We start from the raw sequence: 115,343 nt of genomic DNA, 5'->3' as shown, positions 1-115,343 counted from the left end.
TATCAAGCAACTTAGACGCTGGTTTCCAACCATGCTTGCATTGCATTATTTACTTTATCTGGTGCGGTCAAATTCACCATATGTCGTTCATTTTCAATTACGATGGCTTTGCCATTTTGTGCTTGGCTCGCCATTTGTACTGCCATTTCGGCAGTCGAATTTGGGTCATCTGTTCCAGTTAAAACCAATGCTGGACATTTAATTTTTGCCCAATCATCTGCATAGGTTTCATCACCGTGTGCAAATGCCGAATAAGCCGTGGTATAACCAGATAAATCCACATTTTCCAACCATGATTTCACTCTCTCAGCAGCGATTTGCTCTGCTTCACTTTCGCCAAACCAACGTTGTAATGGTGTTTCAATATCAATATGACCCGTTTTTAACTCTTCTGCACGATGGACAACAGCATCCCGAGCAATCGCTGTACGTTTATATACACCATTTAATACAGCCATTCGCTTGATCAAATCAGGGCGAGTTGCGCTCACCCCCGTTGTAATCAATGAACCCATCGAATGCCCTGCTAAATTCACTGCACCCAGATTCAATGCTGTAATAAATTCAATTGTCCAATCAACAAATGCTTTTAAAGGTGCGCCATCTGCAAGTTTTGTACTTTGTCCATGTCCTGGCATGTCCACCGAGATCACTCGATAATGTTTCGAAAAAAAATCAATTTGTGGATACCATGCTGCTGCTTGCATTCCAACTCCATGGATCAGAACCAAAGGTTCTCCTTCGCCTTGTTCAAAATAATGAGCAATACGATTATTTGACAGCTGCAGGGTTTTTGAGATCATGACCTAACTCTTCCAAATCTTGATAACGATCACCAATACGGTGATGAGGACGACCACCTGTTGCTGCACCAATCACAACCACAAGTTCATCAGCTGCGGGTGCGTCTGGGATTGCAAACTGTAAAGTCAAATAATGAGAACGACGTCCCTCATCATTTTTGTCCATCATTGGAATTAGAATCGGCGCATTTGCGGGGCCACGTGTATTGTTAAATGCTAAATAAGACTTTGCACCGACTGCACTGCGGTAGGTATTACCAAAATGCAAGGTATGGATCAGCGCAGAAGCATGTTCAAGTTCACCCTCTAAACCAACGACAGCACTTTTACCAAATGCTTCTACTGCTTCACCTGAACCAACTTCATCAAGAATCAGTTTGGTTAAATGCTCACTTAGGATTGGAGCAATACGGCGAATTTCAGGGCTTAGGTTTTCTACATAACCTTGACCAGCCCATGGATTTTTAATCACTGCAGCGGCTGCAACCATTTTTAAAGGTGTCGATGCTTCTTTACCGCCATCTATATAAGTCGTTTCCACATGAAGCACAGTTTTACGGATTAGATTCATTGTTCTTCCTTGTTTAAGAATACATCTTGCCATTCGTATTATGGTATACCATAATACATAATGAAAAAAAAGCAAGAGTTTGCTATGCTAATTTTTAGCAAGGAACATGTAACAAAATTCTGCATTACTGAAATATGGAAAAACTAATTTCTATGAATCTTAAAATTGAAAACCCGCCTGTGACTTTACGCGAGCTTTGTCTAGATAAAGTGCGTAATGCCATTATTACGGGTTATTTCCCTTCAGGGAAAAGGCTGGTTGAACGTACATTATGTGAAGAACTCGGTGTTAGCCGTTCTGTAGTACGAGAAGTGATTCGCTATCTGGAAGCCGAGGGTCTGGTTGAAATCTTGCCCAATAAAGGGCCGATTGTTTCGTTGCTGGATTGGGAAATTGCGTCACAGATCTATGAGATTCGTCTTTTACTGGAGCAAAGTGCAGTTGCGGACTGTACCCAAAATCTGACCGATCACACCACTCAGCAATTGAAACAGCTCTTGGCAGAACTTGAACAAGCGTTCGCTGCTGATGATATTAATTTGATTATTGCGACCTCAGCAAAGCTCTATGAAACAATTTTTACCACAGCGAAACATTATATCGCGTGGGAAGTGGTGCAACGTTTAAATGGTCGTATTAGCCGTCTTCGAGCCATGACCATGAAATCAACCAAACGTGAAATTTCAGGTTATCAACGTATCAAAAATATGTGTGAAGCCATTTACTTGCATCAAGATGCTGATAAAGCCAAGCAGGCTGTTGCTGAGCATATTGCTGAAGCGGCCTCAGTGGCAAAAAACATTTTGGAAAGTTCATGATTCAAACGGAAATCTAAATGCCGTTAAAGCCTTAAAGAGTAGAAAAGGATATAAGAATGTCAGCTTACTGGATTGCACACGTTACTATTCATGATCTGGTGCAATATAAACAATATATGGCTTTAGCACCGCAGGCTTTTGAAAAATATGGTGCAACGTTTCTTGCCAGAGGCGGCAACTCGACTTGCTTAGAAGGCACAGAATATCAACGTCATGTCATTATTAAATTCTCTGACTTAGCAACAGCGCAGGCTTGTTACCATTCAGAAGAATATACTCAAGCACGGCTTGCCCGTAAAGATTGTGCTGATGTAATGATCAGTATTGTAGAAAGTCTGGATTAACCCAAATGGGCATAAAAGAAAGTACAGCGCAAGCTTCTTTCTTTTATGCTTTTAAAATCATTGCATCATCTTATTAAGTTCAGATATTTTCGTGCATGCCAGAAATTTTAAGCGCTCTTTTTCTTACTTTTCTTGCTAAAGAAACTCAGCGCATGTGAATAATGCGTCGGTGTAATACGCTGAATCAGATCCAGTACTTTGGCATCATTGCCAATCAAGATCCGTGCTTTATCCGTTTTCACCGCATCTAGAATGACTTTGGCCGCCTGCTCTGGTGGTGTTTTTAAAACCTTATTAAATGCCTGACTGGCTTTGGCTGGATTCATACCTAAGCTCCGAATACTGTCACTCATCCGTGCGCTATTGGCAATATTGGTACGGATTCCTCCTGGATGCACACAGGTCGAACTCACGCCATCATTTTGAAGTTTTAATTCTTGTCTTAAAGCTTCGGTAAAACCACGAACTGCAAATTTAGTCGCGTTGTAGGCACTTTGAGTCGGTTGTGCAGTTAAGCCAAACAGACTGGAAATATTAATAACATGTCCTTCTCCACTTTGCTTGAGGTAAGGCAAGAACTCTTTGGTGCCATAGACTACACCCCAGAAATTGATCTTGAAAATCCACTCTAGTTCCTCATAACTCATGCCTTCAACCGTACTGGCTAAAGCCACCCCTGCGTTATTAAAAATCAGGTTGATCTTGCCATGTGCTTTGAAGCTGTCTTCTGCCCAGTCACGAACGGCTTGTTGATCAGAGACATCCAGTTTCGTCACAGTGACTTTAACTGGATACCGTTGTAACAATGTCTGTGTTTCTGCCAAACCTTTTTCATTGACATCACTCAGCGCTAAATCTGCGCCTTGCTGTGCCAATAAAATCGCCAGTTGTTGCCCAATACCAGATCCCGCGCCCGTAATTGCAGCGACTTTTTGATTAAAATTTTTCATATCATGACTCTATTTGAAGTTGATAAAAATTGGCAGCGTTTTGTCTAAACATGGCATGCAAAGCCTGATCACCATAAGGACTCAGCATCTGAATATAGGCGTGGATTAAGTCATTTAAACGAGCATTCGGCTTATCCATGGGAAAATTGGATGCAAACATGATCCGCTCTGTACCAAATACCGCAATTGCATGTTGAATCATGGGGGTTAGTAAACTCACCATCTCTGCGATGCTTGCCGTTTGATCTTGCTGATAAAAACGGTGTCCTAATACGGGCATCATCAAACCTGAGATTTTGGCATGGACATTTTTCTGCTCTGCGAGTCGTGCCAAATCCTGTTGCCATTGTTTAAAAATGGCATCACGCTGCGATTGTGTCATTCCCGTTTTCTTGCCCACGGCTCCAAATAAACCAACAGGCGTCGCCAGATGGTCAAGCACAATACGCGTTTCAGGAAATTGTTTCGCCAAGCTGGTGATTTCTGCTAATTGCGTGGAATAGCCCCAAGCATCAAAAGATAAATCCAGTTTTGCCAGCTGCTCAAAACCTTTGAGAAAGCTCCTGTTCTGATATAAATGTGGCCGATCACACCAACGGTAAACACCCTTGTCTTGATGCCAAGCCGCCATTTTACGAATACCGCGAAAAAGTGGACTCGCCTGCTGATGTGCTTTAAGAATATCTTTGAATTTTCGATCTCTTGGATCGGCGGTTGCAACAATTGCGCCTAATTTTAGCCCCTGTGCTTTAAAATTTAATTGCTGAATCCAATCCGTTTCTTCAACCACGCCAAAGCCTTTGTGATGATGCCAGTTGGCTTCGACATGCACCACACTCTCGACTAAAAATGGCGAAATGTCTGCCTGATAATGCTCAGGTAAATAAGGACGCAATGCGTATTCTGTTAAACCTAAACTATCCAATAACGGCTTAGGCTTGACCAATCTGACCACTCGATCCATCACCCTCGGATATTTCCCCAAAGCTTTGACCAATAAGGCTGCTGAATGCGGTGTATGATAAGGATCCCACTGATGAATATGCGGGTCGATGATTGCAAAATCTAATCTTGTCATTGTTGTACTCGATATAAGCTCAGCGCATAAAATCTGAAATGATGCTCATCCATGACATCTGTCTATTGTTAGAGACCTTAGCCTACTGAACAAAGCACTATGAATAAAATGATTTATTTAAATATTTAACTATGAATAGCATTCATTCATTAGCAAAAATAATAAATGCATTATCAATACTTTAATTTTTATACATTCTGTCATTATTGTAAATGATTCCTATTTAACTATACTTAATCCCCTTATTGCATGCTCAACCGCCTTTTGAGCCCAATAAGTTTATGACGCTCCTGCATCAACCTAATCTTCTGTATCGCACAGGTATCCTTATGTCTGCTTTCTCCCCACGCAAAAATCTTATTACTGTTGAAATTTTGAAACAAAGCAGCCCATTCCTCTTATCTTTAATACCTGTGCTGTCGTGGGCAGAAACGACCTCAGAACATCCCACACAACTCGCAACCATTAATGTGCAAGCTGAGCAATCCTCCAGTTATATCGCTGCACAAACAGCATCAACCTTACGCGGCAATCAAAACAATCTAGAAAGCCCACAAACCGTAAATGTGGTGTCTAAACAATATATGAAAGATTATTTGCCAGCAAACTTGGACAATGCACTGACTCAAGTCAGTGGCATTACGCAAGGCAATACTTTGGGGGGTACTCAAGATACCGTCATGAAACGGGGTTTTGGGGATAATCGTGATGGCTCGATTACTGTGAATGGCATGCCGATTGTGCAAGGTCGCACCATGAATGCTGCGGTTGAACAGGTTGAAGTGTTAAAAGGGCCTGCATCTTTACTCTATGGCATTATGGACCCAGGTGGTGTGGTCAATGTCATTACCAAAAAACCTGAAACGACACAAAAAACTGAATTTTCAGTGTATGGTTCGCTTTGCCGCAGGTAAAAATGGTCTAGGTGCAAGTCTGGATACCACGGGTGCAATCAGCGACAGTAACTTTGCCTATCGTTTCATTGCCGATCATTCCGATGCAGACTACTGGCGTAATTTTGGTAATCTCAAACAGACTTTAATTGCGCCCTCATTGGGTTGGGATAATGGTCAGACTAAAGTCAATTTAAGTTATCAATATCGTGACTTTGACGTGCCTTTTGATCGCTCAACCATTTTTGATCCTAGAACGAAACAAGCCTTACCGATCTCGAAATATCAACGCTTAGATGAAGCCTTTAACCAAATGAAAGGTGAAGCTCATTTGGCACAACTATTGGTTGATCATCAGCTTAATGATAACTGGTCAGCTCACTTGGGCTATAGCTATAATTACGAGACTTACGATGCCAATCAACTCCGTGTGACCAAGCTAAATACGGCCAACCATACGGTGACACGCCGTACCGATGCCACCTTAAATGCAGAAAGTATCGATAGTAATGCCCAAGCCTATCTCAATGGTTCGGTCAATTTACTGGGTTTAAAGCATGATATTCAAATGGGTTCAGATATCGAATACCGTAAATATTTCCGTCCAGATATGGTTCGTGGTGATAGCTCAACCTTAGATTATTTAAATCCCAAGTTTGGATCCGTTGAAGCATCTAAAAATATCGTTGCATCCGATAGCGACCAAACTGACAAATTGCATACCTATGGTTTTTATCTGCAAGATGCGATTCACTTAAATGAAAATTGGATTGCCGTACTCGGTGGCCGTTATCTGAATTATCAACAGACCGCTGGACGTGGACGACCATTTAAAGAAAATACCAATAGCAAAGACGATGCTTGGCTCCCGCATGCGGGCTTTGTCTATCAATGGAATGATCAGCTGTCTTTCTATGGCAGCTATACCGAATCCCTCAAACCCTCGTCTTCAATTGCACCTTTAGGCGGCAATGCAGTCATTGATGCCGATGTCAAACCTGAGCAAGCCAAATCTTATGAAGTCGGTGCAAAATACGAGTTCAATGACCGCATCAAAGCCAATTTTGCTGTCTATGATATTAAAAAAAGTAATGTTTTAGCCAAAGTCACCAACTCATCGAGCAATGAAGTTGAACTGCATACCACAGGCGCAGTCCGTTCCAAAGGTGCTGAACTTGACCTGACAGGCCGTCTGACTGATCAACTTGATGCAACCCTGACCTATGCCTATACCGATGCCAAAGTCACTGAAGACGAGCTTGGTCTGCAAGGTAATCGCTTGAGTAATGTCGCACGAGATACCGCATCTCTGGCCTTGGCCTATAATTATGGTGAACTTTATCATGGCAAATTACGTTTAGGTCTCAGTGGCAATTATGTCGGTAAACGTGCGGGAGACTCGGAAAATAGCTTTGACCTGCCTGAGTATGCACTGGCCAATGCCTTTGTCAGTTATGACACCACCATTGCCAAACAAGCGGTTAATTTTCAATTTAATTTAAATAATATCTTTGATAAAACCTACTATACGGCCAGCGTTAATAATCTGGCGGTGTCTCAAGGGGATTCTCGTCAAGCAGTATTACGTGCCACTTTTAAATTCTAATAGAGGATCAGCGCAGTAAGTTCATTACTGCGCTTTTGAGATCAATATGAAAAAAATTCTTACGATCATGACGATGATCCTTGCCTTTAGTACATGGACATCCTCTGTTTACGCCCAAACACAGATTGCCCTGATTTCACAGCTTAAAGGGGCTTCCTTTGCCACCGATGTTGCGATTCAAAATTACTTGCAACGCAAGGGCTATCAGGTTGAGCTACTCGATCAATCTATTTCCCCTAACAGTTTAAAAAACACCGATCTCGTGATTATCTCTTCAACGGTGGCATCCAAAAATCTGCAATCGGGTTGGCGACAACTGCCGATTCCATTGATGACTTGGGAAAATGATTATCTCGATGATCTGGCCATGACCGGTAAACGGATTGATACTGATTTTGGTGAAGTCGAGAAAGAACGCTATTTGTGGCTGGTCAATGCACCGCATCCCCTGTCGGCGCATCTTTCCGCGGGGACACGCAACGTCTATAAAGCACAAGCACCAATGAGTTGGGGCAAACCAGGACTCGGTGCAACCATCATTGCAACCATTTATGGGCAACCTGAAAAAGTCGCAATCTGGGGTTATGAAAAAGGTGCGACCATGGATTATGAGTCGCTAGCACCAGCAAAACGACTAATGTTTTTTCTCAACAATGAGACCTTTAGCAATCTGTCTGAGGACGGCTTGAAACTGTTTGATGCTGCGATTCAGTGGTCACTGAGCAAATAAAATCCAAGCTTGGATTTCAATGTACTGATGCAGTTCACTCTGCATCAGTACAGATTCCCATCTATGCATTTGTTCGAATGCTCTAAAATACTTCCTGACTTATCGCAGCCCTAAAGTTTTTAGGTGCGCAACCAAAGCGCTGTGCAAAAGCACGGCTAAAGGCGGCTTGAGAAGCATAGCCGACGCATTCAGCAACTTGTGCAATATTTTTATCGGTTTCTTTGAGCAATTGGCTGGCTAATTTCATCCGCCAATTTTTTAAATACAGCATAGGGGGTACGCCAACCAACTCAACAAATTTTTTGGAAAAACTGGAGCGAGATTGTTTGGTCAGTTGAGCAAGCGACGCAACATCCCATTCATAAGCAGGTTGCGCATGCATCAATGATAATGCCTTACTCATGATTGGATCGCGTAATGCAGAAATCCAACTTTGATGTTCAATCTTCTCCGTTGCTAACCAAAACCGTATCGACCAGACCAACAATAAATCAATGATTCGAGACAACATGACTCGACTGCCAAGTGCGGGGTGTTCAAGTTCAAGCTTGATTGCAGCAACGGTCATGGGTACCCATTCTGCGACTTTTTCAGCATTATGGTGTGAGGGTACATGAATGTAACTCGGTAATCCTTCTGCAATCGCCTCGCCATAAATACCGTTCAATTCAAACGTGCAACTCATCACAGCAGCAGCTGAACCCTGCTCCGTACATACTTCGAGCGAATGTTCCAACTTGCTAGGCAACACAACAATATCACCTTGCTGCAATATCAAATCGACTTGCATCCGTTTGATTCTCAATCGACAGCTCGCCTGATGAATAATATGGATATAGGCATATCGGGCAGGAAAGCACCGTTTCTTTTGTGCTGAGAGATGCTCCACGCCATAGATTTCACCCGAGATATCGGCGAAACGATAAATATCAAAGAAGATATCGGTTAACACCTGCTGATCATGCTCATCACTCATTTTGTGCTTTTGTCCTTAAAAGTGTTTCTGCAAAAACATTGGCGTTTCAGTTATTGTGGAAGCATAACAAAACACCAATAATCTTTTGAGAAGATTTCGTTAGTATAAAAAACACCCACCTCTACCCATCTCTTTATACCGTAAAACTTCCACTATTAAATATCGAAAATTCAATACAATAGCATTCAGCTAGGAGATAAATATGAGTACTCAACCGACCATTATTCTGGTACACGGTTTTTGGGGCGGTGCAGCCCATTGGACCAAAGTGATTAATGAATTGTCCCATCAAGGTTATCAGTCCTTACGTGCCGTAGAACTGCCATTAACCTCTCTCGCAGATGACGTAGAACGAACTCAAAAAATGATTGCCCAAGTTGATGGTGATGTACTGTTAGTGGGTCACTCTTACGGCGGCGCAGTGATTACCGAAGCAGGCAACCATCCAAATGTTGTGGGTTTAGTTTATATTGCTGCCTTTGCACCAGATAGCAATGAAAGCCCTGGGGCAATTACCCAACAACACTTACCTGTGGCAGCGCCGAATCTCGAACCAGATAGTGATGGTTATCTTTGGCTTAAAGTCGATAAATTTCACGAAAGTTTCTGCCAAGACCTGAGCAAAGATGAAGGTTTTGCCATGGGCGTTACCCAAAAAGCACCTTTAGCCAGTACCTTTGGCGATAACATTAGCAACCCTGCTTGGAAAACCAAACCCTCTTGGTATCAAATCTCAACCCAAGACCGCATGATCAGCCCAGAAAACCAAGCGGTGATGTCTGATCGTTTAAATGCTAAAAAAGTAATTTCTTTAAACGCAAGTCATGCTTCATTGGCCTCACAACCGAAAGAAGTAACTGCTTTAATTACTGAAGCTGTGGCATTTTTAACTCAATAAAGATTTAGCCCATCTAGGGAATAACATCATTCCCTAGATGGCTGTTTTCATTAATCACGACTTCAACACGACACAGCTATCACAGCTTATAAAAAATATTCCCAGATTATGTAACCTAGACCGAATCCAAGAAATGCATACAGAGTAATGATGAAGAATACAAAACTGGCATTATTCTTTTTTTTCAAAAAATTCATATCGGTACCTTTGTCTTTGCTCAACTCATGTTGTTATAGTGCAATAAGATACAGACAAAAAAAAGACACAGAATTTTCTAAAAAAAATATAACAGATAAGCTTGGAAAAATTAGAACTGTTATGAAAACAGTCCCAAATATTATTAAAACATGGACAATACCATCATCAATATATTCAGGACTGTTCGATCTTAATTTGAAAATACTAAAAACAATCAGGTTTTAAGATGCGGATTATCCAGTGGCAGTTCCTTGTCTAAATGTGCATCAAAAATATCGGTCAACATACTGTCATAACGTTTGGCGTTGTATTGTACAAGTGACTCTGCCTCAGCAGTTGTAATGAAACCTGTCTCAATCGCATCAGCAATATGTTGCTCAAAGGTCAAACCACTAAACTGATCTTTCGATTCTGCCTTTTTAAACTTATTCCACAACGGTTGTAGCTGTAGTAAAGCCTGAAAAGCAGATTCCATACGTCCCATCACATCGTTAGCATCGGTGTTGTAATAAACGTGTTGCTTCAATTGATCTCGGAACGCATGTTCTTGCATGATTAGCTGGGCCACCTCTTGCTTCAATTGATCTGATGGTGCTGCAATTGGACGACCAAATGGGAAGCACAGTAATTTCACCATACATGCAGCAAGCTTCATTGGGAAATTATCATAGAAGCCAAAGAACGCTTCTTGCACTTGATATAACGCTTTATTGAGGGCCAATTCTGCATGTTTTCGTTCGGCTTCAGTTCTTTGACCATGCTCGTAGTATTTTAAAATTGCCGTAGCAATAAATAAGTTCGCATGGATATCGGCCAACCGACCAGACAGCATTTCTTTACGTTTTAAATCACCGGCTAAAATTCCAAGTGCCATATCTGCCGTCAATGCAAAATCGGCACTGAAACGGTTGATTTTGCTGTAATAGGCTTTGGAAAAATCATCCGCTTGTTGAGAGCCTTGATTTGAACCACCCGTAATCGAATATGCTGCTGCTCTGGCCGCACGATTAAAGGTATAAGCCAAATGTTTAAATAGTAAAGGAGAAAAAGCTTTAAAAGCAGATGCCTTATCTTCTGATTGCAATAACTGTAATTCTTCGAATAAATAAGGGTGACAACGCATTGAGCCTTGACCAAAAATCATCAATGAACGCGTCAGGATATTCGCACCTTCCACCGTAATCGCCACAGGAATGGATTGATAAGTCAGTGCAAGGAAGTTACGTGGACCTAGCTGAATCGCTCGTCCACCCACCACATCCATACCGTGATTGACCACTTTACGCATGGTCTCGGTGGCATAGTATTTTGCCATTGCAGTCATCACCGCAGGCGTTCCACCTTGGTTTAAACCACAGGTCACTAGATAACGGAATGATTCCAACATATAGGCATCGCTGGCGATATCACTGGTCGCCTCTTGTACCCCTTCAAAATGCCCAACCGAGATTTTGAATTGTTGGCGAACACTGGCAAATGCCCCGACCAACAGATAGCTCATTTCTCCTCCGGCAGTTGCCAAAGCAGGCAGTGAAATACCTCGACCCACGCCTAGGCACTCCATCAGCATACGCCAACCTTTACCTGCATTTTGCTGCCCACCAATAATCCAGTCCAATGGAATAAAGACATCGCTGCCCTCAACCGTACCATTCATAAACGGCGCGCCAGGATTATGTCGAGGACCAATATGGATTCCCTCATGATCAGCAGGAATCAAGGCACAGGTAATGCCATATTCCACTTTGCTTTTATCACCAAGTAAACCATCTGGATCATAGAGCTTAAACGCCAAACCAATCACGGTCGCAATCGGTGCAAGGGTAATCCAACGCTTGGAGAAGTTCATTTTTAGACCCAGTACTTCTTGACCTTGGTACTGCCCATAACAGACCACACCTGTATCAGGAATCGCCCCTGCATCTGACCCAGCTTCAGGGCTGGTCAAACCAAAACAAGGCACTTCTGTCCCTTTTGCCAATCCGGGTAAATAGCGTTGTTTTTGTTCTTCGGTTCCATAGTGCAGCAGTAACTCACCTGGTCCAAGCGAGTTCGGCACCATACAGCTGACGGCAGCAGTTAAGGAACGAGACGCAATTTTGCTCATAATGCGACTTTGTGCAAACGGTGTAAATTGCTTACCACCAAATGATTTTGGAATAATCAAACCTAAAAAGCCGTTGTCTTTAATAAATTGCCAAACCTCTGGCGGTAGGTCTTTTTCTTGATGATGAATCTGCCATTCATCTAACATGGAACAGAGCTGTTGTACTTCATGATCTAAAAATGCCTGTTCTTCTGCGGATAAAGTTGGATAAGGATATTGATCAAACTTTTCCCAATCAGGCGCCCCCATAAATAGTTCTTTTTCCCACCAACTGGTCCCCGCTTCCAAAGCTTCTCTTTCGGTGATGCTCATACTCGGCATTGCTTTTGAGAGAATATTAAACGCAGGTCGACTCACCAAAGCATCACGCAAAGGTGCAATCAAAACAATTACACTCGCGAGAATAATCGGAATGCCCAGTAACAGACTCCACGGTGTGATCAACACACTACACAGAATGGCGGCGACAATGGAAACAACACAGCCAACAGTTCGATTGGCTTCAAAATAAAAAACAGCCCATACCACAACTAACTGAATCAATAGGCCAAGCAATATCAATAATACAATCATATTTGCTCCGTTATCTCAGATTGGGATGAAGATGAAATAAGAAAGATCTAAATTAATTTATGATGAACGTCTTTCTCTAATAAAAATGGCTATTTTTTATTCTACATATCGAAGCGCTATTTGCTTGATTAACTACTAAAATTTACACAAAGGCATTCAGATGATACTGAAAAATAAAAATCATGAGCTGAATAGAATACCGCTCTAAAAAATTGGAATCCTTCCCCTCAAAAATCCAAAAATAAAATCATCAATCACTATTCTTTTTAATGTTACAAAGCAAAAAAATAATAATCCAAGCAGTATCTTTCGAATTTAATAAATTGCAGCGATCCAAATGCCATTCAAACTGAATATGAATAACTGCAATGATTGATAATGCCACTCGATTTAAGATGAAGAATTCATCCCACCACCCAATGCAGCCACCAATTGCGCTGAATTTTTGAGATGTAATTGCTGTAATTCCAATAAACGTTCTTCTGCACTCAAACGCAGATTCTGTGCAGTCGCTACTTCTAGATAACTGACCAAACCGGCTTGATAACGTTGCTTGGCAACCCGTTCATTTTCAATCGACAGCTTAAGCAATTGCTGTTGCGCTACGATCTGCTGCTGGAAATGACCTGCTTGCAGCAAACCATCCTCCACCTCTTTCCAGCCTGTTAATACTGAATGTTTATAGGCAGCAAGCTTTTCATCGTAATTGGCTTGAGCCTGTTGAATATCAGCCTGTCGTTTCCCCCCATCAAACAATGTGCCTAAGACTTTTGCCCCCATTGACCATGCAGTATTGGGTGACTGCAATAAAGTATGAAAGACCTGACTATTGGCACTGCTATCCAAGCTGATGGTCAAATCAGGTAGCCATGCGGTTTGCGCTAGGCCTAATTGCGCATGTGTCATTGCCAATTCGCGTTCGCTACGAATCACATCGGGACGTTGTGCCAACAGCCGACTTGGAATTTGGGTCGGAATTTGAGGGGTACTAAATTGATAGCGATTTTTATTTAAATTAAAATTAGCCACATTGCGTCCAACCAAGACCGCCAACACATTTTCTTGCAAATCACGACTACGTTGTAGCTCTAACAATTGCAGACCGACTTGTTTAAGTTGGGTCTCAGCCTGAATCACATCAGCCCGTGCAATCATGCCTGCTTGGTATTGCTGCTGTAAAATACGCACAGATCGTTGATCACTTTGCTGGGTCTGATTTAACACATCCAGCTTGGCATCGAACAAACGAATGCTCCAATAGGCCTCTGCTGCGAGCAGTTGCTGACTCAGCTGAATGGCAGCCAAATCTGCAGCAGATGCTTGCAAGTTGGCCTGTTGCCCTTCCACCGCTTTTGCAACTCTCCCCCAAAGATCAGGAATCCAACTCACTGCGACATTGGCACCGAATTGACGACTCTTGCCAGCGTTTTTAGTTTCGGTTTGATTGGCATTGCCGCCCATAGTGATGTTCGGAAGTGCATTGGCACGTTGTCCATCCAACAATGCCATAGCATGGCGATACTTAGCTTGGGCCTGTTGGATGCTCAGGTTATCCTGATCCAATTGCTGTATCAGTTTAGATAAGATCGGATCCTGATACATCTCCCACCATTGCTGCGGTGTCGCTGCTATCTTAGAAGCTTCAATCCACTGCAAATCTGCATATTTATACTGTGCAGCACTTTGAATCACGGGCTGCTGATAGGCTGCAGGCTTAAAGGTACTGGACGACTGGCATGCCGTGAGCAGCATCGTCACTGCGATACCCATAGAAAGTGTAAAAACTGTTTTTTTCATAGCGACTTCCTATTTACTCCAACGCAAGATATTCAATCGCAGTTTGAAGCGATTCAGGAATTGAGCGAATTTTTCAAATATGAGATACATCACAGGGGTGGTATATAAGGTTAACAATTGACCCAGTGCCAATCCGCCAACAATGGCAATTCCCAATGGTTGTCGCATTTCCGAGCCTTCTCCCCAACCGAGTGCCAAAGGAATCGCACCCAATAAAGCTGCGGTATTGGTCATTAAAATCGGTCTGAAACGCAATGTTGCCGCAGCGATAATGCTGTCTAAATCGGTGTGACCTTGACGTCGTTGCTGCAAAGTAAAATCAATCAGCAAGATCGCATTTTTCACCACAATCCCGATTAGTAAAAAGATGCCTAACAAGGCAATCAGGCTAAACGGAATCTGAAACAGCCATAAGCTGAGTAAAGCGCCCAAAGCTGCTGTCGGAATGGTGGATAAAATGGTAAAAGGATGCACAATACTTTCATAAGTAATCCCTAAGACAATAAAAATCAGCACGATCACAGCCGCAATCAAAGCAGGCGTACTTAAACCAGCTTGAAGGCTTTCAGTTTCGACATCGCGATCTGTCATTACAAAGATTTCTTTTGGCAGCATGATCTTTGGCAAGACCTGACGAATCGCAGCATCTGCCTGTTCATAGCTATAGCCTTTCTTCACCACGTACCCCACCCCCATAGCGGCAAATTGATTACGGCGATAAACCCGATCATTGCTAATGCCATAACTCCACGTAGCAAAATTGCTTAAGGGCACATAGATGCCTTGTTGATTTGGCACTTTCACATCCGCCAAGGCTTCTGGATGTTCGGTAAAACGTTGGTCAACTTCCATCACCACATAGAACTGATCATTGCGATCATAAATCGTGGAAATCTGCCGTTGCGAAAAGGAGTTATTGAGAACACTGGAAATACTTTCAATATCAATGCCCAATCGTTTTGCGGCTTCACGGTCGATGTCTAAAGTGACATGCTGCGCCCCTTCATCACCCTGTGTTTCCACCTCTTCAAACTCAGGCAGTTTACGCATAGCCTCGGCCACTTTGGGTGCCCATTCACGCAGTAAGCTCACATTGTCAGATTGCAATAACAATAAATATTCCTGTGCATTGCCACTGGAAAAAGGATCATCCAATTCCAAATCCTGTTCGACATCCGCTGAGAATACGGCCCCTGCCTGCCAAGGTGCATTTTTCTTTAAACGTTCAACCACTTGTTTGGACGTTAAACCGTCCCGTTCAGCTTTTGGTTTGAGACTGACCATTAAAAATGAGTTGGTCATGCCGCCACCACCGCCAGAAGTACCCACCACATCCTTTACCGCGGGATCTTTGAGTAGGGCTTGATTAAACGCGGCAATCTTCGGCTGCATAATCTGAAAAGAGAAACCATCATCGCCACGAATAAAAGCACCAACTCGCCCCGTGTCTTGTTCAGGCAAAACGCGTTTGGGTAATAAATTGTAGAGATAAACTGAAGCAATGATTGCAGCCAGCCACAGCACCACAATCAGATAAGCGTGTTTGAGTACCCAATGCAGAGAGCGAATATAAGATTGGGGCAAGCCCTGAATCAGATCATGGCTATAACGATACAGTCGTGGAGGGTGATTAAGAGATAGAGGTTTTAAACAGCGTGCTGATAAGCTTGGGGTTAAAATCAAGGACACAAAGACCGATAAGACCACCACAAAAACCAGTGTTAGCGAAAACTCTCTAAACAAGCGTTCAATCACACCGCCCATAAACAAGACTGAGAGAAAAATCACCATCAATGCCAGATTCATGGCAATCAAGGTAAAGCCAACCTCTTGGATGCCTTTTACCGCCGCTTGTGCAGGTGAATCACCTTGTTCGATATAGCGTTCAATATTTTCGAGTACCACAATGGCATCATCCACCACCAAGCCAATCGCCACGATGATCGCCATAATCGACAGGTTATTCAGTGAAAATCCAGCCAAATAAATCAGACTGCATACGCCAATTAAAGTGACCAGCAATGCCATTGCGGGAATCACCGCACTTTGCAGTCGACCCAACATCAGCACCACAACGATGACCACCAGCAACATGGATAAAAACAAGGTATCCCTTGCTTCCTCTAAACTGTTACGCACAATAGTTGAGCCATCCATTACCACAGTCAATTGCGCATCACGTGGCATCAGTTCTCTTAGAACGGGCAATTTGGCTTTAATCAGGTCAATGGTCGCCACGGTATTGGCATTGGGTTGTCTGCTAATCTTTAAAATCACAGCAGGCTGTCCATTGTGAAAACCACTGACATAGCGGTTTTCAACCGAATCACGCACTTCTGCAATATCTTTTAAGCGAACAACGCCTTGATCAGTATGTCTGATGATTAGATCGGCAAAATCTTGGGCGGTCTTTAATTCTGTAGAAAGTGCCACTTGCCAGCGTAATTGCTGTTGTTCCACTACGCCCAATGCCTGCACCACATTACTTTTTGCAACGGCTTGTCTCACCTGCTCGAGAGAAATGCCCGTTGAAACTAAAGCAGTTGAATTAATGGTGATACGCACGGCAGGCATGGAAGCCCCATCTATCGACACTTCACCGACCCCACTGATTTGGGCCAAATTCGGTTGCAATTGATTGGAGGCAATTTCGTATAGCTTTGCCGCTGAAAGTTGTTTGGAGCTGAGTGCCAAATAAAAAATCGGACTTTGACTCGGGTTGATTTTAAAATACTCAGGCGGACTCGGCATGCCCGCAGGTAGCTGTGACATCGCGGCATTGATGGCGGCCTGAACTTCACGCGCAGCTTCATTAATATCGGTATTTAAATCAAAGTGTAAAACCACCTGAGTCGAACTTTGATTACTGGATGAATTAATCGCTTTAACACCAGATACCCCCATCATGGCACGTTCTAAGGGGGTGGCTACGGTTGCAGACATACTTTCTGGACTGGCACCAGGCAGATTGGCACGCACCACAATGGTCGGGATATCTGCTTGTGGCAATGCCGCAACAGGCAAACGCAAATAGGCCAAAATCCCCAGAAGAACAATCGCAATCCCCAACAGCACACTGGCTACTGGACGTTGTACAAACACCGACAGCAACGTCATTGCGATGCTCCTGTCTGATCGGAAAGCAGGCTTGCATCAATTTGCTTGGCTTGCAGACGATCAAAAAACAGATACACCACAGGCGTGGTAAATAAGGTGAGCACCTGACTGACCAACAATCCCCCCACCATCACCAAACCTAAAGGTTGTCGCAATTCAGCCCCAGAACCCGAAGCCAGCATCAATGGAATTGCGCCTACTACCGCTGCAAGTGTGGTCATCAAAATCGGACGGAAACGTAATAAAGCAGCCTGATAAATGGCCTGCTCAGCCGTCAAGCCTTCTTTACGTTGTGCCGCAAGTGCAAAATCCACCATCATGATGCCGTTTTTCTTGACCAAACCGATCAATAAAATAATCCCAATCAGTGCAATCATGTCCAACGGCTGACCCACCATGAACAAGGCCAGTAAGGCCCCAATCGCGGCAGAAGGTAAGGTTGAAAGAATGGTCACAGGATGAATAAAGCTTTCATACAGCATACCGAGCACAATATACATAGTCACAATTGCTGCAATCACCAACCAAAACGTATGTTGCTGTGAATTTTCAAAAGCTGCTGCTGCGCCTTGCAGTTGAACCTGTAGCTCTGGCGGTAGCTCAAGGTTTTGCTTCACCTGCTCAATCGCATTAATCGCTTCGCCTAAAGACACCCCCTTGGCTAAATTAAAAGAAATCCCAACGGCAGAAAATTGCGACTGTTGCTGTAAAAGAATCGGCGCATGTTTTTCGACAATCGTGGCGACAGAGCTCAATAAAATCGGCTGTCCTTGATTGTTATGAATATAGGTTTGGTTTAAAGCCTCAATGCCTTGGGTGAGTTTTGGGTCTAATTCTAAAACAATGCGGTACTGATTAGACTGCGTATATAAAGTTGCAATTTGCCGCTGTGCAAATAGATTCTGCAAAGCCAAACTAATGTCTTCAACACTTAAACCTAAACGTGCTGCCGCATCACGGTTAACCTCAATATAGGCTTGTAAACCCTGTCCTGCATCTTCACTGGTCACTTCTGCAAATGCAGCCTGCTGACGCAATGCCTGAACCAGTTTAGGCATCCACTCCTCAACCAATTGATTTTTCGGTGCTGTCACACTCAGCTGATATTGGGTGCGGCTAATTTTGTCTTCTATACTGAGTTCTTGTACGGGTTGCATCCAACCTTTAATGCTATGTACCTGTGCAAAATTTTCATTCAGTCGTGCCATCACGTCCGCAGCAGGTGCACGTTCAGCATGTGCTTTTAAATTCACCAAAATACGCCCATTGCTTAACTTCGGATTATTGGCATCCACACCAATAAAGGAAGATAAGCTGGCAACTGCTGGATCTTTTAAAATTACTTCGGCCAAAGCCTGTTGCCGTTCACTCATGGCTTGAAATGAAATCTGGTCAGGGGCCTCAGTCACCACCTGAATCACACCATTGTCCTGTACTGGGAAAAAGCCTTTGGGAATCGACCAATACAGCAGCCCTGCCAGTAGCACTGTTGCTAACATCACCATCAAGGTCAGTACTTGGTGTCGAAGTACCCATTGCAACAACTTGGCATAATGCTGAATCACTCGATCCAGACTCCATCGACTCGGCTGCTGTGCATGCTTCGGTGCATCTTTGAGTAAATAGGCACACATCATTGGAGTTAAAGTCAGCGAAACAAGCAATGAAAGTGCAATCGCAGCTGCCAATGTCACCGCAAACTCATGGAATAAGCGTCCGACCACATCGCCCATGAAGAGCAAGGGGATCAAAACAGCAATCAAAGAAATCGTCAAAGAAATCAGGGTAAAGCCAATTTCTTTTGATCCTTTTAGTGCTGCTTGCAACATGCTTTCACCCGACTCACGGTGTCGCGCAATATTTTCGAGCATGACAATGGCATCATCCACCACGAATCCCGTGGCAATGGTCAAAGCCATTAAAGTCAGGTTATTCACCGAGAAGCCAAGAAAATACATCAGCACAAACGTACCAATAATCGACAGCGGTACGGCAATACTCGGAATCAGGGTCGCAGCAAAATTACGTAAAAATAAGAAGGTGACCAACACCACCAAACACACAGCGAAGACCAGTTCTTTTTGCACATCTTTAATCGAGCTACGAATACTTTCCGTTCGGTCGGTCAGGACGCGAATATGAACATTGTCGGGTAGATTTTGTTGTAATTCAGGCAGTATTTTTTTGATTTGATCTGCTACCTCAATCACATTGGCATTGGGCTGACGCTGGATATTCACCAAAATAGCCGATTGGCTGTCTGCCCATGCAGCCATATAGCGATCTTCACTGCCCTCAAGCACCTGCGCGACATCTTTTAAGCGAATCGGTGCGCCATTATTCCAACGTAAAATCAGGTTTTCATAATCGGCAATCGAGCGCATCTGATCATTGGCATCCAGCATGGTCGAGCGAAAAGGTCCATCAAAACTCCCTTTCGGTTGATTGGCATTGGCGGCAGAAATAGCTGCACGCACATCTTCAGCACTGAGCTTAAACGCGGCCAAAGCAGCTGGATTCATCTGCACCCGAATCGCAGGACGTTGCCCGCCTGCAAGACTAACCATCCCCACCCCAGAAAGCTGAGACAGTTTTTGTGCCACTCGGGTATCGACCATGTCATAGACCTTGGTCAGTGGCAAACTGTCAGAACTAATCGCAAGCGTAATCACGGGCACATCGGCAGGATTCACTTTGCGATAGATTGGCGGTGTGGGTAAATCATTGGGCAATTTACTACTTGCGGTACTTAAGGCCGACTGTACTTCTTGCTCGACAATCCCCAGTTCAGCAGTTAACTCAAATTGCAGGGTGATCACTGATGCGCCCACCGAACTATTCGAAGACATTTGCTTCAAACCAGCAATCTTGCCCATCTCCCGCTCTAAAGGTGAACTGATGGTTCGCAGTACTGTGTCTGGATTTGCGCCTGGCTGAAAGGTGTATATCTGAATAATCGGATAATCGACTTGTGGCAATGCCGATACGGGTAATAAACGCCAAACCAGTAGACCACTAAAAAACAGTGCCAACATCAATAGAGTGGTGGCAACGGGTCGTAAAATAAAGAATCTGGAAATATTCATACGCTTATCCAGCTACTGTTTTTGCTGGGATCGGCTTAGAAACATCATCCTGAATGATTTGTACTTCTTGCCCTTCGGAAAGTCGATCAATGCCCTCTAGAACAACGCGCTCATTGCCTTGTAAGCCTTCAATGATCTCGGTCTGTCCTTGTGAAACCGCACCTAGCGTTAACATACGAACTTCAGCTTTATCTTCTTTATTCACAATATAAACATATGTGCCCTTTGCCCCATGTTGGATGGCATCACTCGGCAGATGCACCGCATTTTGCAAGGTCTTGGCATTTAATCGAACATTGACAAATTGATTGGGGAATAAAGCATCATCGAGATTGGCAAAAACGGCTTTTACTTTCAGTGTGCCCGTATTCAGATCAATCTGATTATCCAGTGCCTGAACTAAACCTGTGGCCAACTGTTTTTGTTCTGCACGATCCCAAGCACTGACTTGAATGCTTTCTTTATTTTTTGTGGCTTGGCGTATTGTATCTAAGTAATTTTCCGCAATCGCAAACTGAATATACACAGGATGGATTTGAGTAATACTCAATAAACCTGTTGCTTCATTGGCTTGGATTAAATTACCTGCATCTTTTAAGCGAAAGCCAACACGGCCCTCAATCGGTGCATATATTTTGGTATAAGACAGTTGTAACTTTGCTGCATCCACTTGGGCTTGATTGGCTTGCATCTGCCCCTTAAGTTGATTGACCAAAGCTTGTTGTTGGTCGACCTGTTGCTTAGCAATCGAGTCTTGCTTATATAGCAACTGATAACGATTCAATTCAGTTTGTGCATTTTGCAACTGCGCTAAATTTTGTTGCTGTGTCCCCTGTGCTTGTGCCAATGCTACCTGAAATGGTGTCGGGTCAATTTGTGCCAGCAATTGCCCTTTCTGAATGTATTGCCCTTCTTTGAAATACAGTTTTTGCAGCACCCCTGACACCTGACTTTGTACATTCACGGTATTGGCTGGAACCACTGTACCAATCGCCTTAATTTGTAATTGCAAATCGCCACGTTGTACCCCGACCACACGCACAGGCACAGGTTTACTCCATTGGCTAAACGATTCCTGTTTATTGGCTTGGGATTTTTTCCAATAATTCCAACCCCATACCATCAGTAATAAAAGCACCGTCAATGCAATCAACCATTTGATTTTATTTGATCGAGAATGCTGTTGTGGTTTTAAATCAATCTGTTGTTCACTCATGGCATGCTCTACTTAATCAAACAAAATTCATTAGAAATATGGGAGACGAAGAAAACAAAAAATGTTCCCCTACATTGGTTTAGTCGAACGAAAATCAAAATCAGCTCAATTTTTTCTGTAAAAGTATGTATACAATTTTATTGATATTAATAACAATTATCATTACTATTTGAAAATATTTTTTCCATCCGCCTTTAATTGTGCATCTCCCTGCTCATTTGTGGACTCCCTGTCATGAACCTAAATGTAGAAAAACAGTTATGGTTTAGCCACGTTTATCAATCGCAACAAAGCATGTTGTTGTCTTGGTTTAAGCATAAACTGCAACATCACCACCAATCTGAAGACTTGAGTCAGGAAGTATTCTACCGTGCCTTAAAAAGTGACTATTGCTTTGAAAAGATTAAAGAGCCACAGGCATGGTTGATGGGCATTGCCAAGCATGTAATTATTGATTATTGGCGGCATCAGCATGTAGAACACCTGTATTTAGATGCACTTGCACAGCTGCCAGAAGAATACTATCCCTCAGCTGAATACGAAGTCTGTATTCGTGAAACGCTTTATCAAGTGCATTTAATGCTGGAAAAGCTACCTCAGCGTACCGCACAGGTGTTTTTATTATCGCAATTGGATGGGCTGACCTATCGTGCGATTAGTGAAAAACTGGAGATTTCAGAAGCAACGGTCAAAAGAGATATGAAACAGGCTTTCTTGGCCTGCATAAGTCTTTATAATCAGACCGATTAATTGCTGAATTTGCTTTGCTGCTATGTCTCAAGCCCCTAAAATCCCTGATCATGTATTGGACCAAGCCGCAGATTGGCTAGTGCTATTACATTCAGGTGAAATGACTAAGTTACAGCAGCAACAATTTGAACATAGGCAAGCAGAAAAGCAAGAACATGCTCTCGCCATTCAGCAAATCAATAAATTTACCCATGGCTTAACAGGTTTATCCAACCACTTTCCCTCAGATTCTTTAATCCAGTCCAAGCAAAAATTTAATCTGACTACAAAACGAAATATGCTGCTCAGCCTTTCAGGATTGTTGGTTATCGGCTACGGAATGTATTTGTTACCTTGGGAAAAATGGCAGTCTGATGATCATACCGAGGTTGGTGAAATTAAAACTATTGCACTACAAGATGGTTCAACCTTGATCTTGGCCAGTGACAGTTATATCAACGTGAATTTCTCCGAACAGACTCGACAGATTCAGCTGATCGAAGGTGAAATTTATATCCAGACCGCCAAAGATCCGCAACATCGCCCCTTTATGGTAAAGACCAAAGATGGTGCGATTGAGGCCTTGGGTACTCAGTTTACGGTACGACAAGAGCATCACGACCAAACTCGAGTCAAAGTCTATCAACATGCTGTCGCTTTACAGCCAAGGGATGCTGGGCAACGGCAGATTTTACAGCAAGGTCAACGTGCGTATTTCGACCGCCAACAGATCTCTAAACCACTGCCACTAAACAATGAGCAGCCCTATTGGACTCAACAATTACTGGTGGTAGAACAATGGCCACTCGAAAAAGTCATTGGTGAGCTATATCGTTATAAAAAAGGCACTTATTTCATCGAACCAGCTTTAAAAGACCTTCGCGTTTCAGGCGTTTTTTCATTAAAGAATCCTCAACAAAGCTTAGAAACACTGGCCTATACCCATCAACTTGAGCTGAGCTATTACAGTTCGTATGTATTAAAAATAAAAAAAAGATAAAAATTTGACCCTTTTTTTGATCTTGTTCGACTTATAGAGAAATACACTCCCAGTCGAGAAGACCACATGAAGGATTATCAGGCGAAAACTACCTTGGCGTTGGCTGTACGCGCCATTTTATGGGGCATGCCACTTAGCGTTATCAGTATTGCAACAACCTCTGCTTATGCTGCCAATGTTTATCAGATTTCGATTAGCTCGACCACACTTGATCAGGCTTTGAAGCAACTCGCCATTCAAACTGGGACGACCATCAGTTATGACTCGACCACACTCTCTAAAATAAAAAGCGCCTCACTAAAAGGAAATTATTCAGTAGAAACTGCTTTAGAGACTTTGCTTAAACCGCATGCATTTGAAGCCATCAAAGTGGCCAATGCCGGATACAGCATTCAAGCCAAAGCAACTGTGGCTGCTGTTGAACCTAAAGTGGTCAAATTAGAAGCGATTCACACACGAGCAGATCAAGCTAAAAATAACAACGCTCAGCAAGAAAGCAATTCAACACAGCTTCCAACAATTTCGATCAAAGCTGCCAGCCAAAATATGACAAATGTTGGCAAGCAAGCTCAGAATATTAAAGACGTACCACAATCTGTAACAGTTATGTCTCGTCAGCGTCTTGATGAGCAAGGCCTAAAAACCCTTGATGATGTCATGGTACAAACAACAGGAGTAACACGTGAACAGCTCTGGTTAAATAATAACTATAGTGCACGTGGTCTAAAAATTGAAAATATCCGTTATGACGGCGGTAGTACTTCAAGTCTAGAAGATCGAAGTAATAGTGCTGATATGGCACAATATGACGCAGTTGAGGTGCTGCGTGGTGCAGATGGTTTATTCGGTGCCGGTGAAGCTGGCGGTGTGATTAATCTCACCTCTAAACGACCAAAAGCAGAAACCGAAATCAATGGATCAATTTCAGCAGGTAGCTGGAATAATTATCGTGGTGAATTCGATGCGACGGGTTCTTTAACAGAAGATCAAAGTGTTAAAGGTCGTTTGGTCACTGTTTTCCAAGATCGAGACTTCTTCTACAAACCCACACAAAGCCGCCGTGAAATGGTCTACGGTGCATTAAGCTTTGACTTATTACCCGAAACAACATTGTTTACGGGTGTGAGTTATCAAAAAGATAAAGTGGATGCTTTTAATGCCAGCTTACCTCGTTGGGAAGATGGCGCAGATCTGCATTTACCCCGCAGTACAACGATGGGTGCACCATGGGGTTGGATCGAACGTAAAAACACATCCTTCTTTGCCAATCTCCAACATCAAATTAATGATGACTGGAAAACACAACTGAATGTGCGTCACAAAGAGGTGGTCCCACATGTTTGAACAACTAAAAGCTTATTTATAAGTGATACTCTGCTCTAGTTAAGCTACCTTATTTTGTTGTGGTAGCTGGTCATAGTAAAACTCATCTGGAGTCATTTTGTCCAGACTCGAATGAGGTCGTTTCAAATTATAAAATTCAAAATATGCGTTTAATTGCTTCTTCGCATCCAAAACATTGCTGTAGGCTTTGAGATACACCTCTTCATATTTAACGCTCCGCCATAATCGTTCAACCATCACATTATCAACCCATCGACCTTTACCATCCATGCTGATTTGGATGTCATTTGATTTCAATACATCAATAAATGCATCACTGGTAAACTGACTGCCTTGGTCTGTATTAAATATTTCAGGTCGACCATATTTTTCAATAGCTTCATTTAATGTTTCTATGCAAAATGTAACCTCCATACTAATCGATACTCTATGCGCAAGTACCTTGCGGCTATGCCAATCAATCACAGCACATAAATAAACAAAGCCTTTTGCCATAGGGATATACGTTATATCCGTAGACCACACTTGATTACTGCGCTGAATAGCCAATCCTTTGAGCAGATATGGATATTTGCGGTGAGCTTGATTAGCCTGGCTTAAATTTGGTTTGCAATATAACGCATTAATGCCCATTTTCTTCATTAAAGTACGTGTATGACGTCGTCCTATATGATGTCCTTGACGATTCAACAAATCACGCATCATACGGCTACCTGCAAAAGGGTATTGCATATGTAACTCATCCATACACCGCATCAGCTTCAGATCTGATGCACTCACAGGTTTTGGGCGATAGTAATAACAACCACGGGAGACTTTCAGCAGCTGAGCTTGCTTAGATACTGAAATCTGAAGTGAGTCATCGATTAACTTTTGTGGTTGAAGCGGCCCAGTTTCTTCAACACACCTTCTAAAAAATCAATTTCTAATGCCTGCTCACCGATTTTTGCATGTAGTTTTTTTAGATCGATGGGTGGTTCTGTTGGAGCTTTTGATTGATCGAAAGCTTGCGAGGAAGCTGAAATCAGTTGATTTTTCCAGTCGATAATTTGGTTTTGATGAACATCAAATTCAGCACTCAATTCAGCAAGTGTTTTTTCTGCTTTAATCGCAGCAAGTGCTACCTTAGCTTTAAAATCATTTGAATGATTTCTTCTTGGTCTACGTGCCATAAAATACTCCATATATTGATGTTTATAACATCATTTGGGGAGCAAAATATCACTTATAAGTGTTGTTCAAATTTCCTGATCCACCTCTCAACATTGGTAATGATGCGATTAACAGCGCTGAAATGGAAGGTGCTGTCAGTTATGACACTCACCAAAGTCAATGGTGGCGCTATCAGGATGATACGCGCTTTAAAGAAACAACAATGGATTTAAACCTACAAGGCAGCTTTAATTTATTTGAACAAAAGCATGATCTGATTTTAGGTATTGATCACAGCAATAATCAAAAAGATTATCGCCTAAATTGGACTTCTTATGCTAATGGTGATGTATTCAATCGCGTTGCACCACCAGAATGGGACTACCCAGCGATCTCTTGGGAAAACAATTCGACCAATAAGAATAATAAATCTGCACTTTATGGTTCTTTAAAATTACGTCCTGTTGATGATTTAGCCCTCATTCTTGGTGGCCGCTACACCTTTAAAGATGAATTAACCATCAATAATCATAATATCAATATTGAAAACACCTATACAGAAGACAAAAAATTTGTGCCTTATTATGGGATTACTTATGATATTTCACCATCTACAACAACCTATGCAAGCTTTGCGGAAATTTATAAAAATCAGCGTAACTATTTAACAGCAGCCGATGGCCCTGGACTCGAACCATTAACAGGTCGAAATATTGAATTTGGTATCAAACATCAAATTAATGCAAACCTACTCGCATCAATTGCTTACTTCGATATCAAAAAAGAAAAAGAGAAAGTCTATAACGCTTATACCAGCATTCCAAATAGTAACTCCTTATGCTGTTATATCGGTACAGGTTCTATGGAAAGTAAAGGGATTGATGTTGAACTGAATGGCAATATTAGCCCTGACTGGAATTTATCTGTAGGTTATACCTACAATAAAAATGAGAAAAAGGATAATACAGATACCCCATACAACTCTTACACCCCTAAAAATTTGTTAAAAATTTGGACAACCTATCAGCTTGATCAAATTGTCGATGGCTTAGAAATAGGTGGAGGTGTAATTGCTCAAAGTAAAAACTATGCAGCAGGATCAGTCAGAGAATTTAATCCAGTGACACAAAAGTTTGATGGTGCTTGGAAAAGTATTGAGCTGGTTCAACCTAATTATGCTATTTGGTCAGCGCGTGTCGCTTATGATATTAATCCGCAATGGAATATCGCACTTAACTTAAACAATATTTTTGACAAAACCTATTACAGCACGATTGGCTACCCAGGTTATGGTAATTTTTATGGCGAACCGCGTAATTTCCTTTTGACTTTAAAAGCAAGTTACTAAAGCTCTATAAATCAATTCACAACCAAAATAAAAAGAGGAAACTTATGTTTCCTCTTTTTATTTCACTTCGATACAAGCAAAGCTTAAATCAAGGTCACAATCAGCAGCAGCCCAAATAAAACAGTCACGATCACATTTGCTTGCCATAGTTTTTTAGGGTGATAAGTCAATAACAACCCCACAGCCAAAGCAGCAAAGGTGATACAACCCAACCACTCAGATAAACCAACTGAGGCACCTTTAAAGTAAATCATCACCAACGCAGATATAAGAAGAATTACCCAACCTACAATCTCAAAACGGCGACTATTTTTCGCTGAAATCTGAGCACTAAAAATATCGCGCTGATGCTTACTCATCCCACAGGCAAGTGCTGATAACGCTAACACAGCAACACACCACAACATCAATGCCGCCATTATGCTTGCTCCTGTACAGCTTGAGCTTTAGGCTGTTTTTTCTGCTTCACCGCCAAACCTTGATAACGCTTTAATTTGTAATAAGAATAGATAAAAATCAGACCCAAAATCATGCACACTAGATCAAAACTGGCGATCATCCACTGCCCATGATAGATACTCATCCACAACGCCTGCCCGCCTGTTAAGAAATTTAGGATTGGCATAAACAAGAACAGCACAGCGGCTAAAGCCAGTTGCTCCAACCATGCGGGACGATGTGCCCGAATAGCCGCATGAATTAAACACAGCAACCATGCCATAAAGAACACATTAATCTCTAACGGAGAACGTTCGGCCAATTGAGCTGGGATAAAGCGATTGGCAATGAAATAGGCAGCACAGGCAATCGGTAGACCTGTGATTGCAGTAATATTCAGCACTTCAACCAGACGATGACCAAAAGGCTTATAACCCAATTTCTGTACATCTGGAATACGTTTCACCACCCACAAGATCAGACCAGAAGCCACCATCATGGTGCCTAATATGCCCGATAAAAATAGCAACCAACGCAACACTGAATCTACACCATGAGCCATATGCAACCATGTCACCAAGGTATAAATGGCTTTTGATGCCGAGTTAACAGGCTTGGCTTCATCAATCAATTGTCCTGTCACCGCATTAAACTTCATTGAAGGAATGCTTTCTCGATCAAGCAATGTAGTGGTACGGGTTGCATTAAATTCAACATCAGCTTCAACGGTATTCGGTTTATTCACTCGAATTGAAGCAATCGGGTTATCCTGCCAACCTTGTTGAACGTAATGACTCAATGTCAGCAAATTCACCATCGGTGCTACGGCAAGTACAGGTGCTGCTTGTTCGGCTTCACCACGACGACCACCACCTCGATTGCCACGCCCTTCCTCTGCGGCTTCTTTTTGTTTTTGCTCAGCGAGTAGACGTGCTTGCTCAGGTGTTTTGGCAACAGGTTCATTCAACATCTGATAGAAATTCTGACCATTTCCATAATGGCTGTTCATCGCCCAAGGCATAAACATGAACATTAACAGCAGCAAACCACTAAAGGTGATCATGATATGAAAAGGTAAAGCAAACACAGCCGTTGCATTATGAGCATCGAGCCATGAACGCTGCCCTTTGGCTGGACGGAAAGTAAAGAAATCTTTGAAAATCTTTTTATGGGTGATAATACCGCTGATAATCGCGACAAACATGAATAAGGTTGCGATACCAACAATCCAACGCCCCCAAATACGTGGCATGCCATAAAGTTCAAAATGGAAGCGATACAAGAAACCACCACCCCGAGTTTCACGCGCTTTAATCTCTTGGCCTGTTTGAGCATCTAAATAGATTTCACCACCCCGACGGCGACCTTCACCTGGCTTACGGATATTCAGCATAATCGCGGGTTGGCGTTCATTGGCAAACCGGATGTTCCAGCTCTCGGCAGGCTGCCCGTTTTGCTGCAAATACTGTAATGCATAACTCAATTGTTGCTGCTGTGAAGTGCTATTCACAGACTGATGCAATTCAGGTTTCATCCACACCGTAATTTCATTTTGGAAAAAACTGAGCGTACCCGTCAGAAAAACTGCGTAAAGCAGCCATCCCAAGAGCAGGCTTGTCCATGTATGTAACCATGACATGGATTGGCGAGGGCCTTCATTTTTACCATCAACACGCATGACTTTACCCTTTTAAAAACCAATAGATCAACGTCATCAAAGCACTGGGAACAATGACCCCCAACCAGACTTTCACGGTTGAGTTGACCAGAAATACCCAGATAAATACGGCACAATGAATCACAAATGCCAGCATGGTCGCCCCAAACACGGCATTGGCTTTGGAAGGTTCAGCTGAAAACAGGAAACCCATCAACATTGCAGCAATCGCAGCAAAGTAATAACCACCCAAAATAGCCAAGACAAAACGTGAAAAAATCATCAATCGATATTTAATCAATGATGATTGTTCCACCTTCTTTTTTGTGACCCTTTTGGCGGAGGCCAAGGGCACAGACGCTTCAATATTCATAAAAGACACCTAGTCAGGTGACGATGATGCAAAATAATCGCCACCTGCAGTTCAGGAAGATTAGAAAGAAAACTTAAGGTTTAGATAATATTGGCGACCACGGACATCACTATATTTGCTGAGGTATGATTGCGTTCCAGACATATCGACCGTGTAATCGTTAAATAAATTTTGAATACCGAAGCTCAGTTCGCTTGAGCTGTGTTTTAGCAATTTACTGCTCGGCAATTTCACTTTGGCAAAAATGTCATGGTAGATTTGATCTTCGATTTTTAATTTTTGATCGGCACGACCCGTTTGATTCAAAATCGCAGTCGCATTAACCATGTCATAAGAACCATAATATTGGCTTGCCCAACCAAAGCCCCAATTGTCATTGGCTTGTAGATAAATAGAGGCATTGGCACGATGTTTTAGCGGTGCATCGGAGACCGCGCCACCCACCACACTGACAAAACTCTTCTCTGGGTCAATCAAATTATGTTGTTGGCGATATTCATTAACATGGGTATAGCCCAGATTAAAGATAGTTTCTCCAATCACGCTATCAAAGCGATAATTTAAATTGGTATCAATCCCACTGGTTTTAAGGTTTAAAGCATTGAATGGCGTGATATCAATTGAAACCACATCGCCAGCTTGATTGCGTTGAATGCGGCTACCATATTTGCTTTGATTGTCTAAAATATATTGCGCACTGATCGAACTGATATTATTGGTTTTTTTGATGTTGTAATAATCAATCGATAGGCGTAAATCAGGAATCGCCTCTGGGGTTAACACAATCCCAGCATTAATACTTTTTGAACTTTCTGGCGTCAGATCTGGATTGCCCCCAGAAATGCTTTCATAGGTGCTAATGATTTTACCCGTTGCTGGATCAGTTAATGTCGCTCCCGTCACTTGGGTCGAAGTCGCTTGAGAGATCTGCGAAACCGATGGTGTAACAAAACCTTCACTATAAGACGCACGGAACATCAATTGGTCATTCGGTGCGAAGCGGAAACCTACTGTTGGCGTGATCGCATCAAATTTTGATTTACCCGAATCGCTATAATTTAAGAATTTAGAACGATAGCCCGTAGCAGGATCAATTTTACTGTCATATTGCGGTATCTTGGCTTGGACATTGAAATCCTCATAACGTGCAGCCAGTTGCACATCGAGTAATTTGGCGAAAGGTAAATTCAGCTCAGGGGAAATCAGGGGAATATTAAATTCCGTGTAAACACTGGATGCATTGCTCTTACGCTCAGTCGGCTTCACCCAAGGATTGTCGACATGTTGGTGATCTGCAAAGCCTTCACTTTCATAACGACGGTGTTCAATCCCCGTTGCCAATCGAATATCGCCTGCATACCATTTTGCAATTGGACCTGTGGCTCGAATCGAGAAATCATTTAAGGTCTGTTGCGTATTATTTTTTGGATAGTTCCAGTATTTTGAAATTAGGTCGGTTGGTGTAGTGGTGAAATCTTGCAAAAAATCAATTGCATTATTGGCAGTGTCTTTGTTCCATGCACTGGCTTTCGGATTTTTGCTGCCTTGACGTGTATAACGTTGACGAATATCCGATTTACTCCATGCATAATCTGCCGAGAGTATCCATTCTGGTGTTAGGTCAAAGGTAAAGCCTGTTGCTACTTTCTTCTGAGTAGTTTCAAAGGTGTCCTTGGCAAAGCCACCTAGGCTATCCAAACGCATTGGATAATTCACCAGAATATCCTTGCCAAAAGGATTATGCGGACTATCTTTGCTCACGGTTACCACGTTATAACCGTGCGGTGAGGTATTAAATGACCAACCCTCTTCTTTTTCATAGCCCGCCTCAAGAAACACATTCAGACGATCAGTAAAATCACGATTTAAAGAAAGACCAAAGGCTTCGGTCTTGGTATCGTAAAGTAATCCCTCTTTACCAGACCAGCCACTCACTCCATCTGACAAACCCAATGCATAGCCTTGACCAAGTTTGCTCAGATCGCCATTCCAACCTTTGGGAAGATGTGCCATAGATGAGCCCCACCCTGGTACTAATTCAGAACCATCTTTACTACGAATATTGGTTAAATTGCCTGCAGGCGGGTTGACCTTGTCCCCAATAAGACTATTTGGATTATTTTTTAAAATATTTTGGCGTGATTTACTTTTCCAGTCACGTTCGCTCGCTAGCAAACTATCTTGGTCTTTTTTGGAAGCCGTCAACATCACATGGGTGCGGCCATCTTCCAGAGAAAAACCTGAAACCAAATTAAAAGATTTGGCGGGTTGTTGATTATCCACGGTATCGCTATAGCGCACGTTCACTTCGGTGCCAACATAGTCTTTGCGCAAAATTACATTGATGACACCACCAATCGCCCCACTGCCATAAATCGCAGCAGCTGATGTCGGTAATACTTCAATCCGTTCAATTGCAGCCAAAGGAATATTATTTAAATTGGGTTGATCGGTAGATTCAGAAGTACCACGACTGCCTGTTCCTGCGCTACGGCGGCCATTAATCAACACTAGCGTTTGACTGGCACCAAGTCCACGTAAATTAATTTGACTTGATGTGCCTGAGAAATAACTGGAATTGTTGGTTGAGGTTGCCATTGGCAATACTTTAGACAACAACTCGGTGACTGTGGTGGTGCCTGAACGCTCAATTTCTTCCCGCTCGATCATGGTATAGGCTTGGACATCGTCTTCGGTTCGTGGAATATCCATATTGCCCGATTTATAGGCAACATCAGCCTTGATTGCGGTTACCGCAATAGTCGGCAGCGTCGAGGCTTTATCTGCACTGTCCTGTGCAAATACATGCGGACACGACAACACCAATAAAACAGAAATGCAGAGTGTTGTTCTAATAAATTGAGATGATTTGAGAGAGTTATTTTGTTCTAACACGTAAGAACCTTAATTCATTCTTAAAAATTTCGTGAATAATACACAAAACAAACAAAAATAACAATAATAATGATAATTATTATCAATAATAACATTGGCACCTCATATCCCTCCATATTTAAAGTTATCAATAACAACAAAAGCTTATGAGGTGGGGGAACGTGATCAATCAATCTTCATAACGAATAGAAGGTCCAATTTTAGAAAAATGTGGAGCTAAGTGTTTGCAGGTTTTTGTGATTATGATTAAAAAAAAGCCCATCTTATTCGCGAATTTGAATAAGATAGGCTGTTCAATTCTTGATTGAATCGACAATTAAAACTTATGTGTATACGTCGTCATGATTCGATTTTCGACAAAATCTGTGCCTGGATTATTGCCTGCACCATATTTAATATCGGCTCGGATATGTCGCCATTCAAAGCCTAAACCTTTCAATTTACCTTCAGGTACGGTGTAATTGACGATCACATTCTTCTCAGTTTCTTTATTATCCTTAAAGCCTTCCCGATAGATTTCACTGCCATTTAAATAACGTAAAGTCAGTTTTAGCCCAGGGATACCCTGCTCTTTAAAATCATAACTATACAAGACATGCCAAGTGAACTCTTTGGCTTTGTAGAAAGCAATTGCAGACCAACTCTGTAAATAGGCTTGTGGAACATAACCATTTAATAAGGGAATATTGTCCTCACCCATATGCTTTTGCAGACCGGTCAAAATGGTATGTGGTCCATTTTGAACGCTGGCTTGCAGACCGATTGACTGAACATCAATATCGCCAAAATAAGCATCGCCATCTTCTTTATAGTTAAAATAGCGAGCGTCCACTTTAAGCTTGCTCTTGTTGACCGTTTCCGTAAAGGCCGCACTCAAATATTGTTGTTGATAAATATCTTCGAGCTGCCCAAACCAATAAGAACCCGTCAACTGAGGGGTAAAATTATAATCGAGACCCAAAAAATTCAGCCCGTCACTTCTTTTGTTTGGATCTGTCGAGTTGCCTAAGGTGAACTTTCGATATTCATCATCATCTCGAGCATTCACATGAGTAAAACGCCCTGCAGATACTTTTAAATTTTTAATGTCTTTACTTTCTAGCATTGCACCTGCATAAGTGGTGACCAACTGCCGAGAATCATCAATAAACAGTACCGGTGTTTTTGGGAAAAGCTCACCGACTTTCAGTTCAGTATTGTGATATTTAAATTTTAAAGTTGCGCCTAATTTTAAATAATCACGCTCCTGTCGCCCTTCGTGCTGATCATATTTAAATACGGTATCTAGGCGTTCATCATAACGATCCGTTAAACGCAAGGCATATTGAAAGCCCATATCCAAACCGACTTGAATCGGTGTATCGGTATAACCAGATTCAAAGCGTCCTGTCATCGCCTGAGACCAACTGCCTAAATCTTTATTGGTATTTTCAAAATCCCGTTCCAAGTAAAAATTACGCAGATAAATGCTTTTTTCACTGTCTTTAAAAAAATCTGCATAAGCCGCATTGATGTTTAGACAACCAAAGAGTGTATATAAGGCTACGCGCTGTGCTCGATACAGCGTATCTGGTTTTAACATGGGAAATCCTTTCCTAAGTTTTGAAATTATTGTTGCTATAAGAGATGAATTGATACCTAATCCATTCGATAGACCATGCTTTCCGATTGCTTTAAAACTGACATAAATTCAGAAAGATATATTTGGATCAAATATTGGTCATGCTTTATTATTTGAATTATTAATGTAATTTTCCATAGATAATGAAGTATATAGTTATACCTTTTAAGTCTAGTTTTAGGTTATTTTCACAACAATTAAAAAAGCGATCATGATGACCGCTGATAAATAAACTTGGTGCCTAGCGTGGCTTAATCACCCTCTAGTTGGATCGGAATACCTTCTTCTTCAAATACTTGCTTAATGCATTCTAAAATCTGCGGTAGATATGGACTCTGATCCATATTGCGCACCGCCAATGAAATCGGGGTATAGGCCTCCAAATCTAGGATTGGGATATACACCAGATTCTTCATACCAATGTCACTGGCACTTTCTGGAATAAGACAAATCCCCTCACCTGATGACACCAAACCAAGCGCCATATGAATTTCACGTACCTCGACCATATCTTTAGGCACCAGCCCCAAGTCGGTAAAAATCGACTGAATCAAGGTTGAAAAATTCGGTTTTTGGGTCGCGGGATAAGAAAAAATAGGTTCATCAATAATCTGAGACAGATAAATGCCCTGATCGATAAAGCGAGTTAAATGATGATTTTTATGAATGGCTAATTTGAGTTTTTCTTTGCGCAATAAAATCCGTTTAATTGCAGGATCACTAATTCTTAAACGTCCAAAACCCAAATCGATTTTCCCCAGCTTTAATGCTTCGATCTGATCCTTAGTGCCGTGTTCAATCAACTCCACCTGAATATCAGGATGGTTTTGACGGAATAAATAAATCACCTGCGGTAACAATGCATAAAGTAGTGAGCTGACATAGCCAATACGCACAATCTTATTCACCGTGCTAATGCGTTTTGCCATGGAAGCCGCTTGGGCGGTATGGGTCAAAATCTGCACCGCATGCTGATAAAAGAACTGTCCCGCTTCTGTGGTTTTTACAGGCCGCGAACCACGTTCAAATAGCAGGATTCCGAGTTCCTCTTCCAGCTTTTGGATCTGACGGCTTAACGGCGGTTGTGCAATGCATAACTTTTCTGCAGCTTTGGTAATGCTCTGTTCCTCGACCACCGTCACGAAATAACGAAGATGTCTTAATTCCATTTAATATACCTTTTAAGTATCTAAAAATACCAAATTCAGCCTAGTTATAGATATTACATTAATTTAGGGTATGTAAATAGCTTAGGACGAAAGAAATACCCAAGATGTATAAATCCATTGAAACCCTACTTGTCGAGATCCCAACCATCCGCCCGCATAAGATGGCGGTTGCAACCATGCAAACCCAAACCTTAGTTCTCATTAAAGTGACAACAGCAGATGGTTTGATTGGTTGGGGTGAAGCAACGACCATTGGTGGCTTGGGTTATGGAGATGAAAGTCCTGAAAGTGTCAAAACCAATATCGAGCATTACTTTTCGCCATTGTTAAAAAGCTTGGACAGTTTTAATGTGGCTCAGACATTACAGGCCATTCAACACAGTATCAATGGGAACCGTTTTGCTAAATGTGCTATTCAAACGGCACTACTGGATATTCAGTCTCAACGTTTATGTCTACCGCTCAGTGAAATGTTAGGTGGGCGCCTACGTGATAGCGTTCCTGTACTTTGGGTTTTAGCCTCAGGCAATACTGAAAAGGACATTGCTGAAGCAGAAAAAATGGTTGCGTTAAAACGTCACAATGTATTCAAGCTCAAGATCGGTTCGCGCCCAGTTGAACAGGATGTTGAACATGTACTGGCAATTAAACAAGCATTGGGTGCAGAAGTTTCGATCCGTGTCGATGTCAACCGTGCATGGTCTGAGTTGAATGCGATTAAAGGGATTCAAATGCTGCAGGATGGCGGTGTTGATCTGATTGAGCAACCGTGTGCGATTCATAATATTGATGCTATGCAACGTTTGACCCGTAAATTCGATATTGCCATTATGGCAGATGAATCTTTAACCGGTCCGCAAAGTGCTTATCAACTGGCAAAAAGCAATGCCGCCTCAGTGTTTGCAGTAAAAATTGCCCAATCAGGTGGTCTGATTGAAGCCTGTGAAGTCGGGAAAATTGCTAATCTGGCAGGGATCGATCTTTACGGTGGTACCATGTTGGAAGGTCCAGTTGGCACCATTGCTTCCGCACATGCCTTCTCTACTTTTAGCAATTTAGCCGCTGGTACGGAACTGTTTGGTCCACTGTTACTCACGGAAGAAATTTTAAAAACACCGCTTCAATATGGCAATTTTGAACTCAAAATTCCAACTGGCCCTGGTCTCGGTATTGAACTGGACGAAGACAAAATCGACAACTTACGTCGTCAATAATTTAAGGAGTTGCCATGCTTTTTCATGTACGAATGGATGTAAATATCCCGCTCGATATGCCAGTTGAACAAGCCAATCAAATTAAAGCTGTTGAAAAGGCCTATTCACAAGATTTACAGCGTCAAGGTAAATGGCGTCATATCTGGCGCATTACCGGACAATACTCAAATATCAGTATCTTTGATGTGGAAAGCAATGAAGAGCTGCACAATATTTTACAGGGGCTGCCATTGTATCCCTACATGAATATTGAAGTGATGGCGATGAATCGTCACCCATCAGCCATCCGCGAAGACGATAGCTAAAGCCCATCGTGGCATCAGGATCGCAACAGAATTTGAACAAGGAATGTGGCAAGCCAAGCAAGCAGCAAAACAGCAAGTCCGCGAGCCACCAAAAACTATCATACTTCAGGAGAATATGTATGAACCGTCAAGAAATCGATGCACTGGTTAAAAAAATGAATGTGGATACCGCGACAGGTGAAGTCAATCCACGTGTACAACAAATCGTGGTTCGTCTGCTCGGTGATCTTTTTCAGGCGATTGAAGATTTAGATATCTCGCAAAGCGAGCTGTGGAAAGGTCTGGAATACTTTACCGATGCAGGTCAAGCCAATGAACTCGGCTTATTGGCAGCAGGTTTAGGTCTTGAGCATTATCTAGATTTACGTGCTGATGAAGCAGATGCCAAAGCAGGCATTACGGGTGGAACTCCACGTACCATCGAAGGTCCATTGTATGTGGCTGGCGCGCCTGAATCTGTTGGTTTTGCCCGTATGGATGACGGTTCTGAATCAGACAAAGTCGATACCTTATTCATCGAAGGCACTGTCACTGATCCTGAAGGTCATATTATCGAAGGCGCTAAAGTCGAAGTTTGGCATGCCAACAGCCTCGGTAACTATTCATTCTTTGATAAGTCACAATCTGACTTTAACTTACGCCGTACTATTTTATCTGATGCCAATGGTCACTATGTGGCACAGACCACTATGCCTGTCGGTTATGGCTGCCCACCAGAAGGGACCACACAAGCAATGCTGAACTTGCTTGGCCGTCATGGTAACCGCCCTTCTCACGTGCATTATTTTGTGTCTGCACCAGGCTATCGCAAATTAACCACGCAGTTCAATATTGAAGGTGATCAATACCTATGGGATGACTTTGCATTTGCAACACGTGAAGGCTTAGTCGCTACTGCTGTTGATGTGACTGATGAAGCTGAACTTGCTCGTCGTGGTGTGAATAAGCCATTCAAACACATTACCTTTAATGTTGAATTGGTTGCAGAAAAAACAGGTGCGCCAAGCACTGAAGTTGACCGTCGTCGTGTCGGTGCTTAACACCACAAATTTACTGTGAGCTAGAGCTTAGCTCACAGTTTTTAAATTTCTATGCATACCCGTTTATACAGCAATTCGTATGTATAGAAATTTGAAAACATGGATAAAAGGTTGGCCTTATGATTGATAAAAGTACCCTCACATTGACTGAGACACTGTCACAGATCAAGAATGGCGCAACCATCATGATTGGTGGCTTTGGCACCGCAGGACAACCAGCTGAACTGATTGATGGACTGATCGAACTTGGTATTAAAGACCTTGTCATCGTCAATAACAATGCTGGCAATGGTGATTATGGCTTGGCCAAACTGCTTAAAACAGAGGCAGTACGTAAAATCATCTGTTCTTTCCCACGTCAGTCCGATTCATGGGTATTCGATGAACTGTATCGTGCTGGCAAGATTGAATTGGAACTGGTGCCGCAAGGTAATCTGGCGTGCCGTATTCAAGCCGCAGGCATGGGGCTCGGTGCAGTTTTTACCCCAACTGGCTTTGGTACTTTATTGGCAGAAGGTAAAGAAACCCGTCATATCGATGGCAAAGACTATGTACTTGAATATCCCATCAAAGCTGACTTTGCCTTAATCAAAGCACACAAAGGTGATCGCTGGGGCAATCTGGTCTACAACAAATCTGCGCGTAACTTTGGTCCAATCATGGCGATGGCTGCGGATGTCACCATTGCACAGGTCTCTGAACTGGCTGAACTCGGTCAGCTTGATCCTGAACACATCATTACCCCTGGAATTTTTGTACAGCATGTGGTCGCTGTTGATACAGCCAATGGCACAGGAGTAGAACAATGAGCTATCAAAAATTAAGCCGTGACCAAATTGCTGAACGTGTCGCACAAGATATTCCTGATGGTGCTTATGTCAATCTCGGCATAGGCCTGCCAACCAAGATTTCCAATTATCTTCCTGCGGATAAAGATGTATTCCTACATTCGGAAAATGGCCTGTTGGCATTCGGTCCACCACCAGCCAAAGGTGAGGAAGACCCTGAACTGATCAATGCGGGTAAAGAATACGTCACCATGCTCACTGGTGGCAGTTTTTTCCATCATGGTGACTCCTTTGCCATGATGCGTGGTGGTCATTTGGATATTGCGGTACTTGGCGCCTTTCAAGTCGCAGCCAATGGTGATCTAGCCAATTGGCATACCGGTGCAGCAGATGCGATTCCTGCGGTGGGTGGTGCGATGGATTTAGCGGTAGGTGCCAAGAAAGTATTTATCACCACCGATCATAATACCAAGCAAGGTGAACCCAAGATTGTTGAAACCCTTTCATATCCAGCCACAGGCTTGAAATGTGTCGATCGTATTTATACCGACCTGTGTGTGATTGATGTGACCATAGATGGTTTAAAAGTGATTGAGAAAGTGGATGGTTTGAGCTTTGAGGAATTACAGGCGTTGACGGATGCTCAGTTGATTGATGCAACTCAAGGATAATGTTTAACAGCCACTAATTACGGGTTAAAGCAGAGGCTTTTTGTATAGGCATTGCCTTACTTTTTAAGGATAAAAAGTAACAAAAATCCTTTGTTAGACTGATGGTATATCCATATACCACAGTCTAACGGGCGGCATCCATGCCGCCGCCGCGAAATACTTAGAGTGAAATTGAATCCAATTGAGCCAGACATGGATTGAAGGAAAATATTTAAAATGAAAAACGCTTATATCATCGATGCCATCCGTACCCCATTTGGTCGTTATGCCGGCGGTCTTGCACCTGTACGTGCCGATGACTTGGGAGCGATTCCGATTCAGGCCTTGATGCAACGCAATCCAAAAGTAGATTGGCAGCAAGTCGATGATGTGATCTATGGCTGTGCCAACCAAGCGGGTGAAGATAATCGTAACGTTGGACGCATGTCAGCCTTATTAGCAGGCTTACCTTATCAAGTGCCTGCCACCACAGTGAACCGTTTATGTGGTTCATCACTGGATGCGATTGCGATGGCAGCCCGTGCCATTAAAGCCAATGAAGCTGACCTGATTATTGCAGGTGGTGTGGAAAGCATGAGCCGTGCACCTTATGTGATGGGCAAATCAGACAGTGCCTTTGGACGTAGTCAAAAGATTGAAGACACCACCATGGGTTGGCGTTTTATCAATCCAAAACTGAAAGAAATGTATGGCGTGGACAGCATGCCACAAACGGCTGAAAACGTGGCGGAACAATTCAAGATTAACCGTGCCGATCAAGACCAGTTTGCGCTTAACAGCCAACAACGTACTGCAACCGCACAAGCCAATGGCTTCTTTACCCGTGAAATCATCCCAGTGACGATTCCGCAGCGTAAAGGTGATGCAGTTGTGGTGGATACGGATGAGCATCCACGTGCATCAACCACTTTAGAAGCGTTGACTAAACTTAAAGGGGTGGTGAAGGCCGAAGGGACGGTCACGGCAGGTAATGCCTCTGGAATTAATGATGGCGCAGCAGCGTTGTTGATTGCTTCAGACGAGGCGGTTGAAAAATATCAGCTCAAACCGCGTGCCAAAATCATTGCGGCAACCACAGTTGGGGTTGAACCACGGATTATGGGCTTTGCACCTGCACCTGCGATTAAGAAATTACTAAAACAGGCCAATCTCACGCTAGAACAAATGGAGGTGATTGAACTAAATGAAGCCTTTGCCGCACAAGCTTTAGCAGTGACCCGTGATTTAGGTTTGAGTGATGACGATGCACGTATCAACCCAAATGGGGGTGCGATTGCTTTGGGTCATCCTTTAGGTGCCTCGGGTGCGCGTCTAGTCACCACCGCATTGAATCAACTTGAACAGATCAAAGGCCAGTATGCCTTGTGTTCAATGTGTATCGGTGTTGGTCAAGGGATTGCCTTGATTATTCAACGTATCGAACAAAATTAAGGAAGACTTCATGCCCATTTTTCAATCCGCTGATGCGCAAATTAATTATCAAACCTTTGGCGATCCCAGCTCCCCTGCATTGGTATTTTCTAACTCTTTAGGTACCAACTATGGCATGTGGCAAAAGCAGTTCAATTATTTTAAAGAACACTTTTATGTGATTTGTTATGACACACGCGGTCATGGTTCATCTTCAACACCAACAGGCCCATATACGCTGCAACAACTCGGTGAAGATGTCATTCACCTACTCGATCATTTAAAGATCGAAAAAGCCAATTTCTGTGGTATTTCCATGGGTGGAATAACAGGTCAATGGCTTGCCATCCATTATCCAGAACGTTTTCAGCGTGTGGTTGTGAGTAATACCGCTGCGAAGATTGGACAGGAACAAGCTTGGTTGGATCGTGCCCAACTGGTTCGAAAGCAAGGTTTGGTTCCAATCGCTACCACAGCAGCTTCACGCTGGTTTACAGATCCCTTTATCCAAAGTCATCCTGCAATCGTCAATAATCTGTGTAACGACTTAAGTGCTGGCAGCGCAAATGGTTATGCCAATTGTTGTGAGGCTTTGGCTAAAGCGGATGTCCGTGAACAGTTGAAAGATATTACTATTCCAGTCTTGATCATCGCTGGTACAGAAGACCCTGTCACCACAGTCGCGGATGGTCAATTTATGCAACAGCAGATACCACAATCGAAACTGGTCGAAATCAATGCCTCACATATTTCAAATATTGAGCAGGCAGAAAGCTTCAATCATATTTTAAAGGACTTTCTGACTGACTAGCTGATAAAGTTAATCATTAAAAAAATGGCCTGAAACGGCCATTTTTTTATATCTTACATAAAGTTAGTATCGAATCATCACCGATTTAAGTTCAGTGTAATCTTCAATAAATGCATCTGAAAATTCTCTGCCAATTCCTGATGCTTTCACTCCACCGAATGGAACAGATGGATCTAAGAATGTATGCATATTGACCCATAAAGTCCCTGCTTCAATTTTAGGAATTAAACGTAAAGCTTTAGATAAATCATTGGTCCAAATACTTGCAGTTAAACCAAAGCGCGACTGATTCATCAGTTGAATGAGTTCTTCATCAGTTTCGAAAGGCATCACTCCGACCACAGGACCAAAGGTTTCTTCTGAAAATAAAGGATCATCGGTATTTTTAAAGGAAATTAAAGTCGGCTGTACAAAATACCCTGTCTGATCTAAAGCCTCACCCCCTGCAATAATTTGATTATTGGCTTTTGCCATATCTAAATAATGTTTTACTTTATGAAAATGTGGCTGATTAGAGAGTGGGCCAAACATACTTCCCTCATCCATAGCCGATCCAATTTTGAAACTAGAAAGTGCTTTAGAGAGTTTCTCGACCAGTTCATCATGTTTTGTACGGTGTACAAAAAAACGCTCTGGGGATGCACAAACTTGACCTTGATGCACAAAAGTTGCTTGCAATAAAGTCGGTAAAATCTCATCAATATTTGCATCGGCCAAAACAGCAATGGCATTTTTACCGCCCAACTCCAGACTGACACGGGTTAAATCGCTGCTCATCGCAAGTTTACCAATCGCAATGCCAGTCGGAACTGAACCTGTAAATGAGACTTTCTTAACCAGCGGAGACTCAATTAAATATTGTCCTGTATCGCCCTTACCAGTCACCACATTAATCACACCCGCTGGAATACCTGCTTCAATAGCAAGTTCAGCTAAACGTAATAAAGATAAGCTGGCAAACTCACTTGGTTTAAGCACAATGCTGCAACCAGTTGTTAACGCTGAACCAATTTTCCAGACACCAATCATCAGTGAAAAATTCCAAGGCACAATCCCTGCAACCACACCAATCGGTTGTCTTAAAGTAAAGGCCGCATATTTTTCACCTTGCATAGAAGGAATAGAAGGTTGCATAGTTTGACCATTAATTTTGGTTGCCCAACCCGCAAAATATCTTAAGAAAATAACAGATTGTGCGACTTCAAGATGGCGGGAAATATTAATGAGTTTTCCAGTAGACAACGATTCTAGCTGTGCAAGTTCTTCAACATGTTGCTCAATTAAATCTGCGAGCTTGTTCAGTTTAACGCCGCGTTCATAGGGCGTAGTTTCAGCCCAAGCATTTTGAAAAGCATGTTCCGCACTTTTCACCGCATTTTCGACATCGTGTTGACTACCAATACTAATTTGAGCAACCACTTGTTCAGTCGATGGATTTACAATATCCACTTTATCTAAAAGCTCAGCAGCAACTAGTTTTCCATCAATAAAATGCCCATGTTGACGTGCCATAAATTGCTGTACGCTTTGTAAAATCTGGACTTCACTCATTTTCTTTTCCTCTTTTCATTTCTAAAATTTTGTTATGACAGCAACTAAGCGACTTGATTCAAAATAAAGTCTGCACCGCGTTCACCGATCATGATGGCAATTGCGTTGGTATTTCCGCTTGGAACTTGTGGGCAAATCGAACAGTCAATGACGCGTAAATTTTGGAAGCTATGTACTTTAAGCGTCTGGTCTGTGACTGAATCTTTTGGTGTATTGCCCATTTTGCAACTGCCCGCAGGGTGATAAACCGTTTTAATGTTCTGGCGCATCCATGCATCAATCGCGGCAACATTCTCAGGATCAATATTTGCAGGCTCAATAATGTCTTGGACAATGGCTTTTAAGGCAGATTGTTGTAATAAGCGCAGCCCAGCCTGTACCGCACGAATGTTGGCCTCAATATCGTCTTGATGGCCTAAATAGTTTGGATCAATAATCGGCATTGCATTTGGATCTTTACTGCTTAAACGTAGAGTGCCTCGCGCTTTCGGCTGTATATGCCCGACTTTAATCGTCAGCCCATGTGCTTGAGCTGTGCCTTTTTCACCTGGGGTATTATCAAAATTATCCAGTACAGGCAGGAAATGAAACTGTATGTCAGGACGGCCATAGTTGTTGGTATCAATAAATCCGCCACCTTCTAAAATATTTGAGGTCAACACACCTGAACGGGTAAATTGCCATTGCAAAAAGTTTCGCACCGCGTTTAAGCCCTGATCTTCTCCAAGCAAACTATTCGGTGTGGTGACCGTGGCATTGACCGACATATGTAAATGATCATGAAAATTTTCACCTACTGGTAAGTCTTGGATGCATTCAATTCCGAGTTCATCTAAATGCTGTTTTGGGCCAATGCCAGAAAGCAATAAAACTTTAGGGCTGCCAATGGCACCCGCACTTAGGATGACTTCTTTTTGAGCCTGTAGCGTAATTGGTGATTTTCCCCCAACGCTATAAGTCACCCCAGTAACCTGATCATCTTGAGTTTCAATTTTATGGACTAAAGCATCAGTAATCACTGTGAGGTCTGGATGGTTTTCGACTGACTTTAAATAAGTTTTTGAGGTACTCGCCCGAGAACCGTTTTGAGTAGTAGTTTGATAAAACCCTACGCCCGCCTGATCCCAGCCATTGATATCATTGACGTAGTTCATCCCCATTTGCTGACCTGCTTGAATACAAGCAAGCGTTAAAGGATGGCGATAACGGTTTTCGCTAACGGGTAAAATGCCATCCTGTCCGTGATATTCATCAGCAAGGCTTTCATTCTTTTCTGCTTTTTTAAAGAATGGCAGCACATCTTGGTAAGACCAGTTGCTGCATCCCCATTCCGATGCCCATAAATCATAATCCTGTCGTTGGCCTCGGCAATAGATCATGCCATTAACCGAGCTTCCGCCTCCCAACACTTTTCCTTGTGCAAGGATCATTTCTCGCTGATTACAGTGTTTTTGTGGGACAGTCATATACGGCCATGATTTTTGTTGGAAGACTTTAATCACGGTTGCAGGAATAGTATGGAACAAACTGCTGTCTTTGCTTCCCGCTTCTAGAACCAATACCCGTCCTGCATTGGCTTGTAACAAGCGTGCAGCAACCACACAGCCCGCTGAACCTGCCCCAATAATGATGTAGTCATAGTCTTTATCCATCTGATCTCATCCTAAACGTCTTTTTCTGACTGCACTGCTGATCGATCCAAACACCCCAAATCTGATTTAATAGATGTATTGCAGAATCAACTGTGCATATAGATTGGTTTTGTCATCATAATTTTGTGTGCCACCGCTGTGGATATCGTGCTTTGGTTGATACAGTCCGATCAGCGGAATAACCGTGAACTTGTTATTGACTGACCAGACTGAAAACACATCCAGCTCATGCCCATCGACATTGACCAATGACTTATTTACGGTTTGAAACTTATAAGCCAAAGCACCTAACATAAAATTTTCTTTTAAATTCATCATGTAAGAGACTTGGTGAATATCAGCATTTTTATTGAAGGGGCCTGCGTAGTTCCCCGCGACTTCGCCCTGAAACCATGTTCCAAATCCAACCGTATTGCCGTAAAACATGGGGTCGTACTGATCTGAAAAATGGCTGAAACGATAACCTAGGGACGGCGTATATTTTGTAGATAAGAAGTTATAATTCAGTCCCAGATAGCCCGCATTTTCCGTGCTGTCCTGTTTATCCTGAACCACCCATTCAGACTTCAGTTGCAGTTCAGGCAAGACTTGATAATTCCAGCGTAAGGCATAATTCTTAAGATCCTGACGTCCTGAAATGTGTTCAGCATCATCAAGGTCTAAGACATTTAAATAAGTAAAACCAATGCCTTTATCTTTGAGTTGGTAGATCAGATCAGTCACAAACAGTTCTGATGAAAATTGTGCTTTGTTATTCGACTTTAAATACGCCAGTTTTAGCGTTGTATCTTGTTGCGGTTTATATTGAAGCAGGCTGCTAAAATCAAAGCTACGACGAGCTGCCAGATAATAGGCCCCTCCTCGATCCAGTGCCCCATCCGCAGGTGCTTTACCCAGATTTAATGCATCTCCGGCAATGAAAAAACCATCACCAATCATGATATTTTGCCGACCGATACTGAAATTATAGGTCGTCAATTCATCTTTATGGGTACCATCTTTAAAGCCAATCACCCATTCATTTACATCGGTTTTACGTTCTTGACCATTACTGTTTTGACCAGCGTCACCATCACCCCATGTCGCTGAACTGATCCCGCTTAAACTGGCATAGAGCTGATGGTTTTGAAATGTTTGCTGCCCTTTGGCCCCATATTTAAGATGGCCTTCTTGCCAATTGATCCTCTGGTCATCGATGTTTTCACCGTTATAGCTTTTAGCACTGCTAAAAGCACCAAAGGTTGCTTCAAAAATCGGTTTAATTTCAAGCTCACCTGCATATGCAGTTGAAAAACATGAGACAAACAGCGTCCCTCTCACGATTTGAGAAAGTAAGGTTTTCATACAAAATTCCTTTTTTGTCAGCGATCTACTTAACGCTCAGTTTTGGGTAATCTTGGATTACCCATGTCACTTGATCTGCGTTGTTAGTGATGCTCGTGCTGGCCATGTTCCTGTTCAGCACCCAAATTCAAGGTCGGGGTATTGTCAAAGAAGTTCCAAGGCTTGATCAAGGTATAGACCCACTCCGTCGGCATGATTGGCCATTCTTCGGCACGTGCCACATGGGTGGTTCCTGTGGTCATCCACACCACAAGGTCTTTATTTTCAATATTTTCATTGTTCTGAATAAACTGACCTAAACCCGTATCATGGGTTGAACGATTCGAATATTTCCCTTCAGGAAAACGTTCATCTGGCTTGTATTGTGTCACCCAAATTTGTTTATCCATAAAGTTAAGGCGTTTGAATAGCCATTCATCTGGGGCAAAATTGGCCCCTTTCGCTACTGGGTGAGTGCCACCCGCAAACGGAATCAATTGGTAAGAAACCGGATTACCTAATTTATTTTCCTTATTGAAATTGGTGAGTAAACGAATAGTAGATGGATCAAACTTTTCAGCCGCATTTTGCTCATTGCTAATCACTTTACTATCAATTTGCATCGTGCTTGTACGCACACCACCTCGATCATTGGCCTTCACCACAGGGTCCATATGCATAAAGCTGTTGTTTTCCCCATCCACATCCAGATCTAAGCGGAAGTTATAGATATGTTGATGCGTGGTTCCAACAATATTATGGTCAATTAAAGTGCCATATTTAGTGTCTTCTTTGGCGGTACTGTCATGCATGGTACGGGCTTTAACCCCTTTCACCGCTTCAATTCCTGTCGCACCCGCATTAATGCCAATCACACCATTTTGAGCAAAGACCCAGTCAAACATGTAATCGTAATTACCCACCGTACTAATCCAGCGCACCACAAGTTCACGGCGTGCTTCGCTAGCATCCTGATCACCAAAAATCTCTTGGTGTTTATACTCAGGCCCTGCATAACGCTCAAAAATGGCGATTGCATTTGGAATCACTTGTGGTTGGCCTTTATAGTCAGCAATGACCGCATCCAGTAACACCGCATTTTCTGGCGCATCGGTACCCAGTTGAATATTTGAGGTCAGGGTTCCCATGCCATACTCGCCTGAATCCAGATAAGATTTGAAGTACCATCCCATATCTGGGTCACCATAAGGAACCACCATGCCACCCAGGTTCCCTTCATACATGACCTTGCGTTTTACCCCTTTATCCTTATAGGTCACGGTTGAAAGTTGCAGGCCGACACGTGAGTCTAGTGCGACATGGAAACACCAGTTCCCCCAATGTACGGTTTGTCCTGTAATGGTAAAGTTCTTGCCTTCAGGTTCACTGATATTGAGCGGTTTAATTTTCGGTGGCTGAGTATTCTTGGTGGCATAAGGACGGTCTGTCATCGGTACAGGAATCATTGCCCCTTCTTCAATTTTAATAATTTTTTCTTTGTCTAAATCCACCACTGCGACAAGGTTTTCAATCGGATGCGCCCAATAGTTACCGTCTCCCGTATCCAGATAAGACACCACTTTTAAGACGTTAAGCTGTTTATCCAAGCCATCTTTACCACCAAAATAGCCCACCGTTAATGGATTGGTGATCACTTTCTTCACATCAGTGATGCCACGTTTACGTAAAGCATCCTGATATTCTTTGCTGGCCTCAATCACACGCTGTACCGTTTCAAAGTTATCCAGTAACACCATGCCGTGTGTATCTTTAAGAACATTCCATTTTGTGACTTGCTGCGTATTCAGGTTCACTTCGCCTTCAATCGCCTGATTACCTTTCAATAAAATGAACGATGCCACCCGATCATCTTTGTATTCTTTATGATTGATAAAGAAATCCCAGACTTTGGCCTTTTCTGGCTCTTTCAGCTTCAACTCGGCAAAACGCATATTTTTATAGGCATATTTTGAGCGATTAATGACGTCAAAGGTCTTTTTGATTTCAGCTGTATTTAGACTATTGAGCGGATGAAAGGTATTTTCAATTTTAAAGGTTTGATCTAAACCCGACTGAAACACCTCATTGAAAAAGTCTTTCCCAATAACAGGTTTACCGTCTTTGATTAATACCGGGACGCTCAGCTTTAAGGGTTTTCCATTCACCAAGACCTGATCTGAATTGGGTTTAGCTCTGACCACTATAGAACCTTTGGAGATGGTATAGCTATTAGTGAAGTCATCCTTGACCACTTTGGCACCCTGCTCACTCATGTTTTGATAGAGTGGCACCAATTCGGCAGCCTCACCATGTGCATAAGCGGTGCTATGAACAGCACATAAACTCGCAGCGATGGATAGGTTAAACGCCAGTATTTTTTGTATCTCTTTGAATAATCTTTGTTTATGCATCACGTTGATCCTTTTTCATCTATCCCTGAGCGATCTGTATCAGATCGTTAAAATGCTCTTTGCTCTGTGTGCAGCGGCTAAAATCAACTTCATATTTCAAGTCGATTGAAGCGCTTTAATCATCCCTTATTGATTTAATTTCAACACAGTTACATGGGTCTAGCTTGTCCAAGAATGACGCGGAACTTGTCTAAAAATGACATCTAAAATGTTTAAGCCAACATCGTTTCTCTAAATTCTTTCGGAGAGATGCCATAGGTTTTTTTGAAGATCTTTGAAAAATGAGCACCATCCCAAAAGCCCCATTTCAGCGCGATTTGAGTGATCGAACTCTGCTTGTTTCTTTTATCCAACAGATCTGTTTTGACCTTCTCGAGTCGTTTGATCTGTATGTATTTATTAATCGATAGATTTTCTTGCACAAATAATCGATACAGATGCCGTAACGATACCCCAATATGTGCGGCAATCAACTTGGGAGAGAGATCAGGTTTTGTCAGATTTTCAATAATATAGCGCTCGGCTTTTTCCAAAAGATGATTCTGATTATTATTGATGTTTTTATAATTAATGGTCGGTTTGATGAGGGCAATCAGCGCATCTTCAAAGGCATTACCATCTTCCGATGCATACCAGAGCTTGATATTTTCAGGCGACATATTTTTCAAAATATTCTTCAGCAGAAAACCACTCATATTTTGGGTGATCAACTTGCCAAAATATTCAGAACTAATATTCTCTTTCAGCAACTTTTCTCGCGACAGATGCACTGAAATTTGACTGACCAAGCCTTGTGGAAACATTGAAATGGTTTCAACGGGATCGACCAAGACAATATCACCCTCATTTAAGGTCAAAGTTTCATTTTTATATTGCAGCAGCATTTTGCCCGAATTCTGCAAAATCAAAAAACAGAAGCGATTATTGACCCGATCGATTTCATCCGCCTTTCGGACAATTTTATTGGCATTATTTTTAATAAAGGCAATCTCGGTATCACCCAGTAAAAAACATTGCACTTCGCCAATAAATAAATGTCGTGTCCCATCAAAATCTGTTTCAAAATTGCCGCACACATTCTTGATATGATGCGTCCACGTTAACAGCGCATCACTCACATATTGGTTCATCCCTTCGCTCCCCTGTGCCGCACAATTGCTAAAGTTTGTTGTTTAGCACTGGCGCTCTGTTTTGGCTTGTATGCAATCATGTTTGATCAATAAACAAGTTGCGTGCCAAAAATTCCTCATCCCTGGAATTCTTTTTTGATTAGAGTCAGCTCGATCAAAAGCTGATAAATGAACTCAATTTATCAGCTTCACCCAGCTTATGCTACACCAGCAAAGTCTCTTAGCATGGTGATAAAGGTCTCCTTTTGCTCATCCGAATATTTTTCAAACACCTCATTTTGATGACTATCGGCAATATCAAATAGATAATGCGCAGTTTTCTTGCCTTTTTCGGTGAGTTTGAAAAAGCCGTCACTCTCAATCAGCAAACCATCTTTTTTCAGAATGGTCGCTGCCTGCTCCACTTCACGCATCGGCATGGCAATATCACGCGGCAAATCTGCTTTATTCGACGCAGTACCACTGCCCAGTACCAATAATAAACGTGCTTCACTGGTGCGGAATCCTGTCACTAGCTGCTTGGGAATATAATCAGTTTGATAGAATTTAAAAGCCCGACTCATCAAATAACAGACATTGCTATATAAATGCCCTTGATGCATTTCACCAATATCTTCAGCTTCAACGGTGTCTTTTAACTGCAATAACGGATGTGGAATCACGCCCGAATAAGCCCCTTGGTGATACACCAGCGGACTGCGTCCTTCATCACGAAAACGTACCACTTTACCAATAATAATCCAGTGATCCCCACCTTCAATAATCTCATGGCGTTCACATTCAAACACCGCAGAACAGTGGTCTAAAATAGGCGCTTGACCCGAACCCGTCTGATAACTGGTACCTTCATACTTATCGATATTACGGCGTGAAAATTTATTCGATAATTCGATCTGCGAGCCCGATAAAATATTCACTGCAAAATGTGAAGCCTGTTCAAATACAGGGAAACTGGATGAGTTTTTATCAATACTCCATAAAATCAGCGGTGGATCTAGCGACACTGAATTAAAACTATTGGCAGTCACCCCTACTTTTTCACCCTGTTCATTTTGCGCGGTCACAATGGTGACACCTGTAGCAAAATTGCCCAAAGCACGTCTGAACTGCATTGGATCTATTGTGATTTCATCCATTGATTTTAGTGAATTCATTATTCTCTCCTGAATCTTTTATCCTATTTCTGGCCGATATTGGATAGCGATTTATCCTGATTAAATCGCTTAAATATCCAGTACCAATCGTGCTGACTTAGAACGTGAACAGCACACCAAAATCTGCTCATTACTGGCCTTTTCTTCATCGGTAAAATACACGTCACGATGATCAGGTTCGCCTTCGATCACATCGCACATACAGGTCCCGCAAACGCCTTGTTCGCACGACATTTCAATCTCAATACCTTCACGCGCCAAGGCCTGCAAAATAGTTTCTTCTGCATTGACCAGAATGATCTTGCCGCTTTGCTGTGCCACCACTTCAAATGCATCACCACCTGTTTCAACTTCAACCTGAAAATATTCCTTATGAATCTGCTGTTCAGGAAAGTTTTGTGTCAGGGCTAGATTGATCACCCAATCCATAAATCCATTCGGACCACAGGTATAGATATGGCTGTCTTGATCAATGTCTTGAATGGCGGATTGGAAAAACTCACGGTGACTCGCCCCTTCCGATTTAAAATGAAAGGTCGTGAAAGGCGCCAAGATGCCATTTTTGATTTCATCGACAAAAGCACAGCGTTCTGGGCTTGCACCGCAGTAATGCAGTTCAAAAGAAGTGCCTTCCTGTGCCAATTGATAGGCCATGGTAATTAGGGGGGTAATCCCGATACCGCCTCCCACCAGTACCGCATGTTTGGATTTCACTAAAGGAAACAGGTTCTTCGGTTCGCTGACCTGAATCTGCATGCCATTCTTTAAATCATCAAAGGCCGAGACTGAACCACCACGTGATTCGGGATCACGTAGAATCCCGAGTCGGAACTTACCGACATCATTCGGGTTCTGGCACAATGAGTACTGACGCACCATGCCATTCGGGAGGTGCACATCAATATGCGCACCTGCTTCAATTTTGGGTAATACGGTCGAATTTGCAGATTCAAACTCCATGACTGCAACATTCCCACCTTCGACATGACGGTTTTTTACCACCACGTTATACAGTATCGTCATGATTTCTCTCCCTGATATGCATCTCGCCGAAGGCTTAACGCATAAATAATCCACCGTTAATATCCCATGTTGCCCCAGTTACAAAGGCAGCACTTGGACTGGCCAATAGCGCACAGGTCTCGGCAATAAATTCCATGCTGCCTAATGCCTTGACGGGGATATTTTGAATAAACTGCGCCATTTTTTCGTCAGACACCACGCTATGTACAATCGGTGATTCCATTGGCCCAGGTGCAATCGCATTTACCGTCACCCCTTTGGCTGCAAATTCTTTGGCAAAGATTTTGGTTAGGGTAATAATTGCGCCTTTGGTGGACGCATAATGCGCACCCGTTGCAGTACCGCCATTTTGCCCTGCCAAAGACGCCATATTGACAATACGACCATAACCTTGATCTGCCATATATTTGCCAATGATCTGGCAAGACTGAAACGTGCCACGCTGATTCACTTGCGTGATCATGTCAAAATCCGCCGCGCTAATCTCTAAAACCGGTGTTGCTTTGGTCATGGTGGCATTGTTGATTAACACATCCAGTTTTGAGAATGTCTGCTGAATCCACTGCACTGCGGCATGAAAATCTGCCTCAACCGAGATATCCAGTTTCAGTGGAAATAGATTCTGTGCATGCGGACTACGTGCTTTGGCTTGCTCTGCTTTCTCTAAAGTACTGGCAGAAAGAATCACCTGATGCCCTTGCGCTGCAAAATATTCGGCAATGACATTCCCTAAACCAGAAGCGGCACCTGTGACTAAAACAACCTGTTTCATTTTTTCACTCCTAGAGAATGTAGCTGATACCTGCCAAGGTATCGGTTGAGTTAACTAAATTGATAATTTTGCGGTTGATCTTAAAGCCTTGTTCCGCATCACGAACCAAATGAAAAGTCACATCAGCGGTATAATGCTTGAGGTTTTCTTTACGGAATTCACGCAAGTTCTGTGCACAACGCAAAATGATTTCACCCTCTTGATCTTTGACGATGCGGATACGCGAAACACTACGCACGGTATTGGCTTTGGGTGCAGTTGAAATCGCCTCACCATTTTCCAGACGCTGGACCCGCAACTTACGCATATGATGATCGTCATAGGCATAATTCAAATTATTTTCATAATCGGTCAGTTTCGGATCGATCGGGATGATATACACGCCTTTTTCATTCCACAGATCCAGCCAAGTATCATGCTCAGAATGGTCCAGCATATCGGCTTCTGCCCAGATAAAAGCGGTCACTTCATTCAGTAAATTTAAATCAATTTTCATGGCGCTCTCCTTAAGCCGTCATCATCTTTTTCCACTGCTGATAGGCAGCGCGCATCCCTGTTTCAGCACTGACATCGCTTTTTAAGCCATCTTCAGTTTTGACTTCACCTGGCAGGCCACGATTCAGCATGATCCATAAATCATTACCTGCATTGGCACCATGTTGTACACGTTCCCACGCTTCTGAATCATCTGGCGTACCAAAACCAAATGGACCTTGGAAATGTTCATGCAGACGTAAGCGATATTGGTTGGCAATTTGTGGACCACCATCCATGGTAATTACAGAATGATGAATCTCAGTTTCATTCACTGAAATCGGCTGCATAACGCGGAAGAACGCCATTGAACAAGCAATGTTCGGGAACAGGTTCAGGTTGAAACCAGAACCACCCACAGCACGGACCATACGACGCACTTCCAGTTCTTCATGCCCTTCATCACGTAAGGCTTGGGCAAGGTCTTCAAAACGTTCCTGAATTGGACGTTCCATTAACTCTTCATCCAAGTCAACCAGTTCAGGAATCATCACCATGACACTGTGACCATTACCGAGGTCTTCAACATAGCCCGGCTGATTTTCAAAGTTAAACAGTTCTTCAGTTTTTTCATCAACTGAACTTAAGAATGACTTGTGTACCAATGGGAAGTGATAAGCATCGGTCGTATTTTCCAATTGGATTTTCCAGTTACCCGGAAAACGGAAACGATGCTCGCCCAAGACTTTAATTGGGTAACCTGCACCTTGTTTCATAAACAAGTCGATCCATTTTTTCGCAGCCCCCAAGAAATCTTCTAAAGGTTCAATGTCCTGTTTAAAAGTGGCGAAAATCATGCCGTTGTATTCTTCAACGCGCAGGCTAATCAATGGAAACTCTGATTTATCCAGACATTCGCCATAGCTTTCAGGTGAAGGTACACCACGTAATGAACCATCTAGCGCATAGCTCCAGCCATGGTATGGACAAACAAAACTGTTGGTTTTACCTTTTTTATGTTCACACACTGTTGCAGCACGATGACGACAACGATTGAGTAAGACATGGACTTTTTTCTTACGATCCCGAACCACAACCACAGGTTGTTTACCAATATTGATGGTCTTATAGCTACCACCATCTGGAATTTCGCTGGCATGTGCTACCCACACCCAAGTGCTGTAATAAATCTTTTCCATCTCATCTTCAAAGATTTTTTCGTCCTTATACAATGAGGTATGGGCACGATCACTTTGAACTAACTCGTTGTAATCCATTTCAATATTCTGCATTGGAATAATACTGTTCATATCCACGATCCTTTTCGGTCTATCCATTGGTTATTGCTGAGACGGCACTGGCAATGCGGCTGTGCTGTCCCAGTGAGATACAGGGCGACTGAAAATATTTTCAGTCTGAAAATGTTTGATCTTCCAACGTCCATCGTGTTGCTGTTTAAACTGCACCGTGAGTTTGGCGGCATTTAAATGGCTACGACCATCATGGAAGGTTGAGGTTTGCAACATCAACCAGTTGGCATTGGCTTGATCCGCTTCGATATACATTTGCTCTGAACTGACAAAATGCGCATTCATAACAAAATGCGACTGCTTTTGGGTATAGCTTTTGAACATGTCATAAATGGCTTGCCATGACGCATAGCGACCAAAAGACTCGGCATATTTTTCGCCTATGCCTTCCCAAATGCTGTCCTGATCAAATAAATCCATCAATTCATTCAGGTCGGTATCGGCATTCAAGGCATCACAAATTTCCATATAACGGTTAATGCAGTTACGGATCGCATTTTGGGCTTCAAGCTGTTGCAGGCGTTGTAACAGTTCCGTTATATCCATTGGCGCATTCATGTCACTCATCCTTGTTGCCACACGGGTTGATAAAATTAAGCTTATAAATAGCCAGGTGCTGGCTTCATGCCAAAGCTGACCAAACCTGCATTCTGTAAAGTGGCATCGCCCATAAAGGCATGCTGCGTCACCACATTGGTGTCATTGACAAAGCGGCTAAATGGATTGTGGGTATAAATCGCAGTCATGCCTGCCAGCATCTGGATTTTGCGAGTGACACGGGCACAAACTCGTGCCACATGGGTACAAGACAAACGCATGTCACTGATTTGTTCTGCAGTTGGCGTACGTCCTGCAACCACTTCATTCCAGACAATCTGCATGGTGTCGTAGAACCACACACGTGCAGCCTTAAACTCTGCTTCGACTTGGGCAAATTCATATTGGGTTACAGGTCGGCTGGCAATTTCCGCACCACCAGTAATTGAAGACTTGCCCGGTGCCAGTTTTTGAAATTCTTCGATCGCTGCGGCAGCAACACCAATCCCGACCACGGTTAAGACCTGAGTGGCTAAAGACAAAGATGGATATTTAAAAAATGGCTCAGGCAGTTTAGAAGGTTCACCACGAACAAAAGTCCACTCCTTCGCGACTAGCACATCTTTCACCACCAAATCATGGCTGCCTGTACCTTTCAGACCGACCGTGTCCCAGGTCATGTCGATTTGAGCTTTATTGGCTGGCATCACTGCCATGCGCGGTAAACCTTGGGCTTCGTTGTCCTTTTGTGGTGAAATCCCGACACCGACAATATCTGCGCCCATACAACCACTGGAAAACTTCCAACGTCCACTCACCACCACACCATCATCCGTAATTTCCGCAGGTTGTGGAGGGAAAATGCCACCAGCGAACACAATGTCTGGACTGTCTTTATACAGTTGCGCAAGCGTTGCTTCAGGCAAACTGCCCAAATAGGCCGGACTCATACCAAAACTTGCCACCCAACCGACTGAGCCATCTGCTTTAGAGAGTTGTTCAATCAATTCACAAAACTGTTTCGGTGACCATTCATTGCCACCAAAACGTTTCGGCACCAAAGCACGGTAAACGCCAATCTGTTTGAGTTTTTCAATGATATCCTGACTGACATAAGCTTGGTTATCGAACTCCCCTGTGCAGGCACGTTCACGAATTTCTTGACACAAGCGCTCTAATTCCGTTGTGGTTGTGCCCATGACAAATTCCTTTATCGATAAGTTATTCATTCCCTCATTCCTTTTCGGTTATTGCGCTGCACTCACGATATATTTCGCAACAGCACATAAATATTCATCGGCATTGTGTTTCGCCACGATTTGTAAGCCCACAGGTAATCCTTCACTCGTTTGTAGTGGGATTGAAATCGCAGGGTGTCCAGAAAGATTAAAAGGTCGAACCAGACCAGTAAGATTTAAAAAAGCCACAGTATTTTCAGCATCAGCAACTTTAGGTGGAATCTGCGGTAAGGTTGGTAAGATCAAGGCATCGTATTGAGTCAGTAAGGCATCAAGCTCGGCGGTAAAATCTGCTTTCACCTGCTCCGCCTGTTTGACTTGGGCCAATGTGGTGTCGGCTGCTTTCAGCAAACGTCCATTGACGTCAGCACCCAGTAAACCTGTTTCAGTCAACTCACCATAGGCCTGCCAGTTTTCATAATTGATGATCTGCATACCTGCATCAAAAGCAGCTTTAAAGCCTTTCAAAGTCACATCTGATACTGTCAGATTGGCTTGGGTCAGATATTGCTGGATCGTCTCAATGACGACTGAATCAGCAACGACATTGAGCCATGCCAGTTTCGGTACCTGAGTCAATTCAGTATGTTGATGGAAAGTGGGATCAATGATTTGCATTGCGGTTTCAATCATCACGACTGAATTTGCAAAGGGGCCAACACAATCCAGAGAACTGCTTGCTGGATGTACCCCAGCACGGCTGACACGACCAAAGCTGGGTTTTAAACCAAAAACACCGCAACAGGCTGCGGGCATACGAATCGAACCACCGGTATCCGTGCCTAAAGTAAAATCAGCTAGGCCTGCCGCAACGGCAGCCGCAGAACCACTTGAAGAACCGCCTGGAATAAGCTCAGGATATTTCGGATTAAGTGCCGTACCAAACACATGGTTAATGCCTGTGATCCCGAAAGCCAGTTCGTGCAAATTGGTCTTTGCAATAATTTGGCAATCCGCAGCGAGAATACGATTTACCACGTCCGCGTTTGTGCTTGCAGGTTGGTTGTGCATTAAGGCTTTGCTACCCGCCATGGTCTGCATACCTTGAATATCAATGGAATCCTTGACCATGACTTTCAAAGTACCTGCTCCTTTTTGTACCTCTTGTACAATAATATTCATTCACTTTTCCATGTATTTTTATACTTAATACAAATATCGGAAAAAGTAATGTAATTGTCAAGTATTTTTCGATACGAAGAATCAAGAAAATGTTTCTAATTTTTGTATAATGCTGAATGTCCATTTTTATAAAAGTAATGACTTGGCTATGCTTACTCATTTAGAACAATTTCTACCCAACAATGAACCGAGCAGCTTACAGAGCTATCCTTTTTTCTGGATCTCTCAAGTGAATGGTAAATACACACAACTTATTGAAAAATCAATTAAAAAATTAGGTATCGACAATACACGTCGTAAAATTATTTTAAGCACCAATGCGCTTGAACAAGCCAGTATTACCGAGATTGCCAACCTCTCAACCCTCAAGCTGACCACGGCAACCAAAGCCGTTTATCGCTTGGTTGAAGATGATATTGTGCAGGTGTTTTCATCAGAATCGGATGAACGTATCTCCATGGTCAAACTGACCGATAAAGGTAAAGAAATGGTTGAACAAATTAACCAGATCAGTCAGGTCACCTTATCTGGGATTCTGAACGCCTTTGATGATGCTGAATTGCATCAGCTGAATGGTCAATTAAAAAAGCTGTTTGATTTAATGCCCTCAAGCTAAAGCAACGACAAAAGCCCATGTCTATGCAGAGATGGGCAAAAGTGTGGACCAAGCTGATTACTGATTTAAAATATTAAACGGCGGCTTCAGCTGATTTGCAGCAATCCGATCTGAAAAGGTTTGTAAAACTTGCTGTTTATAAGCAGCAATATCGACCTGCTGATAATCATAAAAACCTTGCTGCTCGCGTAGACCATTGCGTTGCTGTCGCATATTCTCGGCAATAATCTCAGGCGTTCGATAACGCTCCCCGAGTTCCTGCTGCAAATATTGCGAAGCATAATACAAAATATCGCCGCCGCCCCAGTCAATAAATTCTAATAAACCCAATACCGAAAAACGCAGACCAAAACCCGTCCGAATTGCGATATCAATATCTTCTGCGGAAGCCACACCTTCTTCTACCATCCGTGCTGCTTCATTCATGGCCAAGGCCTGAATCCGTGGCACGATATAGCCCGCTTTGGCATGACAGACCACAGGAACTTTGCCAATGGTATGCAAGAAGCTTTTCAAGGTATTAACAGTCTCATCTGAAGTTTGCTCAGAACGACTTAATTCAACCAGCGGAATCAGATAGGCAGGATTGAGCCAATGCGCATTCACTACCCGCTCTGGCTGAGAAATCATCTGCGCAATATCAGTGACCAGAAAGGTCGATGTCGTCGATGCAACAATACACGTCGGTGTAATATATTGATCCAGCCAAGCAAAAATATCTTCTTTGGCTTGCCTGAGCTCGGGTACAGCTTCCATAACCAGATCACAATGGGCTAAGACTGATATTGAAGCCGTGCGACTTAGAACCTTAACCTGATCCAAAATAAAAGCTGTTTGTTCAGATTGAATAAACTGGATACTTTCCAGCAATCGCAATTCTTGTTTTAAGTCAGTTTGGACCTGAACCTGATATTGCTCAAACTCAGCCTCTGTGCGTTGTCGGGCATCGATTAAAGCCACCTTTAACCCCGCATAGGCAAAGGCAATGGCGATGGCCTTACCCATCCGTCCTGCACCCAATACTGCAACCTGTTGAATCGTTGTCATTTCAGACTCCTTGCTGCAAGATCGCTTGCAACTCAGCCTTACTTTTATCGGCTAGCCCCAGATTCTCAAAAGTCCGCCCGTCTTGGTATAAGTCTTTGCCCGTAACAGCAGATGCAAGATTCAACAAACCTTCAGCAACTGGGGTTGCGACACCCGCCCAACGCCCCACCGAAACCAGAAAGGATAGCCCGAGACGCGTATCTTCCAGCATGTAACGATGGGTCTGTAAGTTGATGTCCTCACGCCAGTCGCCACTATCGGTTAATTTGCCATGCGCCCCACGGCCATACATCCATTCATCCCCCTCACCGTCTTTATTGTAGTGATCAGCCAGTGGAAAGTGCGGCGCAGCATAGCCCAGTGCTTCCCGAACCTGCATGCGTTCGGCATCTAGCTGACTGGTGACACGGCGAATCGAGGGTTGAGTGCCTTCGTTATGGATATCCCACGCTTCGAAATGTTCCAGTGGCCCCGCATTCATCAAGATCAACGGTGGATGAATAATTGGCCCTGCATTCATTAATGCACCGCTGAGGCTATCTTCGATCGGCTCTACACTTGGATAAGCCTGTTTTAATACCTGAAACGCGTGTTCAGACAAATTGCTTGGGAATACCCCAGTCGGTAAACGGGTCGCATAACCACTGACCACGATCTGATTGACTCCATGCTTACGTACCAAATATGGCAGTGTGCCTGTTTCCGCAAAAGCCACTTGAGCGGTGTTACCTGCTTCACGCATGGCGTTGGCAAAAATAAAACTACCAAAGGTTGCAGGCGGTAAATACACCACCTGACCCGCTTGAAAGAAAGGCGCTGCCTGCTGAGCCAAATCCAGATGCGTGGTTGCGGGTAAAGGAATAATAATCAACTGGGCATGCCGGATGGCTTTTTCTAAATGATCCGAAAGATTAATCTGGCTGTTTTTAAAGCCAACACTCACTGTGCGCTCACCCTGATAATCTTTGATTTTAAGCTCACCTGTAGCAGCCAACTGTTGCAAAGCTTCATGGTCACGACGCCATAACACTACATCGTGGCCTTTTTCCGCCATCTCTGCTGCTGCGGCATAACATCCGTGTCCGCCACCGAGTACTGTAATTTTCATTTGCTTTCCTGCTGATTGATTTTCAATTCAGCATAAAAGAGAGCACGACCTGTGGCTTATCCAAATACGCAAGCGTTATTCCATTTACGCACGCATTTGATGAACTGGCACGGCATCTTTTTTTAAAGTATGCGAAGGCAAGCAGCCATAACGTTTTTTATATAGGCTGGAAAAATGCCCAAAACTTTGGATGCCATGATCTAGTAAAATATCGGTGACAGTTTCATGAGATAGTGCTTGTTGTAAAGCCAAATGCACCCGTTCCAAGCGCTGCTCACGGATATATTCCACTGGGGTTTGCTGTAAATACTGGCTAAAACCTTTTTGCAAGGTTCGTATCGACACATCGCAATACTGGCTTAAATCAGCTAATGAAATGGTCAGTTGTACATGTTCCTGAATGTATTGCTGTGCTCTTTTCATATAGCTTGGCAGTAGTTGTTGCCGTTGAGCATTCAACCGTTCGGTATAATTATTCGGGATTTTAAGCAAAATCAGCTCGATCAAATACTGGCTAAAACTGGCTGAAATAAAGCTCCAGTTGCGAATATTATAATAGGCATGACACAGATAATTCAGTGTTTCAATAATCGCATCGATCCCTTCTAAACTACAGGATAATGAAGAATTAAAGCGCAACGGTTCTTGGCTACGACATCCCAACATGTTGAATAATTGAGTTTCGATATCCTGTTGTGCCAATTTTAAAATAATATTACGGCAATGCTGATTGGTGATGATCTGCTGTCGCGTATGCGGATGGGTGACCGACATGATTCCTGCAGATTGCAGGATCTGCTGCCGATCAAATTTGAGCTCACATTGTCCTTCCAGCGTGATTCTAAATAAATAAAAGTCAGCACTATCCTCAATGTTAATCATGACTGGCGCACTATATTTCAGATCGTACAGCGCGCCATTACCAAAGCTAAAGCCATTCAAACGCGTATTTAGAGGTTCTCGTACTTCGACATCAAAACGATGCGGGCATAGGTAATAGCTGATTTGATCTTTAATGGTTTGATAATCATTGGACTGAAATAATAAAAACTCATCCAGATAATGCAAATGATCCAGCTTAAAAGATGATTGCATCACTTCACTCCCTTGCTAAAGATTTCACGGACAAAGCACAAAGCCCATTACGAAGAATGGGCCTGCGACATCCTCAGTGCAACATCAAATCAAGATCCATGTTCCTGCTGCATACTGTCACTAAATGCCTGACAGCCTTTTTTCAATAGGATAAAAGCCAATACACAGGAAATTGTACCCACGATCGACAGGGACATCCCAACCATGAGAGGATTCTCAAATATTTTATCGGTAATCAAAGCCACCAATGTCGTCCCAATCCCGACCGCAACCAGATTACTGATCAATAGGAATACCGCTGAGATTTGTGCACGTAACTGATTCGGTGCCAACATTTGCATAGCCGTGGTTGAAATCGGCATCGGGAATGAAGCAAAGAACATTGCAGGCACTAAGAACACCACGGATAACCATAACTCATTCACTTGCGTAAATACCATCATCGGAATGATCAAACCCACAATCCCAATCACGCCAGTAATCATCGGCGCATCTTTACGACCTTTTTGAATAAACCAGTCGTTCAGCCAACCGGCACAAAACACTCCTAGGATATTCGCCACCAATAACACGCTGCCCAACATATAGCCCGCTTCAGTCGGCGTGAGACCAAACTTGCGCATATAGAACGCAGGTGACCAGCTGATCAGGCAATACAAGGCCATTGCATAAAAAGTAAAACCTAAATAGTGACATTTGAAGGTACGACCATGCTTTTTAATAAACTTGAATGCATCCTTCATACTGGTTTTTTCTACTTGCCCCTGCGCATTTAGGCGCTGACCTTTACGTTGCGGCTCTCTCACCGTCAACAACACCAGTAAACCGATAAAGACACCAGGTAAACCAACTATAATAAATGCTGCTTGCCAAGCCTTAAGCGCACCAAAGAAAGGTACCATGATGGTATCCATATTTTTGAGCAAGCCAATCACATAGCCACCGACCAGAAAAGCAATCCCGCCACCGACAAAAGAACCAATCGAATAAACCGCGACAGCGCGTCCAAGCTTATCCTTGCTAAACATATCGCTAAACATTGAATAGGCTGCTGGAGACAAAGCGGCCTCACCGACACCAACGCCCATACGACTCAAAAATAGTTGCAGAAAGTTTTTACTTAGCCCACAAAATGCCGTTGCAATACTCCAAAAGACCACCCCGATGGCAATAATTTTCGGACGGGAGAAACGATCTGCCAGATATGCCAAGGGTAGACCCATAAAGGCATAAAACAGAGAAAAGGCTAAACCGTGTAATAAACTGAATTGAGTATCTGAAAGCCCGAGATCAGCCTTAATTGGCTCGATCATCAGCGCCAGTATTTGCCGATCAATAAATGAGAAGATATAAGCCAACATGCACAGTAATACCACATACCATGCATAGAGATTTGATTGAGCTTGTTTCGGCTCAGTAGATTGCGTATCCATTTTGCTTCCTTGTCCATGCCATTTTTCTAATGCGTCTTCTTATTGGAGACAATATGAGCAGAATCCGTTTCTACTCTGTCTTCAATAAGGAAAATTATCCTGCTCTATAATTATTATTTTTACATGGAATTTTCCATAATATTTCAGGTATAAAGTTATACCTTTTTTATGATTTGAACGATTTTATATTTGCACAAAACTACCTAAAAAGCACAAAATATCAATTTAATCATATGATAAATATTATATTTTTTAAATAAAAGGTCCTTTATATCAGATAATCGACCTTAAATTTATTTTAAAATTATATTGAATATTACATTTATTTTTGGTTTAAAATAAGACCAAATGATACTTTTCAATGGAAATGAATATGGCACTGATAAAAGAACGGGCAATCGAAAGCATCCATAGCATGCATGTGTTGATTGAAAATATTTTTAGTGGCAAACATGCAGAACAAGACCTTCCTCTGCTGATTGAGTATTTTGCAGATCATTTTGAAATGGTCGGTGCGGCTGGAAAACGTATTTCACTCGAACAAGTGAAAGGTTTATTTGCCAATAATCAAGGCAAAATGCCAGACATCCAGATTGAAATTTATGATGAGCAAATCTTGATGCAAAAGCCTGATGCGATTGTTTTGACCTATACGGAAAAACATACCAAAGCGTCTGGCGTGCTGATTCGACGTTCTTGTGCACTAATTGAAGAGATCGATGGCAAAATGTTGTGGAGTTATCTACAAGAAACTTTTTTAGCCTAAAGATTGAGCACACCACATCAAAGCTCTTGTAACAACAGGAGCTTTATTGCAGATTCGAATTATCTCATTCAGCAGCGATCCTTCCTTTTTAATCTCCAAAATTTCAACTGAATATCACTTTGTATCGCCCAGTCAGCTCTCCTTTACTTAGACCTAATGAATTATTTCACTTCTAAAAAATGCAGATGGATATATGCACAGATAATTTACATGAACTATAAATACTTATGCCCTTGTTCCGCTAAAATCAAAACTGAAAAAGTGATGTCGCTGATTTCTTTCATCAGAAACATATCTTCTTCCAAAGTCTGATATTGGCTCACTCATTTGATTGAGCAAAATCGACTGGGTGACTCAATAAAGAAATACAGGATAAATCGTTTTATGGAAAAACCTATCGAATGCCCTAAATGTGGTTCGACTGAAATTGAAACACGTAATCATGACAAATTATTGAGAACTACGGGCGGTGTATTACTGACGGCCGCAGGTACGACTGCGGGTACAGTCGGTGGTGCTGCAGGTGGTGCATCCATAGGTGCAGCAATTGGTACGGTTGCTGGACCTCTTGGTGTGATTGTCGGTGGTACGGTAGGCACTTTTGTCGGTGCAATCAGTGCAGGTGTTACGGGGGGCGTCGTTGGTAATATTTTTGGGAAAAAAGCGGGTGTGATGGTCGATAAGAATATTTTTCAGGATTATCGTTGCTTAAAGTGCAAATATCGTTTTAAACAAAAGAAATAAGCCCCCATTTATTATTCCAAATCAATTGGGGAACAGATTTTAAATCAGTTCTCCAAATGCATCTAAATCAAATCCTTGTTCAATAAGGCTGATCGGCTGTTTTACAACCTCCATTTCATGTCTAAATATAATTGATCTATATTTTTCAAACAAAAAAAATCCCAAACCCTTGGGGAAGAGAATGGGACTACGATATTAACTATCGCTAATAATGTTATTTATATCACACATTTAATCTTAAAACCTAGATTTATTCACAAAAACAATACATAACTGTCTATCTAAGACTTTCAACACTCAGTTTCAAACTAAAGCTTTAAGCATATTTTTATTTCAAACATTTACTATTTTAAATGACTGCTTTTAGGCTCTTGCATGGGACTTTCATAGGTGGTTTGAGCGATAGGCGATACACGCCAAATCACATCACCAACATCATCAGCCACTAAAAGTGCACCAGAAAAATCAATCGCAACGCCAACAGGTCTTCCATATGCCTCACCTTTGTCATTTAAGAAACCAGTCAATACATCTTGTGGTTGCCCATACGGCTGACCACTTCTAAACGAAACAAAAATCACTTTATAACCACTATGCGGTTTACGATTCCATGAGCCATGCTGACCAATAAATGCCCCACCCCGATACTGTGGCATTAATTCCGTTGCATAAAAGGCCAATCCTAAAGATGCAGTATGATTTCCCAAAGCATAATCAGGTTTAAGTGCACGGGCCACCATCTCAGGATTTTGTGGTTTTACTCGCGTATCGACGTGCTGCCCGTAATAGCTATAAGGCCAACCATAAAATGCCCCGTCTTTGACTGAGGTCATATAGTCAGGCACTAAATCACTACCTAACTCATCACGCTCATTTACGACCGTCCAGAGCTGACCACCTTGTGGTTGCCATCCCATTCCATTTGGGTTTCTTAGTCCTGTCGCAAAAGGTCTGGCTTTGCCAGTGGCAATATCAAACTCTAAAATCTGCGCTCGACCAACTTCCTTATCCAGTCCATTCTCAGCCACATTACTATTCGCCCCAACAGAGAGATATAGTTTGGTACCCTCTGGATTTGCAATCACATTCTTCGTCCAATGATGATTGAGTTTTCCTGCAGGTAGATCCAAAACTTTCGTTCCCTGCGCCGTAATTTTTGTCGCACCATCCTGATAAGGAAAACGCATCAAGGCATCCGTATTGGCGACATAAAGTGTATTCCCCACCAAAGTCATACCAAACGGCGAATTTAAGTTTTCGAGGAAAACCGTATTTTTATCAGCAATCCCATCGCCATTGGTATCACGCAGTAAACGAATACGATTGGCACTTGGAAAAGATGCCCCTGCACGTTGCATCACCTTTTTCGCAATTTTTCCACGAATCCCTTTGCTATCATCGGGCTTAGGTGGTGCATCGGTTTCAGCTACCAACACATCACCATTTGGTAATACATAGAGCCATCTTGGATGGTCTAGCCCTTGCGCGTATGCCTGAACTTTTAAACCTTCTGCTGGCGTCGGCATCATTCCCTTCGGCCAACCTTTAGCAGGAGCAATATTAACAGTAGGCACTAAACTCGATTGAGGTTTGGGCAATACGGGTTGAGGGCCATAACTTGCTGAAATAGGATATTTAGATGCGGCGCTACAGCCTGCAAGTACGAGAACAATACTGGTTCCGAACATGAACCATTTTAGTTGAGTCGACATCGCTTACCTTATGTTTTATTTTTTCATTATCAAAAGCATAATCCGATGCAGCATTGGAATACAACGTGTTTAATCGATGAGTATTCAGGTGAAATCATCGTTTAAATAAACAATTCATCAAAACAAGAGGTCGAAACCTCTTGTTTTATCAACGCATTCTTGTTTTGAATACTAGTGATTATAGCGCAACCATGGGGTGCTATTATTCTCATCAATTACCCACGTCGAAGTTGAATTTGGATCTGAAACATCAGCAATATCCCAACCTGCAAAAGTCTGAATTTGTTGCAGTTCAGCCGTGGTTTTTCCATACCCGCCAGCACTTTGGCTTTGTCCAGAGGTCTCTTTATTCCAATAGCTATTTACATCAATCGTGATTCCGTTGGTATTGCCAATCAGTCCGCCTGTATTCGTTACGCCACTGACAGAACCAGAAGAAAAGCTATTTTCAACTTTTGGTAAGTAATTCGTTGTTCTACCTCCAAGTAATCCACCAGTAGAGTTTTGCCCAATAACATTACCCAAAGCATAGGTATTGAGAAGATGCCCTCCTTGCGTATTCCCAACTAAGCCACCCGTATATTGATATCCCTTCACATTGCCAGTTGCATAACTTGAGGACACAAGCCCTAAATTATTCAGGCCAATTAAACCGCCGACACTGGTACTTCCGTTAATCGAACCAGTGGCATAACTACGAAAAATTACACCCTCTTCAGCATTTGCCCACTTTTCATTATAGCCGACGAGGCCACCAACATTCTCGGTTCCAGTTACATTGCCTGTCGCAAAGCTATTGTTTACCCCCTGTAAATTTTTCCCGACTAAACCACCCACATCTTTTTCCCCAGTGACATGCCCCTGAGCTGAACTATTCAAAATTTCTGTGGCATTAAATCCAACTAAACCACCTACACTGTTTGTTCCCTGAACATCGCCTTGAGCAGAGCTATTTTTGATAATACTTTCAGATAAATTAAAGCCGACCAAACCGCCTGTATACTCGGTTCCAGTGACTTTCCCTGTTGCATAGCTATTTTCAATTTCAGTCTTATTCTGCAAACTTGGGAAACTATTACTGATTGAACCAACGAGACCTCCAGTTTTAGATGTCCCAATCACCTCTCCAGTAGAGTAACTATTTTTAACTTTGACAACACCATTAACTGAAGCAATTAACCCTCCTGCTGATGACAGATAGCTATCATCAGTAGCTGTTACTTTACCTGCGGCAAAGCTGTCCTCAATGGAAGCAATCGCATTGATATCACGCGTCGGATTATTGTAAACAGCCTCAAGACCAATCGAACCTACTAAGCCACCGACCGCAGATTTTCCATTCAAGTTTCCTGTGGCATTACTTTGCAAAATTTTGGTATTTCCTTGAGAAAATAATAACGAACCCACTAGACCGCCTAAGCTGTCAATGTTTCCAGAAATATTGCCTGTTGCATAACTCTGAATAATGTCATTATTTATTTGCTGCCCAACCAGTCCACCAACTGTTGAGGAGTTGCTTTGTTCTGAATGAATATTTCCCGTCGCATAACTCTCTTTAATTAAACTATAGCTTTTACCGACCAATCCACCAGCATTGGTTCCAATAAGCGGATCAGGGAGACTTAACAGGGTAATTTCACCCGTCGCATAAGAGTTCAAAATAGAAGCTGTGCTTTGTTGATGATTTTCATCTCGGTAGCCACTTACACCGATGAGTCCACCTATTCCTGAGGTTCCTTGCACTGCATTGGAACTAAAAGCATGCTTTACGACACCAGATTTTTGGAACCCGATCAAGCTCCCCACATTACTAGTACCGCTTACCATTCCTTCAATCGTTCCAACATCCCTCAGCGTATTTGTCGTTGCACCAAATAAACCCACTGAATAAGCATCAAAAATTGCTGGTAGCTGTGTCGGAATTTCATACAGTAGTGGACTAGGCCTGTTTATATAGAGTCCATTAACCGTATGCCCAAGTCCATGAAACTCCCCTGTAAAAGGTTTATCAATCGTTGTTTGAGTTGCAGTTATTCCACCTGGATTATTTGGATCATTCAATATCGTAACGATGATGCCAAAACTACCAATGGGATCAAAGCCTTTCCCATCATTCCAATTCACCGTATCTGATGCATCAATATTACTTCCCAGGACATAATTCCCAGTCAGGTTATTGTTCATCCCCTGCAAGGTATTGATATTGGCATCACCTTCTTCACCTAGATCATTGATCACAATGTAGGACGTTCCATTAATCAACAACGTCGGTGATGAACCGCTGATATTAATCTTGGCACCATTATTTAAGTTGTAATCCGAACCTGTACCATAATTCATAGCGAGTTTGGCTTTATCTCCACTTAAGTCCAAATCACTATTAAAATTAATATCTTTAGTTGCTGTTAATGTCAGTGCGGTATTGGCGTTCCAGCTGCTTGCATCATTGATATTAATATTACCTTGACCTTCTGCTGTACCCATCGCATTCAAAGTGACATTACCCTTATTCAAAGCATCACCCAAAGTGGTACTGCTGACACTACCACCAAAGAAATCGACATCGACATTTTTGGCTTTCAACTCCCAGCCACTGGTGGTCGGCGGTAAACTGCTCGTGCTATTTCGCTGTGTCGTGATATTGGTACCTGAATTGATGTTTACCTCTGCCGCAGAAGTTTTAATCTGCCCACCATTGCCACCGTTCGGGGCTGATGCATCTAAGGTACCGCTAACATTTACCGTACCACTGCTTAAATCACTGCCAAGCTCAATCACGCCACGAACATTATTCACCGTTTGTGCTTGGATCACCCCAACACTATTCACCACTGCATTGCTTAATTCATCAATCCCTTTTGCAGTAAGGATCACTTTACCGCCATCGGCCTGAATCATTCCGCCTGAGTTAATCAAGGCCTGTGCTTTACCTTGGTTAATGGTGTAACCCAACAAACTGCCATTATTGAGATTCAGGGTAATATCACCGCCTGCTGCCAATAATACATTGCCTTGCGGTGCTTTAATGGAACCTGTCTGTTTTACTGTTGGCGCAATTAAGGCAACCGTACCGCCTGTAGGTACAGTAATTTTGCCGCGGTTCTCAACAGTTTTGTTATTGGTAGGATTGTTAAAATTAAATAGATTGTTATTAAAATCAGCATTACTCAAGTTTAAGGTCGATGCCACCAAACCCGCGGTATTCACCTGTGAGGTACTGCCAAATAACACCCCATTCGGGTTAATAATAAACACTTGTCCATTAGCATTTAACTGACCATTTAAGTTGGATGCACTTGTACCTGTGACGCGGTTTAAGGTAATCGAGCTGCTATTCGGTTGCACGAAATTCACAATTTCATTGCTATTGGTGGAAAAGCTGCTCCAGTCAATTGCAGCTTTTGCGGTGGACTGGTTAATCGTGGTGGTGGTACCTGCGGTTGAAATGCTCGCTGTTCCAGAGCTAACCACCCCACCTGTTGGTCCTGCAAAAACAATGCTTGCACTCAGTACATTCACCGCAAACAACGCTGTTAGTTTTGCTGTATGAGCAACTGAGCTTTTAGATTTGATTTTTGTTGTTGATTGCGTTGCAACAACGCCACCTTTAGCCTTCTCACTCACGGCTTGCCAGCAAAGATGCGTCGTATTCCAGACAATTCTATAAACTTTATTCACTTATACTTCCCCTTTGATTTTTAATATTATTTCAACTTTTTGTTGAGCATTTTTTTTACCATATATTTTATTTTTCTGATCATTTTTTATCATTTTTCGGATAAAGCGCATGCAGAAGATCGTAGCGTTTTGATCTCCTTTTTACGCATTTTTATAGATTCAGTGATGACTAAGCTCGTAACTCCATCACTGATCTTTAAGTCTTTAAAGCACGCGCCTCAGCAATATTATGCTGCTCCACCAAAGTCCGAATGGTATATTCATGATTGGTTTTTTGGTCACAGGCAAACTCACATTTCTGATCCAACGGCAAAGCACTACCGCCTAATAATGGACATCCTGCAAACAGCTCAGCCACCCAGTCGACAAAGACTCTAACTTTGTGGGATAGATGCCGACTTTGCAAATACACCACCGAAATTGGCATCGGTGCAGGCGTCCATTGTGGTAACACTTCCTTTAAAGTTCCCGCTTCAAAATGATTGGTCAACATATAGCGTGGTCCTTGAATCAGGCCAAAGCCTTGCAAGGCCAAATCGATATAAGCATCGCCATCATTAACAGAAACCTGTCCATTTACACTGACACTCTGAATCAGGTCATCAACCACAAAATCCCAGTCAAAATTACGACCTGTACGGCTGGAGAAAAAATGAATGGCTTGATGATTTTTTTGTAATTCTTCCAGTGTCTTCGGTTCACCATATTTTTCTAAATAGCATGCCGATGCTGCTGTTGCACACTGAAACGTCCCAATACGGCGGGCAATCAAACTCGAGTCTTGTAGCTCTCCCACCCGAATCGCACAATCCACCGCCTCGCCTACCAAGTCCACAGGCCGATCATTCATGCCAATCACCAAATCAATATCGGGATAACGATGATGAAACTCTCTTAACCTTGGAATTAAAATCAAGCGACCAATCGACACAGGTACATCAATCCGTAAACGGCCCCGCGGCCCTCGTTCCTCGTCATGGAAAGATGCTTCGATATCTTCAACATCCGCCAAAATTCTCAAGCTACGGTCATAATACACCGCACCATCAGGTGTTAGGCTCAGTTTACGCGTGGTGCGATTGAGTAGGCGAACCTGTAAATGTTTTTCTAAACCCTGAATGGTCGTGGTCACCGAAGCGCGCGGTAGCCCAAGACTGTCTGCAGCCAGACTAAAGCTGTTGGTTTCAACCACTTTATTAAAGACTCTCATTGCATGAAATAGATCCACAGGCCCACTCCCATTGTTGTATTTTTCCAGTTTCACACAACAATTATTATAAAAATACGAATAGTGTTATCAAATTTAGTATATTTATTCGTAATTGACAAACTTTTATGCTCCCTTCATTCCATAAACCTGTTTCTCCCATACAGACCACAACAAAAAGTCTGAAAACAGGGATTCAAATAACCAGGAGCATCCCATGTCAATTTCTCGCAAACAGCTGACGCTGTCTGCCGTCATTGTTGCTATTTTTGCAACGGGTGGCAGTTTTATTCTCTTCCAAGAAAAAGCAGATGCCAAAGCCACTCCAACAGCCAGCTCACCTCCTGCTGCGACCGTGGATGTGGCCAGTGTGGTCAGTCAGACCATTACCGACTGGCAAGAATATTCCGGACGTCTGGAAGCCATCGATCAAGTCGATGTCCGCCCTCAAGTCTCAGGCAAACTGATTGCCGTGCATTTTAAAGATGGTAGCTTGGTCAACAAAGGTGACCTGCTGTTTACCATTGACCCTCGCCCATTTGAAGCAGAGCTGAATCGCGCCAAAGCACAACTGGCTTCTGCTGAAGCGCAAGTGACATACTCTTCAGCGAACTTAGGTCGCAACCAGCGTTTAATCCAAAGTAACGCCATTGCCCATCAAGAACTTGATCAAGCAGAAAATGAAGCACGCTCAGCCAATGCTAATCTACAAGCTGCTAAAGCCGCAGTGGAAACCGCCCGTTTAAATCTGGAATATACTCGTATTACGGCCCCTGTCAGTGGCCGCATTTCCCGTGCCGAAGTCACGGTTGGTAATGTGGTTTCAGCAGGTAATGGCGCACAAGTCCTCACCAGTTTAGTTTCGGTGTCGCGTCTGTACGCTTCTTTCGATGTCGATGAACAAACCTATCTGAAATACATCAGCAATCAACGTAATTCAGCCCAAGTCCCTGTTTATCTCGGTCTTGCCAATGAATCTGGTTTTAGTCGTGAAGGTTATATCAGTTCCATCGACAATAATCTAAATACTACCTCAGGTACCATTCGGGTTCGTGCCACCTTTGATAATCCCAAAGGGGTGATGCTTCCTGGACTGTATGCCCGCATTCGTCTGGGTGGTGGACAACCTCGCGCAGCAATTCTGATTAGCCCAACGGCAATTGGTGTCGATCAGGACAAACGTTTTGTGGTGGTGGTCGATGCGAAAAATCAAACTACATACCGTGAAGTAAAACTCGGCGCACAACAAGATGGTCTGCAAATCATCAATAGTGGTCTGCAAGTCGGTGACCGCATCGTGGTGAATGGTTTACAACGTATCCGTCCGGGCGATCCTGTGAGTCCACATCTGGTCGCTATGCCGAATCCTCAAATCATCACCGATAACACAGCACAACAACCTCAGCCTACAGAAAAAACCCCAACTTCGGCAAAAGGTTAATCCTCATGAATATTTCTAAATTTTTTATTGATCGTCCGATCTTTGCTGGGGTGCTGTCCGTCCTGATTTTACTGGCGGGCTTACTCTCCCTTTTCCAACTGCCGATTTCTGAATATCCAGAAGTAGTGCCACCCTCTGTCGTGGTACGTGCCCAATATCCAGGTGCTAACCCCAAAGTCATTGCTGAAACGGTTGCTTCTCCTTTGGAGGAATCCATCAACGGTGTTGAGAACATGCTGTATATGCAGTCTCAGGCCAACAGCGATGGCAATCTGACCATTACCGTCAATTTCAAGCTTGGGATTGATCCCGATAAAGCCCAGCAACTGGTTCAGAACCGAGTTTCTCAAGCCCTGCCACGTTTACCAGAAGATGTACAACGTCTCGGTGTGACTACACTCAAAAGCTCACCGACCTTGACTATGGTGGTGCATCTGACCTCACCCGATAATCGCTATGACATGACCTACTTGCGTAACTATGCCGTGCTCAATGTCAAAGATCGTCTGGCACGTCTGCAAGGTGTGGGTGAAGTCGGTCTATTTGGTTCAGGCGATTACGCCATGCGCGTATGGTTAGATCCACAAAAGGTGGCTCAACGTAATCTCACCGCGACCGAAATCGTCAATGCCATTCGTGAACAGAATATTCAGGTTGCCGCAGGAACCATCGGTGCTGCACCCAATAATTCACCTTTACAACTCTCGGTGAATGCACAAGGCCGTTTAAGTACCGAACAGGAATTTGCCGATATTATTTTAAAAACGGCTGCGGATGGTGCCGTGACGCGTTTAGGTGATGTCGCCCGTGTTGAACTGGCCGCTTCACAATATGGCTTGCGTTCATTACTGGACAATAAACAAGCGGTGGCGATTCCAATTTTCCAAGCACCGGGTGCCAATGCTTTACAGGTATCGGACCAAGTGCGCAGCACCATGGCGGAACTGTCCAAAGATTTTCCAGCCTCAATTAAATACGACATTGTTTACGACCCAACCCAATTCGTGCGTTCAAGTATCAAAGCGGTGATTCATACCCTGCTTGAAGCGATTGCACTGGTGGTTGTGGTGGTGATTCTGTTCTTACAAACATGGCGTGCTTCAATCATTCCGTTACTGGCCGTGCCTGTTTCCATCATTGGTACCTTCTCCTTAATGCTGGCCTTCGGTTATTCCATCAATGCCCTGTCACTATTCGGGATGGTACTCGCCATCGGGATCGTGGTCGATGATGCCATCGTGGTGGTGGAGAATGTCGAGCGGAATATTGAAGCAGGACTCAGTCCAAGAGATGCCACCTACCGTGCCATGCGCGAAGTCAGTGGACCGATTATTGCCATTGCCTTGACCTTGGTTGCTGTGTTCGTCCCGCTGGCTTTTATGACCGGCTTAACAGGGCAATTCTATAAACAGTTTGCCATGACCATTGCCATTTCCACTGTGATTTCGGCCTTCAACTCCCTCACGCTATCACCTGCTTTGGCCGCCATGTTACTCAAAGGTCATGATGCCAAACCTGACTTCCTGACCCGCGTGATGAACCGTGTCTTCGGACGCTTCTTTGCCCTGTTTAACCGCGTATTCTCACGCGCATCGGATCAATATGGTCGTGGCGTTAGTCGGGTGATTTCCCATAAAGCCTCTGCGATGGGTGTTTATGCAGCTTTACTCGGCCTGACCATCGGGATTTCTTATATCGTTCCGGGTGGTTTTGTGCCTGCACAAGATAAGCAATACCTGATCAGCTTTGCCCAATTACCGAATGGTGCCTCACTGGATCGAACCGAAACCGTGATTCGTAAAATGAGTGATGCAGCACTGAAACAACCGGGTGTCGAAAGTGCGGTGGCTTTCCCTGGTTTATCGATTAATGGTTTCACCAACAGCTCCAGCGCAGGGATTGTGTTTGTCACCTTAAAACCATTTGCTGAACGTAAAGCGGCCGATCTTTCTGCCAATGCCATTGCAGGTGCTTTAAATCAAAAATACGCCGCGATTCAAGATGCTTATATTGCCGTATTCCCACCACCACCAGTGATGGGTCTCGGCACCATGGGTGGCTTTAAACTCCAACTGGAAGATCGTGGTGCTTTGGGCTATGCCGAGTTAAACAACGCAGCACAATCCTTTATGAAGGCGGCACAATCTGCACCTGAATTGGGGCCAATGTTCTCCAGTTATCAAATCAATGTGCCGCAATTGAATGTTGATCTGGATCGAGTCAAAGCCAAGCAACAAGGCGTTGCCGTGACCGATGTATTTAATACCATGCAGATTTACCTCGGTTCACAATACGTGAATGACTTTAACCGCTTTGGTCGCGTCTATCAGGTACGTGCTCAAGCCGATGCGCCATTCCGTGCCAACCCTGAAGATATTTTACAGCTTAAAACCCGTAACAATGCAGGGCAAATGGTGCCGCTGTCTTCTCTGGTCAATGTGACTCAAACCTATGGCCCAGAAATGGTGGTGCGTTATAACGGCTACACCGCAGCGGATATTAATGGTGGTCCTGCACCGGGCTATTCTTCGAGCCAAGCCGAAGCTGCAGTTGAACGAATTGCCGCTGAAACCTTACCACGTGGGGTGAAGTTTGAATGGACCGATCTGACCTATCAAAAAATCTTGGCAGGTAATGCCGGATTGTGGGTGTTCCCGATCAGTGTGCTGTTAGTGTTCTTGGTCTTGGCGGCGCAATATGAAAGCCTCACTTTACCATTAGCCGTGATTCTGATTGTGCCAATGGGTATCTTGGCGGCACTAACAGGGGTTTGGCTCACAGGCGGTGATAACAATATCTTTACCCAAATTGGCTTAATGGTACTGGTCGGGCTGGCCTGTAAGAATGCTATCTTGATCGTGGAATTTGCCCGAGAACTGGAGATGCAAGGCGCGACCGCATTTAACGCTGCGGTTGAAGCCAGTCGTTTACGTTTACGTCCGATTCTGATGACATCAATCGCTTTCATTATGGGTGTGGTTCCACTAGTCACATCAACAGGTGCTGGTGCTGAAATGCGTCATGCCATGGGCGTTGCTGTGTTCTTTGGTATGATCGGGGTGACCTTCTTTGGTTTGTTCCTGACCCCTGCCTTCTATGTGTTGATTCGTACCCTGAACAGCAAACATAAACTGCATTCGGCAGCTGTGCATGAAGCACCACTGCACAGTTCACACGATCATTAAGGAGCAGAATATGACAGGATTCAAATCACACTGGATACTCTCCTCACTGATGGGAAGCCTGCTGCTTGCAGGCTGCTCATTGGCACCAGAATATCAGCCTGCCAAGGTGGTTATTCCACTGCAATTCAAGGAAGCGGATACCAAACTGGATGATCCCAACTGGACCATCGCGCAACCTGCCGATGTGCAGTCTCGCGGTGAATGGTGGCGTATTTTTAATGATCCTCAATTGAATGATCTGGAACAACAGGCCATTGCGGGTAACCAGAATTTAAAAGCCGCAGCGGCCAATATTCAGGCCTCACGCGCTTTGAGGTCTGCTGCGCAAGCTGAACGCTTACCTAGTATTGGAGCAGGTTTTGGGCCCACCCGTCAGAAGCCCTCACCCGCTTCTTTAGGACTTGATTCGGATGCATCCACATCTGCACGTACCTTATGGCGGGCACAAGCCAACGTCTCTTATGAACTGGACCTATTTGGACGGATTGCTAGCAGTGTCAATGCAGCAACCGCAGATGTACAGCAACAGGAAGCCTTGTATCATTCTGCACTGTTAGCACTGCAAGCTGATGTGGCACAGGCTTACTTTCTGATTCGTCAATTCGATGCTGAACAAGCCATTTATGCGCAAAACATCAAGTTACTGACAGAGAATCAAAATTTGATTCAAGCACGTTATCGCAATGGTCTTGTCAGTGATCTGGATGTTTCTCGCGCACAAACAGAACTCTCGACCGCCCAAAGCACTGCGCTCAGCATTACACGGAATCGAGCCAGTACCGAACATGCATTGGCAGTATTACTCGGTAAACCACCTGCCGAATTTAGCTTAGCGATTCAACCATTATCCGCTACTGCGATTCGCCTGCCTGCGGGTTTGCCTTCGAGCTTGCTTGAACGTCGTCCCGATATCGCTGCTGCAGAACGCGCAATGGCCGCCGATAATGCACGCATCGGTATTGCCCGTGCCGCCTTTTTTCCCAAACTTGATCTCACTGGTGCGCTGGGTTATGAATCTGCGAGTTTAGGCGATTTAGGTAAATGGTCTAGTCGAACTTTTTTACTCGGCCCTGTCGCGGGCACAATCTTGTCTTTACCGTTATTTGATGGCGGGCAACGTAAAGCAGGTGTTGCTCAGGCACGTGCAGGCTATGAACAAAGTGTCGCTAATTATCGACAGACCGTACTGAATGCTTTCCGTGAAGTTGAAAATGGTTTGTCTGATCAGCGTATTCTGGATCAGCAAATTCAGGCACAAGGTCAAGCACTTGCGTCATCCCGACATGCCAATCAGCTTTCACATTTGCGTTATCGTGAAGGCAGCATTAGTTATCTGGATGTGATTGATTCGGATCGGAGCATTTTGCAGCAAGAGCAACTCGCTGCTCAGCTTCATGGTAGTCGAATGATTGCCAGTGTAGATCTCATTCGTGCTTTAGGTGGTGGATGGCATACTGGGCAAGTGGAGTTGGTACGGCAATAAAGTTTCAATTGGGAAAATATACATGGATGTAGATTTTCTCGGTTATATTGGGTAACTTAAATTTTACTAGCTTATTGCTAAATTACCTCTAAAATTTTCTTGTATATCACCTCTGTATATGGATCAACTGAAATTAATTTAAATGTATATTTTTTTGCTATAATTACAATTTGATAATCATGACTATTAACAACAAAGCACCTATAATCGTTAATATTAACTTTAGAATATTCCCATTTCTTTCTTTTCTTTAAGTATTTTCTTATCACTTTAGAATCTAAAACCTCATATATAGATGACCTATACTCGGGCTCATCTATTAGGTAACTTCTAATTTCACTTTCAATTTTGACACTTAAAACATCATTAAAAAAAATCTCTCCGAGTTTATTTTTTATCAGCTCAGCATTATCATCCCAGCATGTAAAATAGGTAATTAAATCACCCCGATAATGTTGAGTAAAAACATGACATTGGGGATCTTGCCAAAAGGGAATTTCTATTTCAACAATCATCGGATTCTATTCACCATAAAAATATACTAAAAAATAAAGCTACTTAAATGGATAGCTATTCACCCCCTATTTCACCAGCTTGAAAGTTCTCCATCCTCATCTTGTATAGAAATAGTTGTATTATTACGTAACCAACCAAAAAATCTAATTAAATCTGAAGTTACAGTTTCTACATGTGATGACACTTCAAAAAAAATATAATTCTCATGAAAGAAGAATCTAACATCATAAACCCAACCATTATCTCCACTTTCATCTTTCAAATAAACTACTTTCTTTTCCGTATCAAACACAGAAAAACTTTTTAATTCTTTAAGTTTATCAATCACTTTTAACTTGTTTTTCTCAAGCCATTCTTTATCATTGAATTTTATATATAACTCGGCTGACATCATTTAATCTCCGTGATTACGACCTAAAACTCGATAAAAATCTTTGTACTTTTTATATCCATATCTGCTATTTAAATTTGTTCCAGCTTCATAAAAAAACTTAACCATAACTAGACTAGCTCTACTCTTCATATCGACAAAAAACCCAACCTTTGTATGAAAGCAACTTGCCTATTGGCTTTTCTGACTTTTCTAAATAAATTTTTTGTTTTAAAAACTGTGGATAAGCTGCCATTATTTCTGTAACAGCAATATCAATTATTTCATAATCTTCATCTTTGGGTTCTACATCTAAATACCCATAAATAAATATAGTTTCATCATTAAAATCGAATGCTATTGCTCTTACATTATTTGCAATAGCACCTAAAAAGCTTTTAAACACGACCAACTTCAGGTTATTAGCATTCATTTCAAAAAAAATCAATCATAAATAAAAATCTTTAAAATTAAAAAAACATCATTTTCATATATTTTTTGTTATTAAACCCTCAATTATTTCTTCGTATGCTTCTTTGATATCACTTATATTACTATCCTTCCCTATCATGAGCAGTCTATCTATTAAATCCTTCCTCTCAAATCTAACCAACAATTCATACAAATAATTAAATGTGTAGTAGTCAAAAAAACATTTACCTCCAGAGTTTTCAACAAAGCCAACCAAAATACGATCAACTTCTTTTTTATAAAAACTCACTACTTCTTTAGTGAGTATCGTATTAACTATCACTCTTTCCTCATCACTACCATCAACAGAAATATTTAAAATACACTCCATCAAACTTACATTAGAATCATACAATGTAAAACTATCCCTAATAAGAATCAAAACAGAACACCTTACGTCTTTACTTTTATCATTTAAAAGAGAAAGATAATTATCACAAGTTAATCTATTCGCTAATATTTTAGAATTTTCATAATACTTTCCTATTCTATGCGAAAATATAGAATAACCTTCAGAAAGAATATTATCATCACCATTTAAAATTGCATATTGAAGCTCACTGTATTCACATATATTTTTATCAATTAAGTGCAGAATTCCCTTCTCGCCGACCTCCACTACAATCCTCCTTAAAATAAAAAAAATTATTTTTTAATTAACCAACAATTAAATAGCCGTACTTATAAAAAATTGTCTAAAATCAATTAAAAATAGTCAAAAATCAACTTAAACTTTTAACCACCATCACCTCATTCCGATCGACCATCAAATACCTTGCATAAAAATCAATCCCTAGCACTTTTCCTGTTCCATTCAAATATTCCTTTTTAATCATAAACTCATCAACTCTTTTAACTAGGCTACAATTATCCAAGAAATTCTCAGGGAAATTAAGATATATATTTCCGTAATAATTATTTACAAAATCCAAAGGAAAAACATATTTAACCTTATCACCAACCAGTTTATCAGAAAAAAAACAAAAGCCAGAAAAACCACTTCTGAATAAATTTAGGTTTTCATCAAAAAAATCCTTATACTTTGAAACATCATAATAATAAAGACTCTTATCAATATAAAACTTTTCACTGTAAAATTTACTTTTATTGTAATTCAAATATTTATTTTGACCAAAAGCACCTTTAGAATCCAAAATTTTTTCCAAAAAATCAAAATCACTAATTTTTACAGAATAATTAACTAAAAATTTTTCTTTCAAAAAATATTTATTAATTTCTAAATCAAAAAAATTAAACAAATCACCCTTTTCACCAATAATAATAACTCCAGAGTTATTTCTAAAATTATCGGGTATATCGATAAAATCTGGAACAGTATCAAAATAAAACTTTAGCATCCACATTCATCTCAAAAATCAATCCAACACTATAAAGTTATTTATTTTTTAAAAATACTCCAAGCCAGTTTATAAAACTTAAGTTACAGCTGCTCATCACTCACCATTAAATTAAAAAAACCTAATTATTCAAAAAATTCACTGATTAAAAATCTATAACTAACACTTTTTATCCCACCAATCCAGTAATGTTTCATCATCAAAATCTTCATAATTCTTATAAATATTAGTAAAAGCCCAGTTATTACCTGATATTTCACTAAAGTTTATAAAAAAACTATTTACTCTTTGGATACCTTGAGTTGAAGAAACAGTAATAGCCATATTATCCCCACTCAAACCATCTATAGTTCCTTCTAAATAGTCCAAAAGTTCATTCTTAAAATCTTCATAATCCTCAAGAGTTAAATTCGCCTCATAAATATGTATATTAAAATTCCCACCTCGATGTATAACCTTTACGGGTTCTTCGCTATTCAAAAATTTAAAAATATCACCTTTTGCTAAATTTAGTGCTAAGCCTGGTGCAGATAGCAGCTTATAAGTATTTACATCTATATCTTCTACAAGGACTTCCTCTGCTTTAGTATTGCCAGAGCTAGTTTTTCCTGCATAAATATTTAATGCTTTCAAACTATCCTTCACTTATCAAACACCTTCAACCACACAATAAAAATAATAAAACATTTCAGTAATTTTCAATTTATAAGAGTATCTAAAAATGAATTTCTATTAATATCAACTAGACTAAGATTACTACTCGATTCCAAACAATCAAATTCCTCTATTCCATTTTTCAATATAAAATCTGCTTCATCCTTATAGACTGGGATTACCCATCGCAAAGCAACGTTATTAAATTTTTCTGCTATAAAGATATCAGCAAGTTCTTCTGCTTCTCCTCTTGCCTCATCAACAAGAATTGATTTTTGCAAAAAACAATTCGGTGCAACATTAATCTCTGAAATAACTCTAATATCACTTTCTGCCTCTGACTTAGAAAGATGCAGCGCTATATCTAATAAGTATTTCACAATCATCTCTTCATTTTTCTCTACAAAATCATATGGTAAGGCAAAAAGATACTCAAAATTAAATTTTTGCTTCTTGAATTGACTAATAAGCCCTATACCAATTGTTACTATACGAGATATAGAATCATTATCTTTCCTAGGGAAAAAATATATTTCTAATGGAATATCATTTTCTTTTTTAAAAATCCATCTATTCTCCGGCTGCCCCCACTCTCTAATATACAAAGATAAAATTTGAGAACGATATATATCTAATATCAAGCTTTCTTTGCTATCAAACTTCATTTTTTCCCTCTTGGCTTTTACCTCATAGTTTAAACCAATGTCTGCTCGATATGTTTGAGTATGACTTAATTGACCGCCTTCTGATCTCTGGCACTCTAAAAATTAATTTCCGTTGTCATTAAGTTATACAGTTAATTTCTACTTTTTGATCAGTGTTATAGCCTATAATTTCTTTGACAAGTATAAATATCTCACTACCCGATACTTCATTATAATATTTAAGGGTAATTTACTCTACAAGATCATAAACGATATCTATGTTGTATTAAACAAAAACCCAGTAACTTATTCTGAGTTTTTCTTTTTAAGATCAAGACCTAAATAATGGCAATGTAAATTTCAATATTCCATCCTCGTATTCAAGATAACCTTGCAAAATTAAATCAGTTATTTTTGATTTGTTGTATATATTACACTCAACAATAAACTCGCCATCCTCATCGGTATCCTCTATTTCAAAAATAGGTCTATTAGGAGATTTTACTTTTACACTTTCCATCTCGCTAAAGGGTATCAACGATAAAACATACGAATTATTATCAAAGTTCCGTTCTAATTCCTCAATAATTTCTTCATACATTGCTGATGACAACTCAAACTTTTCTTCAAGTTGATGCTGATCCTTTTGATTTAAATAATCTAAGAACTGATTTATCAACTGATATACATCTAACAATTTTTTCTCATTTATACTCATTTTTCAATATTTAACACAACCTGCATCCCATAATCTTACACATATATAGTTTATCTTCAATAGTTACCACTCATGGAAATTTTCTTCTATTACATCACCCAAAGAATCCCCCAACTTATTATATTCACCATTATCTACATAATAAATATATACTTCTCCATTTACATTTATAAAAATAGGGTTACCTGCACCATCATCCGAAACTACTACTGATTTTAAAATATAGTTATCAACTTTCAAATCATCTAAAAGTTTTCTTGCTCTATTAGTTAATTCAATAACAGTTTCATCCCCCATCATCTCAGCATTTTTCAAACCATATATAGCTAAACCTGCGTATGAACCACCATATGTACTAACAAATAGCTTATAGTCCTCTGGAAGCTTTATTTTCAAGATATTTTCCACATTATTAATATCATCCAAAGTTAATGGAACCCCTTTCATTTCTGGGTTATCTTTATAGAACTTTGATAATCTATCCAATAAATAGGCGTCCAACACAGCTTCCCTATTCAATTGCAGGCTATTTGTTACTAAGCCTCAATTAAGCAGACTTTTAAGATTATTGAAATATTCGCTAAAATCATTAAATATCAAATAAAATTTCTTCTAAAATTTCTTTAGATTCTTGATCTAATTTATCGTTACCACTCAACTCAAAATAATGTTTAATCAGTTCTTTCTTATCTATAGAAAAACCTATATTCACAGCATAAATATAAACATCATAAATAACAGATAGAGCATCCGATCTATTTTCCTTCAGTGGATTATTAATATATATACATACTAAAACATCCCATAATTTGATTAAAACATCTTTTTCAAATATTTTCTCATTCAAATAAGGAGAAAACAGATCTGAAATCTCACCTAGTTCCTCAAATAAAGAATCTGTACTTAAAGAATCTCCCATAAGCCTATTTAACTTATCAAGGATATTAAACTTCACCTCACCCCCTAAAACACCAACTTATTTCATGGAATTTTTATACACCCCAACTCAAATTAATTAAATCATTCAACACCATCAAAATAAACAGACAATTCTTGAAATATCAAACCTTCTATTTCAATAGAAAAAACAAAATCATCTTTATGCACTTTTAAAACAAAATACTTCCCTTTATCTTCAAAAACCAACTCACCAAAACTATTTTTAATCCAATTTTCAATATATATACTCCCCACCAACCGTCCTTTAAGCTTTATAACAACAGTATTATAATCCTCCCCCCATAAACCATATTTTTTAATATCTATACCTGGTCGTTCACTAACATGAAAATCGATATCACAATACCCAGATAGATCAACACTAAAGCGACCTATTCTTACAGGAAAAACAATACCAGAAGGATAAAGTTTTTTTAAAAAAATGTTATTATCTATCATTCACATACCATTTTAAACCTTCCATTTTTCACCTCGAACATAACTTAAAAAATCCTCCATATTAGTGGTAGGTTCATTTTTAAATTTTACAATAGAATTAGGTGAACAATATCCTGTGATTGTTGTTTGTAACTCACCCAAATAATCGAATTGATCTTGTAATTTTATATTTTTTTGAATCATACTTTCTTCCATCAAAAAAATTTCATTTAAAGATTTATAAACTTCATTTCTCGTCCCCCCTTCATTAATGTAGTCATTTAATACATTATCAATATCCTCATCACTACCATTATTTTCTAACAGCTGAACTATTTTATTTTTAAAATTTAATACACTCATAGTTACTTCCAATCAATTGAATTCAATAGCTTTTGATATTCACCAAATGTCATATCTTTTGCAGGATATATTGAAACATGCTTACCATGATCATTTTCATAACCAAGCCCTTTCGGTAAAGTTGATGCATCAACTTTACCATTTACTTGTCCCGTTCTTGTCGGAAGCTCTTCTAAACTAGAACTTAGTCCCTGCTTTCCAGTATGAGAGGGACCAACCATATCATTTGCTGAAGTAATGTTTTCAAAATCATTATGTTTAGGATTACTTGAAGCAGTTCTTGCTCCCTTTTGGTTAGAATTTGGAGCACCATCCAATGGACTATCTTTAAATTTTCCATCTTCTGGTTTCATAGTTCTATATAAAGTAGGTGGGCAATTTTTATTCAGCCCCAAAGGATCAATCCAACTTACAGGGTTTGGCGCGTAAGCATATACGTTGTTACCACCCAACAACCCAATCGGATCTTTAGAGATAAAACGTCCTACATAAGGCGAATAATATCGATAACGGTTGTAATGTAAACCTGTTTCTTCATCAAAATACTGCCCTTGGAAGCGGATATTATTGGTGACGATTTCTGAATTTTCAAAAAAGTTAGATGCTGACCTTGCTGATACACGCTCACCCCACGCCTTATATTCAGCTTTCCAGACCATTTGACCTTGAGCATCACTCATCTCCTGAGGCGTACCCAAATGATCACAATGATAGAAACAAATATCATCTAAAGATTTTGCTGGGGCAGTCTTACGCCATAAAGGATCTTTGGCAATATGATAAGGCTGATCTGTCCAATCAGGTGTTTGTACAAGCTCAATCGGTTCACGATAGATTGCTTGTAATAAAGGGACAAAACTATCCTTCTCATACACATAATGCTTGGTGATCTGATCATTGGATTCAAAGGCCAAAGTATTACCATCCCAGCCATAGATCAAATTCTGCTCTTCACCTGTATGATGGTGTTTACTGCGCTTTTGAATACGTCGTCCTAAAGCATCATAACGATACTCCGCAGTGTATTCTGTATTACGACTCTTGATTAACCGCCCACAAACATCCCACTCAAGGTACAAGTCCCCTTTAGATGATTTTTGGCGCACCAATTGACCATAAGCATCGTACTGATATTGCTGATCTAAATATGCTTTAACAACATTATTCACCAAACGGTTATAACCATAAGCATTACTTGCTGTTGCGGCTGCATTCGGTTCTTGAAGATGATTTCGGTCAATAATGTTACTTGCAGGGTCAAAACTAAAGGTTTCTTTACCCAACTTACTATTGGCTTCCAGTAAACGACCGACAGGATCGTATTTATATTGGATATTGCCACGGCGAGTATCTGCAATATTGAGCAATTGCCCCGTTTTATCGTACTGATATAAACGCTGAATCAACTGTTCAGTTTCTTGAATGGCATTGTTCTGTATTGCCTGCTGCGGCGATGTATATGCAAATTCATGCCCATTCAGCACGCGTTGCTGAGTCAGACGCCCCAGTTCATCATAATGCTGCTCTTGGCTAATCCCGTTGGCATAGTGGCGAACAGTTTCACGATGTAAATCGTCTCGTTCAAAACTGACAGTATCTTCACCATTCAGGACCAAACCATGAACATGCCCACTGCCATAAGTTAACCAGTCGACCTGTTGCCCATCTGGACGCATGGTTTTAATTCGATCATTGATTTCATCATAACTGTGTTTCCACACCGCAGTTTTATGCGTTTGATGATCTTGATGATGCTCTCTCACCAGATTACCGACGACATCGTAATACCACTGGAGATTGCTCTCATTATTTTTAGCCTGAATCAATTGGCCATTATTGTTATAGGCAAATTCTTCAACCTGTTTTTGTTCTAATTCCTGCTCGGTATAGCCATAGCCTGCCTGACGCTGTTCCAGTCGTCCCATGCTGTCAAATAGGAATTGTTGAATACGATCTTTCGGTGCAGCCCGATCTTTTAAGTCCTGCCCAAATGCAGAGGCCACCTCAATACTGCTGGATAAATTGCCATCTGTTTCATCATATTTGTACAGGGTTTCTTTACCATCAAAATCAATTTCTTTAATCAGGCGACTGGCAACATCATAGAAAAATTCGTAGCTTGCCCCATTTTCATTGGTCAAACGTTTCAGACGATTCAGCTTGTCCCATTGATATTTCAACGTATGCTTCAAGGCATCCGTACGAGATGAAATCAGTCCTGCTGCGTCATATTGATATTGTGTAAGATGTCCTTTGGCATCGACATGCGCCAATAAACGCCCTTCGGCATCATGGACAAAATGTTCTTCTGTGGCATCGGCATGTTTGATTTTTTCAAGCTGACCAAAAGCATTCAGTGGCATACCTTGACTGATCGGTTCACGTTGTTCTGTGCTTAGGTCACTATAGAAGTATTCAACCTTTTGTTTTAAGGCATTTTCAACTGATTTTACTCGCCCACGTTCATCATACTGCCATGTTGTGGTTTTGCCCGAACAGTCTGTATAACTGATCAGATTACCCTGATCATCATACTTTAACTGCTTGGAACCCCCTTTGGCATCTTTTATCGAAGTGAGTAAACCCAAAGCATTGTAACTGTATTCTGTTACACGTTTTAGCGGATCGATTTCCTTGCTAATATTGCCCTGAGCATCATATTCCTTAAACCAACGCCCTTGTTCAGCATCGACCATGCCTGTTAATTGACGTTTGTCATCATAGGCATAATATAAATTTGAACCGTCAGGTTGGGTAACACTGACAATATTGCCACTTTCATCATATTCATAAATGGTTACTGCGGCGTCACGATCAACATGCTTGGTAACACGGGCAAAATCATCACGGAAGAACCATTCTTCCAATCCATCAGGATAAATGATGCGATAGGTATAGCCATCAATATCATAGTAATACCAAGTTTCTGCCCCATAGGCATCCGTTACATAGGTTAAACGGATATTTTCATCCCATGCCAGTCTGCTCTCAGAGCTGCCATCATCAGCCCATTCGTGAAAGGCCTTCGATGTGGGTTCAATCCCGTCATATTCCAGATTAATACCACGACCAGTCAGATCGGTATAACGGCTTAATAAGTGATGCTCATATTGATAATGATAGCTTGCGCCATTTTCAGTAATGGCCTCGATTAAGTCGCCTTTATGGTTATAGTTATAACTCGCAAGCGGACGAAGCAATTGCCCATTTTCAACCAACCATGCATCGTCAATACGGCCTTGTACATCGACTTGGAAAGCGACATGCGCCAATAATTTTTGCTTCTCTTTAATCAATACATCCGAAATAAATGAATGATCACCCGATTGATGGTCATAACGAACCGCTAAGGTCACCCCATTTTTATATTCAATCGCAGATAAGCGATAATAATCTTGATACTTTTCAAAAATATGCTTTTCTTCTTTTTGATAGGAAATCATCTGAATATGTTCAGAGATCACACTATAGTAAAAATCTTCTGTTTGATTATGAAAGCTTTCGCCCACTTTTAATTGAGGTAATTTGACTGGGCGTGCGTCTGGACCAATATATTCTAGCCCTGCCAACGGTTTGATATATGCGGCCTGTTGTTCCGTTTCCTCAATATATTCACTTTGCGGCACAATTCGGGTGGTAAAAGAGGTCAACCATCTTGCCCCGAACTCTCCTTGATCTAATTGATACAAGTTCGATGCATAGGTTCGATTTAAAATAAAACTTTCAATCGTAGACACATACGCATCCTGATGAGTTAAAAACTCAGTTCCCAATGCATAAGTAATATGTTTTTTAGTACCTGTTTTGGTCTTTCCACCACCTAAATTCAGTGGACATGACACTTCATTTGGATTATTTTTCGCTTTGGCTTGGTGATTGGTTTTTTCCAGTTCCCCACTCGGTCGACTCTTCTCTTTTTTAGCAACCTGTTTCTGAGTAATATTGGCTGTGGCTTTTTTCTTTAATTTGAATTTTTGTACAGCTTTTAATAAGACATTTAATAACCAAGCAATACTCATTGCTTTGCCCGGATCGGCTAAAGTCATCAAGAACTGCGGCGCTTTTTTACCAAAACCACGAATCCCTGTAATAACCAGCTGAATCGGCTGTTTCGCACTGGCTGGCACAACCGATGAAACACCTTTGGCAACCGTGTTAATATTTTCCTTAACGCTCGCTTTCCATAAGTTCGTCAAACCATCTACAGCATTATTAAAAGTAGCTTTCGGATTACGCTGTAAATTATCTAGATTGACTTTATTAAGTTGTTTCTGTGCTTGTTTGACATTACCTGCTGAACTAAAGACGTGACCATTTAATATTTTTTGTATGCCGTTGGCAAAATCATTACTGATGCTGGTGATTTTTGTTCCACAGTGCTGCATCATATCTTTGACAAGCGGTTGAGCTTTTGCCGCAAACTGATCGAGTTCACCTGCAATACGTTCATTTAAGTGATCACTTAAAATCACCAAAATGGTATCGGAAATGACCCCACCTGCTTTTTGACGAACCAGATTCAAAGTCGGTCTCAAGCTCATGCGCATTGTTGCCATGGTTGGCGGTACAGGAATAATCCCAATCACATCTAAACCAAGATTCAGCCAATCCCCAAAACCCGGGTTTGGTTTTTTACTGATATCAATAACATCGTAAACGGCATCCACCAAAGCAATCGCATTACCAATCACTGGAAGCGAGCCTGCTACACTTTTAATGGTATTTAAGTCGACATAGTCCTTGGTGTTCTTCTTCAACCATGAATTGATTTTATTCATACCTGCTTTGACATCAGCAGCATACATTTTGTTTAAAGGCACAACCGCAACTTGTCCAGTATTGGTTCTTACACTCTGTTTATTTTGCTGATTGTTGGTCTTCTTAGGTGGTGTCGCCATCTTTCATCATTCTCAAAGCTTAATTTTTAAAATCAAAACGCGTTAGATCGAACGGATCTTTGGTCTTTTTATCGCTTGCCATTAGGTTCTGTTGCGCACGCAATGGATTTTTGAACTGGGATAGACTGTCCAAAGGACTGCCCATATTTTTCATCACTTTTTGTGCCAATGGATTGTCCTTGATCTGATCAGCCAATAGCTTATTTGCTTGTTCTGTCAGGTTAGACTGAACCCCCTGCTGAAGCATTGGCAATAAAGCCTTTGCTCCACCCTCCTTCAACTGCTTTGCAGTCTCAAGCGTTTTTAACACTGAAGAAGGACTGGTAAAGGATTGACCTAAAGCATTCTTGGCGCTGCTAACTGCATTTTTTAGACCTGTTTCTGCTTTGCCCAATAAGGTTTGTGCATCAGGGTCATTTTCATTTGGCCACATTGGCGGGCGTTTAAAGTCACTGGATTCCGCCCACGGATCACGTTTATCATCTTCAAATACAACTTTTGCTGCACCCGTTGCCAGTCCAGAAACCCGTACAAAACCTTTATCATCCAACTGACCAGAAAACTGCTGCCCCAGTGAATCAATAACCTGATAGCCACCCTGTTTCACAAACTCGCCATGTTTGTAATCGTGAAGCAACTCCAGTACCCCTTGTCCACGTTTTGGTGGTGGTGGCAAACTGGATTGAGTACTAACACTTGAGCCGCTCATAAACAAATGCTGCCCCGCCTTCACCTCAAACTTGCCACCCGTCACAGGAAAAATACCTGAGCCATTCAGCTTGATTTGAGAACCGCCTGCGGTAATCACAATTTCTTTCGGACTGCTAATTTGAATCTGACTTTCAGTGGAAATAATTTGGATGCCTTGCTTAGCGAGTAAATCCAGTCCATCTGACTGAGCCTGAACCTCAAACTTGCCTTTGGCAGCCACTTGCTTAATCCCATTCTGAGCAGCAAACAGACTGATTCGATTTTGAGCATGACCAATCAGATTTTTTTGCGTACTCAGGTTAATACTATCGCCTGCAATCTGATTGATTTGTCCATCTGCAGACACATGAATATCTTCATTGCTGCTTAGACCAATACCTGCTGGCGAATGAAGCAACAACAACGCTTTATTAAATTTGGCAATCTTTGCTTCAATCTGTTCTGCAAATTCTTTTAACTGTTCTAAAGACTCAATTTCATCAGTTTGCTGATTTTTGGCGACTTCACTTAAAGCCTTAGCATTGTTTTGATTGCCTTCTAGCTGTTGCTTGGCAGGTTCGGCATCAAGATGCTCCCCTTGGGCCTGATCCTGCTTTTGGGTACTAACCAGTAAACCTTTACCCGCACGAACTGCACCCCATTGGTCGGTCCGAAGTTCAAAGCCCTCACCCCGATCTTCGCTTTCAGCTTTATCTTTTGGATGGCTGAGTTTACCTAGATTCAGTTGAGTGGCGGCATGACTACTTTGTAGTTGCGCACTGATTTGTCCCGTGGTGTCATCAAAACGTAGTTGGTTAAAACCGTCACCTTGGTATTCTTTGGATTTAATGCCTGCCAGTTTCTTGGTATCAGGTAACTTGCCTGCGTCATCAAACTTGGTCGGACTACGCTGTGCTTCATGAATCCGCCCAACCACAAAGGGCCGATCAATATCGCCATCAAAGAAATCAATCACTACGATTTCACCAATCCGCGGCAAGAATCGTGCACCGTAGCCTTCACCTGCCCACGGCGTTAATACATCCACCCATGCAGAGTCAGTATCATTGTCATTGGCACCTGCCCCACTATCATGACTGTGGTCATCTGCTCGGGTAAACAGGAAGCGAACTTTAATCCGTCCCCATTCATCCACATAAATTTCGTCACCACTTGGCCCCACCACTTTGGCGCGTTGAGGATGTGTCGCAGGTCGATGTTGTAACGGGTTATACTCAGGAACTAGACCAATATTACGTCGTTGCAATGTCAGTTGATTGGCTTGACGTTCATCAGAGACCGCATGCTGAAAAGGACTGCTTTGCCAATTGCTTTGTTGAAGCAAAGCTGCAACTTGATCCGTTAAATCTTTAGGTAGATTATTTTGGTTATAGAACGTTTTTGAACTGATCAGAAACTCTTTGTCTGCGCCATCATGCTGATCAATTTCAGGATGTTCATTCAGTTCAAACCAATAGCCCACTGGGGTATCGCGAACAGTCGATGTCGCAATAAACTGCTTGGCCTGTGAATCATAATATTGGCTCAGGCTCTGATTTAGTTTTTCAATTTGAGCATTGCCCGATTTAGTGCTGCCATCTTCACCGTTTAAATCCTGAATCCAAGCCGGTGAAAAATGCCACGCCTGTTCTAACGCAAGCTGTTGGTTATCATGTTGATCGCTATGCTGATGTTTACTCTGAACACTGCCTGCGCCTTCTTCTTGCTCCAAGGCATCGGCTTGCCAACGCTGTACATGCACTGCACTCGGTTGTAAGGAACGCTGCGCTACAAATGCCGTGATACTGTCTTGTGTTTCTGTTGCACTACTGCGATGAAAGCGGATATTACGGCGCTCTAGGGCTTTATATTGATTATTGTCATCGATGAGTCTGAGTTTCTGTGGCTGAATCTGTTCGCTGGAACTGGATACCTTCAGTTGTGCTTCATCAATCAACCAGTTAATCGACTCTGCCCGCATCAAACGAGTCAAAAAGTCGTAATCAAGTTCATTGGCCTGCATAATAAATGGACGAATGTCATATTGTTTGCTTAAGCCACTTAAATCCAGACTTAAACTGGCCGCAAACAGTGGACTTTTAGCCTGCCATTCTTTAAAAATGATCTGGATCACATCAACGACAGATTTCGCCATAAAAACACGGCTGTTACGACGCTGCTTCCACAAGGCGGTGGGGTCTTGTACACCTAAACGATAAATAGTCAGCGAACCGTCACTGGCGCCGATATCGGCTTGGGTAATAATCCCTGAGATACGCGTCAACTCTGCTTTATCGGTCACAATATCAATGGCAACCTGACTGCCAATAAAACTTTTTAAAGGAATGACTGCATTGGTCGAAAGACAGAGTAATTGTAGGTCAAGACCATGATTGAGCTGATGCAGACCTTCAATACGCTGTAAGAAAACTTGATTATTTAAAGATGTGTTTGAAAATTGAGCGTGAATCGCACGTTTTTGTGCTGTCAGGCCCAAGCTTTCTAAAGCTTGAAAGATATTATTCGCCATCTTTTTTTATAGATTATCTGCTTGAATTTAGCGCATTTTACTCAAAATATCGTTTTACTGTCCATACAGAACCGTCTATTTATGACAATTTACGTCACATTTTTTGTTCGCTTTATATTACTGAATCAGGGCGATTAAATTTATGCTTTTGAGTTAGATTGTTTTTTACTTAAAATACTTTGATTCACTTTAGCTATTTTTATAATAAGCGTTGCTGCAACTTGCACCTATGGCATCTAAAAAATTTTTTGAATAAAGGCCTATTCTGATCGTTAGGCCTTTATTCACGATTAAAAGTCTATTTTCTGCGGTTTAGAATTTGGCACGTAGCGATAAAGTTACATTACGTGGTTCGCCCCAATAAACACCATTATAGAAACCGACCTGTTGATAGTATTTTTCATCAAATAAGTTATTCACTTGTAAGTTTGCACTGAATGACTCGTTGAAGGTATAGCCCATATTGGCGCTTGCCAAGAAGTAAGCATCTTGTCGTACATAACCATCTGAGTTTTTAGGTGCACTGCTCGACTTACTTACTACCTCACTTTGCCAATTCACACCAAAACCAATATTGAATTTATTGGCACCCTCCCAGAGCTGTTCAGGGAGTTTGAAATTGGTGTAGATTTTGACTTGATTCTGAGGAAGCGTGGTCGAAGCCTTTACGGTTTCTGAACTAATACTGTTCACATAGGTATAACCCGCAGTAATGTTCCACGTCGGTGTAATCCGTCCAATCGCTTCCAGCTCAAAGCCTTCAATTTTTAGCCCTTCACCCGAAGCTTTCATTGGGTCACCGCCGTCATCGGTTTTAATACCTGCTGCAATCGCCTCTTCATCACGAACTGCAACATTCTCCTTTTTCGACCAGAACGCAGCAGCGGTTGCCAAAAGTTGGTCATCCAATAAACTGGCTTTTAAACCCACCTCATAACTTTTACCGGTTTCAGGATCTAGGAAACTGTTATTGCGGTCTTTCTGGCTGCTTGGATTAAACATATCGGTATAACTGGCATAGGCAGTGACAATATCGTTAATCGCATAAGTGGTACCAAAGTAAGGTGTGAAAGCATCGGTTTTCACATCACTCTTGGTACCATTCGTTGCCGAATAATCACTATAACGTCCCCCGACAATCAATTTTAGATCATCTGTTAGGTTTAGCTTTAAGGTACTGTATGCACCATAATTACGTTGTTTTGCATCTTTAGTCGAAGGAATAACCGTGTAGCCTGGTTTTGGCGTTGTATTACCATTCCATGTACGCCAATCATTAATCACACAAGTATCACCAATATTATTAGAAGGTAGCGTTACCCCGTTCACTTTCTTGGTACAAGTCAATTGATTACTGGCAATACCGTCAATAGCTCCACCTGGGCTATCTGTAGAACGATCAAAGCCATTTCCACCAATCACCAATTCATGCTCACGATTAAATAATTTAAACGGCCCACTGGCGAACAACTCTAAGCTGGTCTTTTTAGATTCAGATGTTGGATATACTGTTGACCAAACCCCAACGCCTGTTCCATCATTTTGGTTAGGAAAACCAGAACCGCCATAAGACATCAGCCAGAAACTTTTGGACAATGAATGTGAAGCAGCCGCCTTGATCATCCAGTCATTCTCAAATTTATAGGTCAAATCAGCAAATACAGTTTTGTCACTTTGGCTAATGGTATTCCAGCGATTGGCCAAGCTGAAATTGCGCGGTAAATTGGCCAGCGAACCATCTTGATTCCAATAGGGAACGGTCCCCCACGTTGAACCACGTGGTTGGTTGTCTTGATATTGAAAACCAATACTGCCTGTTAATTTGTCCGTGATATCGGCTTCAACCATCGCCATCGCCGCCAAGGTTTCCAGAGAGTAATAATCCATATAGGATTCCCCCTCTCGTCGTGCGGCCATCACACGGCTGCGCACACTGCCATCAGCCGTCAAAGGAATTGAAACATCAGCCTCATTGCGAATGGTATTCCAGCGACTAAATGAGGTGGCAACCGAGCCTGTCAGTTCCTTTGCAGGACGTTTCCGAATCATATTGATGGTGGCAGATGGATTTCCCGTAGATCCTGTTAAACCTGTTGCCCCTTTTATCACTTCAATACGGTCAAAGAAAAAACTATCGACCCGTGGGCTATTCTCGCCAATTGGCATGCCATCAATTTGACGGTTGCTAATCGCATAGCCTCGCGCAGAATAATTTGAGCGTTCACTATCATTTTTAGTGACTGTGACCCCTGGCGTGGCCGCAAGCACATCATCAATAATATTCAGATTCCGTTGCTCAATCTGTTCCCGCGTAATGACACTGACGGATTGTGGTGTTTCTTTTAAGGAAAGTTTTAGCTTGGATGATGTGCGAGATGATTTCGCTTGAAAGCTTTCGCTACCTTCTGTTTTTTCATCCTCGGCTGCAACTTTAATGGTTGGGAGTACGCTTGCGCCCTGTTCTTGTGCCCAAGCGTGATGTGAAAATGCCCCGAAAATCAGAATCGATTTTATCGCAATATTTAAAGCAGATTGTTTAAGCTGATTGTTCATAACGCTGCAATTAATTAAATAAGAATCATTATTATTATCAATATCAATACAAAAATAAATGCAGAATTCACAATTGCTTAATATTTATTTGATTTCAGGTACGAATTGGCGCAAGCCTCGATGGCTGTCCTTGATCATTTGATTGATAGATCAACAAATATGCATAAATAGCTTACTTGCATTTTTTCAAGAATGACAACACAAAAGCAGCTTGAAAGCCTTAAATGGAGCCAAGCTTAAATTCTATTTATAATTATTATTTTTCAATTACTTAAAATTCGATTATTGAATCATCCTCGCGCTCTAGAATACGCGGACCTGAGCCCTGCTCTGCCAGAATATCTTCTGGATTACGTAAGCGACATTGTTCCAAAGATAGACATCCACAGCCAATGCACCAATCCATTTCATCTCGTAAACGAGTCAGCTTCTGGATTCGCTCATCCAAATCTTTACGCCAACAGGTTGATAATTCTGCCCACTGCTCAGCCGTTAACTTGCTGCCTATTGGGTAAACACTCAACGCTTTTTTAATCTCCTCCAACGAAATCCCAACTTTTTGCGCAACCTTAATAATTCCGATATAGCGCAGTACAGCCAAAGGATAACGACGTTGATTGCCATTGGTTCGAATACTTTTAATCAATCCTTTAGACTCATAAAAATGCAAGGTTGAAACCGCGACACCACTTCGCTTGGCGACTTCCCCAACCGTCAGCATCCGATTGATATCAATTTTTCGTTCGAGTGTCATGGTTCAATATCTCAAGATTACTTTAGGTTTTATAGTGTATGGCAACACGATTTGTCAATTTAAAGCCTTGTAGCATGAGTCAAAACAAGCCATTTGCTTAAATCCAGCCTCATAAAAAATACAGAAGTATCGACACAAATTGTGCTGACACTCCTGCTAAAAATGCCTGTTTCCACACTTTAATTTTCGAGTTCACCCCATTGACCTCAATATAACTTGAGGTTTTAGACTGCTTGTCACTGCATTATCAAATGCAATTAAGCAATTCATTTTTAATGTTTTTCAGCAGTCAGTCTGAATCTTCTCAGGAAATACGCCTATGCCGTACTTCATTAAATCAAGTTTGGAAAGTCAATGGTTATGGATCATTAGCAGGTGTTGTCTGGCACTGTTATTTTTTAGCTCAGGTCTCAGCAAAGTGCTGGATGTCGATGCAGGCTTTCAGGAAATGCAAGCTGCAGGTTTAGAACCTGCATGGCTGTTTAATTATGCCTCGGCACTGATTTTACTTGCGGGTGCATACAGTATTTTGTTTGATCGCTACCTTTGGTTGGGTGCTGCACTGCTCTCTGTTTTTTTAGTAATTACGATTGTACTGGTACATACCTTCTGGAATATGTCTGGAGGACAAGCACAAATCTCCCTTTATTTTACACTTGAACACATTTCGGTGATTGGTGGCTTAATCGGTACGGCTATTGCCAGCCATTTTCGTCAACAGCTGCAAGATGTTGGAGTGATCGCATGAAAACCAAACTGCGTATTTTGCTGATTATCAGTATTTTAATTGTGATTGCTGTAGCTGCTTATGTTTATTTTAAATCCCGCTCCGCAGAGAATGCTTCCAGCTACAGTTATCCACCCGTCAAAGTCGCGTTGACAACAGTCAAGCAACAAGTCACGCCGCGTATTCTGTCCAGTATTGGCGAGTTGGAAGCGATACGACAAGTCCAAGTCTCTGCTGAAACGACTGGCGTGATTGAACAGATTTATTTTCAATCAGGACAATCCGTCAAAAAGGGACAATTACTGGTTCAACTCAAAACCAATGTCGAGCAAGGCAATTTAGGTCGGCTACAAGCCAAGCTGAAACAGGCAGAAATGACCTATCACCGCACCAAACAGCTCATTGATAGCAATGCGATTTCACGTGCGGAACTAGATACGGCGCTAGCCGACCGAGATATGACCCGTGCTGAAATCCAGCAATTGCAAGCGCTAATTGAACAAAAGTCCATTCGTGCGCCCTTCTCTGGCGTGATCGGGATTCGCCAAGTGCATCAAGGACAATACCTTGAAGCAGGCACTAGTATTGCCAATTTAGTGGATACACAGCAACTGCTTGCCAATTTCACACTGGATGAACAACTGGCGGCACGCTTAAAAACCGGCCAAGCTGTTCAATTAAAAATAGATGCCTTTCCCGAACAAAGTTTCTCTGCAGTGGTGAATGCAATTGATCCGATGGTGAGTAAATCCAGAACCATGACCGGACAGGCATTGCTCAATAATCAACATCAGCAGTTAAAACCAGGCATGTACGCAAAAATAGAAATACAGGAAGCCAATCTACCCAGTTTGGTCATCCCTGAAACAGCGATCACCTATACCGCCTATGGCAACACTGTTTTTCTGGTGAAACATGAGCCACAAAAACAAACGGTACAACGGGTTGCGGTCGAACTCGGCGAACGTCATCAAGGTTGGGTCGAAGTGCAATCTGGTGTTAAAGCAGGTGACCAAGTGGTGGTTTCAGGACAAGTCCGACTCAGTGATGGCATGCAAATCGAACCAACGGTGAATAGCCTAGAGCAAGCTCCATCTTCCAAAACTAAGACAAAGGTTTAGGGAGAAACTCGAATGAAATTTACCGATCTTTTTGTAAAACGCCCTGTACTGGCTCTGGTGGTCAGCACCCTGATTTTATTGGCGGGTTTATTCTCACTGAATAAACTGCCGATTCGCCAATATCCCTTATTAGAAAGTTCAACCATCAGCATCAGCACTGAATATCCAGGTGCATCCGCTGAACTGATGCAAGGTTTTGTCACACAACCAATTGCCCAAGCGGTCTCTTCGGTTGAAGGCATTGATTATCTCAGCTCTTCCTCAGTACAAGGCCGCAGTGTCATCACCCTGCGTATGCAACTCAACCGAGACTCCACTCAAGCCCTGACTGAAGTCATGGCCAAGGTCAACCAAGTTCGCTACAAATTGCCTGAACAGGCATTTGACCCTGTGATTGAACGCTCCTCAGGCGAGTCGACCGACGTGGCTTATATCGGCTTTTCCAGTGAACAACTGTCTATGCCTGAGCTAACCGACTACCTATCACGGGTGGTTGAACCGATGCTATCTACCATTGAAGGCGTGGCAAAAGTTCAAACCTATGGTAGCCAACGCCTTGCGATGCGGATCTGGCTAGATGCAGACCGTTTGGCCAGTCGGGGTGTGACCGCTGCCGATGTCGCCAGTGCGATTCGTCAAAACAACTACCAAGCCGCCCCTGGTCAGATCAAAGGTGAATTGGTGGTTTCCAATGTCAACGTGTCAACCGAGCTAACCAGTATTCAGGACTTTAAAAATCTGGTGATCCGTAATGATGGGCAGAACCTGATTCGTTTGCAGGATGTCGCCACGGTTGAACTCGGTGCAGCATCTACCGAAACCAGTGCCTCGATGGACGGGCAACCCGCAATTTTTATTGGTTTACAGGCGACTCCAACAGGTAATCCACTGGTGATTGTTCAAGGTATTAAGGGTAAATTGCCTGAGATACAGAAAACCTTACCGCCGAGTGTCAAAGCCAATCTAGCCTATGAAACCGCACGTTTTATTGATGCTTCGATTGATGAAGTGCTGCATACCTTTATCGAAGCCCTGATCATTGTCATTGCCGTGATCTATCTATGCTTAGGTTCACTCCGTAGTGTCTTGATTCCTGTGGTGACAATTCCACTGTCAATGCTGGGCGCTTTAGGCTTGATGCTGATTTTTGGCTTTAGTATCAACTTACTGACCTTATTGGCGATGGTACTGGCCATTGGACTGGTGGTGGATGATGCCATTGTGGTGGTGGAAAACGTACACCGCCATATTGAAGAAGGCTTATCACCTATCGCTGCTGCGCTAGTGGGTGCACGTGAAGTGGCAGGCCCCGTAATCGCCATGACCATTACCCTTGCTGCCGTTTATGCGCCGATTGGTTTGATGGGCGGATTAACGGGTTCATTATTTAAGGAGTTTGCACTGACCTTGGCAGGTGCAGTTTTGGTCTCAGGCATCATTGCCCTCACCCTCTCCCCAGTGATGAGTTCCTATCTGCTGCAATCCAAGCAGGACGAAGGCCGCATGGCCAAAGCTGCTGAATGGTTCTTTGAACGCTTAACCCATATCTATCACCGCTTACTGCAATTTTCATTACAGCATCGCTGGATCACTGTGGTCTTTGCCATTGCTGTTTTTGCCAGCCTGCCTTTTCTCTATCAACTCCCACAAAAGGAATTGGCCCCACTGGAAGATCAAGCCAGTGTGCTAACTGCGATTAAGGCACCACAACATGCCAACCTAAACTATGCCGAACACTTTAACTATGAGCTGGATAAAGTGTTCTGGACCCTACCTGAAACCAGCACCACTTGGATTATTAATGGTACGGACGGCCCAGCGGCCAGTTTTGGTGGCACCACCTTATCCACATGGGCTGAACGTACGCGCTCTGCCGATGAACTTCAGCAGGAACTGCAAGCCAAGGTCGGTGCTGTAGAAGGTACCAGTATTTTTGTATTCCAAAATCCAGCTTTGCCCGGTTCAACAGGTGGCTTACCTGTACAAATGGTGCTGCGTAGTGCCCAAGACTATGCCACCATTTATCAAACCATGGAAAATATCAAACAAAAAGCTCGTGAGAGTGGCTTATTTGTGGTGGTAGACAGTGATCTGGATTTCAATAATCCAATGCTGAAAATTGAAGTCGATCGTGCCAAAGCCAATAGCTTGGGTATCCGTATGCAGGACATCGGCGAAGCACTGGCGACCCTCGTAGGTGAAAACTATATCAATCGTTTTAGTATGCTGGGCCGTGCTTATGATGTCATTCCTCAAAGTATCAAAAGCCAGCGTCTGACCCCACAAGCGTTGACCCAGCAATTTGTACGCACCGATCAAGGGACATTAATTCCATTGTCTACTGTGGTCCGGCTGAATGAACAGGTCGAGCCGAATAAACTGACGCAGTTTAACCAGCAAAATGCCGCCACCTTCCAAGCCATACCTGCCCCCGGTGTTTCGCTTGGCCAAGCTTTAGCGTTCCTTGAACAAGTCACAGCTGAGTTACCGACAGGTTTCAGCCATGATTGGCAAGCCGATGCGCGTCAATATATGCAGGAAGGCAATACCCTGTTGTTTGCATTTTTGGCGGCATTGGTGGTGATTTATCTGGTCTTGGCCGCGCAATATGAAAGTCTGGTCGACCCGTTCATTATCTTAATTACTGTGCCCCTGTCAATTTGCGGCGCCTTGATTCCTTTGGCACTCGGTTACGCCACCGTCAATATCTATACCCAAATTGGTCTGGTGACTCTGATCGGTTTGATTAGTAAGCATGGCATCCTCATGGTTGAATTTGCCAATGAGTTGCAGCTGCATGAAGGACTGAATAAACAGGCCGCCATTCTTAAAGCAGCGCAAATTCGCTTACGTCCGATTCTGATGACCACGGCGGCAATGGTGTTTGGTCTTATTCCACTACTGTTTGCCACAGGTGCAGGTGCACATAGCCGTTTTGGTCTTGGGCTGGTGATTGTGTGTGGCATGTTGATTGGTACCTTCTTTACCCTGTTTGTATTGCCAACTATTTATAGTCTGCTGGCACGCCAACATAACCAAAGTTCGGCTCGTGTACAGGAACTACAGAAAATTGATGCGATGGAGTCTCAAGCATGAATAACGATCTAGTCTTCGCCAAAAGCTCCCAGCATCATTCATCTAAGTCGATGATAAGCACTGGACTCATCATGGCAGCTTTGGGCATGTCACTGAGTGGCTGTCAAAACTTTAAACCGCAACCACCGATCGTCAGTGCCGATATTCCAAACAGTTATGACCATCCGATTCAAGGCAATTCCATTGCATCCCAAGGCTACCAGCAGTTTCTTGCTGATCCGCGTTTGGTGCAAGTGATTGAACTAGCCCTCAGTCATAATCGTGATTTACGCAGCGCAAGTCTGAATATTCAGCGCGCACAGCAATATTATCAGATCAGGAAAAATGATCAGTTTCCGATGATTGCTGGTCGTGCAGAGCTGCTTCGCCAAGCCTCTCCCACCCTTGATCCCAATAACCCTCGTTCAAGCTTGCAAGTCGGTCTCGGCTTGACGGCTTATGAGCTGGATTTTTGGGGACGGGTTCGTAATCTAAAAGATGCAGCACTAGATCGTTATTTGGCGACCCAAAGTGCGCGTGATGCCATGCAAATCAGTTTGGTCAGTCAAGTCAGCCAAGCTTGGTTGGATTATGCCTTTGCCCATGCACAGTTAAAACTTGCCCAACAAACCCTTGCGACACAATTGAATGCCTATCAGCTCAATCAAAAACGTTTCGATGCAGGTACTGACAGCGAAATTCCCCTGCGTCAGGCACAGATCTCGGTCGAAACGGCACGTCATGATGCGGCCAACTATCAAACGCAGGTGATGCAGGCGCAGAATTTACTCAATCTGTTGGTGGGACAACAGCTTCCTGTAGATCTCTTGCCGCAACAACTTGTGAAAAACATAACCACTCGAGAGGTTTTAAGCACAGGTCTAAGCAGTGATTTACTCAATAATCGCCCCGATCTTAAACTGGCTGAATATCAACTGCACGAGGCTGGTGCCAATATTGCAGTTGCCAAAGCAGCCTTATTTCCCAGTATTCGATTAACAGGCTCAGCGGGTTATGCATCGACTCAACTCAGTGATCTGTTTAAATCTGGCCATGCGGTCTGGTCGATTGGTCCCAGTCTGGATCTACCAATCTTTGACTGGGGCACCCGTCAAGCCAATCTCAAAATTTCAAAAATCGAGCAGCAAATCGCGCTGTCGGATTATGAAAAATCCATTCAATCTGCTTTTAGAGAAGTCAATGATAGCCTTGCCACACGTGCCTATATGGATGAACGGATTAGCGCACAACAGCGCTTAGTCGATGCGACCAATCGGAACTACAAACTGTCTAATACCCGCTTTCGTGCAGGGATTGATAGTTATTTAAGTGTCTTGGATGCACAACGCTCTCATTATGCTGCTGAGCAAAGTTTGTTATTGCTGGAGCAGGCACGGCTCAACAATCAGATTGAACTCTATAAAGTATTGGGCGGAGGTTTAACACAGTAATCATCACAGGGGTTTTAAGAATGGCTACGGCTGTTCTTAAAACCTCATCCAACCAAACAAAGATAAGCTAGGCTAATAACTAGAACGCAAAAAAGCAGCCTATAAACAGATTAAGCCGATGTTTTATTTCTTATAAGTGGATCATTGTCTATTTCAATGATCAATCAGCGATTTATATAAATGTTAAAAATTAAAATGAACCGTTTACAAAGTCTAAAACGTGAAGCTTATGTCTTTGCCAATGTCGCTTGAATAAAATCACCAATCTCATCTAAGGCCTGTTCAGATTTTTGCACAAAGCGATTAAACATCTGAAAGTTATGCCACATATTTTCATAGACATGCAGATCAACCTGCACACCCGCTTGTTGGGCACGCTCAGCCAGATTGATCGCATCATCCACTAAAATCTCTTCACTGCCTGCTTGAATCAATAACGGTGGAAGACCATTTAAATCAGCAAAAATAGGTGAAATACGTGGATCATTAGATCGTAATTGCCCGCGATATCCATCCCCACCCCGTTTTAAAGCATAAGCACGAATCATCGGATCTCGTTTGGCATTTTTAAATACCGAAGCTGAACTCAAAGTAATATCCACATAGGGCGAAATCATGATCATCCCAGCAGGTAAAATCTGCCCTGCCTCTCTTAATTCCACCGCGAATGCTAAGGCCAAAGCACATCCACCAGAATCTCCACCCAAAATAATTTGCTCAGGCGTCCAGCCATCACTCAGTAAATGTTGATAGACCGACCTCACATCCTCCAATGCCGCAGGATAAGGATGTTCAGGCGCACGTCGATAATCCAGCATATATACTTTGACCTTGGCCCGTGCAGCCAATTCGGTAGCAAGTGCTCGATGGGTTCGTGATGAACCTGCAAAAAAAGCACCGCCATGACAATGCAATAATATCCCTTGCACCTCACCCGCAGGCCTTGCCACTTCGACGGGAACAATACGTTGATCCCGTGCATCTCTTAATTTAATCTGCTGTATAGCAACATCGGCTCTGGGTTTAAAAATACGTGATCCAAGCTCCATTGCACCACGCAAGATCGGAAAAGGTAAAGCCAGACCACTGGCCAGCTTAAAACTCAGCCGCAAGCCCAGTTTCACGCCTGTTTCAATCAGCTTTTGCTGCATCATATGCTCCTGTTGATGGCATCACCGAGTCATCATTTAACTGGCTTTTTGATCCATTTTAGACTCAGTAAAACCAAGTACATAATCATTCAGATCGCATTGTGCCAAGCGAGCACGCATCTCAAAGGTGGTCCATGGCCATAAAGTACTGTTACGACCATTCCGATCGATAAAGTAGCTGCTGCATCCACCGGTATTCCACACCGTATTCGTTAATGCCGCTTGGATTTCATCATTGTATTGCTGCAATACCTCAGCACGAATTTCAACAGTTTCAATCTGCTGCGCCTGTACTTTTTTCAGCATATCCAAGATATATGCCAATTGTGCTTCAATGATGATGAGTGCCGATGAGCTGACCGCAATATTAGGACCAAACATGACAAAGGCATTTGGGCAGCTTTCGACCACCGTACCAAGGTAGCCTTGGGCACTGCCTTGCCATACTTCGTCCATGCTTTTACCATGTTTATTACGAATCTGTTTGGCAATTGGCGGATTACTGACTTCAAAGCCTGTACCAAAAATAATCGCATCGACCTCATGTTGCGATCCATCACTGGCGATCAAAGTATTGCCATGCACTTCTTCCACCCCACAACGCAATACCTCTACATTCGACTTTGCCAATGCTGGATACCATTGATTGGACTGTAATACCCGTTTGCAACCGATGGTAAAGTCAGGCAATAGTTTTTCTCGTAGCGCAGGATCTTTCACCCCTAAGCGAATATTCAATTTGGCTAAGCGTTCAATCTGGCTGACCAGTTTTGGATGGTGCATACTGGAATTTAACGATTCAAATACGCCATAAACGCCATAACGGGTCAAACGCTGAGTGACTGGAAGCACTTTAAACAGTGCCTGAGCAAGTTTTGGTAGGCTTTGATCCATTTTTGGCAATACCCATTGTGGGGTACGCTGCAGTAAAGTGAGTTTCTCCACTTGGGCTTGAATCTCAGGTACAAATTGAATTGCAGATGCACCTGCACCAACAACGGCAACCTTTTTACCATTTAAGTCAACATCATGATTCCATTCTGCCGAGTGGAACTGAGCCCCTTTAAATGTCTCTAAACCTTTAATCCTAGGCAATACAGGTTGATGCATTGGCCCACCCGCCATAATCGCAAAACGGGCATGGATAAGGCCATGATTGGTTTTCACCACCCAATGTTTAGCCTGATCATCCCAAGCACTTTCCAGCATTTCATAGCCAAAGCGTACATACTTTTGCACATCGAATTGCTGTGCAACATGTTGTATATAGCTCTTAATTTCTTGTTGCTGTGCAAACACCCGACTCCATTGTGGATTCGGTGCAAATGAATAGGAATATAACGCCGACGGCACATCACAAGCACAACCTGGATAAGTGTTGGCACGCCAGACACCGCCAATTTCATCGGCTTTTTCCAAGACCACAAAATCTGTAAAACCTGCTTGCTGTAACTTAATGGCTGCACCAATCCCTGCAAAGCCAGCCCCGATAATCACCACGTGAAATTTTTCGATCTTCGCCATGAGTTTTAATCCTTATTTTGTCTGTGCCAATTGGCTTAAACGTTGGCTATATGCTTTGCGATCATTCTGATCCAAGCCTTTTAAAATACGATCATCTCCGATCAGTTTTCGGAATCCAGTATTCAACCAATGCGGCACCAATCCATAGGCTTTCGGGGTATGGGTTAAATAATTCGGCACCGCAATTTCAGCAAGATTATGTGCGATGGCTTGAATAATCGCATTCGCCACATCTTGGGGTTCTACCGTCGGAATCGGCAAACTGTCCCCCGTTCCAGATGACAACTCAGTCAAGACTTTGGATGGTAATACTGCCGATAAGCCAATCGGCGTGTCTCTAAGCTCTTGTTGCATCGATGCGGTTAAACCCACCACAGCAAATTTGGTCGCGCAATAAATACTGGCACCCGGAATCGGATATTTACCTGCTAGCGAAGCCACATTGACGATATGCCCTGTTTGTCGCTCCAGCATTTTGGGCAATACCGCTTTCATACCATGAATCACTCCACGTAAATTGATATCAATTTGCGCATCGGTAATGGCTTGGCTTTCCTCGACCATCGCCCCCATTGGCATAATGCCAGCGTTGTTGACCAAGATATCGATGGGACCCAATTGCTTTTCAATCTGCGCAATGAGGTCATGAAATGAGTTCTGTGAACGTACATCCAAATAGCCGCCAAAGCCTTGCACTTTAGTGGCGGCTTGTTGTGCCAACTCCAGATCAATATCGCCAATCGCTACTTTGGCACCGAGTTTTCTAAAGGCAACGGCGGTGGCTAAACCAATCCCTCGCCCTCCGCCTGTGATCAACACCACTTTGTTTAAAAAACTGTATTTTTTTCCCATGTTCAGTTCCTTTTGCTAGTCAAAAAATCACCAATTCGGAATATAATGTCATTTACGGAATGAAGTGTCAATTTTAGTTAATTTTGTTTTATCGTATTTCCGATAAAGTTCTGATAAAATTTTTGTCATGAATGATCAAACAACTCTCTCGCGTGCTGAACGCCAACGTATTCAATTACAAGCAGAAATTATTGAAGCTGCTTTTTTGGAATTTTCTGAACGCGGTTATCATCAAACTGCGATCTCTGACATTGCCAAAAGACTCGGTATTGGTCACGGCACTTTCTATCGTCATTTTGAGAATAAAAGAGACATTCTGGATAAAGTCATTGTCGATACCATGTTCAAAATCACCGCCTTATTGGCCGATGAAAATGCGCCAGATGCGGTATCCACACTGGAGGCTTATCGCATCCAATGCGAACGGATTTCCAGTAAATTTCAGGAATTTGCCAAGGATAATCCACGTGCGGTACGTTTGATTTTGCTTGAAGCGACCTCGATTGATAAAGAAATGACCGCCCAAGTGCATAACCTGCTGCATCTCGGTGGCCTCCTCACCGCAGACTATTTAAAAAATGGGGTGAAGTGTGGTTATTTAAAAGCTGATCTGGATACTGAGATGACCGGACATGCCATTGTCGGCATGATTATCGCAGGCGCATTTAAGTTCTTATCTGCACCTGAAGATGCCAATCTGTTAAAAAAATATAGCGATGCTGCAATTCAAATGATGATGGCAGGCATCGCATAAAACTCAACTTAGGCTTGTGATTTATGTGGCTTAAATGCTGGCATTTGATTTAAATAGGCCAAGGCCTGCTCTGTTGACCCTTCATGTAATGGGCTGTGTTTGGGATTAAAATAGCGTAAGCAAGCAGTCAAGACATCACCCACACGCGGCACGCGATCTTGTCGGGCAGCACGCAAATAATCTTTAAAACGAAAACGCTGCGGTAATTGTGGATCTTTGGCAACCAAGGTTTCCACAGCCACATAGGCCAATATCATAAATAAAGGAAAGGTAACAGCAGCCGTCGCTGTTCGCAGCAGCATATTATTACTGAGATGCCGAAACATGGCATCGGCGACTTCACGATGCTCTACTTCTTCGGCACCATGCCATTGCAATAAACGTAGCATTTCCTCATCGACAGGTGCTTGTTGTAAACCTTGTGCATTGAGTACCCAATGCCCTAATACCCCCGTGAGATGTTCCGCAGCGGCAACCATGGCAAGGCGGGTCTGTAACCATATCAATTTCAAAGCAGGGTGACGCAGCTCATAACCAAATGGCTTCTGCCCCAGCATGTCATGAAATATCCAGTTCATCAGCTTGCTATATTGATTCAGATCAATCCCCAAGGCCTCAATATGTCGCGTGCCTAAGGTATGTCCATGACTGTGCGCCCCTTCCTGTTTAATAAAAGCGATGACTGCTGCTTTTAACTGTTCATCCTGGATTAGTGGCAGTGCATCTCTGAAGGTCTGACAGAACCAGCGTTCAGGTGCAGGGGTAATTGGATTGATGACATTAAGAATCTGCGATGCCAAAGGATCATCATAAATCCAATGGCTCGGTGTTTCTGTAAAATCAAATACGGGACGTCGAGGAACAATGTGATGGGTTTGTTTGATGAATCCGCGCATAAAAGAACTCCTTGTATCAATAAAACCTTGAGCACTAATCCTGCGTCAAAATGTTAAAGCCCATACGCGGTCCAAATGCCAGTAAAGTACGGACGAGACCCTTAATCGCCTTCGGTTGTTGACCACTACTAATACGGCGGAACTGAGCTGCATGCCAAGCCAATTGCAGATAAGCATCGATAGGCTTATAGCCAACTGCAGGAATTTTTGCAGCTTCTGTGACTGATTTTCCTGCCAAGAGTTGTTTGGCTAGATCAGGTTGTAACGCAAAAGGACGAGCCAAACCGACCAGATCCACCGTGCCATCACTGACTAAACGATTCATTACGTCTACATCGCGTAGTCCACCAGTCAACATCAGTGGCAATTGACTTTGTTGGCGCAATGCGCTGGCATAATCCAGAAAATAAGCATCTCGCTGAACCTGACGATCAGGGGCATAGCCCAGTTGCGCTGGAGATTCGTAATTGCCCCCAGACACTTCCAATAAATCTATCCCTTCCTCTTCTAATGCCAAAGCAATGTGCAGTGACTCTTCCTGACTCAGCCCGCCTTTCTGGAAATCGGCAGAATTCAGTTTGACACTGAGGATTTTATTTTTGCCAATTGCCTGACGCACAGCTCGAACTGTTTCAATCAAGATACGGCGACGATTTTCTGGGTTTCCACCCCATTGATCGGTACGGGTATTGGCCAAAGGCGATAAAAACTGGGATAACAAATAGCCATGTGCCGCATGGACTTGTACCCCGTCAAAGCCAGCCTGTACTGCCAATGCCGCTGTGCTGGCAAAACGCTGGATTTGTTCTAAGATTTCAGTTTCGGACATAGCACGCGGGACACGAATCAGATTCATTGCGGGTAAATCTAAGCCTACTGCTGAAGGTGCAATCGGCTTTTTAAATAAAGGTAATACCGCAACCCGACCTGGATGATTAATTTGCATAATAATCTTGCTGCCATTGGCCTGTGCTGCTTGGGCCCAAAGTTTATGTGCTTGCAAGAATTGTTCATCTTCCAACACCACATTTCTCGGCTCAACAAAGGCACGATGGTCAACCATGACATTGCCAGTGATTAATAAACCTGTACCACCTCTGGCCCATGCCGCATAGAGTTGCTGTAAATCCGTGGTGGGCGAGCCATGTCGATCAGCCAATTGTTCACTCATGGCAGACTTTGCAATTCGGTTCGGGATAGTGATGCCACATGCCAAAGCTAATGGCTGTTGTAAGGGTGAATTGTTAACATTTAATTGTGTCATTTTTACTGTTCCTCAAACTCTGATCGATAGATACCGACGTCATCTGTTTTATTCATTTTTCTAAGTAAATCTATAAGTCAATCTGGGGTTTATCCTCTATAAAACCCGTGGATTAAATTGACGCAATAAAAACAACGGAGTCCGTAATCGAGGAATTTGAATCGGTGGAATCAAGCCACCCGATAAATCCACCCGATGTAAGCGCGCATCCACCACTTTGCCTAAGCCCATCTCATGCAAAGGATCATTCACTGTTCCAGTAAAACGTAATTCCATCTCCACACGTCGCACTTCAACAACATGCTCTTTCGGAGTGAATCGAACTTCTCGAGGTAAACCTAAGCCTAAACCACCTGTGATATTACGATGTGGCAAACCTAAAATAGGTGGTGCATCCTGTATCACCTCTCCAAGTTTGGCGTCCATTTCAATCAGCACCGTACCACGACGTGATGCTTGACTGATGATGCGTGAACCATCATTGTTCCAACTGATTTCCCCGATTTTTTTGGGATAACCTAGCAACTCCCGTCCGATAATCATGGCGCGATCATCATCCAGTATCATCCACGGACAAAAGATGCCTGTTTTATTGCCGACCTGAATATGCACAAATAGTCCCGCTTCGTGATAAGCGCCGGTATACACATTTTCAGGGAAATAGGCACAAAACAAATCCGCTCTGGCTGGTTTCGCCAGCTTCATTCCAGCAGGCAGCCAACGTGCCATTCGCTTCTCATCGACTTCGACCACCGCAGTTAAATATTGGGCATTGTGATAGAGTTTATTGCCCAAATTGGCGAGACCTATGGGTGTGCGTAAATCTTGAATCAACTGTCTCATGCTTTTAATCTCGAAAACACGTACTTTAAAATCGGCAATAAAATAATGCGTGGGGTATAACGTCCCCCCAGCGTTTGTGCCTGTGCAATCAACCCCGGAATCACAATTCGACGATTGCAGGCCATACCTTGAATGGCTTCTTTGGCAACCCGTTCGGCGGTTACCCAAACCAGACTGCCCCCAAGTCCATCAATCTTGCTGATCCCTGCCACCGCATTAAAACTGGTGATGGTGGGACCAGGTGCCAATAAGGTGCAGCTCACCCCTGTACCACTCAGTTCACTGTGCAGTGATTCGGCAAAAGAATTGGCAAAGGCTTTGCTTGCTGCATAAGTGGCATTGGCGGGCGTCGGTTGATGGCCCGAAGTAGAACCGACAATCAGGATGGCACCTCGTCGTTTCTGAATCATGTTGGGCAATACCGCCAATGTTAGATCCTGCACCGCCACCACATTTAGCTCGGTCTGTTCACGTTCACGATCAGCATCTAAGTCCTGCAATCGGCCAAAAGTGGCAAAGCCTGCGTTATTACATAAAATCGCGACATCCAGCTGCTCGAGTTCTTGACGGAGTTGAGTTCTTGACTCACGATCCGCGAGATCACACGGACGTAGCAGCACTTCAACTTGATATTTTTGACCTAAATGCAGCGCTAAAGCCTCAAGTTTATCGACTCGTCGTGCCACCAGAACAAGCGAATAGCCACGTGCAGCGAATTGTTTTGCCAGTTCTTCGCCAATACCAGACGATGCGCCAGTAATCACAACGAGGGAATCTTTAATAGGAAGAGGTAAACTCATTACCAATACTCAGATCAACAGAATAACCCTAGTATCAAAGAGCTAAAACTTGAGCGTGAGCGGTAATTCAGCCATACTGCTAATCATTTTCGGCCAATTAAAACTAAAAATGAAAGATCCCTATGGCTTATCCAAAGCCAGTATCCCAATTTCTTATGCACATTTATTATTAGAAATCATGGTTGAAAAAGGCTTTTCTGCTTCCGAGATTCTGTACCAAAGCAAAATACCGTCAGCACTTCTACATCAGGTCGAAGCCCGCATTAGCCCGATGCAATGGTCTAAATTGGCATGGGTCAGTTTAGGTTTGGCGCAAGACTGTGGTCTGGGATATGAATATGGGCTCAAACTTCGACTGACCGCGCATGGTCCAATGGGCTATGCCCTAATGAGCAGCCCCTCGCTCAAACATGCCATTGCCTTGGCCAGTCAATTTTTTAATATGCGGCTAAAAGATTATCGCATTGATTGTTACCAAGAAAATCTCGTTTCAATTATTGAAATTCAACAAACCCATCCCGTGGTCAGTCAGCAGCTTGCTCAGGCAGAAATACTGAGACGTTTCTTTTATGAATGCCTGATGATTGGCGTGGTTCACACAGCACAGGCCTTAGCTGAGCATGATTTTTCGAATGTTGAACTGCATGTCGACTGGGCTGAACCTCCCTACCATCAAAAATTTCAGCCCCAACTTCCAAACGTTCACTTTAATCAAACTCGCAATCAAATTCGTTATCCTACTGCCATCCTTAACCTCCCCACCAAAATGGCCGATCCAACTGCTTTCCAACAAGCCTTGGCCCAATGTGAAGCCGAACAAATCCGTTTTTCTGAAACCATTCAAGATATTGGACTCAGGGTCAAAACCGAGTTGCAGCTCACCCCACAAAAAGGTTACCCGAGTTTAGATACGGTTGCCGAGCGCTTACATACCTCAAACAGAACCCTAAGACGAAAATTAGATCAAGCAGGTTATTCCTATCTGGGTTTATTAGATGAAGTCAGATATCAAGAGGCAAAACAGCTGTTGCTCAATCCACACATGGAAGTACAGGATATTGCACTGTACTTAGGCTATCTACAACCGGCCAACTTTGCCCGTGCCTTTAAGAAATGGAGTGGGCTTACACCCAGTCAATTTCGCAAAGCTCAAACTTAAGCTGCTCAGAATATATTTAAGTCAGGTCGCTCAATGTCGACCCAACTTAACTTATTTATTTTACAGCCGCTTGTATCAAGCTTTTTAATTTCTCAATTTCAGCCCCTGTCGCACTTTGCAAAGGCGGTCTTGGCGAACCAACCGAGAAGCCCAATAAGTTGAGTCCCGATTTTACTGTTTTCGGTAAGCCACCTTTGACAATAAAGCTCAGCACAGGTAATTGCTGATAAAATATCGCCTGCGCTTTTGGCAGATCACCTTGTTGAATCGCTTGATACAATTGCTTTGGCAGATCACCCAACAAATTCGGTGCAGCAGTACACCAACCTGTGGCTCCTGCACAGAAGGCTTCTAGCGCCAATGGATTAGAACCATTATAAAATGGCAATTTTCCGTGGCTCAATGCATGAAACTTATGCATGCGCTGAATATCACCAGTGCTGTCTTTGACCATGCAAATATTGTCGATCTCATTAAACATTTTCACGATCAATTCAGGTGACATATCAATACCGCTAGTGGCAGGATTGTTATAGACCATGATCGGTAATTTTACCGATGCCGCAATCTGCTGATAATAATCATAAATTTCTTGATCGGTGAGTTTCCAGTAAGACACTGGAATCACCATAATCACATCTGCACCCAACTGCTCCGCTTTCTTGGCTTTTTGAATCGCCATGGCAGTGGTCAGTTCAGAAATCCCAACAATCACAGGAACACGCTGATTCACCACTTCAATTGTGGTTTGCGCCACCTGCTGCCATTCTTGCCAAGTTAAATAGGCACTTTCCCCTGCACTGCCTAAAGGTGCAATCGCATCACATTGTGATTCAAGCAATACATTTAGACTGATGCTCAAAGCATCAAGGTCAAGCTGTTGGCCGTCTGCTTTAAATGGAGTGACGGGATAAGCAATAATGCCTTCAATTTTCATGTGCTTTACTCCTCGATACAATCTTGATGGTTTTTCAACGCCTTACGTGCGTAATAGGCAAAATTGACTTTGTTACGCTTATCGGTAGACAGCCAGTCATGCGCTTCTTTTGCCAGTTCATGCGGAATCGGTTGGATTTGTCCTGCCGACATGGCTAACAGTTGCAAACGTGCGGCACGCTCAATCAACAGCGCTAAATTACAGGCTTCTTCAATACTCTTGCCTGCCACCAATTGACCATGATGAGACAACAATACAGCTCGATTTTTTCCCAAGGCTTCGGAAATAAAAATGCCTTCTTCATTACCAACAGGCACTCCTGGCCATTCACCGACAAAGGAACAATCCTCATACAAGGCACAGGTATCCATTTGCGAGATGGCGAGTGGTACACGTAGCATCGACAAGGCTGCAATATGGGTTGGATGAGTATGGATAATGCAATTCACTTCAGGATGTTGCTGATAAATCCAGGTATGAAAACGATTGGCTGGGTTGGCCATGCCTTGCTGATCTAAAGGTTTAAGGTCTTGATCCACGACCAATAAATTGGCGGCAGTAATTTCGTCAAAACCCAAACCAAAACGTTGCGTGATAAAGGTATTTTCTTGCTCAGCACGGCAAGTAATTTGTCCTGCCAAGCCTGCATCATGACCATGATCAAATAAAATACGACAGGTCAAAGCTAACTTCTGTCGATCCGTGTAACTGACCTCTTGGATCAAATTCATATTCTGCTGCGCCGTTTGCATCAATTGCTGTTTGCTGAGTAATGCGGTTTGCATGAGACCACCTCGCTACGGTTGATTTGTGGATGGGACAGATGCAGAATACGAAGTCGGTGGATGAATTAAAATATCCAGTTTTTAAAACTTATATGATCCAGATCAGCATGCAGCAGCCATGGAAGATTCGTCTTCATCTTGAAGACCGAGAGGAAAAAACCATCTTTCTAAAGTTGGCCAATCAGATTATTGAAGAGATTTTGTCTGGGCGGCTCAGTTCAGGTTCGCGCCTGTCTGGCTCGCGCTCGCTTGCCGATGAATTAAAAATTAATCGTAAAACCGTACAATCGGTTTATGAAGATTTAGAAGCACAAGGTTGGCTGATCTCAAAACCCCGCCAAGGCACTTTTGTGGCGGAGAACCTGCCCGAGTTAAAACATAAAAAAATCAATGCGGTGGCAGAACCCAATCCTTCATCCAATACAATCAGTCCAGTACCCATTAAAAATGATGGCATTCCAGATACTCGCCTGATTCCTTATGAGTTATTTTCCCGTGCTTATCGACATGCCCTGATTCAAGTGACCCGTTCTCAGATCATGGGCTATGGCGATCCACAAGGTAGTATTGAGTTACGTCAGGCATTGCTGCAAATGCTTTCGATGGAACGTTTTATTAAAACCAGCATTGAGAATATTTGTGTGGTTCGTGGCAGCCAAATGGGGATTTTTTTAGCTGCTCGTGTCTTGGCTAAACAAAGCTCATCACGCAAAGTGATTGTGGTGGAACACTGGTCTTATCCGCCTGCTGTCGAAACCTTTTTATCGCATCACTATCACATCGTTCGGGTTCGACTAGATCAACAGGGTCTTGATATCCAACATCTTGAAGAAATATTAGAAAAGTATGCTGTGGCTGCAATCTATACCACCCCGCATCATCAATATCCCACTACCGTGACCATGGCGATGGATCGACGCCTAAAGCTATTGGAACTATCGAAAGCATTTGATTTTTATATTATTGAAGATGACTATGACCATGAGTTCCACTATGACAGTCGCCCGATTCCACCACTGATCAGCTTACCGCATGCAGAAAAGGTGATTCATATTGGTTCGCTATCCAAAGTGTTTGCCCCAAGCCTAAGAATTGGCTATGTGGTCGCCAATCAAGACATCATCCATGCCATGAATCAGGATATTTTATTGATCGATAAACAAGGCAATATCATCACTGAACTGGCAATGGCGGAACTGATGCAACAGGGAGAAATCAAACGGCATATCCGCAAGATGCGCAAGATCTATCAACAACGGCGTGACTTTGCCTTGAATCAATTCCAAGCGGTATTTAAAGATCAAGTTGAAATGAACTCACCTTTAGGTGGTATGGCACTGTGGGTCAGATTTAAATTTCCCTATCGAGCTGAATATGTCGAGCTACTGAATCAATTGCATATTGATGCCGAAGCCCATTTTGCGGAGCAAAGTCAGCAATCAAATGACCATTTTCATATCCGTTTTGGTTATGCAGCCATTAATGAAACGGAAATTTCAAACATCATCCGCTTGCTCCATGAGGCATTTCAGCTCAATGATTGAATGCGCATGATTTTATAATCCTAAGCGCAGTTCCTGACTCCAGGTCGACCTAGGTTGTTGGTACAAATGCCAACAGGTCTGTTGCAGCGATTGCATCAACTCATGATTTTGATTTTGCCCATGCGGTACCACACAATACACCACATGAATGCCCTTGGGGTGGAACTCTCGCGCCAAGGACTGTGCTAAGGCTCGAATACTGGCAGACATGCTTTGACTCAATAAATCCTGCTCCGATTCGACTGGTTGCTGAGTCCCTAGAAAAATCAAGGTGCCTTGCTGTTTAGGCAGCATCTGCCGAATTATGGCCTGGGCAATACTCACTGCAGTTAAGCCCGTATTTTTCCAATAGTTCTCAAGCTGTTCAGCGGACAATGGCTGGCTATTTTCAGCCAACACAAAGTCAGGCTGAAAAATGCATAAATCGACAAAATGCCCTGCTTTCTGAATCTGCTGTATAACACTTTTTAGCGCAGCAGCATCAAGTAGATTGAGTCGGACAGCAATCAGTCCTTCCGCTTGAGCCTCAAGCTGTGGCTGTGTTTGTATCGGATCATGCTGCAGTTGATAAACAGACATAGCACCGCTATCAGCTTGCCCAACAAAAAGTTGACTCAGTTGCTGGACATGATTGCCCACGATCACCATACAGTCCTTGGTTTTTTGTTTGGATTTAAACCATTGTGGCAACAACTTACTCATCTTAGAATTTCTCCTGATAAGGACGTAAATCCAGTTCATGCGTCCATAAGTCAGCATTTTGCTGATAGAGCATCCAGTAATTTTCGGCAATTGCCTCAATATTTAAACCACCTGTGCCACGAGTTAACCGCGCCAGCCGACCCAAGCCCCATAAGGCTTTATTGACACGATCACCATCGACCATGCCATCCACCACCACATGCGCCACATGGATATTTTGCGGGCGATATAGCGCTGCCAAATTTAAGGCGTAGCTTCTGAGCGCAGACTTACCCATGGTAAATGCAGCAAAAAAGGGTTTACCTCGCAATGAGGCACTGGCACCGGTAAAAATCAAGGTGCCCTGCTGTTGTTTTTGAAAAATTGGCAAACTACGCTGCGCCACCAACACCGCAGATAGAAAAGTCGAACGCCACATCTGGCTAAAAAACTTTAAACTACTCTGTAAAAAAATCGAAGGAATATTGCCACCGACATTATGGATCACTGCTGCCAATGCTTCTGGCTGATCATTTAAATGCTCAAACAAGGTCTGTACCTGTTGCTGATTTTCAGCATCCAGTGCATAGGCAATAGCCTGCCCACCTTGAGCATTAATTGTTGCAGCCACCTTTTCAACTTTATTGAGCGTCCGCCCCACCACATAAACTTTAAATTGCTCATGGGCAAAACGGCGACACACCGCTGCACCAATGCCTTGCTCTGCCCCAACGCCAATCACGACGACAATACCTGTTGACTGAGTTGGTTCTTGATTCGACCGATTCATAATTGTTGTATCCAATGCTGAATATGCGGATAGCTGTTAATTTTTGGCCCCCAGATTTTACTGGTGCGTATTACCTCTAACAGTTGAGAACCGACTGCAATATCGGCAATGGTTTTGGCTTCGCCGACCAGCCAACCCGTTTGACCTAACACCAA

The 115,343-nt window shown here is 42.5% G+C and carries 93 protein-coding genes and 2 pseudogenes (1 of these 95 cut by a window edge); 29 read left to right on the top strand and 66 right to left on the bottom strand.

What is annotated here, in order from left to right; genetic code table 11:
* Positions 1-11: 11 nt before the first annotated feature.
* Positions 12-803: an alpha/beta fold hydrolase gene (locus tag F885_RS04120; protein ID WP_005321791.1), complete on the bottom strand. Its 792-nt coding sequence runs from the start codon at positions 801-803 to the stop codon at positions 12-14.
* Positions 772-1,374, bottom strand: coding sequence for an amino acid synthesis family protein (locus F885_RS04125; RefSeq protein WP_005321788.1), 603 nt, complete (start codon positions 1,372-1,374; stop codon positions 772-774). The genes F885_RS04120 and F885_RS04125 overlap by 32 nt, the downstream gene beginning before the upstream one ends.
* 152 nt (positions 1,375-1,526) lie before the next feature.
* On the opposite strand from F885_RS04125, the gene F885_RS04130 reads away from it, so the two are divergent.
* The gene (locus F885_RS04130; protein ID WP_032859758.1) at positions 1,527-2,192 is read left to right on the top strand and encodes a GntR family transcriptional regulator; all 666 of its coding nucleotides are present in this window, start codon (positions 1,527-1,529) and stop codon (positions 2,190-2,192) included.
* A gap of 56 nt (positions 2,193-2,248) precedes the next feature.
* A complete protein-coding gene (locus tag F885_RS04135; RefSeq protein ID WP_005321783.1) occupies positions 2,249-2,536 on the top strand; it encodes a DUF1330 domain-containing protein in 288 nt (95 codons plus the stop codon).
* 107 nt (positions 2,537-2,643) lie between these two features.
* Here the strand turns inward: F885_RS04135 and F885_RS04140 are convergent, their stop codons facing one another.
* Both F885_RS04140 and F885_RS04145 read right to left on the bottom strand, forming a co-directional pair.
* The gene (locus tag F885_RS04140; protein ID WP_005321779.1) at positions 2,644-3,486 is read right to left on the bottom strand and encodes an SDR family NAD(P)-dependent oxidoreductase; all 843 of its coding nucleotides are present in this window, start codon (positions 3,484-3,486) and stop codon (positions 2,644-2,646) included.
* Between the two features lies 1 nt (position 3,487).
* Positions 3,488-4,564 (bottom strand): amidohydrolase family protein, encoded by a 1,077-nt coding sequence (locus F885_RS04145; RefSeq protein WP_005321775.1) that lies wholly within the window; start codon positions 4,562-4,564, stop codon positions 3,488-3,490.
* A 329-nt stretch (positions 4,565-4,893) separates the two neighbouring features.
* Between F885_RS04145 and F885_RS0120250 the strand changes: the two are divergent.
* Together F885_RS0120250 and F885_RS04150 are read left to right on the top strand one after the other, a co-directional pair.
* A pseudogene (locus F885_RS0120250) lies at positions 4,894-7,063 on the top strand (TonB-dependent siderophore receptor).
* A 46-nt stretch (positions 7,064-7,109) separates the two neighbouring features.
* Entirely contained in the window at positions 7,110-7,793 is a 684-nt protein-coding gene (locus tag F885_RS04150; protein ID WP_005321766.1) for a hypothetical protein, read from the top strand.
* Between the two features lie 82 nt (positions 7,794-7,875).
* Here the strand turns inward: F885_RS04150 and F885_RS04155 are convergent, their stop codons facing one another.
* A complete protein-coding gene (locus F885_RS04155; RefSeq protein ID WP_005321763.1) occupies positions 7,876-8,769 on the bottom strand; it encodes a helix-turn-helix transcriptional regulator in 894 nt (297 codons plus the stop codon).
* 202 nt (positions 8,770-8,971) lie between these two features.
* Here F885_RS04155 and F885_RS04160 point away from each other — a divergent pair, with 202 nt between their 5' ends.
* Positions 8,972-9,667, top strand: coding sequence for an alpha/beta hydrolase (locus tag F885_RS04160; protein ID WP_005321760.1), 696 nt, complete (start codon positions 8,972-8,974; stop codon positions 9,665-9,667).
* A gap of 86 nt (positions 9,668-9,753) precedes the next feature.
* Here the strand turns inward: F885_RS04160 and F885_RS20850 are convergent, their stop codons facing one another.
* The 6 genes from F885_RS20850 to F885_RS04185 all read right to left on the bottom strand — a co-directional run bounded on the left by F885_RS20850 (position 9,754) and on the right by F885_RS04185 (position 21,761).
* Positions 9,754-9,864, bottom strand: a complete 111-nt coding sequence (locus F885_RS20850; protein WP_085944200.1) for a hypothetical protein — start codon at positions 9,862-9,864, stop codon at positions 9,754-9,756.
* Positions 9,865-10,079: 215 nt separating this feature from the next.
* On the bottom strand, positions 10,080-12,545 hold the full coding sequence (locus F885_RS04165; protein WP_005321759.1) for an acyl-CoA dehydrogenase: 2,466 nt from the start codon (positions 12,543-12,545) through the stop codon (positions 10,080-10,082).
* 390 nt (positions 12,546-12,935) lie between these two features.
* The gene (locus F885_RS04170; protein ID WP_005321758.1) at positions 12,936-14,342 is read right to left on the bottom strand and encodes an efflux transporter outer membrane subunit; all 1,407 of its coding nucleotides are present in this window, start codon (positions 14,340-14,342) and stop codon (positions 12,936-12,938) included.
* 9 nt (positions 14,343-14,351) lie between these two features.
* Positions 14,352-17,459 (bottom strand): efflux RND transporter permease subunit, encoded by a 3,108-nt coding sequence (locus tag F885_RS04175; RefSeq protein WP_005321756.1) that lies wholly within the window; start codon positions 17,457-17,459, stop codon positions 14,352-14,354.
* Positions 17,456-20,545: a multidrug efflux RND transporter permease subunit gene (locus F885_RS04180; protein WP_005321755.1), complete on the bottom strand. Its 3,090-nt coding sequence runs from the start codon at positions 20,543-20,545 to the stop codon at positions 17,456-17,458. The genes F885_RS04175 and F885_RS04180 overlap by 4 nt, the downstream gene beginning before the upstream one ends.
* Before the next feature lie 4 nt (positions 20,546-20,549).
* Entirely contained in the window at positions 20,550-21,761 is a 1,212-nt protein-coding gene (locus tag F885_RS04185; RefSeq protein WP_005321754.1) for an efflux RND transporter periplasmic adaptor subunit, read from the bottom strand.
* A 234-nt stretch (positions 21,762-21,995) separates the two neighbouring features.
* Between F885_RS04185 and F885_RS04190 the strand changes: the two genes are divergently transcribed.
* From F885_RS04190 to F885_RS04200, 3 genes and pseudogenes are all read left to right on the top strand, one after another.
* A complete protein-coding gene (locus F885_RS04190) occupies positions 21,996-22,511 on the top strand; it encodes a sigma-70 family RNA polymerase sigma factor (RefSeq protein WP_005321753.1) in 516 nt (171 codons plus the stop codon).
* Positions 22,512-22,533: 22 nt separating this feature from the next.
* Complete coding sequence (locus tag F885_RS04195) at positions 22,534-23,490, top strand: FecR family protein (RefSeq protein ID WP_005321752.1); 957 nt, start codon at positions 22,534-22,536, stop codon at positions 23,488-23,490.
* A gap of 66 nt (positions 23,491-23,556) precedes the next feature.
* Positions 23,557-24,810: pseudogene (locus F885_RS04200) on the top strand (TonB-dependent siderophore receptor); the annotation flags it as partial.
* Positions 24,811-24,873: 63 nt separating this feature from the next.
* Here F885_RS04200 and F885_RS20785 read toward each other — a convergent pair.
* Positions 24,874-26,018, bottom strand: a protein-coding gene (locus F885_RS20785; protein ID WP_085944219.1) for an IS3 family transposase whose coding sequence is annotated in 2 segments (ribosomal slippage) — positions 24,874-25,754 and positions 25,754-26,018 — 1,146 coding nt in all. Because the reading frame shifts where the segments join, the coding sequence is not laid out codon by codon here.
* 47 nt (positions 26,019-26,065) lie between these two features.
* Between F885_RS20785 and F885_RS04215 the strand changes: the two genes are divergently transcribed.
* On the top strand, positions 26,066-27,334 hold the full coding sequence (locus F885_RS04215; RefSeq protein ID WP_005321750.1) for a TonB-dependent siderophore receptor: 1,269 nt from the start codon (positions 26,066-26,068) through the stop codon (positions 27,332-27,334).
* A gap of 83 nt (positions 27,335-27,417) precedes the next feature.
* Here the strand turns inward: F885_RS04215 and F885_RS04220 are convergent, their stop codons facing one another.
* The 6 genes from F885_RS04220 to catM form a co-directional block, all read right to left on the bottom strand.
* Positions 27,418-27,753 carry a DUF3325 domain-containing protein gene (locus tag F885_RS04220; protein ID WP_005321748.1) on the bottom strand — a complete coding sequence of 112 codons (336 nt, stop codon included), beginning with the start codon at positions 27,751-27,753 and terminating at the stop codon, positions 27,418-27,420.
* Positions 27,753-29,450, bottom strand: a complete 1,698-nt coding sequence (locus F885_RS04225) for a PepSY-associated TM helix domain-containing protein (RefSeq protein WP_005321746.1) — start codon at positions 29,448-29,450, stop codon at positions 27,753-27,755. Before F885_RS04225 ends, F885_RS04220 begins: the two co-directional genes overlap by 1 nt.
* A gap of 4 nt (positions 29,451-29,454) precedes the next feature.
* On the bottom strand, positions 29,455-29,802 hold the full coding sequence (locus F885_RS04230; protein ID WP_005321743.1) for a DUF3649 domain-containing protein: 348 nt from the start codon (positions 29,800-29,802) through the stop codon (positions 29,455-29,457).
* 60 nt (positions 29,803-29,862) lie between these two features.
* Positions 29,863-32,697, bottom strand: coding sequence for a TonB-dependent receptor domain-containing protein (locus F885_RS04235; protein ID WP_005321739.1), 2,835 nt, complete (start codon positions 32,695-32,697; stop codon positions 29,863-29,865).
* 316 nt (positions 32,698-33,013) lie between these two features.
* Positions 33,014-34,279: an OprD family outer membrane porin gene (locus F885_RS04240; protein ID WP_005321737.1), complete on the bottom strand. Its 1,266-nt coding sequence runs from the start codon at positions 34,277-34,279 to the stop codon at positions 33,014-33,016.
* A gap of 290 nt (positions 34,280-34,569) precedes the next feature.
* Positions 34,570-35,487 (bottom strand): cis,cis-muconate-binding transcription regulator CatM, encoded by a 918-nt coding sequence (gene catM, locus F885_RS04245; RefSeq protein ID WP_004654826.1) that lies wholly within the window; start codon positions 35,485-35,487, stop codon positions 34,570-34,572.
* 104 nt (positions 35,488-35,591) lie between these two features.
* On the opposite strand from catM, the gene F885_RS04250 reads away from it, so the two are divergent.
* From F885_RS04250 to pcaD, 7 genes are all read left to right on the top strand, one after another.
* The gene (locus F885_RS04250) at positions 35,592-36,701 is read left to right on the top strand and encodes a muconate/chloromuconate family cycloisomerase (protein WP_005321733.1); all 1,110 of its coding nucleotides are present in this window, start codon (positions 35,592-35,594) and stop codon (positions 36,699-36,701) included.
* 14 nt (positions 36,702-36,715) lie between these two features.
* Positions 36,716-37,006 (top strand): muconolactone Delta-isomerase, encoded by a 291-nt coding sequence (gene catC / locus F885_RS04255; RefSeq protein WP_005190515.1) that lies wholly within the window; start codon positions 36,716-36,718, stop codon positions 37,004-37,006.
* A 119-nt stretch (positions 37,007-37,125) separates the two neighbouring features.
* Positions 37,126-38,046 (top strand): catechol 1,2-dioxygenase, encoded by a 921-nt coding sequence (gene catA / locus F885_RS04260; protein WP_005321731.1) that lies wholly within the window; start codon positions 37,126-37,128, stop codon positions 38,044-38,046.
* A 119-nt stretch (positions 38,047-38,165) separates the two neighbouring features.
* On the top strand, positions 38,166-38,855 hold the full coding sequence (locus F885_RS04265; RefSeq protein ID WP_005321728.1) for a 3-oxoacid CoA-transferase subunit A: 690 nt from the start codon (positions 38,166-38,168) through the stop codon (positions 38,853-38,855).
* The gene (locus tag F885_RS04270) at positions 38,852-39,505 is read left to right on the top strand and encodes a 3-oxoacid CoA-transferase subunit B (RefSeq protein WP_005321726.1); all 654 of its coding nucleotides are present in this window, start codon (positions 38,852-38,854) and stop codon (positions 39,503-39,505) included. The genes F885_RS04265 and F885_RS04270 overlap by 4 nt, the downstream gene beginning before the upstream one ends.
* Before the next feature lie 216 nt (positions 39,506-39,721).
* Positions 39,722-40,936, top strand: a complete 1,215-nt coding sequence (pcaF, locus tag F885_RS04275) for a 3-oxoadipyl-CoA thiolase (protein ID WP_005321724.1) — start codon at positions 39,722-39,724, stop codon at positions 40,934-40,936.
* A gap of 10 nt (positions 40,937-40,946) precedes the next feature.
* Positions 40,947-41,726 (top strand): 3-oxoadipate enol-lactonase, encoded by a 780-nt coding sequence (pcaD, locus tag F885_RS04280; RefSeq protein ID WP_005321721.1) that lies wholly within the window; start codon positions 40,947-40,949, stop codon positions 41,724-41,726.
* A gap of 63 nt (positions 41,727-41,789) precedes the next feature.
* Here the strand turns inward: pcaD and F885_RS04285 are convergent, their stop codons facing one another.
* The 13 genes from F885_RS04285 to F885_RS04345 all read right to left on the bottom strand — a co-directional run bounded on the left by F885_RS04285 (position 41,790) and on the right by F885_RS04345 (position 57,423).
* Entirely contained in the window at positions 41,790-43,277 is a 1,488-nt protein-coding gene (locus F885_RS04285; protein ID WP_005321719.1) for an NAD-dependent phenylacetaldehyde dehydrogenase, read from the bottom strand.
* Between the two features lie 44 nt (positions 43,278-43,321).
* On the bottom strand, positions 43,322-44,929 hold the full coding sequence (locus F885_RS04290; protein ID WP_005321716.1) for a GMC family oxidoreductase: 1,608 nt from the start codon (positions 44,927-44,929) through the stop codon (positions 43,322-43,324).
* A gap of 66 nt (positions 44,930-44,995) precedes the next feature.
* A complete protein-coding gene (locus tag F885_RS04295) occupies positions 44,996-46,273 on the bottom strand; it encodes a hypothetical protein (protein ID WP_005321713.1) in 1,278 nt (425 codons plus the stop codon).
* An 83-nt stretch (positions 46,274-46,356) separates the two neighbouring features.
* Positions 46,357-48,672 (bottom strand): primary-amine oxidase, encoded by a 2,316-nt coding sequence (tynA, locus tag F885_RS04300; RefSeq protein ID WP_171068227.1) that lies wholly within the window; start codon positions 48,670-48,672, stop codon positions 46,357-46,359.
* A 203-nt stretch (positions 48,673-48,875) separates the two neighbouring features.
* Positions 48,876-49,793 carry a transcriptional regulator FeaR gene (feaR, locus tag F885_RS04305; RefSeq protein WP_004805411.1) on the bottom strand — a complete coding sequence of 306 codons (918 nt, stop codon included), beginning with the start codon at positions 49,791-49,793 and terminating at the stop codon, positions 48,876-48,878.
* A gap of 197 nt (positions 49,794-49,990) precedes the next feature.
* A complete protein-coding gene (locus tag F885_RS04310; protein WP_171061097.1) occupies positions 49,991-50,950 on the bottom strand; it encodes a p-hydroxyphenylacetate 3-hydroxylase reductase component in 960 nt (319 codons plus the stop codon).
* Between the two features lie 66 nt (positions 50,951-51,016).
* Complete coding sequence (locus tag F885_RS04315) at positions 51,017-51,970, bottom strand: PDR/VanB family oxidoreductase (RefSeq protein ID WP_005321707.1); 954 nt, start codon at positions 51,968-51,970, stop codon at positions 51,017-51,019.
* Positions 51,971-52,004: 34 nt separating this feature from the next.
* Entirely contained in the window at positions 52,005-52,742 is a 738-nt protein-coding gene (locus tag F885_RS04320; RefSeq protein WP_005321705.1) for an SDR family NAD(P)-dependent oxidoreductase, read from the bottom strand.
* A 10-nt stretch (positions 52,743-52,752) separates the two neighbouring features.
* Positions 52,753-53,238 (bottom strand): aromatic-ring-hydroxylating dioxygenase subunit beta, encoded by a 486-nt coding sequence (locus F885_RS04325; RefSeq protein ID WP_005190574.1) that lies wholly within the window; start codon positions 53,236-53,238, stop codon positions 52,753-52,755.
* Between the two features lie 10 nt (positions 53,239-53,248).
* Positions 53,249-54,526: an aromatic ring-hydroxylating oxygenase subunit alpha gene (locus F885_RS04330; RefSeq protein WP_005321703.1), complete on the bottom strand. Its 1,278-nt coding sequence runs from the start codon at positions 54,524-54,526 to the stop codon at positions 53,249-53,251.
* Positions 54,527-54,556: 30 nt separating this feature from the next.
* Positions 54,557-55,084, bottom strand: a complete 528-nt coding sequence (locus tag F885_RS04335) for a nuclear transport factor 2 family protein (RefSeq protein ID WP_005321701.1) — start codon at positions 55,082-55,084, stop codon at positions 54,557-54,559.
* Positions 55,085-55,125: 41 nt separating this feature from the next.
* Positions 55,126-56,292 carry an acyl-CoA dehydrogenase family protein gene (locus F885_RS04340; protein ID WP_032859703.1) on the bottom strand — a complete coding sequence of 389 codons (1,167 nt, stop codon included), beginning with the start codon at positions 56,290-56,292 and terminating at the stop codon, positions 55,126-55,128.
* A gap of 18 nt (positions 56,293-56,310) precedes the next feature.
* Positions 56,311-57,423, bottom strand: coding sequence for an amidase (locus tag F885_RS04345; RefSeq protein WP_005321697.1), 1,113 nt, complete (start codon positions 57,421-57,423; stop codon positions 56,311-56,313).
* Positions 57,424-57,571: 148 nt separating this feature from the next.
* On the opposite strand from F885_RS04345, the gene F885_RS04350 reads away from it, so the two are divergent.
* Positions 57,572-58,039, top strand: a complete 468-nt coding sequence (locus F885_RS04350) for a MarR family winged helix-turn-helix transcriptional regulator (protein ID WP_032811936.1) — start codon at positions 57,572-57,574, stop codon at positions 58,037-58,039.
* A gap of 57 nt (positions 58,040-58,096) precedes the next feature.
* Here the strand turns inward: F885_RS04350 and F885_RS04355 are convergent, their stop codons facing one another.
* From F885_RS04355 to F885_RS04370, 4 genes are all read right to left on the bottom strand, one after another.
* Positions 58,097-59,086, bottom strand: a complete 990-nt coding sequence (locus tag F885_RS04355; protein ID WP_005321694.1) for a 3-hydroxybutyryl-CoA dehydrogenase — start codon at positions 59,084-59,086, stop codon at positions 58,097-58,099.
* A 1-nt stretch (position 59,087) separates the two neighbouring features.
* On the bottom strand, positions 59,088-60,194 hold the full coding sequence (locus F885_RS04360) for an NAD/NADP-dependent octopine/nopaline dehydrogenase family protein (RefSeq protein WP_005321692.1): 1,107 nt from the start codon (positions 60,192-60,194) through the stop codon (positions 59,088-59,090).
* 84 nt (positions 60,195-60,278) lie between these two features.
* Complete coding sequence (locus F885_RS04365) at positions 60,279-61,289, bottom strand: AraC family transcriptional regulator (RefSeq protein WP_005321691.1); 1,011 nt, start codon at positions 61,287-61,289, stop codon at positions 60,279-60,281.
* 89 nt (positions 61,290-61,378) lie between these two features.
* Complete coding sequence (locus F885_RS04370; protein WP_005321689.1) at positions 61,379-62,722, bottom strand: spinster family MFS transporter; 1,344 nt, start codon at positions 62,720-62,722, stop codon at positions 61,379-61,381.
* A gap of 373 nt (positions 62,723-63,095) precedes the next feature.
* Here F885_RS04370 and F885_RS04375 point away from each other — a divergent pair, with 373 nt between their 5' ends.
* Together F885_RS04375 and F885_RS04380 are read left to right on the top strand one after the other, a co-directional pair.
* Positions 63,096-63,488, top strand: a complete 393-nt coding sequence (locus tag F885_RS04375) for a hypothetical protein (RefSeq protein ID WP_005321688.1) — start codon at positions 63,096-63,098, stop codon at positions 63,486-63,488.
* Between the two features lie 384 nt (positions 63,489-63,872).
* Positions 63,873-64,232 carry a hypothetical protein gene (locus F885_RS04380; RefSeq protein ID WP_004805381.1) on the top strand — a complete coding sequence of 120 codons (360 nt, stop codon included), beginning with the start codon at positions 63,873-63,875 and terminating at the stop codon, positions 64,230-64,232.
* A gap of 344 nt (positions 64,233-64,576) precedes the next feature.
* Here the strand turns inward: F885_RS04380 and F885_RS04385 are convergent, their stop codons facing one another.
* The 3 genes from F885_RS04385 to F885_RS04395 all read right to left on the bottom strand — a co-directional run bounded on the left by F885_RS04385 (position 64,577) and on the right by F885_RS04395 (position 70,850).
* Entirely contained in the window at positions 64,577-65,944 is a 1,368-nt protein-coding gene (locus tag F885_RS04385; protein ID WP_005321687.1) for a PQQ-dependent sugar dehydrogenase, read from the bottom strand.
* 171 nt (positions 65,945-66,115) lie between these two features.
* Positions 66,116-69,622, bottom strand: coding sequence for a two-partner secretion domain-containing protein (locus F885_RS04390; protein ID WP_005321686.1), 3,507 nt, complete (start codon positions 69,620-69,622; stop codon positions 66,116-66,118).
* A gap of 196 nt (positions 69,623-69,818) precedes the next feature.
* Positions 69,819-70,850 (bottom strand): LysR family transcriptional regulator, encoded by a 1,032-nt coding sequence (locus tag F885_RS04395; RefSeq protein ID WP_005321685.1) that lies wholly within the window; start codon positions 70,848-70,850, stop codon positions 69,819-69,821.
* 196 nt (positions 70,851-71,046) lie between these two features.
* On the opposite strand from F885_RS04395, the gene F885_RS04400 reads away from it, so the two are divergent.
* From F885_RS04400 to F885_RS04410, 3 genes are read left to right on the top strand one after another with little or no spacing between them, the layout of a single operon-like run.
* Complete coding sequence (locus tag F885_RS04400) at positions 71,047-72,270, top strand: efflux RND transporter periplasmic adaptor subunit (protein ID WP_005321684.1); 1,224 nt, start codon at positions 71,047-71,049, stop codon at positions 72,268-72,270.
* Positions 72,271-72,275: 5 nt separating this feature from the next.
* Positions 72,276-75,455 carry a multidrug efflux RND transporter permease subunit AdeG gene (gene adeG, locus F885_RS04405; protein ID WP_005321682.1) on the top strand — a complete coding sequence of 1,060 codons (3,180 nt, stop codon included), beginning with the start codon at positions 72,276-72,278 and terminating at the stop codon, positions 75,453-75,455.
* A gap of 10 nt (positions 75,456-75,465) precedes the next feature.
* Positions 75,466-76,938, top strand: a complete 1,473-nt coding sequence (locus F885_RS04410) for an efflux transporter outer membrane subunit (RefSeq protein WP_005321680.1) — start codon at positions 75,466-75,468, stop codon at positions 76,936-76,938.
* 77 nt (positions 76,939-77,015) lie between these two features.
* Here the strand turns inward: F885_RS04410 and F885_RS04415 are convergent, their stop codons facing one another.
* From F885_RS04415 to soxR, 16 genes are all read right to left on the bottom strand, one after another.
* The gene (locus F885_RS04415; RefSeq protein WP_005321677.1) at positions 77,016-77,453 is read right to left on the bottom strand and encodes a hypothetical protein; all 438 of its coding nucleotides are present in this window, start codon (positions 77,451-77,453) and stop codon (positions 77,016-77,018) included.
* A gap of 71 nt (positions 77,454-77,524) precedes the next feature.
* A complete protein-coding gene (locus F885_RS04420; RefSeq protein ID WP_005321674.1) occupies positions 77,525-77,848 on the bottom strand; it encodes a hypothetical protein in 324 nt (107 codons plus the stop codon).
* A 118-nt stretch (positions 77,849-77,966) separates the two neighbouring features.
* Complete coding sequence (locus tag F885_RS04425; protein ID WP_005321671.1) at positions 77,967-78,257, bottom strand: MafI2 family immunity protein; 291 nt, start codon at positions 78,255-78,257, stop codon at positions 77,967-77,969.
* Between the two features lie 54 nt (positions 78,258-78,311).
* Complete coding sequence (locus tag F885_RS04430; protein WP_005321669.1) at positions 78,312-78,914, bottom strand: hypothetical protein; 603 nt, start codon at positions 78,912-78,914, stop codon at positions 78,312-78,314.
* 103 nt (positions 78,915-79,017) lie between these two features.
* Complete coding sequence (locus F885_RS04435) at positions 79,018-79,653, bottom strand: hypothetical protein (protein WP_005321665.1); 636 nt, start codon at positions 79,651-79,653, stop codon at positions 79,018-79,020.
* Positions 79,654-79,812: 159 nt separating this feature from the next.
* A complete protein-coding gene (locus tag F885_RS04440) occupies positions 79,813-80,298 on the bottom strand; it encodes a DUF4265 domain-containing protein (protein WP_005321664.1) in 486 nt (161 codons plus the stop codon).
* A 53-nt stretch (positions 80,299-80,351) separates the two neighbouring features.
* Positions 80,352-80,972 carry a suppressor of fused domain protein gene (locus tag F885_RS04445; protein ID WP_005321661.1) on the bottom strand — a complete coding sequence of 207 codons (621 nt, stop codon included), beginning with the start codon at positions 80,970-80,972 and terminating at the stop codon, positions 80,352-80,354.
* Positions 80,973-81,282: 310 nt separating this feature from the next.
* A complete protein-coding gene (locus F885_RS04450; RefSeq protein ID WP_225761681.1) occupies positions 81,283-81,648 on the bottom strand; it encodes a hypothetical protein in 366 nt (121 codons plus the stop codon).
* 84 nt (positions 81,649-81,732) lie between these two features.
* On the bottom strand, positions 81,733-82,173 hold the full coding sequence (locus F885_RS04455; RefSeq protein WP_005321656.1) for an SMI1/KNR4 family protein: 441 nt from the start codon (positions 82,171-82,173) through the stop codon (positions 81,733-81,735).
* 85 nt (positions 82,174-82,258) lie between these two features.
* Positions 82,259-82,624 (bottom strand): hypothetical protein, encoded by a 366-nt coding sequence (locus tag F885_RS21295; protein ID WP_032859697.1) that lies wholly within the window; start codon positions 82,622-82,624, stop codon positions 82,259-82,261.
* A 65-nt stretch (positions 82,625-82,689) separates the two neighbouring features.
* The gene (locus tag F885_RS21290; protein ID WP_005321650.1) at positions 82,690-83,067 is read right to left on the bottom strand and encodes a hypothetical protein; all 378 of its coding nucleotides are present in this window, start codon (positions 83,065-83,067) and stop codon (positions 82,690-82,692) included.
* A 12-nt stretch (positions 83,068-83,079) separates the two neighbouring features.
* On the bottom strand, positions 83,080-83,409 hold the full coding sequence (locus F885_RS21065) for a hypothetical protein (protein WP_005321647.1): 330 nt from the start codon (positions 83,407-83,409) through the stop codon (positions 83,080-83,082).
* 2 nt (positions 83,410-83,411) lie between these two features.
* A complete protein-coding gene (locus F885_RS04470) occupies positions 83,412-88,307 on the bottom strand; it encodes an RHS repeat-associated core domain-containing protein (protein ID WP_005321645.1) in 4,896 nt (1,631 codons plus the stop codon).
* Between the two features lie 19 nt (positions 88,308-88,326).
* Entirely contained in the window at positions 88,327-91,527 is a 3,201-nt protein-coding gene (locus tag F885_RS04475; protein WP_005321643.1) for a type VI secretion system Vgr family protein, read from the bottom strand.
* 312 nt (positions 91,528-91,839) lie between these two features.
* Positions 91,840-94,080: a TonB-dependent siderophore receptor gene (locus tag F885_RS04480; RefSeq protein WP_005321641.1), complete on the bottom strand. Its 2,241-nt coding sequence runs from the start codon at positions 94,078-94,080 to the stop codon at positions 91,840-91,842.
* 271 nt (positions 94,081-94,351) lie between these two features.
* Positions 94,352-94,834: a redox-sensitive transcriptional activator SoxR gene (gene soxR / locus F885_RS04485; RefSeq protein WP_005205283.1), complete on the bottom strand. Its 483-nt coding sequence runs from the start codon at positions 94,832-94,834 to the stop codon at positions 94,352-94,354.
* Between the two features lie 319 nt (positions 94,835-95,153).
* Here soxR and F885_RS04490 point away from each other — a divergent pair, with 319 nt between their 5' ends.
* Genes F885_RS04490 through adeC form a run of 4 tightly spaced genes read left to right on the top strand, consistent with a single transcriptional unit; the run spans position 95,154 to position 101,208 of the window.
* Positions 95,154-95,582 carry a DoxX family protein gene (locus F885_RS04490; protein WP_005321639.1) on the top strand — a complete coding sequence of 143 codons (429 nt, stop codon included), beginning with the start codon at positions 95,154-95,156 and terminating at the stop codon, positions 95,580-95,582.
* A complete protein-coding gene (locus F885_RS04495) occupies positions 95,579-96,682 on the top strand; it encodes an efflux RND transporter periplasmic adaptor subunit (RefSeq protein WP_005321637.1) in 1,104 nt (367 codons plus the stop codon). The genes F885_RS04490 and F885_RS04495 overlap by 4 nt, the downstream gene beginning before the upstream one ends.
* A gap of 12 nt (positions 96,683-96,694) precedes the next feature.
* Positions 96,695-99,778, top strand: coding sequence for a MexW/MexI family multidrug efflux RND transporter permease subunit (locus F885_RS04500; protein ID WP_005321635.1), 3,084 nt, complete (start codon positions 96,695-96,697; stop codon positions 99,776-99,778).
* Positions 99,775-101,208 (top strand): AdeC/AdeK/OprM family multidrug efflux complex outer membrane factor, encoded by a 1,434-nt coding sequence (adeC, locus tag F885_RS04505; protein WP_005321619.1) that lies wholly within the window; start codon positions 99,775-99,777, stop codon positions 101,206-101,208. The genes F885_RS04500 and adeC overlap by 4 nt, the downstream gene beginning before the upstream one ends.
* Positions 101,209-101,435: 227 nt before the next feature.
* Here the strand turns inward: adeC and F885_RS04510 are convergent, their stop codons facing one another.
* From F885_RS04510 to F885_RS04520, 3 genes are read right to left on the bottom strand one after another with little or no spacing between them, the layout of a single operon-like run.
* A complete protein-coding gene (locus tag F885_RS04510) occupies positions 101,436-102,359 on the bottom strand; it encodes an alpha/beta hydrolase (RefSeq protein ID WP_005321613.1) in 924 nt (307 codons plus the stop codon).
* Between the two features lie 36 nt (positions 102,360-102,395).
* Positions 102,396-103,883 carry a flavin-containing monooxygenase gene (locus F885_RS04515; protein ID WP_005321611.1) on the bottom strand — a complete coding sequence of 496 codons (1,488 nt, stop codon included), beginning with the start codon at positions 103,881-103,883 and terminating at the stop codon, positions 102,396-102,398.
* A gap of 12 nt (positions 103,884-103,895) precedes the next feature.
* Positions 103,896-104,735 carry an SDR family oxidoreductase gene (locus tag F885_RS04520; protein ID WP_004805328.1) on the bottom strand — a complete coding sequence of 280 codons (840 nt, stop codon included), beginning with the start codon at positions 104,733-104,735 and terminating at the stop codon, positions 103,896-103,898.
* 127 nt (positions 104,736-104,862) lie between these two features.
* On the opposite strand from F885_RS04520, the gene F885_RS04525 reads away from it, so the two are divergent.
* Positions 104,863-105,489: a TetR/AcrR family transcriptional regulator gene (locus tag F885_RS04525; protein ID WP_004805327.1), complete on the top strand. Its 627-nt coding sequence runs from the start codon at positions 104,863-104,865 to the stop codon at positions 105,487-105,489.
* A gap of 8 nt (positions 105,490-105,497) precedes the next feature.
* Here F885_RS04525 and F885_RS04530 read toward each other — a convergent pair whose 3' ends face one another.
* The 4 genes from F885_RS04530 to F885_RS04545 form a co-directional block, all read right to left on the bottom strand.
* Complete coding sequence (locus F885_RS04530; protein WP_005321609.1) at positions 105,498-106,385, bottom strand: metal-dependent hydrolase; 888 nt, start codon at positions 106,383-106,385, stop codon at positions 105,498-105,500.
* A 34-nt stretch (positions 106,386-106,419) separates the two neighbouring features.
* On the bottom strand, positions 106,420-107,649 hold the full coding sequence (locus F885_RS04535) for an NADH:flavin oxidoreductase/NADH oxidase family protein (protein WP_005321606.1): 1,230 nt from the start codon (positions 107,647-107,649) through the stop codon (positions 106,420-106,422).
* Positions 107,650-107,745: 96 nt separating this feature from the next.
* Positions 107,746-108,492, bottom strand: a complete 747-nt coding sequence (locus F885_RS04540; protein ID WP_005321604.1) for an acetoacetate decarboxylase family protein — start codon at positions 108,490-108,492, stop codon at positions 107,746-107,748.
* A complete protein-coding gene (locus F885_RS04545) occupies positions 108,489-109,292 on the bottom strand; it encodes an SDR family NAD(P)-dependent oxidoreductase (RefSeq protein WP_005321601.1) in 804 nt (267 codons plus the stop codon). The genes F885_RS04540 and F885_RS04545 overlap by 4 nt, the downstream gene beginning before the upstream one ends.
* 109 nt (positions 109,293-109,401) lie before the next feature.
* Here F885_RS04545 and F885_RS04550 point away from each other — a divergent pair, with 109 nt between their 5' ends.
* Positions 109,402-110,451 (top strand): helix-turn-helix transcriptional regulator, encoded by a 1,050-nt coding sequence (locus F885_RS04550; protein ID WP_032859745.1) that lies wholly within the window; start codon positions 109,402-109,404, stop codon positions 110,449-110,451.
* 55 nt (positions 110,452-110,506) lie between these two features.
* Here F885_RS04550 and F885_RS04555 read toward each other — a convergent pair whose 3' ends face one another.
* Together F885_RS04555 and F885_RS04560 are read right to left on the bottom strand one after the other, a co-directional pair.
* Positions 110,507-111,388, bottom strand: a complete 882-nt coding sequence (locus F885_RS04555) for a dihydrodipicolinate synthase family protein (RefSeq protein ID WP_005321598.1) — start codon at positions 111,386-111,388, stop codon at positions 110,507-110,509.
* 5 nt (positions 111,389-111,393) lie between these two features.
* Positions 111,394-112,173: an aldolase gene (locus F885_RS04560; RefSeq protein WP_005273522.1), complete on the bottom strand. Its 780-nt coding sequence runs from the start codon at positions 112,171-112,173 to the stop codon at positions 111,394-111,396.
* A 38-nt stretch (positions 112,174-112,211) separates the two neighbouring features.
* On the opposite strand from F885_RS04560, the gene pdxR reads away from it, so the two are divergent.
* A complete protein-coding gene (gene pdxR, locus F885_RS04565) occupies positions 112,212-113,717 on the top strand; it encodes a MocR-like pyridoxine biosynthesis transcription factor PdxR (RefSeq protein ID WP_005321597.1) in 1,506 nt (501 codons plus the stop codon).
* Between the two features lie 12 nt (positions 113,718-113,729).
* Here the strand turns inward: pdxR and F885_RS04570 are convergent, their stop codons facing one another.
* The 3 genes in view from F885_RS04570 to F885_RS04580 are tightly spaced (at most 1 nt apart) and all read right to left on the bottom strand, a layout consistent with a single transcriptional unit that may run on beyond the window.
* On the bottom strand, positions 113,730-114,419 hold the full coding sequence (locus tag F885_RS04570; RefSeq protein WP_005321596.1) for a Rossmann-fold NAD(P)-binding domain-containing protein: 690 nt from the start codon (positions 114,417-114,419) through the stop codon (positions 113,730-113,732).
* A gap of 1 nt (position 114,420) precedes the next feature.
* Positions 114,421-115,188, bottom strand: a complete 768-nt coding sequence (locus F885_RS04575) for an SDR family NAD(P)-dependent oxidoreductase (protein WP_005321595.1) — start codon at positions 115,186-115,188, stop codon at positions 114,421-114,423.
* Positions 115,185-115,343, bottom strand: partial view of a glutathione S-transferase family protein gene (locus F885_RS04580; RefSeq protein WP_005321594.1) — the final stretch only. The gene runs 522 nt beyond the window's last position; 159 of the gene's 681 nt are visible here — the last part of the coding sequence; its start codon lies beyond the right edge, outside the window; the stop codon is at positions 115,185-115,187. Before F885_RS04580 ends, F885_RS04575 begins: the two co-directional genes overlap by 4 nt.

Source organism: Acinetobacter higginsii (genome assembly GCF_000369845.1).
Classification (GTDB): Bacteria; Pseudomonadota; Gammaproteobacteria; order Pseudomonadales; family Moraxellaceae; genus Acinetobacter; species Acinetobacter higginsii.
The sequence above is the reverse complement of the archived record's forward strand: the minus strand, read 5'-3'. Positions and strand labels throughout refer to the sequence as shown.

Coding starts and splice junctions, on each gene's coding strand:
- pdxR (WP_005321597.1), top strand. CDS start 112,212: ATGCAGAATACGAAGTCGGTGGATGAATTAAAATATCCAGTTTTTAAA.
- F885_RS04520 (WP_004805328.1), bottom strand. CDS start 104,735: ATGGGAAAAAAATACAGTTTTTTAAACAAAGTGGTGTTGATCACAGGC.
- F885_RS04495 (WP_005321637.1), top strand. CDS start 95,579: ATGAAAACCAAACTGCGTATTTTGCTGATTATCAGTATTTTAATTGTG.
- F885_RS04470 (WP_005321645.1), bottom strand. CDS start 88,307: ATGGCGACACCACCTAAGAAGACCAACAATCAGCAAAATAAACAGAGT.
- F885_RS04475 (WP_005321643.1), bottom strand. CDS start 91,527: ATGGCGAATAATATCTTTCAAGCTTTAGAAAGCTTGGGCCTGACAGCA.
- pcaD (WP_005321721.1), top strand. CDS start 40,947: ATGCCCATTTTTCAATCCGCTGATGCGCAAATTAATTATCAAACCTTT.
- F885_RS04385 (WP_005321687.1), bottom strand. CDS start 65,944: ATGTCGACTCAACTAAAATGGTTCATGTTCGGAACCAGTATTGTTCTC.
- F885_RS04140 (WP_005321779.1), bottom strand. CDS start 3,486: ATGAAAAATTTTAATCAAAAAGTCGCTGCAATTACGGGCGCGGGATCT.
- F885_RS04550 (WP_032859745.1), top strand. CDS start 109,402: ATGAAAGATCCCTATGGCTTATCCAAAGCCAGTATCCCAATTTCTTAT.
- F885_RS04515 (WP_005321611.1), bottom strand. CDS start 103,883: ATGGCGAAGATCGAAAAATTTCACGTGGTGATTATCGGGGCTGGCTTT.
- soxR (WP_005205283.1), bottom strand. CDS start 94,834: ATGACACTCGAACGAAAAATTGATATCAATCGGATGCTGACGGTTGGG.
- catM (WP_004654826.1), bottom strand. CDS start 35,487: ATGGAATTAAGACATCTTCGTTATTTCGTGACGGTGGTCGAGGAACAG.
- F885_RS04365 (WP_005321691.1), bottom strand. CDS start 61,289: ATGCAATCATCTTTTAAGCTGGATCATTTGCATTATCTGGATGAGTTT.
- F885_RS04375 (WP_005321688.1), top strand. CDS start 63,096: ATGGCACTGATAAAAGAACGGGCAATCGAAAGCATCCATAGCATGCAT.
- F885_RS04125 (WP_005321788.1), bottom strand. CDS start 1,374: ATGAATCTAATCCGTAAAACTGTGCTTCATGTGGAAACGACTTATATA.
- F885_RS04500 (WP_005321635.1), top strand. CDS start 96,695: ATGAAATTTACCGATCTTTTTGTAAAACGCCCTGTACTGGCTCTGGTG.
- F885_RS04435 (WP_005321665.1), bottom strand. CDS start 79,653: ATGCTAAAGTTTTATTTTGATACTGTTCCAGATTTTATCGATATACCC.
- F885_RS04120 (WP_005321791.1), bottom strand. CDS start 803: ATGATCTCAAAAACCCTGCAGCTGTCAAATAATCGTATTGCTCATTAT.
- pcaF (WP_005321724.1), top strand. CDS start 39,722: ATGAAAAACGCTTATATCATCGATGCCATCCGTACCCCATTTGGTCGT.
- F885_RS04265 (WP_005321728.1), top strand. CDS start 38,166: ATGATTGATAAAAGTACCCTCACATTGACTGAGACACTGTCACAGATC.
- F885_RS04425 (WP_005321671.1), bottom strand. CDS start 78,257: ATGAATGCTAATAACCTGAAGTTGGTCGTGTTTAAAAGCTTTTTAGGT.
- F885_RS20850 (WP_085944200.1), bottom strand. CDS start 9,864: ATGAATTTTTTGAAAAAAAAGAATAATGCCAGTTTTGTATTCTTCATC.
- F885_RS04335 (WP_005321701.1), bottom strand. CDS start 55,084: ATGAATGCGCCAATGGATATAACGGAACTGTTACAACGCCTGCAACAG.
- F885_RS04240 (WP_005321737.1), bottom strand. CDS start 34,279: ATGTTAAAACCAGATACGCTGTATCGAGCACAGCGCGTAGCCTTATAT.
- F885_RS04145 (WP_005321775.1), bottom strand. CDS start 4,564: ATGACAAGATTAGATTTTGCAATCATCGACCCGCATATTCATCAGTGG.
- F885_RS04370 (WP_005321689.1), bottom strand. CDS start 62,722: ATGGATACGCAATCTACTGAGCCGAAACAAGCTCAATCAAATCTCTAT.
- F885_RS04150 (WP_005321766.1), top strand. CDS start 7,110: ATGAAAAAAATTCTTACGATCATGACGATGATCCTTGCCTTTAGTACA.
- F885_RS04165 (WP_005321759.1), bottom strand. CDS start 12,545: ATGATTGTATTATTGATATTGCTTGGCCTATTGATTCAGTTAGTTGTG.
- F885_RS04555 (WP_005321598.1), bottom strand. CDS start 111,388: ATGAAAATTGAAGGCATTATTGCTTATCCCGTCACTCCATTTAAAGCA.
- F885_RS04175 (WP_005321756.1), bottom strand. CDS start 17,459: ATGACGTTGCTGTCGGTGTTTGTACAACGTCCAGTAGCCAGTGTGCTG.
- F885_RS04130 (WP_032859758.1), top strand. CDS start 1,527: ATGAATCTTAAAATTGAAAACCCGCCTGTGACTTTACGCGAGCTTTGT.
- F885_RS04170 (WP_005321758.1), bottom strand. CDS start 14,342: ATGAAAAAAACAGTTTTTACACTTTCTATGGGTATCGCAGTGACGATG.
- F885_RS04195 (WP_005321752.1), top strand. CDS start 22,534: ATGTCTCAAGCCCCTAAAATCCCTGATCATGTATTGGACCAAGCCGCA.
- F885_RS04295 (WP_005321713.1), bottom strand. CDS start 46,273: ATGAAAACCTTACTTTCTCAAATCGTGAGAGGGACGCTGTTTGTCTCA.
- F885_RS04510 (WP_005321613.1), bottom strand. CDS start 102,359: ATGCAGCAAAAGCTGATTGAAACAGGCGTGAAACTGGGCTTGCGGCTG.
- F885_RS04250 (WP_005321733.1), top strand. CDS start 35,592: ATGTATAAATCCATTGAAACCCTACTTGTCGAGATCCCAACCATCCGC.
- F885_RS04420 (WP_005321674.1), bottom strand. CDS start 77,848: ATGATGTCAGCCGAGTTATATATAAAATTCAATGATAAAGAATGGCTT.
- F885_RS04135 (WP_005321783.1), top strand. CDS start 2,249: ATGTCAGCTTACTGGATTGCACACGTTACTATTCATGATCTGGTGCAA.
- F885_RS04290 (WP_005321716.1), bottom strand. CDS start 44,929: ATGGATAAAGACTATGACTACATCATTATTGGGGCAGGTTCAGCGGGC.
- F885_RS04220 (WP_005321748.1), bottom strand. CDS start 27,753: ATGGCGGCATTGATGTTGTGGTGTGTTGCTGTGTTAGCGTTATCAGCA.
- F885_RS04380 (WP_004805381.1), top strand. CDS start 63,873: ATGGAAAAACCTATCGAATGCCCTAAATGTGGTTCGACTGAAATTGAA.
- F885_RS04330 (WP_005321703.1), bottom strand. CDS start 54,526: ATGAACAGTATTATTCCAATGCAGAATATTGAAATGGATTACAACGAG.
- F885_RS04190 (WP_005321753.1), top strand. CDS start 21,996: ATGAACCTAAATGTAGAAAAACAGTTATGGTTTAGCCACGTTTATCAA.
- F885_RS04180 (WP_005321755.1), bottom strand. CDS start 20,545: ATGAATATTTCCAGATTCTTTATTTTACGACCCGTTGCCACCACTCTA.
- F885_RS04285 (WP_005321719.1), bottom strand. CDS start 43,277: ATGAGTGAAGTCCAGATTTTACAAAGCGTACAGCAATTTATGGCACGT.
- F885_RS04325 (WP_005190574.1), bottom strand. CDS start 53,238: ATGAAAATTGATTTAAATTTACTGAATGAAGTGACCGCTTTTATCTGG.
- F885_RS04445 (WP_005321661.1), bottom strand. CDS start 80,972: ATGAAGTTTGATAGCAAAGAAAGCTTGATATTAGATATATATCGTTCT.
- F885_RS04535 (WP_005321606.1), bottom strand. CDS start 107,649: ATGACACAATTAAATGTTAACAATTCACCCTTACAACAGCCATTAGCT.
- F885_RS04490 (WP_005321639.1), top strand. CDS start 95,154: ATGCCGTACTTCATTAAATCAAGTTTGGAAAGTCAATGGTTATGGATC.
- F885_RS04230 (WP_005321743.1), bottom strand. CDS start 29,802: ATGAATATTGAAGCGTCTGTGCCCTTGGCCTCCGCCAAAAGGGTCACA.
- F885_RS04545 (WP_005321601.1), bottom strand. CDS start 109,292: ATGAGTTTACCTCTTCCTATTAAAGATTCCCTCGTTGTGATTACTGGC.
- F885_RS04225 (WP_005321746.1), bottom strand. CDS start 29,450: ATGCGTGTTGATGGTAAAAATGAAGGCCCTCGCCAATCCATGTCATGG.
- F885_RS04415 (WP_005321677.1), bottom strand. CDS start 77,453: ATGATTGTTGAAATAGAAATTCCCTTTTGGCAAGATCCCCAATGTCAT.
- F885_RS04340 (WP_032859703.1), bottom strand. CDS start 56,292: ATGAATAACTTATCGATAAAGGAATTTGTCATGGGCACAACCACAACG.
- F885_RS04155 (WP_005321763.1), bottom strand. CDS start 8,769: ATGAGTGATGAGCATGATCAGCAGGTGTTAACCGATATCTTCTTTGAT.
- F885_RS04410 (WP_005321680.1), top strand. CDS start 75,466: ATGACAGGATTCAAATCACACTGGATACTCTCCTCACTGATGGGAAGC.
- F885_RS04320 (WP_005321705.1), bottom strand. CDS start 52,742: ATGAAACAGGTTGTTTTAGTCACAGGTGCCGCTTCTGGTTTAGGGAAT.
- F885_RS04570 (WP_005321596.1), bottom strand. CDS start 114,419: ATGAGTAAGTTGTTGCCACAATGGTTTAAATCCAAACAAAAAACCAAG.
- F885_RS04350 (WP_032811936.1), top strand. CDS start 57,572: ATGCTTACTCATTTAGAACAATTTCTACCCAACAATGAACCGAGCAGC.
- F885_RS04530 (WP_005321609.1), bottom strand. CDS start 106,385: ATGCGCGGATTCATCAAACAAACCCATCACATTGTTCCTCGACGTCCC.
- F885_RS04540 (WP_005321604.1), bottom strand. CDS start 108,492: ATGAGACAGTTGATTCAAGATTTACGCACACCCATAGGTCTCGCCAAT.
- feaR (WP_004805411.1), bottom strand. CDS start 49,793: ATGAACCAATATGTGAGTGATGCGCTGTTAACGTGGACGCATCATATC.
- F885_RS04480 (WP_005321641.1), bottom strand. CDS start 94,080: ATGAACAATCAGCTTAAACAATCTGCTTTAAATATTGCGATAAAATCG.
- F885_RS04575 (WP_005321595.1), bottom strand. CDS start 115,188: ATGAATCGGTCGAATCAAGAACCAACTCAGTCAACAGGTATTGTCGTC.
- F885_RS21065 (WP_005321647.1), bottom strand. CDS start 83,409: ATGAGTGTATTAAATTTTAAAAATAAAATAGTTCAGCTGTTAGAAAAT.
- F885_RS04185 (WP_005321754.1), bottom strand. CDS start 21,761: ATGAGTGAACAACAGATTGATTTAAAACCACAACAGCATTCTCGATCA.
- F885_RS04345 (WP_005321697.1), bottom strand. CDS start 57,423: ATGAATATTATTGTACAAGAGGTACAAAAAGGAGCAGGTACTTTGAAA.
- adeC (WP_005321619.1), top strand. CDS start 99,775: ATGAATAACGATCTAGTCTTCGCCAAAAGCTCCCAGCATCATTCATCT.
- F885_RS21290 (WP_005321650.1), bottom strand. CDS start 83,067: ATGATAGATAATAACATTTTTTTAAAAAAACTTTATCCTTCTGGTATT.
- F885_RS04315 (WP_005321707.1), bottom strand. CDS start 51,970: ATGACGATACTGTATAACGTGGTGGTAAAAAACCGTCATGTCGAAGGT.
- F885_RS04270 (WP_005321726.1), top strand. CDS start 38,852: ATGAGCTATCAAAAATTAAGCCGTGACCAAATTGCTGAACGTGTCGCA.
- F885_RS04525 (WP_004805327.1), top strand. CDS start 104,863: ATGAATGATCAAACAACTCTCTCGCGTGCTGAACGCCAACGTATTCAA.
- catC (WP_005190515.1), top strand. CDS start 36,716: ATGCTTTTTCATGTACGAATGGATGTAAATATCCCGCTCGATATGCCA.
- F885_RS04560 (WP_005273522.1), bottom strand. CDS start 112,173: ATGCAAACCGCATTACTCAGCAAACAGCAATTGATGCAAACGGCGCAG.
- F885_RS04355 (WP_005321694.1), bottom strand. CDS start 59,086: ATGACAACGATTCAACAGGTTGCAGTATTGGGTGCAGGACGGATGGGT.
- F885_RS04400 (WP_005321684.1), top strand. CDS start 71,047: ATGTCAATTTCTCGCAAACAGCTGACGCTGTCTGCCGTCATTGTTGCT.
- adeG (WP_005321682.1), top strand. CDS start 72,276: ATGAATATTTCTAAATTTTTTATTGATCGTCCGATCTTTGCTGGGGTG.
- F885_RS04360 (WP_005321692.1), bottom strand. CDS start 60,194: ATGAAAATTACAGTACTCGGTGGCGGACACGGATGTTATGCCGCAGCA.
- catA (WP_005321731.1), top strand. CDS start 37,126: ATGAACCGTCAAGAAATCGATGCACTGGTTAAAAAAATGAATGTGGAT.
- F885_RS04160 (WP_005321760.1), top strand. CDS start 8,972: ATGAGTACTCAACCGACCATTATTCTGGTACACGGTTTTTGGGGCGGT.